Source organism: Roseixanthobacter psychrophilus, from assembly GCF_043195195.1.
In the GTDB taxonomy this organism is placed as follows: domain Bacteria; phylum Pseudomonadota; class Alphaproteobacteria; order Rhizobiales; family Xanthobacteraceae; genus NCEH01.
Genome location: NZ_JBAFWT010000010.1, coordinates 1 through 111,854 on the forward strand (window position 1 = coordinate 1; position 111,854 = coordinate 111,854).

Sequence of the window (111,854 nt, forward strand, 5' to 3'; positions counted from 1 at the left end):
ACGAAATAGCCGTCCTTCGAGCGTACCGCCTGATAAGGGGCGCTCATGCGGTTGGCAGTGCCGAGGGGGATCGGTTCCTTACCGGTGCCCCAATATTCGCTGGTGTCCCAAATGGAAAAGGCGAGCGCGGCCTCGAACAGGGAGGCGTCGATGTACTGCCCCTCCCCGGTACGCGTCTGGCCGATATAGGCACCCAGCACCGCATAGGTCGCGAACAGGGCGCAGCCGATGTCGGCGACCGGCACGCCCGCCTTCACCGGAGGGCCGCCGGGATGCCCGGTGACGCTCATCACACCGGACATGGCTTGCGCCATCAGGTCAAACCCCGGTCGCATGGCCCACGGTCCGGTCTGGCCGAAGCCTGAGATGGACGCATAGACCAAACGTGGGTTGATGGCCCTCAGGCTCTCGTAATCGCACTTCAACTTCTTCATCACGCCGGGACGGTAGTTTTCAATCAGAATGTCGGCGGTCTCGACCAGCTTGTAGAATAGGCCACGTCCCGCATCGCTCTTCAGATTGATGGCGATGGAGCGCTTATTCCGGTTCATGTTGAGAAAGCCCATGCTGTCGGGACCCTTCATCTTGAAGCCCATGGCACCGCGGGTCTGGTCGCCTGTGCCAGGGGGCTCTACTTTGATGACGTCGGCGCCGAGGTCGCCCAGCAGCATGCTCGCATAAGGCCCGGCCATCACCTGACTGACGTCCAGCACCCTTACGCCCAACAGCGGCAGCGGACGAGGCGCCTTCTGGCCCTCCACGGCGGGTCGCTCGATGGCGTCCGACGCTGAAGAGGGCAGGGTCAGGGGTTCAGTCATGGCGTTCCTCCGGTCATTGACTAGTTTTGTTCTTTGCGGCGCAGCTGACGTTGCCGGGGCGATGGTGCTTCAGCTTGGTACCGGATACGCGGCAGGGGATTGAGGCTTCCCGCGAATTTTCAGGAGAGACCGCCCGGTACAAGACCATGCTTCACCTTGTCGAAGGGGCTGAACGCGGCGAGAGGATGGTCCCGTTTCTTGAAGATTTGATTATTTCCCGCAGTGCCGGGGAGGTCCAGGCGCGTGCGCGGCCAGAGCCGTTCCACTGGTTACCGGACATGCCTTTTGCGCAGGTCTCGGATCCGGGCGGAGAAAATGCTACAGCCCGTCGTGTCACCGACGGGGTCAACCATGACGGCGCCTACCATCTACGGAATCAAGAACTGCGACACCATGAAGAAGGCGCGAGTCTGGCTCGATGCCCATGGGGTCGCTTATGTTTTTCATGACTATAAGGCGCAGGGAATTGCGCGTGATCGACTCGAAGCCTGGGTTCAGGCCCTGGGCTGGGAGCCCCTGCTCAACCGCGCCGGCACGACTTTCCGCAAGCTGCCTGATGCGGAAAAATCTGGTCTCGACCAAGCCAAGGCCATTGCCTTGATGCTCGCGCAGCCCTCGATGATCAAGCGCCCGGTGCTGGATCTCGGCAGGCGGCTAATCGTGGGGTTCAAGGAAGGGGAATATGAGACCGCGTTGGGTTAGGCCGCTTCGTGGCGCGTGCTACGAGCGAGTGAAAGACGTTACGCCGAGGCGATCCGCGCGGATGCGCCGGTGCCCTTGAAAGGCGCCATGCCGTCGCGGGCCAATCGGTCGGCACGCTCGTTCAACGCGTTGCCCGCATGGCCCTTCACCCAGTGCCAGGATATCTCGTGGCGACCAAGTGCGGCGTCGAGCCGTTCCCAGAGGTCCTGGTTCTTCACCGGCTTCTTGTCCGCGGTCCTCCAGCCGTTGCGGCGCCAGCCAGCGACCCATTTGGTGACGCCGTTGCGCAAATACTCACTGTCGGTGTGCAGATCGACCGCGCTCGGTTTCTTCAGCGCTTCCAGGGCACTGATGGCGGCCATCAGCTCCATGCGGTTGTTGGTGGTGTGCGCCTCGCCGCCCGAGAGTTCCTTCTCGTGCGGTCCGGACCGCAGGATCGCCCCCCAGCCGCCGGGGCCAGGATTGCCCGAGCAGGCACCATCGGTCCAGATTTCGATGCGCATGCTCATGCGATCAGCCCATAGTCGCGGGCGCTGTCCACGGCACGGTGAAAACGCAGTCTGCGCAGATATTCCAGCGGGTCCTTGGGGCGAACGAGGGCGCCTTCGGGCACGTTGAGCCAATCCACGAGACGCGTCAGCAGAAAGCGAAGAGCCGCGCCGCGCGCGAGGCGGGGCATGGCCTCGACCTCGCCGGGGGTTAACGGCCGCACGGACTGGTAGCCCGCCAGCAGCGCGCGCCCCTTGGTGGCGTTGAAGGCTCCATCCTGTTCGAAACACCAAGCGTTCAGGCACACCGCCACGTCATAGGCGTAGAGATCGGTGCAGGCGAAATAGAAATCGATGATGCCGGAGAGATGATCGTCGAGGAAAAAGGCGTTGTCCGGAAACAGATCGGCATGGATGACGCCCGCCGGCAGGTCGTGCGGCCATGCGCCCTCAAGCGCGGCAAGCTCGGATGCAATGGTCTCCGCAAGTCCCGGCATCACCTCGTCCGCGCGATCGCGCGCCGCTTCGAATAGCGGGCGCCATCCGGCGACAGACAAGGCATTCGGCCGCTTTAACGCGAAGTCGACCCCGGCGAGATGCAGCCGGGCGAGAGCCTCGCCCAGTTGGCCGCAATGGCTGGCTGTGGGTCGCCGCACGGATACGCCACGCAGAAATGTGACGATCGCTGCCGGGCGCCCGGCAAGCTCGCTCAGCATTGCGCCGCCGCGGGCCGCCACGGGCTCAGGGCAGGAGAGGCCCCGCGCCGCCAGATGCTGCATCAAGCTGATGAAGAACGGCAGGTCCGCCGGATCCACCCGCTTCTCATACAAGGTGAGAATGAAGGTGTCCTTGCTGGTCTGCAGTAGGAAATTCGAGTTCTCCACGCCCTCCGCGATACCGTGGAACGACACCAGCGTTCCGATATCATAATGCGTGAGGAATTCGGCAAGGCTTGCGGCCGAAACGTCTGTATAGACAGCCACGCTCTATTCCGCCGCGTCGGAGCGCAGGGCGCGGGGCAGGGGGAAGAACACGTCTTCCTGGGCGGACGTCACCGTTTCCACCTCCAGGGTGAACCGCTCGGCAAACGCGTCGAGGATTTCCTCCACCAGCACCTCCGGTGCCGAGGCGCCGGCCGTAACGCCGAGGCTGCCGATGCCTGAAAAGCGCGTCCAGTCGATCTCCGCCGCGCGCTGAACCAGCACGGAAACGGCGCATCCCTCGCGCTCGGCGGTTTCGCGCAGGCGCTGGGAGTTGGAGGAGTTGGGTGCGCCCACCACCACCATGGCATCCACCTTGGGCGCCACCTTCTTCACCGCCTCTTGGCGGTTGGTGGTGGCATAGCAGATGTCTTCTTTGTGCGGCGCGTGCATCGCCGGGAAACGGGCGGTGAGGATGGCGACGATCTCGGCCGTATCGTCGATCGAGAGCGTGGTCTGGGTCACATAGGCGAGGTTTTCCGGATCGCGGGGGCTGAAGGTGCGAGCATCCTCGGCGGTCTCGATCAGCGTGACGATTCCCGGCTCGAACTGGCCCATGGTGCCCACGACTTCCGGGTGTCCCCGATGGCCGATCAGCAGGATGTCGCGTCCCCGCTTGTGGTGAACCTGGGCTTCGCGGTGCACCTTGGTGACGAGCGGGCAGGTGGCATCGATGGCAAAGAAGTTACGGGCCGCCGCATCCTCCGGCACCGATTTCGCCACGCCGTGGGCGGAGAAGATCACCGGCGCAGTGGTGGACGGGATTTCGTCCAGCTCGCGCACGAAGATCGCCCCCTTGTTCCTCAGTCCTTCCACCACATACTTATTATGGACGATCTCGTGGCGCACGTAGACCGGCGCGCCATGCATCTCAAGTGCCCGTTCAACCGCATCAATGGCGCGCACGACGCCGGCGCAGAAGCCGCGCGGGGCGCAGAGCAGGACACGGAGGGGAGGCTTTGCTTCCATGATTCAGGCGTTCCAGGGTTCAGATGCTGAAAAGCATCGCCCGCCCCCCACCTGTCAAGCGCGGCGGTCCGATGGGGGCGTTTCCCACCCGGCGCGCTGGCAGCATTTGCATAAGGGCGTCCGGGCGCTTATGTTACGAATATCCCGGACATCGTGAGACATCCGCGGTTCGCTCCCGACCCGGAGCGACCTCGCGCAGATTTGCGCCACCGGTCATGCGAATGTCCACCAAGAGAAGCTTCAGAGGCACCCCATGTCACCCAACACCCCCCTGATGCCGAAAGCGACGGCCGTTTGGCTGGTGGAGAATACCGCGCTCACCTTCGAGCAGATCGGCGATTTCTGTAAACTGCATCCGCTCGAAGTGAAGGGCATCGCCGATGGCGAGGTGGCGCAGGGCATCAAGGGGCTCGATCCCATCTCCAACGGCCAGCTCACCCGCGAGGAAATTGATCTTGCGGAAAAGAACGAGCATCACCGCCTGAAGCTGCAGGAATCCAAGGTGCGCCTGCCCGAGCAGAAGCGCCGCAAGGGTCCGCGCTATACACCGGTGTCGCGCCGCCATGACCGTCCGAACGCGATCCTGTGGTTGACCCGCAACCATCCCGAACTGAAGGATGCGCAAATCATTCGACTGGTCGGCACGACGAAAGCGACAATTCTGCAGATTAAAGAGCGGACTCACTGGAATTCGGCAGCGCTCGCGCCGATGGATCCGGTAACCCTCGGCCTATGCAGCCAGATCGATCTGGACATGGAAGTGCAGCGTGCCGCGAAAGACCGTCCTGCGGCTCCGGCCGGCGAGGACAAGGGCGCGACCCTGCTGCCAGCGGATGTCACCACCCGCCACGACGACTATGACAATGCCGGCCATGCGCCCAGCGGTCGTCGGGAATCGCTGGACTTGGAAACCGTCTTCGCCAAGCTCGGCGGCTCCAAGAAGGGCGAGTGATTTTTCGCTCTCTGCAGCCCGCAATACAGAAACGGCGCCCCGTGGGGCGCCGCTTTTCGTTCGTGAGGACCTTTATTTATATCTAGTGCGCCATCAGGACGGGGACGGTCATGGTGTCGAGGATCTCGCGTGTCACCCCGCCCATCACCAGCTCCTTCAGCCGGGAATGTCCGTAGCCGCCCATGATCACGAAGTCCGCGCTTTGATCGGAGACTTCGTTGAGAATCGTGTCGGCGACCTGCTGGCCGGCACCGATGTGCAGTTTATGCACCTGCGCCGAAAGGCCGTGGCGGGCGAGGTGGCGGGCGACTTCCGCGCAACCCTCCAGGCTTTCCTCACCCTCTTTGCCGCGGATGACCGAGAGCACCTCGATAGTCTTGGCCAGATGCAGGAGAGGCATGCCCTCGTTGAGGGCGCGCGCCGCGGCGCGGCTGCCGTCCCACGCGATCACGGCGCGACCGGTGCCGAGCGGCCTAGTCTGGATGTAGGGGACGAGCATTACGGCGCGGCCGGAATCCATCAGCACCGTCTCCGCGATCACCTCTTCCGGGCCTGGCCGGTCGGGATCGGGCTGGGCGACGACGGTGAGGTCGAACAGGCGTGCCATTGACGCGAAGCGATTTGCCGCTATGCCCAGCGACGCACTGAGGGTACGGCTTTCATGGACGATGCCAGCAGCGCCAGCCTCGCGCCCGAAGCGCTCGCTGGCTTTCAGCGCGGCCTGCTCGTTTTCCTTGATCTGAGCATCAATGAAGTCGGTCGGCAGTGCCCCCATATAGAAAGGCGGCACCTCCATTTCATAGGTCACCGCGAGGCCGGTGAGGTGCGCGGACAGGCGCGCCGCGAGCGTGATCGCAAATGCGCCGGCCGCATCGCGCTCGCCGCCGTTGGTCAGATTGACAAGAATGTCCCGGATCATGGGCAGTGGCCTCTCCTAAGCCGTGTCGGCAACGCTACTTTAGCTTAAGTCGTGGCCACAATTCCTTCATTGACGCGCCGCAAATTCCGACGATGGCTCTGATATCAACACCTCAAATGAAAACGCGGCCGCCTCGGGGGGAAGGCGACCGCGCTGATGACGGTACGCCTAGGGGGAAGCGAGCCGTCTAGTCTTTAAGTTTCATGGGCGAACAAGGTTCCCGGCAGGTCCAAAAAATGTTGAGTCTCTCGCCTATGTCCCAGAACCCGGCTAAACGGGTGAAGATTGCCAGCGGCGCCAAGGGCGGCTTTTCCATGACTCCCGACCTCAGCATCGTGGTCCCGGTTTATAATGAGGCGGACGGGCTTCCCTCCTTTCACCGCAAGCTCAGCGCCTGTGCGCAGGCGGTCGCGCAGGCGCGCGGAATGCGCATCGAGATCGTCTATGTCGACGACGGGAGCCGCGATGCCTGCGCCACGGTAGCAAGCGAATTGCCTGCCCTGGGGGTTGATGTGCAGGTGGTGGCGCTGTCTCGTAATTTCGGCAAGGAAGCGGCGCTGCTCGCTGGACTGGACCATGCCCGCGGTGATGCGTTGTTGTTCATGGACGGCGACGGGCAGCACCCGCCGGAAATGATCGAGACCTTCGTTGGCCTGTGGAAGGACCAGGGCTATGACGTGCCTTATGCCGTCAAGGCCGACCGCATGGACGAAGCCACGTCGCGCCGTTGGTTCGTCAAGGTGTTCTACAAGCTGTTAAACTTCGGGGCGTCCACGCGCATCCCTGAGGACGCGGCGGATTTTCGTCTGCTTTCGCCCCGCGCCACTGCTGCCTTGCGCCGATTGCCCGAGCGCAACCGCTTCTTCAAGGGGCTCTCGAGCTGGATCGGTTTCCGGCAGATTGCCGTGCCGTACCGGCCGGCCGGCCGGACCCATGGCTCCAGTTCCTGGAGCTTCTTCCGCCTGCTGAGCTTGTCCATGGAGGCGCTCACATCGTTCTCTCCCGCTCCACTGCGCCTCGCGGGAATGGTTGGTGCCGGGCTCGCAGGCATCGCCTTTCTCTATGGCGTCTGGATCGTAATCGAGCGTCTGTTTTGGGGTATTCCGGTGCCAGGATACCCGTCCCTGGTGGTGGGGCTGATGGTGATCGGAGGGGTGCAATTGCTGGTGATCGGGGTGATGGGCGAGTATATCGCGCGCATCCTCTCGGAGATCAAAGCGCGTCCGGTCTATTTCGTCGCCGACCACGCACTGCGCCATGACGAGGAAAACCTGGCCCCGGCTCCCGATTATGCGGATGTTCCGCGCCCTGTGATCCTGCCGTGAAATCCATCTGGGTCTGCGCCGACGATTATGCTCTGGCGCCCGGTGTCTCGGAGGCGATCCGCGCCTTGCTGATGGCAGGCCGGCTCAACGCCACCTCGGTGATGACAATCTTCCCCGGCCTCGCGGAGGAAGCAGGGCAACTGGACGCGGCCCTGATGTCGGCACCCGGTGCAGCCTCGGCGAGCATTGGTCTTCACATTACTTTCACCGGCGGTTTTGCGCCGCTCGCAGCCGATCCCTTAGGTGGGTCCTGCTTTTCACCGTTGTCCACGCTCGTGTTGCATGCGCTGGCCGGGCGCCTCAATGGCGCGGCCGTGCGCGCCGAGGTGGAGGCGCAGTTCCTCGCGTTTGTGGCGGCGTTCGGGCGGCCACCCGCCCATGTGGATGGGCACCAGCATGTGCATCTGCTGCCCGGCATTCGCGGTGCGGTGCTGGAAGCAACGGGGCGCCATGCGCCTGGCGCCCTGGTACGCGATTGCTCGCCCGCCCCGAAAGCCCGCCTTGGTTTCGACGCCAAGGCGCGGCTGCTCGGTGTGTTCGCCAAGGGCCTCAAGGCTCAGGCGCAGGCAAAGGGTCTGCGTACCAACCGCGGTTTCGCCGGTGCCTATGATTTTGGCCCCGGGCACGATTTTACCGCGCTGCTGCGCCATTTCATCACCGGGCTTCCCGATGGCGGCCTGATGATGGTGCATCCGGGCCATCCGGACTCGGTGCTCGCGAGCCGCGACCCAGTGATCGACCAGCGTGCGCGCGAATACAACGCGCTGGCCGACGACGCCTTCCTCGCTAGTCTCGTGGAGAGCGGGGCGCGCTTGGCCTGATTCGTGCTTTTCCCAACCGATCCGCAAGCGGTGGGATGGGACGCAATTTGATCGAGCGCAGAACCCTTTTTCTCTGGACCTGGCGCGGGCTCGGAGCTGCGCTCGCAGTCGGCGCCATGGAAGGCGTGGCGGCCTTGGGCGAGACGCCACTCAAGCGGGTGCCGTTCGTGACCTCGATTGCCCTTGTAATGGGCATGCCCGAAGCGGAGCCGGCGCAGCCGCGGGCGCTCATCGGCGGGCATCTGATGTCCACCTTGGTCGGTTTTGCCGTTCTTTGGCTTGCCGGGCCCGCACCGGCCGCGGGTGCGTTCGCGGTGGGATTGGCGCTGGTGGTGATGCGCGGGACGCGAACCCTGCATCCGCCCGCTGCCATCGATCCACTGATCGTCGTGGTGGAGGATCTTTCGATCAGCTTCCTGCTGGTGCCAATCGCCAGTGGCGCGCTCTTGCTCGCCGCCTATGCACATCTCTGGCACCGGCTGCTACCCGGCGCCGACTGGCCCAGGCAGCCGGTGCCGCGACAACCCGATGCGTGATGGGGCTTATTTCCCGGTGACGGGGCCGGTCGCAGGAGCCTGTGGTTTGGGATCATAGGCATAGGACAGTGCGTGGTAGAGCGGTTCGGGCGCGAGCAGGCGCGACAGGCCCGCCGCCAGCAACGAGGTGGCCAGCAGCGGCACCACGAGATGGACCTCGTCGGTCATTTCCATGACGATGACGAACGCGGTGAGCGGTGCCTGCACCACGCCGGCGAAATAGGCGACCATTCCCAGCATGGCGAGCGCCCGCACGTCGATATGGGGCAGGAAGCCCGATAGGGCGGCTCCGAAGCCGGCCCCCACGGACAGAGAGGGGGAGAAGAGCCCGCCCGGAATCCCAGCCGCCGAGGATAGCATCGTGGTCAGAAGCTTGATCGGGGCATACCACCAGGGATTCGTCACGCCTTGCTCCAACAGGTCGCGTGTCGGCGCATAGCCGGAGCCGCCAGCGAAGCCGTCAGTCGCGACCGCTAGCAAAGCCACGGCGAAGCCGATGAGCCCGCCATAGAGCCAGGGACGGCTCTTCAGCCGGCCGATCATGCCGCCTTTGGCAAAAGAGAGAGCAACCAGGCCGCGCGAAAAAATGGCACCGGCAATACCGCCCATGACTGCGCACGCGGCAACCGCTGTCCAACCGATCTGTTGGGGAAAGGCATCTGTCGGTATGGTGCCGAAATAAGAATACTGGCCGACCAGCACCAGGCTCACCATTCCAGAGATCACGACCGCATAGGAGATCATCCCCGACAGGCGCTTGTCGTAGGATTTTGCCATCTCTTCGATGGCGAACATGATGCCCGCCAATGGTGTGTTGAACGCCCCCGCGATGCCGGCGGCGGCGCCCGCGAGAATCAGGCCGTTGGCGCGGCCGATGCCGACCATCCCCGCCAGCATCACCATGATGGCGCAGCCGAGCTGCACGGTCGGGCCCTCCCGGCCGATGGACGCACCCACGGCCAGGCCGGCGATGGTGAGGGCGACCTTGCCGAGCGTCACTTTCACGCTCAAGAGCCGTGCACGGTGGGCAGGATCATCGGAGCGGCGGGCGGAAATGGCTTGTGGAATGCCGCTGCCCTGCGCGCCGTCGAAGAAGCGGGCGGTGAGGTGGGCGAACAGGCCGAAGCCGAGCGGCGTGATGATCAAAAGCGCATAGGGTGCTTCGCGCACGATGGCCACATAGACATCCTGCCCGCGGTCGGCGGCGGCGGCGAATAGCACTGACGCGACGCCGACGGCTATTGCGCCCAGCAGGAAGACGACCCGGCGCTTCCAGAAAATGCGCGAAAAGAGGACAACACGCACGCGCCGCAGATCGCGCTTGAACATCTTAGTCCCGCCCCTCTTCTACCTCTCCTAGCCGTTAGGGGGTAGGGCGAACTGCGTCAATCTGCGTAGGCTATGGCGCACCGCAAAAAAGGCGATTTCCGCCTTGCGCAGAGCGGGCCGGCGGGTTCGCTTCGCGATTGGCTTATTTGGAGATGGATTCGCGTTGAAGCGCGGGCTTGATGGAACCCTGAGGTATCGTCATCTCCGCACTTACGCGCGCTATAGCCCGACAGACGATCGACATGACGAGGGCCGCAATTGCACACATGATCAGCTTAAAGAGGAGGTCGAATCCCGACATTGCAGCCTGCGACAGCGGAAAGCTGAAGCCCACGTACAACACCAGCGAATAGGCCGAAGACGCAATCATCGAACATGTCAAAATCGCCGCACAGGCGACGAAAAAGAACATGGACAATACGTTCATCAACTCCTGAACTTTACTCATGAGACCTCTCCGTCAGCGGAGCGTCGTGAAACGTGTCAACTTGCGTCAGGCTAAAATCACGATCCGACAGCGTTTGATCTTTCAATTATAGCAAACCCTAACCCTAAGTTAAAGGGTAGGGGTAGCTCGCGCATCTGCGATGAACATCTGGACGTTGGCTGAGAGAAAAGCGTGCGTCGCTACCTCTGAATTTGCTGCGTTGCGTTGTTGATCCGCGCAATCGGTGGCGCGCCCTGGTGTCCAGTCCTCTACCCGCTCACGCTGCCGCAGGGGCAAGGTGGGAACTCGCCATCAATGTCCGGGGCGCTTGGGTACCTTGTAGCGCGAGTGCCGTGTCGTGCAGCGCGATCAAAGTGGATCGATGGCCGATGGAAAGCACCACCGTTTGCGGCAAGCGCTGGGCGATCAGGCCGTAAAGTTGTGCCTCCATGTCTTCGTCGAGGGCGGCGGTGGCTTCGTCCAGCAGCAGAACGTCGGGGCGCACCAGCAGCACGCGGGCGATGGAAAGACGCTGCTGTTCGCCGAGCGACAGCACGTGTGGCCAAGCGGCACTCTCTTCGAGGCGGCCAGTCAAGGCTGCCAGGCCAACGGCACCGAGCGCGTCCTCGAGCTGGGCGCGATCGTATCCGTCAGGTTCGGCGGGATAGGTCAGCGCGGCATCGAGCCGGCCGGTGGGAATGTAAGGCCGCTGGGGAAGAATCATGAGCTGCGCGCGGGCCGGCAAGGCGACCTCGCCGGTGCCGAATGGCCAGATTCCCGCCACCGCCCGCAGCAGCGTGGTCTTGCCGGCGCCAGACGGGCCAGTGATCAGTATCCGCTCGCCCGGGTGGGCTGCAATACTCCGCGCCTGCACCAGCGGCATGCCATCCGGCAGGTGCACGTCGAGATTTGTAAGTCGCAGTTCGGCTCCCCCGCTGTCCACGTGGCGGAACGCTGGCGTCGCGGCATCGCGCTTCACCACCGCCATCGAGGATTCAAATCCGGTGAGGCGGTTCACCACGGCGGTCCATTCCGCCAGGGTCGCATATGAGGAGATGAAGAAGGAAAACGAACTCTGCACCGAGGAGAAAGCTGAGGCGGTCTGCATCAGCGGGCCGAGCAGGATCGCGCCGGAGAAATAGGCGGGCGAGACAACCACATAGGGAAAAATCGTGGAGATCTGATTGTAGCCGGCGGAAAACCAGGTCAGGCGCTTTTGTGCACCCATGAGAGCGAAGAAGTTCTCGCGGATGCGACCGAACCGGCCGGTGAGGCGGCGCTCTTCCGCCGGCTCACCGTGCAGCAGCGCGATCTGTTCGGCATTTTCGCGCACGCGCACCAGATCAACACGGAAGTCGGCTTCATAGCGCTGCTGATCGAAATTGAGTCGGATCAGCGGCTTGCCGATGAGATGGGCGATCCAGGTGCCGGCGCCAGCATAGATCAACGCCGCCCAGAACAGGTATCCAGGAATGAAGAGATGGCCGCCGAACATCTGCATGTCGTAGCTGCCCGACAGGTGCCAGAGGATCACGCTGAAAGAGGCCAGCGACACCACTGTGCCCAAAAGGCCGATGCCGATGCCGATGGTTTGGCTGACAAACATGTTCACGTCTTCGGCGATGCGCTGGTCGGGATTGTCCGCGGAGTCGCCGGCCAGGCGCAGGCGATAATGGGTCTTGTCTGCGAGCCAATGGTCGAGATAGCGCTTGGTCAACCAGCGCCGCCAGCGGATCTGCAGCCATTGCTTGAGGTAGATCTGGTAAACCGCCACGATGATCGCGCCCACGGCGATCGCGCAGAACACCAAAAGCTGGTGCTTGAAGGCAGGGTAATCCTTTTCCTGGATCGCATTATAGAAGGCGCTATTCCATTCGTTCAGCAGGACCGTGGCGTATACCCACGCGAGTTCAAGCACGATCACGGCAGCCAGCAGGCCGAGCGCGCTCCAGCGCTCCTCGCTGCGGAAATAGGGCAGGGCGAGACGGCGGATGTCGCCGAGAAGGGTCAGTAAGGCGCGCATGCGTGGATCCGGTCCGGGTGTTTGCCCGACAAAGCATAGACCGCTTCCACCTTGAGGGATGATTGCCGCACCGTTACCGCTCTGTCATGTGAAGTGCCGTAGCGGGATGGAGCCGCACGTTCCAATCGCAGGAAACAGGACTTGCTGAGACTTATGATATCTGACTAAAGTCAGATAATGGATGCGCAGCAAATCACCGAGATACGCCGGTTCAACCGGTTGATCACCCAGCGCGTCGGCGCGCTGGAGCAAAGCTATCTCCATCGCGGCCGCCCGCTGGGCGAAGCGCGGGTGGTGTTCGAGGTGGGTGCCCAAGGGGCGCATGGTTTGGATGTCCGAGCCCTGCGCGGCAGTCTCGGCCTCGATTCGGGGTATCTGAGCCGCCTGCTCCGGTCGTTGGAGTCCCAAGGCCTGATCGAGGTGTGCACGCAGCAGGACGACGCGCGCGTGCGCCGGGTCCACCTCACGCGCAAAGGCAAGGCGGAGCTGGCCGCCTACAACGCCCTGTCCGATGATGTCGCCGCCTCGATGCTCGCTCCGCTGGAGGCGTCGCAGCGCGCCCGGCTGATCGCCGCAATGGCCGAGGTGGAGCGGCTGATCCGGGCGGCGGGCGTGGAGATAAGCCGCGAAGACCCAGGCAGCACCGACGTCCGTCTTTGCCTTGATGCCTATTTCCGGGAACTGGCCGCCCGCTTCGAGACCGGCTTCGACCCCGCGCAGGGCAAGCCCGTTTGCGATGCGGACGTCGCGCCGCCCTTGGGGTGCTTCGTGGTCGCGCGACTGGAGGGGGTTCCGGTCGGGTGTTGCGCACTGAAGCACGTGGACGGCGAGGTGGGGGAAATCAAGCGGATGTGGACCGCGCCCTCGGCCCGCGGCATGGGTATTGCCGGACGCATGTTGCGCGTGCTGGAGGATGCGGCGCGCGAACTGGGCCTTTCGCGACTACGCCTGGATTCCAACCGGGTGCTCGCCGAGGCGCACGCCCTCTACCGCAAGCACCTTTATACCGAGGTGCCGGCCTTCAATGACGACCCCTATGCGCATCATTGGTTCGAGAAGCGGCTTTAGCGCCGCTTCGCCGTCGTGTCAGGGGCCGGTCAGATGTCCTTCGCCATCTCGCGCAGCTTGAATTTCTGGATCTTGCCGGTCGAGGTCTTGGGGATCTCGTCGAAGACGATGTGGCGCGGGCATTTGTAGCTGGCGAGATGGGCTTTGCAGTGGGCGAGAAGCTCTTCCGCCGTCGCACTTGTGCCAGCCCGCAACTCCACGAACGCCACCGGCGTCTCGCCCCATTTGTCGTCCGCCCGGGCCACGACGGCGGCGGCGCTGACAGCGGGGTGCTTGTAAAGCGCTTCTTCCACTTCGATCGAGGAAATGTTTTCGCCGCCGGAAATGATGATGTCCTTGGAGCGGTCCTTCAGTTGCACGTAGCCGTCGGGATGCTTCACGCCGAGGTCTCCGGAATGGAACCAGCCGCCGAAGAAAGCCTTGTCCGTGGCGCCTGAGTTTTTCAGATAGCCCTTCATCACCACATTGCCGCGGAACATGACTTCGCCTAGCGTCTCGCCATCGGCCGGTACCGGTGCCATGGTATCGGGATCCATCACGTCAAGTGCCTCCAATGCGCCGTAACGGACGCCCTGGCGGGATTTTTTCGCCGCCCGCTCGGCTGCGGGCAGGTCGTTCCATTCCGCGTGCCACTCGTTGACCACCGCCGGGCCATAGACTTCGGTGAGGCCATATACGTGGGTGACGTTGAAGCCGGCCTCCTGCATTGCGGCGAGCACGGCCTCGGGCGGCGGGGCGGCGGCGGTGATGAATTCCACCACGCGGGGGAGAGGGCGCTTTTCGGAGTCCGGAGCATTGAGCAGGGTGGACATGACAATGGGCGCGCCGCACATGTGGGTGACGCCATGGTCGGCGATGGCATCGAAGATCGGCTTGGCCCGCACCTGCCGCAGGCACACATGGGTGCCGGCGGCCAGCGAAACCGACCAGGGGAAGCACCAGCCGTTGCAGTGGAACATCGGCAGCGTCCACAGATAGACCGGATGCCGGCCCATGGCGCAGGTCACCACATTGCCCACCGCCAGCAGATGCGCACCGCGATGGTGGTAGACCACGCCCTTGGGATCGCCCGTGGTGCCGGAGGTATAATTGAGCGCGATGGCATTCCATTCGTCGCTCGGCATGGCCCATGGGTAGTCAGGATCGCCGGTGGCGAGGAAATCCTCGTACTCCATCTCGCCGATACGGTTGCCGAAGCCGGTGAATTCGGGATCGTCGTAATCGATGACGATGGGCTTTTTGGTGGAAAGCGCCAGCGCCGCCTGGATGAGCGGGGAGAAATCGCGGTCCGTGATCAAGACCTTGGCCTCTCCATGCTCGAGCGTGAAGGCGAGGATGGCGGCATCGAGGCGCGTATTTAGCGAATTCAGCACCGCCCCACACATGGGCACGCCGTAATGGGCTTCCAGCATGGCGGGAACGTTCGGCAACATCACCGCCACGGTATCGTTGGGACCCACGCCGCGCTTCTCCAGGGCCGAGGCGAGACGGCGGGCACGGCCATAGAAATCGCGATACGTCCGGCGCAGCGACCCGTGGATGATGGCTGTGTGCTCGGGAAACACGCTGGCCGCCCGTTCCAGGAAGCCGAGCGGCGTCAGCGGCTGGAAATTGGCGGGCGACCGGTCAAGATCTCGATCATATATGCTGACCATGGCGGTTCCCCCTTTTTTGAGCCGTGACGGCGCGCAGAACCTAGCTGAGCTGTTCGGCCCGGCGCAATCGCCCGTGTAGTCGACCAAGGTCTTACGCAGTAGAGCGGACTTGCGTTGTGAAATCGCCCGCGCATCATGCGCGCCAATCAGAACACGTCTACTGGGAGGAATGTGCCATGCTCGACCTGGGCTCCAGCCGCTATGGCGAGGTCTATGCCCGCTGGCAGAGCGATCCGCAGGCCTTCTGGAGCGAGGCGGCACGCGATATCGCGTGGATCGCGCCGCCCCGTACGATCTTCGATCCCAATCTCGGCCCCTATGGCCGCTGGTTCGTCGGCGGCGTGTGCAATACCTGCTTCAATGCGGTTGACCGCCACGTGGATGCTGGCCGGGGCGCTCAGGTCGCCCTGATCCATGACAGCCCGGTCACCGGGACGAAACGTGAAATCACCTATTCCGCGCTCCTCGCCGAGGTGCGCACCCTTGGCGCAGTGTTGCGCGACATGGGCGTGGGCAAGGGCGACCGGGTGGTCATTTATATGCCCATGGTGCCCGAGGCGGTGATCGCCATGCTGGCCTGTGCGCGCATCGGCGCCGTGCATTCGGTGGTGTTCGGCGGGTTTGCGGCCAGGGAGTTGGCGGTGCGTATCGACGATGCGGCGCCGAAGGTGGTCCTTGCCGCCTCTTGCGGCATCGAGCCCAACCGCGTGGTGCCCTACAAGCCGTTGCTCGACGCCGCGATCGAGATCGCGACCGTCAAGCCCTCGGCCTGCCTGATCCTTCAGCGCCCGCAGCTCGCCGCCGACATGGTGGAAGGCCGCGATCTCGACTGGGCCGAGCAGCGCTCGGCCGCCGCCGCGTCCGGCCGCGGTGCCGATTGCGCACACATGGGAGCGACCGACCCGCTCTATATTCTCTACACCTCGGGCACGACCGGGATTCCCAAGGGCGTGGTGCGCGACACCGGCGGCCACATGGTGGCGCTCCGCTGGACCATGGACAATCTTTACGGTCTCAAGCCTGGCGACGTGTTCTGGACCGCCTCCGACATCGGCTGGGTGGTTGGCCATTCCTACATCGTCTATGGCCCTCTCCTGATGGGCTGCACTTCGGTGATCTACGAGGGCAAGCCGGTGGGCACACCCGATCCCGGTGCCTTCTGGCGTGTGGTCGCCGAGCACAAGGTGGCGGCCCTTTTCACGGCGCCGACGGCCCTGCGCGCCATCAAGAAGGAAGATCCCGACGCCACCTTTCTGGCGAGGTACGACACCTCCTCGCTTCGCACCTTGTTCCTCGCCGGCGAGCGGGCCGATCCCGATACGGTCGCCTGGGCTGGGGAGAAGCTGAACGTGCCGGTGGTCGACCATTGGTGGCAGACCGAAACTGGATGGGGCATCGCGGGTAATCCCGTGGGTCTCGGCTTGCTGCCCGTCAAGCCCGGGTCGCCGACGGTGCCGCTGCCCGGCTATGATCTCCACGTCGTGGACGAAGCGGCCAAGCAACTGCCGAACGGTACCATGGGCTCCATCGTCATCAAGCTGCCGTTGCCCCCTGGGTGCCTCCCCACCCTTTGGCAGCAAGACGAGCGCTTCCGGGAGAGCTACCTCGCTGATTTCCCCGGCTATTACAAAACTTCGGACGCCGGCTTCATCGACGACGACGGCTATGTCTTCGTGATGGGCCGCACCGACGACATCATCAATGTCGCCGGCCACCGCCTTTCCACCGGAGGCATGGAAGAAGTGCTCTCCTCCCATCCCGATGTGGCGGAATGCGCAGTGATCGGCGTGAAGGATGCGCTGAAGGGGGAAATTCCCTGCGGCTTCGTGGTGCTGAAGGCCGGCGAGCGGCGGGCGCCCGAGGTGATCGAGAAGGAATTGGTCGGCCTCGTGCGCGACCGGATCGGCCCGGTGGCCGCCTTCAAGCTGGCGGTGACGGTGGCGCGCCTGCCCAAGACCCGCTCCGGCAAGATCCTGCGCGGCACCATGAAGAAGATTGCCGACGCGGACGCGTGGACCGCGCCAGCCACCATCGACGATCCGGCCGTGCTGGAAGAGATCGGCGCCGTGCTGAAGCAGCGTGGCTACGGGGCGTGAGCGGGAAGAGGGATCAAGTTCGCGGAGATCAACGGCGCCGCCTCGCCTATCACATTGACAGACCGGTGAAGCCGACGCTGGAACGCTGGTTCCCCACCGGCGGGGTGGTGGCCAACCCTCAAACGGGCGCCCGCCTGAAGCAAATCTCCACGCCGACGCTGTTCATCGTCGGCATGGAGGACAGTTCTTCGCCAGTCGCGGTCATGCGCCCCGAGGTGCCCGGTGTGCGCATCGCGGTGATCCCCAATGTTGACCATCTCTCGAACCTGGCCAATCCCCAGGCTTTCGCGCGGGCGCTGGAGGGCTTGCCTCCGGCGGTGGGGTGAAGCCGGTTGGGTTCAGCGTCGTCCGCCGTTTTCGATCGACGGGTCGATGCAGGTGTACCCGACGAAGCACTGCTTCACGTCCCGGGTCGGCACGAAGGCGGGCTTCGTCACGTCGAAATATGTGCAGAATGAACGATCGCGCACATACCGATCATAGGTGAGGCCGCCGGTGTTGAGTACCGTCCCGCCGGCCTTTGTCACGAGGGCGTTGGCTTGAACGCAGCTCATGTTCACACTCGCAGGGCCAGAGGGATAGGCGCCCTGCGCCAGAGCGGCGCCGGACGCGATCAGGAGTCCCGCGAGCGCGAGACTGGCCGTGAACACTGGCCCAGTGATGCGCGGAGGCCGCGCATTTGCCTTGCCGGCGCTGCTGAGGAAGATTGCCATGTGGTTTGTCCTTCCAATCCCCAGGCCCAGCGTGACATTACTCCGCAACACGTAGGCCAGTTTGTGAAAAAATATCCATGAGCGATGACATTACGTTTAACCGGCGCTTCGACGTGCCGCATGGGCAAGTGGAACACGTGGCACCCCATGTGCGCCGCGTCGTGGCGCCGAATCCGTCGCCCTACACGTTCACTGGAACCTGTACCTATATCGTCGGGCACGGCACCGTCGCCATTCTCGATCCTGGGCCGGATGACCCAGCCCACATCGCTGCGGTGCTGGATGCGGTGCGCGGCGAAACGGTGAGTCACATCGTCATCACACATACCCATCGGGACCATTCCCCCGCCAGTCCAGCCGTTAAAGCAGCAACCGGCGCGCGTACCGTGGGCGAGGGGCCGCACCGCTGGGCCCGGCCGCTGTTCATCGGCGAGATCAACCCCATGGATGCCAGCGCCGATGTCGACTTCGCGCCCGACATCGTGCTCGCCGATGGAGATGTGCTGAGCGGGAGCGGATGGACGCTTGAAGCGCTCGCCACCCCCGGTCATTGCGCCAACCACCTTGCCTTTGCCCTCCATGAGGACGATCTGCTGTTTTCCGGCGACCATGTGATGGGCTGGGCGACCTCGATCGTCGCACCGCCGGACGGCTCCATGGGCGATTATGTGCATTCGCTAGAAAAGCTTGCCGCGCGCGAGGAGCGCCTCTACCTGCCCGGCCATGGTCCGGCGGTGAACGATGCGCCGGCTTTCGTGCGCGATTACCTCAACCACCGCCATGCTCGCGAGGCGGCGATCCTGCGCGGGCTGGAGCGCACCTCAGCCATTCCCGAGCTGGTGCGCGGTATATATATTGGCCTCGACCCACGTCTGTTCGGGGCGGCCTCGCTGACCGTGCTCGCCCATCTGGAACATCTGGTGGAAAAAGGACTGGTCGAGACCGAAGGCGTCCCCTCCATCGCCGGAAACTACCGCGTGGCCCGCTGAGGCGGGGCATCGTCCGCGTGGCGGTTCGCCAGTTCCTCCGGGCTCGATGCGGTGGGTCTTGCATGCAGATTATAGCTGCCTGTGCGTTCCGGCCGCGTCTGCGGCTGCGTGAAGCTCGTCGCGGCCTCGTCATAGCCGCGCCGGCTGGAAATGAAGAGCAGCGCCATCAGCCCGCATCCCAGCACGAACGTCAGGACGATGCCGAGCACCATGGGGATATAGTCCGCAGGCTTCATCGGCGCGCCTTCGCCGGCTTCCCACCCCACCACCATCCACCACAGGGAAAGGCCGAGGATCGCGAATACGGGCAGCACGAGCAGGACGCGCTTCATGGCAATCTCCTGTGGGCGGACGAGCAGGATCGACTCATGCGGTTTGCCGGCAACGCGGTGTTGGGCAGAATGGATCCATGTGCGGACGCTTCATTCAAAGCTATGGCCCAGCCTATTACATGGAGCGTCTGGGGCTCGAGTCAAAGGACGCTCGCCTCCCGAACGCCCCGCCACGTTTCAATGCCGCGCCGACCCAAGACCTGCTGACGATCCGCCGCAATCCCGAAACGGCGCGTGCCGAGATCGGCTTGCTGCGCTGGGGGCTCGTGCCCTCGTGCGCTGCCGACATGAACGGTGCGAGCGCGCTCATAAATGCCCGCAGCGAGACTGTTGCCGAAAAGCAGAGCTTCCGCGCCGCCTGGAGGAAGCCTCGCCGCTGTGTCATTCCCGCCGATGGGTTTTATGAATGGCGGCGCAGCGAGACCGGGCGCCAGCCGTTTCTCATCGCCCTAAGCAGCCGTGAGCCGATGGCCTTGGCCGGCCTCTGGGAGGGTTGGAGGGACCCAGGTTCGGGAGAGTGGGTGCGCACCTTCACCATTCTCACATGTGCCGCGAATACGCTCCTGGCGCCGCTGCACGACCGCATGCCGGTCATTCTCGACCCGACCGATATCGCCCGTTGGCTGACTGCGCCTGCGCCCTTCGATCTAATGAAGCCTTATCCGCCGTCGGCGATGGAGATGTGGGCGGTCTCGACGCGCGTCAATTCAGTGCGTAACGAGGGCGAGGATCTCACGCTTCCGTCCGTTGCCTGAGGCTAAACCTCCTATTGGCGCTTCTTGCGGCGCTCGGCGGAAATGTCGGCGAGCAGGCCGGAGATGCGCCAGGAATTCTCGCCGAGATCGTGCACGCCGAAACGCGACATGGACCGGATGTCGATGCGGGCGCCCTTGGTTGTCGGCCGCACGCGGATCACCACATCGTTGCGCAGGCCGAGGAGAGGCGTCACGGCCACTGCCTCGATCTGCCCGTCGCGCAGGCCGCCGCGCGGCGGCACTGCGTCGAGCACGCGCCAGTGCCGCTTCTGAACCAGTGCGAGCATGGTGTTGAAGGCTTCTTCCGGGGTGGCATCTAGGTCGATGGGCTTGATGCCGGGATAGGCGGAGCGCTGCATTGCGGCCGCGTCCTCGCCGGGATAGGCAACCGGGTTCGCCGCACGCGGGCGGGCAAAGCCCATCGCGCGAAAATAGGGCGGATCTTCCATATCGGTGGACAGGTCGGTCAAGGGCGGCAGCATGACGCCGCGGGCGAGCACGGCCGCCGGCCCCGCCAGCACGAACAGTGCGATCGTCAAAGCGCCTATGGCTTTTCCCAGACCCCGCCACCCGCTCTCCCATATGGAAATGCAGGCCGCGACCGCGACCAGCGCTCCCACCGCAGCGAGTGCCAGGCCCGCGCCGACGGTCGCCATGGCGGGCTGGAAATCGAGCAAGTTGGCGCGATAGAGGCCCGAGGCCAGCGCGATTACCGGGATGGCGAACAAGGCGAGCCGCAGGCTCCAGGATGCGAGGCCGGAAGATCGCTCCTCAACATATAGCTGGCGCTTGATCATGGCCGTGGTGCCGTGTGTCCCCTCGGGCGCCGACCGGCGCTCATGGTCGATCTATGCCCGCTTTTGCCGATTGTTTCCAGCCGCCCGTGAATCACGGGGCGAGGAGGTGCGTGGGAAGATCGGCTATGGAATCCACCACCAGATCCGCTTCGCTATAGAGATGCTCCACGGGCGCGGGGCCTGTGCGCACCAGGATGAAGCGGGCGCCTGCGCTGCGCGCGGCGGTGAAATCATGCTCACTGTCGCCCACCACGGCCATTGCGTGCGGTGCGAGCGCGAGGCGTTGGGCTAGAGCGCTGATCATGCCGGGATCCGGCTTGGATCCGAAACCGGAATCATAGCCGTGCACCGCTTCGAGATAGGGCAGCAGTCCCAGCGCCTCGGCCTGGGTGCGCGCATTGGATTCTGCATCATTGGTGACGATGGCGAGCTTCAGTCCGCCGTCGTGCAGGCGCTGGAGCACCAGATCCGGCTGGCCAATGGGCGTGAGGTGAATGAGACCTGCCTCCCGGAACAGATGATCGATGAGATGCAGGAAGGCATCGTCCGCCGCACGCCCCAAAGTCTGCGCCCACAGCGGCCCATAATGGCCGGAAGAACCGGCGACCAAAGGCGAGGAGGGCAGGAAGCGTTCCTCGTCCGGCAGGTACTCGCTGACGTCTTCAAGCCGCGCCAGGGCGGCGGCATTGCCGGCGGCGAGTGTGCGCATGACATAGCCGGCGGAAGGACCCCAGGTGCGGTCGAAATCCACCAGCGTCCCATCCTTGTCGAATAAAACAGCTTTCAGATCGCGCATGGTGCCTCGCACAAGGAGAAAGCAGGCGCGCAGATCCGGTGCGGCGCCAACAGCCATATGTCTTGTGAAAGCCGCGGCTCGCAAACACAAGACAAAGCGGCAGCTTCACCTTGTTATGGCCAGCGCGGCGCGGATAGGCGTTCACTTCATGCGGCGTTCTGCCTATGATCGCGCCAATGAGACTGCGATCCACGTTCCGCTGGTCGCCATCCCTCGGGTGGACCGCCATGCCCCATCGTTCCCGCCGGCCTGGCGAGCGAGGCCGGTGCGCCTGGGTTTTGTTCTGCGCGCTCCTGCTGGCGGTGCTCGAGCCGGGTGTTGCGTCTGCTGCGACCGGCAGCGGACTGCGCCCGCCGGCCTCCCTTCCTGTAAGCAGGCCACGCATCCCCCTCAACAAGGTGCCGCTCCCGGTCCCGCGCCCCGAAGTGCCGGATGTCGCGACCGAGGAAGGGGACGAGACGGCAGAATCCTCAGCGGGGGAGCAGTCCGCCGCGCCAGCCGCCGCTGCACCTTTGCCGCAGCCGGCACCGGCTGCGATAAACGCGGCGCCTCTGCCGCGGCTTGCAAATGTTCCATTTCCGAAGGCACGCGAACCATTGCCAGGAGAGCAGGAGGAAGAGGTCGAAGAGGAGAAGCCCGCTCCCGCCCTCATCCCGCCGCCGCCGCCGAGCGGTACGGCCGCCCGCGACGGCACCCCGCCTTCCGCTTCGTCCGCGGAGGCGATCGCCCCCGGAACATTGCCGGCACTCTGCGCCGCGCTGGTGGAGCAGCAGGCCATGATCGCGGCGCCAGCGCCGCCGGTCCCGGTGAAAGAGGGCTGTTCCCTGACGCAGCCAGTGCGCGTAACGGCCGTGCGACTGGTGGATGGAAATCTGGTTACCCTGTCCCCCGCAGCAATCCTCCAATGCGAGATGGCGGCGGCGGTGACGCAATGGGTGCGCGACGACCTTGGCCCCGCAGTCGCGACCCTAGGCACTCGCATGGAGACCTTCAAAGTCGCCGCATCTTATGATTGCCGCCCTCGCAACCGCGTGAAGGGTGCCAAGATGAGCGAGCACGGCCAAGGCAACGCGATCGACTTCGGCGGGTTCGAAACGGCCGACAAACGGGTGATCGAGGTCAAGAATGGTGGGCTGCCGATCGCGCTGCAGGAGCGTATCAAGGCCGATGCGTGCACCAAGTTCAGCACCGTGCTGGGTCCGGGATCAGATGGCTACCACGAGGATCATATTCACGTGGATATCGCCAAGCGCCGGCTCGACATCAAGCTGTGTCGATGGACCATAAAGACCCCAGCGCCCGCCGTGATCGCTGCCCGCGATGCCGGGAAGAGTGGGGTATCCACTTCTTACGGCACTGGAACGAATCCGGAGGCGAACGGGCAAGGCACCGAAGGAAAGGCCGAGGGGGACGTTCAGCCGTCTGAAGCAGTGGCCAATGCGACAGCCGGCAACCAGAAGCGGCTCTCGCTGCCGGAACCGGCGCCGATGCCTTTGAAGCGCCCGGCAATAAAGGCCGGCACAAGAGCCGCCACCGAAGGTGGCAGGTTGCCGGGAGGATAGCCGGCGAGCGGGCCCGTGCCGGCTTACTGGGCGATGAGCTTATGCCGGTTCAGAATATCTTCGGCAAGGGCGTGGTCGAAATTCACTTTGCGGGTAAAGACTGAGAAATTCTCAGCAGATGCCCTCTCGTCGGCGACCTCGCGCACGACATGGTAATTTGCCCGGTTGGCGAAGTCGTGGATGGCGATCAGCGCATGGGGTGGGGCGTTCAACAGCGTCTGCATGAAACAGGCGACGCGGAAACGTCCGTCGACCAGATAGAGGTCAGCTTCTTTGGCGCCCTCGACGGACCAGATCTTGGTGTAATAGTCAGGCCATCGATCACGGGCGCTCTCATCCTTCGGGAAGCCCCATTCCTTGGTTTCACCGATATCGATGTAGATGAGCTTGGGGAGGATCGGAGCTTTGAATGCCACGCAGTCATCAAGGACGCGGTCCAGCCATTCCTTCGACGAATCCAATGAAATGATCGTCTCTTTGACAAGTCCGGCAGCAAACAGCGTGCTGCCCCCGGCGCCGAATTCGACGAAATTTCTCGCGCACCGCAGCAAGCTTTCGAACAGAGCCCGTTCTGCCGGACGCATGGCGACGGCCATCCGTGTGCGCTGTGGTGCTTCGCTTACGCTCGGGACTTCACTGCACATTGCTTTCGCCCCCTATGACCACGTTATGGACCTAGCCAGCCCGTTACCTTCAAGTCAAGGGAGCGCTTGATACGTTCGACGCCAGCGGACTCGATAGCCCGCTGGCGATTGGCTTCAAGCCTTCACAGCACAACCACTTCCGCGCCGACCGGCACGCGATTGTAGAGGTCGATCACGTCCTCGTTCAACATCCGGATGCAGCCGGAGGAGATCGCCTGACCCAGCAGCTCCGGCTGGTTGGTTCCGTGAATGCGGAACAGCGTGTCCTTAGAGCCCTGGTAGAGATAGAGGGCGCGGGCACCCATGGGATTGTGCGGTCCGGGGCCCACATAGGACGGCAGACCGGCGATGCGCTGATGGATCTCCGGGGTCGGAGTCCAGCTCGGCCATTCGGCCTTGCGGCCGACCTTGGCATCGCCACGGAAGGCGAGGCTTTCCTCGCCCACGGTCACGCCATAGCGAATGGCTTGGCCGTTACCCTCGACGAAGTAAAGGAGCTTCTTGTCGGTGTCGACGACGATAGTGCCGGGCTTTTCCTTGCCGGTGTATTCAACAATTTGCCGGGCGTACATTCCCTCGGGCTTCACCTTCGGATACGGCGCCTGCGCGAGCAATTGCTTGTCCCGCGGCTTGAGCGACGATTCCGGAGCGGGCTGAGGCGTCGACGCCATGCAGCCACCTAATAGAAGTCCAAGCAGAACAGCCGCGACCGCCCGCTTCGCCATGACCGCCTCTTAATAAACAGAGTGAACAGATTCGTTTCGTAAGCCTGGATTACCCGAACCCCGGCACGCCTTGAAGAGGCCACGAAGTCGCCACGGCTCGGAGCTGAAAAGCGTGGCAAAAATGTCTCAGGGTCTGACCTTTCGTCACCGTTAAGACCGTCTTCAAAGCCTTGCGCAATGCTCTCCCACTAAGACCTCTGCAATGCCGCAGCACTTGCACAGTTTCGACGCAGTTGCCCACCATCTGTCAGTGGTCTTCCCACCAGAAGGCATCTGTTTTAGGCAGAACGCCTTGTCAGGAGAGAGTACGATGTCTAGCGATCAGCCTGGCCCGGGCACAGCCTCCCGCTCGGAAACCGAAGCCACTCGATACGGGGCCCATGCGGGCCAATGGCGCGACATCGGCATCACGGCCGTTGCTGCAGCCGCTGCTGCTGCCCGTCTCGCCAGCGATGCCAAACCAGTGGCCCAGAAGAGCTCGGGTGAGCCCAACAAGGTGGTTACCTTACGCGATATCGACCACCTGGCGGCCTGAACGGCACGCGGATCGATTTGAGCTGTGCTTGCCAGCCCGCACAAGGCTGCGCATGTATCCCACGGAGCGAACGCCTCTCTGCCGCGTTCGCCGGTGCGGATGGTGAGACATGCTGGTGGCCTATTGCCTGGTTGACGGTGCGCTCACGCCCCGAACCATTCCGCCCGACGGTGACGTGCCAGCGGATGCACTTTGGCTGGATCTCGTTTCCCCTGCGGGACACGAGGATGCGTTGGTTGAGCGCGCAGTGGGCGTGGAAATTCCCACGCGTGAAGACATGCGCCAGATCGAGCCGTCCAGCCGGCTGTACGTCGAAGGCGGTGCCGCGTACATGACGCTTTCGATCCTGTGCGGCGCCGATACCGAGGCGCCGTCCGTCAACCCCGTCACTTTCATCCTCGTAAAGGCGAAGCTTGTGACGGTGCGGTATGCTGAACCCAAGCCCTTCGTGGTGTTGGCGAACCGTCTCAAAAAGACCTGCTCGCAGACCACCGGCGGCCAGATCCTGATGGAACTCCTCGATACCATCGTGGATCGGGTTTCCGAGGTGCTGGAACAAGCCGGAACCGATATCGAGCGGTTGTCCAAGCGCGTGTTCGAGCGCGATACGGAGGGCGGCAACCGGACCCAGCGCTATCGGGCGATCCTCACCCATATCGGCCGGAAGGAAGGGTTGCTCTCCTATGCGCGCGAGAGCCTTGCCTCGCTGTCGCGTCTTCTGGCCTTCATCGGCACCGAGGGGGATGCAAAGCCGCTCGGTCCCGACACCAAGAGCCAGATCAAGAGCATGACGCGGGACGTCGCGGGGCTATCGGACTATGCCAACTTCCTTGGCAACAAGCTGCAATTCCTGCTGGACGGGACCATCGGCATGGTTGGCCTGGAGCAGAACAACATCATCAAGATCTTCGCGGTGCTCTCAGTGGTGCTGATGCCACCAACCTTGATCGCCTCGATATATGGGATGAATTTCCAGCACATGCCGGAGCTTGCGGACACCTACGGATATCCGCTTGCGCTGACGGCCATGGTGATCTCGGCGATCCTGCCCTATGTCTTCTTCAAATGGCGCCGCTGGCTGTAGCCACCGCGCTCCTCAAACGTTCTGCCCACCGTCGATGTGGATCTCGGCGCCATTGAGATAGGACGAGGTCTCGGTGCACAGCACATAGATGATCTTCGCCACCTCATCGGGCGTGCCAAGCCGCTGCAACGGAATCTGCGCGACGATCTTGTCCGTGCCGGGAGATAGAATGGCTGTATCGATCTCGCCTGGGGCGATGGCATTGACGCGGATGCCGCGCCGGCCGAAATCCACCGCCATCTCACGCGTCAGTGCGGCGAGGGCTGCCTTTGAGGTGGAATAGGCGGCCCCGGCGAATGGATGCACCCGAACGCCGGCGATGGAGGTGACGTTCACCACGGAACCGCGCGCCGCCTCCAATTGCTGCACCAGACCGCGCGCCAGCATGATGGGGGCAAAGAAATTCACCTGGAATACATGGGCCCAGGTCTCGCGCTTCGTGTCGAGCGAGCCAAGCCGCGCGCCGCCCTCACCCTTGGGTGAAATACCGGCATTGTTGACCAGCGCGTGCAACTCGCCGGCGGGCAGGCGGCGCTTGATTTCCTCGATAGCTTCTTCCGTGTTCACCGGGTCGGAGAGGTCCACCTGGATATGATCCTCCGGGCCCGCTGCCCAGGGACATTGCTCCGGAAAGGCATGACGCGAGCAGGTGATGACCCGCCAGCCGGCGCTGGAAAAGCGCTTCACCGTCGCGTGGCCGATGCCGCGTGAGGCGCCGGTCAGCAACATGATGCGGGGCGGTTGGTTGCTGGCGGACATGAATTCCTCGAAACGTAAAGCGGTGCGGCGCAAACCATGTCGCCCGACGGCAGGCATCACGGCCATGAGGCCGGGTCAAGCAGCGCCTTCAGGGGTAAAGACGGGTGCGCATCCATTCTCCGACAGGCTCCGGACGCCGGAATACGATTCGGTCATGAAGGCGAAACGGCCGATCGTGCCAAAATTCGATCGCCACCGGCACGATGCGGAAACCGGTCCAATGGGGCGGGCGGGGGACCGTGCCGAGGGCGTATTTCGCAGTGGTCGCCGCGACCGCAGCCTCGAAGGCGAAGCGACCTTCCAGCGGGCGCGACTGCTGGCTCGCCCAGGCGCCGATCTGAGAGAGACGCGGCCGGGTGGCGAAATAGGCGTTGGCCTCGGCCTCGGTGACACGCTCAACCGGCCCGCGCACCCGCACCTGCCGGCGCAGCGACTTCCAGTGAAATACCAGCGCCGCCTTCGGGTTGTCGGCGAGCTCGCGACCCTTGGCGCTCTCGGTGTTCGTGAAGAAGACAAAGCCGCGTTCGTCGAGCCCTTTCAGCAGCACCATGCGCGCGTCCGGCAGACCGTCCTGATCGACGGTCGCAATCGTCATTGCGTTGGGATCGTTCGGTTCGGTGCGCTCGGCTTCGCCGAGCCACTCGGAAAACAACCGAAAGGGCTCGGTACTCTCGGTGAAATCACCGCCTGTTAAGGGGTTTGAGGCTTCCATAGGCGAATCGGACATGGCTGGGAGCCCTTCCCGTGTGGCGTCAACGCAAAACATACCAAGACGGCGCGAAGCACGCCTTATATAGGGCCATCGGCGGTCGTCGCACAGCGGTCAGGCCATTGGTCGCAGTCGGCTTGTTGGGGGCGACGCTGGCGCTTTCGGGCTGTGGTTCTCTGCTCGGTATGTCCGATGACGATCAGCTTGTCACCGGCTCGATCAAACCCCAGCCCGTGGCGCTCTCGATTCCTGTCGGAGAAGCGCCGCAGGGCATAGCGTCCACCGATTGGGCACAGGCGAAGGTCGCCCTCGACCAAGCATTGAAATCGCGGGAGGCCGGTGCAAGCATGCCGTGGCAGAACACTGTCACCGGGGCCAGGGGCACGTCCACGCCACTGGGCACGGTGAAAGACAATGGTTGCCGCGACTTCCGCATTGGGGTCGTGGACACCAGCGGGGAGCATTGGGTGCAGGGCGAAGCGTGCCGCGACGGCAAGGGTACCACCCTGTCGCAGGTGCGAGTCCTTGGACGGGCTTGAGCCCCGCAGTTGAAATAGGGCACCTTGTTCCCACATGAAGGCTGCGGTCGGCCGGAAAGCGTCGACCCCGAGGTGAATTTGCATGCGTGATCCATACGACGTCCTCGGCGTTGCCAAGAGCGCCGACGAAGCGGAGATCAAGCGCGCCTATCGGCGGCTGGCGAAGAAGCTGCATCCCGACGCCAACCAGGGAGACCCAAAGGCGCAGGATCGTTTCGCTGAACTGAACACGGCTCACGAGATCCTGGCCGATGCCGAAAAGCGCGGTCAGTTCGATCGCGGCGAGATCGATGCGGAGGGCAAGCCACGCGCCCCGGATTTTTCCGGTTACGGCGGCGGACGGGGCCGTGCCGGCCCGGGCGGCTTTTCCGGCTTCGATGGCGACACGATCTTCGAGAGTTTTTCCTTCGGGCCGGAAGGGGTGCGCCGGAATGCACGGCGTGGACCCGAGGTCGGCGACGATATCGGCGATATGTTCGGCTTTGGCCGCCAGCGCCGCGGCCCGCGTGGCGGCTTTGCGCCCGAGGCGGGGGCCGACATCGAGCTGACCTTGCCGGTGAGCTATGAGGAGGCAGCGCACGGTGCCAGCAAGCGTGTCCAGTTGCCGAATGGGAAGCAGATCGAGGTGAAGATCGCCGCCGGCACGCTGGAAGGCCACCGCATGCGCCTGAAGGGGCAGGGGGAGATGAGTCCGACTGGCGGGCCGCAGGGGGACGCCTTCGTCTCCATCAGCTACGCACCGCACGAGAAGTTCAAACGCGAGGATGCGGACCTGCGCTACGAAGCGGATGTGTCTCTCGCCGATGCGGTACTCGGCAGCAAGGTGCGCGTTCCCACCCTGGCAGGCGCAGTCGATCTCAACATACCCGCCTGGACTTCCGGCGGCCGCACGTTCCGCCTGCGCGGAAAGGGCCTACCTAAGGCCAGCGGCGGTCATGGCGACCTGCTGGTGAGCGCCAACCTAGTACTTCCGGCTGAGCACGACGCGGAGTTGGAAGCCTTGATGCGCAAGTTGCGCGAGGCGAAGTCCGAGGCGTAAGACCGGGCGCGACAGCGCGCCACGCATTGCTCTTGAAGCCGTGAATGGCGCAGCGGGTGGGGCTCATTATCTTCCGACTGTCGGGCACGTTGCCTCCCGGGTACGGGCGCCGAGCGCAGGAGGAGAGTCATGCCTGTTCGGATTTCTCACATGATGGCGGCAACGCTGGTCGCCGGTAGCATCTTGGCGGGGGCTGCCGCCGCCTTTGCCCAAAGCGCCCAGGCCCCCGCGCCGCTCCAACACGGCGGCATGTCGATGCCCATGGCTACTGCGGCGTCTCCCGCGACGATGGCGCTCCAGGCCGCCAACGCCAAGATGCACGCCGACATGAACATCGCTTACACCGGCGATGCGGATGTGGATTTTGTTCGGGGCATGATCGCCCACCACCAAGGAGCGATCGACATGGCGAAGGTGGAGCTGAGTTACGGCACCGACCCGCAAATCCGCAAGCTGGCGGAAGGCATCATCGCCGCCCAAGAGCGGGAGATCACGGACATGCGGACCTGGCTGGCTGCCAAGGGCAAGTGAGCAGAAGGATCCGTAGGATGAAACAAAAAAGGCCTCGCCGGTGGCGAGGCCTTTTTTCGGATGACACGGTGCTGCAGGCTTAGACCGCGATGCGCTCGGCCCCCGCCATGGGTTCGCGCAGCACATAGCCGCGGCCCCATACGGTCTCGATGTAGTTCTTGCCCGCCGAAGCGTTCGCAAGCTTCTTGCGCAGCTTGCAGATGAACACGTCGATGATCTTCAACTCGGGCTCATCCATGCCGCCGTAGAGATGGTTGAGGAACATCTCCTTGGTGAGCGTGGTGCCCTTGCGGAGCGAGAGCAGCTCCAGCATCTGGTATTCCTTGCCGGTCAGATGGACCCGGGCGCCGTCCACTTCCACCGTCTTGGTGTCGAGGTTGACGATCAGGTCGCCGGTCTGGATCACCGACTGGGCATGGCCCTTGGAGCGGCGCACGATGGCATGGATTCGCGCCACCATCTCGTCTTTGTGGAACGGTTTGGTGAGATAGTCGTCGGCGCCGAAGCCGAAACCCTTCACTTTGTCCTCGGTGCCGGCGAGACCGGAGAGGATGAGGATCGGGGTTTTCACCTTGGCGACGCGCAGGTTGCGCAGCACCTCGAAGCCCGACATATCCGGAAGGTTTATGTCGAGCAGAATGATGTCGTATTCATAGACTTTGCCCAGGTCGATGCCTTCTTCACCGAGATCCGTCGTGTAGACATTGAAGCTCTCGGACTTCAGCATCAACTCGATGCTTTGGGCCGTCGCACTGTCGTCCTCGATGAGCAAGACGCGCATGGCAATCCCCTTCCTCGCAACAACCCGAAAAGCGGCGTGCCGCCCTTGGTGTGCTCAGCCGACAGTGTGATTCGCGATACGTGTGTTGAATCGATACCCGATCGCGATTCAACTGGACAAGAGTCCTTCGAAAAAACTTTGTGTATGAATGCGAAGACTGACTCCCCGCATACCGTCAAAGTTGTTTCGGCTGACCCAACCCGTATCTACACACCATCTCCCGAGCCTCGGGAGCGTCAGGCGAGGGGCTTTTTCGAAGCACCCCCGTCCGAACCGTGGAGGCATCATTAACGAAGTCGGTAAACGATTAGTTTCCATCCCGCTGGGTTAAGCGATTTTCCTCACAATCCGGCGCAGAGGTAAGGAAAGGGCAACGGGTCGGCGTCATTGTGGCATTTGAGGTGCCCGGAACCGGCCACTGCGTTCATTTGTGCCTTCGGAGTATCGCGTTCCATGAAGTCGCGTGAACCCCTGATCCGCGCCAAGCGGTTCAAAATCGAGGATGCGCGCCGGCGCATCGTGCGGATCGATACCATGATTGCCGAGTTCGACCGCATGGCGGCCGATCTCGATCGGGACATAGCGGGGGAAGAGGAGCGCTCCGGCATTACGGACCCGCGCCACTTCGCTTATTCGCCGCTGGCCACCGCCGCGCGCCAGCGCCGCGACAACCTCGGTCGTTCGGCCCAGGACCTGCGGGTCCAGCGCGACGAGGCGGAGGCGGCCCTGGCGGATGCCGAGGCTCAGTTGCAGATGGAAGAGGCGGCCAGCGAGCGTGAGCGCGTCAGCGAGGCCGAGGCGTTGGAGCGCCGCATTGGCTGGCGGGTGGGAGAGACCGCCCGCGCGTGATCTCAGGGCCGCGGGTGTGACTTGCAACCCTGCGCGAAGCGCGGGGGAAAAATTGATGCATTCTCAGCTTCTTGCGCTGAAGCGCAGAGGAGGGCTTCACCTTTCCGGCATCTTGATCTAGCCTTGAGTTCTGGGATTGCGGCGCTCCCTGCAAATCATGTGCTAAAAGCTAGAAATGTCTTTTTTAGCATAAGCTTATGACTGCATCTTAAGGTAAGATTTTAGATTTTTCTGGGAGCGTCACCCCCTTTCGTGGGATCAAGACGACCGTGTCGCATTCGGATGTGCTGAGCGATCATCTGATCGCGATCTCCAAAGGGGATCGTCGAGCGTTCGAGGAACTGTACGCGCTCTCCAGCCCGCGTCTCTTCGGCATCGCGCTCCGCCTGTTGCGCCAGCCAGAACTGGCCGCCGCAGCGCTGAAGAGCGCTTATCTCGCCATGTGGTCCGAGATGGAACGCAAGGCCGACGCGCTGCGTGCTGAGGCGGAGGATCCGATACCTTCCACCGATCAGGTGTGTGCGGCCCCTATGCGGGATGCCGCGGTGCAGGAAGGGGGCGGGTTGGCCCCTCCCGCGCTTCGCGCGCGGATCGGTGATCCCGTGATCTGGATGGTATCGAAGGTGCGGGCCGCCGCCCTGGATTTTGCCCGCGCGCAGGTGGACGAGGACGGGGCGATGTTTGAGCCGTTCGCGTCGCAAGAACAGGACGACGACCCCCTCGGCAGCGAGACGCGCAGTCCGGAGTTGCTGGAACTTCTGGGATGCCTCGGCCACCTATCCGAGGAACGGCGGCGCATGGTGCTACTAGCTTATTATGACGGCTGGACCCGCAACGCCCTCTCAATTTATTTCGACGCCCCCGAGCACAGCATCCGCACATGGCTGCGACGGAGCATCGGTGAAATCGATGCCTGCCTGCAATGACGAGCGTATGGGAAGAGGACCGGCAGGAAGCTGCAGAATACGTACTCGGCACGCTGGATGGGGCCGAGCGCGAGGCAGCGCGGTCCCGCATTGCCCATGATCCGGCATTCGCCGCCCTTGTGCGGCTCTGGGAGGGCCGCCTCGGTCCCTTGCATGAGCTCGCGGTCAGCGTCGCGCCGCCGTCCAGCCTCCTCACCGAATTGATGGTTGCGCTGCCTGGGGCCGCCGTCCTTCCGCCTGCTGCCGATGAGGAGACGGCGCCGGCCGACGGGCGGCCCCGGGAGAAGGTCCAGGTCCAGCGGGCACCGGCTGAGCAGCCGCAAGCAGCGGTATGCGACGCGCCGCCGGCCTTGGAGCCTGCGATCGATCCGGAAAAAATGGCTGGACCAGCTGTCATCTCCCATGTTGTTGCGGAAGCTGAGATCCGCGAAGCGAGCAAGGATCTGCCGGTTGAGGGGGGGCCAGCAGTTCTTGCCCCGGGACCTCTGGACGATGCCATATCGTCTCCATCTCCTCGTTCAGCGGCGGCATTCTCATCGGACCCTGAGCAAATGCCGACGCCCGCCGCATCGTCCGCCCGCCGCAATCCCTGGCGCGTGGCGACCGGGCTGCTCGCCCTTGCGGTGCTCGGCCTCGGCGTCGTGGCGCTTCAAGGGGAGGCCCGGCGCAGCGCAGCTGTGGTCGTCGCGAAACCTGCACCGGCAATTCGCCAAGCCGTGCTGACGGCGCAGAGCGCGCCGCGGGTCACCATTACACTTGATCCGGGAACGCGCCGCCTTGACGTCGTCGGCCTCGACGCGCCAGCGCCCGACGGGAAGACTTATCGTCTCTGGCTGATCCTTCCGGACGGGAAGCGACATTTGCTGTGCGCCTTCCGCGATACCTCCGCACTGACGCCGGATCTGTCCAACTGGGGCGGGCAGGGGGCGGCCATGCTGGAGATCACGCTGGAACCGGACGTCGAGCCGCCTGGGGCGGGCGGCGATGTTGTCGTCGCCGGCCCGTTGCATGTCCTGTAAGGGACGCGTCGGAGTCAGATCTTACCTTGTGTCGCGCGTTTCCATGTACTGCGCGATCATGCCATAAGCGGCCCCTCCGCATCACCGGAACCCTGGGCACGACATGACCGTCGCCGTCGCCGTTGAAAATGCCGTGAAGATGTTCGGCGCGCAGCATGCGCTCGCGGGCATTTCCCTTGATGTGCAGCCGGGCGAACTGGTGGCGCTGCTCGGGCCGTCCGGCTCGGGCAAGACCACCTTGCTGCGTGTCGTCGCCGGTCTGGAGCAACTCGATTCCGGACGCGTGGTCCTGGATGGGGCCGATGCCTCTACCGTTCCGGTGCGCTATCGCGGCATCGGCTTCGTATTCCAGCATTATGCCCTGTTCCGTCACATGAACGTGGCGGACAACATCGCCTACGGTCTGCGCTCGCGCCCGCGGGCGACGCGCCCATCCGAAGCCGACATCGCGCAGCGGGTGGAACACCTGCTCGCCCTGGTTCAACTTGCGGGCTATGGCAGGCGCTTTCCCGCCCAATTGTCCGGCGGCCAGCGCCAGCGCGTAGCCCTGGCACGGGCGCTCGCCATCGAGCCCAAGGTGCTACTGCTGGATGAGCCGTTCGGAGCGCTCGATGCGCAAGTGCGCAAGGAACTGCGGGCATGGCTGCGCCATCTGCACGAGCAGACCGGCCATACCACTTTGTTCGTGACCCACGATCAGGAGGAGGCCCTGGAACTGGCCGACCGTGTCGTCGTCATGAGCAAAGGGCGCATCGAGCAGGTCGGGACGCCGGACGATGTCTATGATCGTCCCGCGACCCCCGACGTGTTCGGTTTCATGGGAGAATCGAGTCGCATCGCGGTGGAGGTCGAGGGTGGCGTGGTCCGCGCCGAGGGGCAAATCATCGCCACCGCCATCGAACCCGTCGCCGACGGTCCGGCCACCTTGTTTGCCCGGCCCCATGACGTGACCGTCGCGCTTGCCGGCACGCCGGGCGCCGAAGGCCTTGTGCAGGCCTATCGCCGCCATGGCGCGATCCGGCGCGTGGAGCTGAGCGTCGGCGGTGCCCGGGTTGAGGCCGATGTGGCGCCTACCGCCAAAGTGCCGCAGGCAGGAAAGGTCTCGGTCCGGTTCGATCGCGCACGTCTTTTCCCGGCAACGGGGCCGGGCGTCGATTGCCGCCCGCCCGTATCCCACCAGGTGGGCGAATACGCGATCTGACTGCCGCCAGGACACCGGCTGCCGAGATCAGAAGCCGCGTGGCTGCGGGGCTTACTCCTTCCTTTTTCTCGCGTGTGCGAAAAGCTTGCTTGGAAGGGCGCGTGGGCGCTATCGACAGGAGCGGATGGCTGGTCCCCGCGTCCCCGCGCCCGCGCTCTCGTCTGCGCAGGTTCCACAAGCGCACGAGAGGTCTTCCATGAGCGACGATCCCCTTCATCCGCGCCCGGTGGACCGGGCGCTGGATCGCAACTTCCGACATGGCCAGTCCATGGAGCCGAACTATTCCGGCGCGACGTCCTTCTTGCGCCGGCGTTATGCCAAGGATGGCGGTGACGCTGAGTGCGTGGTGTGGGGCATCCCGCTCGATGTCACGGTCTCCAACCGTCCTGGCACGCGCTTTGGGCCGCGCGCCATCCGCGCCGCATCCGCGATCCTGGATGGGGATGATTTCTATCCGTTCGGCTTCGATCCGTTTGCGACGCTCGATGTGGCGGATGCCGGGGACTGCGTGTTCGATTACGGCCTGCCTTACTCCATTCCCGGTGCGATCGAGGCACAGGCGGCGCAGCATTTCGCCCGGGGCTCCCATCTGGTGACCCTGGGCGGCGACCATTTCCTCACCTATCCGGTCCTGAAGGCGCTGGTGGCGCATCTCGGCGCGCCCATAGCGCTAGTTCAGTTCGATGCCCACCAGGACACCTGGGACGACGACGGCACACGTGTTGACCATGGAACCATGATCACTCGCGCCGTGAAGGACGGGTTGATCCGCGTCGATCGCTCGGTGCAGGTGGGGATCCGGACCCATGCGCCTCAGACCTTCGGCATCGACGTGCTGCACGGCTATGACGCCGCCGACCTCGGCCCGCGCGGCGTCGTGCGCCATATCCGCGAACGGGTGGGAGATGCACCCGTCTACATGACCTTCGACATAGACGCCCTCGACCCAGCATTCGCCCCCGGAACCGGGACGCCGGTCTGCGGCGGCCTTTCGAGTCGCGAGGCCTTGATGATCCTCGGCGGGCTCGGCGATCTCGACCTGAAGGGATTTGACGTCGTGGAGGTCTCGCCACCCTACGACCATGCGGAGATCACCGCCCTGGCCGGGGCGAGCCTGGCCGCCACCTATCTGTGCCTGCTCGCCCAGCGCAAGGCGCAGGGACAGAGCATTGCGCTCTAGCCAGGGAGCGCTGATCGCGATGATACGGCGCCTGTTTCCTTTTGTCGTGCCAGTCGCCGGGCTCGTTCTCGCGCTCGGCTGGCCGGTGTTTTTTCCTCTCTTCGGCCGCGGTGCCGAATGGTTGGCCTCGCTGCTCATGATGGGCACCATCTTCGCCGCCGTAAATCATGCCGACACGGTTTCCGCTCGCCTGCCGCAGCCGTTCGGCACCCTGGTCCTTACCTTCAGCGTGACCCTCATCGAAGCGTCTGTGCTGGTGTCGATGATGCTGAACGGGGAGAACAATCCCACCCTTGCCCGCGAGGCGGTGCTTTCCACGGTCATGTTCGTGCTCACCGGTGTGGTCGGTCTGTGCCTTCTAATCGGCGGGTTGCGCCATCGCGAGCAGGAGGTGCGCCAGCAGGGACTGAGCGGATTCCTCTCGGTCATCATGGCCATTTCGGTTCTGGCGCTGATCCTGCCGAGCGCAACGTCCTCAGGCGAGCATGGCGTCGCGAAGACACTTGATGTCGCGCTTATCATGGTCGGCGTGGTGCTACTCTACGGTTCGTTCCTATTCATGCAGACGGTGCGGCATCGCGATCATTTCCTCGGCTGGGACGAGAGCGAGGAGCGTGTGGCGACGCCGGTTGAGTTCTGGCGCGGCGTCGTGTTCCTGCTGGTCAGCCTCGGCGGGGTTGTGCTGCTTTCGCACTATGTGGCGGAAGGTGTCGAGCGGTTCATGGACCGGCAGGGCCTGCCGGATCCGGACGCGGTTGTGGGAGCAATCGTGGTGGCGATCCTGCTGCTGCCGGAAACCATCACGGCCGTGCGCTCTGCCCGGCGCAACCGGTTGCAGCGGGCGCTGAACGCGGCGCTGGGCTCGGCCCTTGCCACCATTGGCCTGACCATGCCTGTGATGGTTGCCGTGAGCTATATCGTCGACCGTCAGGTGACCCTCGCTCTCGACCCGGAAGACCGTGTGCAATTGCTGCTGGCGCTGGTGCTGAGCATCGTCTCGTTCGGCACTGGCAAGACCAATGCTCTGACAGGACTGGTGCATCTGGTGCTTTTCCTGGTCTATGTCCTGACGCTTTTTTCACCGTGAGCCTGGCGCCTGCGCTTCGGCGCGGTGGACACCGCCCGGACGCGGTGGCATGGTCCGCGCGATCAAGGGGCGAGGCGTCAAGCAGCGAGGCGTGGGCCGTGAAAGAGTTCCTGCTCTATATCTTTACCTGGTGGAACAAGCAGACGGTCGGCACCATGGTGTGGACCCGTCGCTTTGGCGAATTCGTGGGGCAGGACGAAGCGGGCAACCGTTATTTCCGGACCAAGGGCGGCGCCATCGACCCGCTGCTAGGTTTCGAGCGTCGGTGGGTCATCTACCCTAATTATGCCGACAGCACGACCATCCCAAGTGGCTGGTACGGGTGGATGCACCACCGCACCGATACCCCGCCCACCGAGGAAGCCTACACGCCGCGCGAGTGGCAGAAGCCGCATCTTCGCAACATGACCGGCACTCCAGGCGCTTATCGGCCCAAGGGGGCCTTTCCCGGCGGGCGCAACCGACCGGAAGTCACCGGCGACTACAAGGCATGGACGCCCGGCGAGTGAGGCGTCGTCCATCCCGTGTCGGGCGCACCTCTGTGCGGGCGCGAAGGTGAGCGGGCGTGCCGCGCTTTCGATCCTGCGGGCCTGATTCGCCCTCGCGATGCCGCATTGCAGGTGATAACCAGCAAGGAGTTGGGCGCGCCGTGCCGTGCCGTGTGCATCGGGAGGACGGTCTTTTTTGCGCCCCCTCTCCTTTTTGCACATGGACGTTTCGGAACGGGCCCACCCCTTGGCACGTTCGGGTTTGCGTTTTCATGGTCAATGTCCAATTTGAGCCGCGTCGGCTGTTCCAAGGGTCGTCGTTGACGCATGCCGCAGCGGCGGGCGCCGGACAGGCAGGCGCTGCTGCTCTCGGCCTTGCCCTCGGGCTATGCGTGATGATCGCGCCTGCATTTGCTCAGAACCGCAGCGGCATCGAATCAGCACCGCTGGCTCCCCCGTCCGGTTTCGGAACGTCTACCTCACCGTCCCCCGCCGGGTCCGTGCAGCGGCCCTCTGCACCGCAACTGCCACCTCCGGGGTCGCCGCGCCCGCCCGGACAGGGCCAGATGCCCGCCCCCACAATTGCACAGCCTCCGGCTGCGGGAACGCCCTCCGCGGCAGGCGACACGGGTGATATGGTGGTGGTGCAGCCTCCACCCGAACACATCGCCAATCGAACTGCGGTATATGCCGGGCTGGACAAGATCACCGGCCGCATCACCTCGTTCGAAGTGGGCATTGGCGAGACGGTTCAGTTCGGCGCCCTGCAGGTGACACCCCGCGTGTGCTACACGCGCCCGCCGACGGAGACGCAAAACACCACCAGCTTCACCGAAGTTAACGAGATCACCTTGAAGGGCGAGGCGAAGCGGATCTTTACGGGGTGGATGTTCGCATCCAGCCCGGGTCTGCATGGGGTGGAGCATCCCGTCTATGATGTCTGGCTGACCGACTGCAAGGCCACCGCCCCTGCCACCGGCAAAGCCGCGGGCCAGAAGTAGAAGTCGCCTTCCACCTCCAGCGCCTGCTCGAGCTGGCGATGATATTGGCGCCGGCTGATTTCGATGGCACCGAGGCTTTCCAGGTGGCTGGTCACGAACTGGGTATCCAGCAGGCGGAAGCCGCCGGCCCTCAGCCGCGCCACCAGATGCACCAGCGCGACCTTCGAGGCATCGCGCTCTATGTGGAACATGCTCTCGCCGAAGAAGGCACCGCCGAGCCGCACGCCATAGAGCCCGCCCACCAGCCGGCCGTCGCGCCAAGCCTCCACCGTGTGACAGCGGCCGCGCGCGAATAGTTCGCCGTAGAGCCGCCGGATCCGGGCGTTGATCCAGGTCTTGGCGCGCCCGTCCTGCGGAGCGGCGCAGCCGCCGATCACGCCATTGAAATCATGGTCGATGCGGATTTCGAACTTGTCCGAACGGATGGTGCGGGCAAGGCGCGAGGAGACCTTCAACCCGTCGAGCGGAAAGACGCCGCGCCGTTCCGGCTCGATCCAATAAAGGCCGGGATCGTCAGCGCTCTCAGCCATGGGAAAGATGCCGCAGGCATAGGCCTTCAGCAGCACGTCCGGGGTGATTTCGACAATCGGTTCGGTGGGGCGGCTCATAGGTCTATTGAAGGAGCATATAACTTGAGCGAGGATGTGGCGCTTTGCCGCCCTGCGCCCATGCGAGCCGCGAGGAGCGGCCCGGTGCGGCATGTCGCCTTCATATTAATCCTGCCGCGAATGCGTAGTGCATTTGTCATCCGGTCGCGCTAACTGCCGTCGAGGGTTCACCGGGGCGTGAACCGCTTGCGTCTTCTTCTACGCGGTGGATCTGCCATGCTTCTTCAGCTCACTGGTGGAAACGAGCCCAATCCCGTGCGGCAGCACCGGTTCTCGATCTTCGATATCTTTGCCTTCGCGGTGATCTTCGCCCTGTTCGCGCTGTTCACCCACGGCACGCAGGAGACCCTGGTTCCGATCGCGCAATTGCAGCAGACGCCGATCTCGCTCGATCCGGCGATGCTGCCGGAATATGCCCTGCGCACCACGCTGCGCATGCTCGCGGCGATCGTCGCCTCGCTGGTGTTCACCTTCATTTATGGCGCCATCGCCGCAAAAAGCCGGCGCGCCGAAATGGTGCTGATCCCGATCCTCGATATTCTCCAGTCGGTGCCGGTGCTGGGATTTCTATCCTTCACCGTGGTGTTCTTCATGGGCCTGTTCCCCGGCCAGGTGCTGGGGGTGGAACTGGCGGCGGTGTTCGCCATCTTCACCAGCCAAGCCTGGAACATGACCTTCAGCTTCTACCAGTCGATGAAGACCTTGCCGCGCGACCTGGAGGAGGTGTGCGACGGCTTCGGCCTCACCGGCTGGCAGCGCTTCTGGCGGCTGGAAGTGCCGTTTTCCATGCCGGGGCTGGTGTGGAACACCATGATGTCCATGTCCGGCGGCTGGTTCTTCGTGGTGGCCTCGGAAGCGATCTCGGTGGGAAATACCACCATCACCCTGCCGGGCATCGGCGCTTATGTGGCCACTGCCATCGCCGACCGGGATATCGCGGCCGTCGCCTATGCCGTGCTGGCCATGCTGGTGATCATCCTACTGTACGATCAGGTGCTGTTCCGTCCGCTGGTGGCGTGGGCGGAGAAGTTCCGCTTCGAGCAGGCGGCTGGCGGGCCGCCGCCTCGTTCCTGGGTGCTCGATCTGGTCAAGCGGGCGCATTATTTCCGCATCGTGCTCTCGCCCCTGGGCAGCCTTGCCCGCGCGCTCGGGCGCATGCCACTGCGCGCGCCGGTGCGTGTGCCCCGCAAGGTGCACAGCGCCTGGGGCAGCCGCACCATGGACCGTATCTGGGCAAGCCTGGTGATCGCCGCCGCGCTCTACAGCCTGTGGGTGATCGTCGCGTTCGTCGCCACCGAGGTGGAAGGCGGCGAGGTGCTGCACGTTCTCTATCTCGGCTTCCTCACCTTGCTGCGCGTGGTGGTGCTGATTTTCCTCGCCTCGCTGGTCTGGGTTCCGGTCGGGGTGTGGATCGGCCTCAATCCGAAGGTGGCGACCGCGGTGCAGCCGCTGGCCCAGTTCCTCGCGGCGTTCCCGGCGAACATCGTGTTTCCGTTCGCCGTCGTGGGCATCGTGGCGCTGGGGCTCGACCCGAACATCTGGCTCTCGCCGCTGATGATCCTGGGCACCCAGTGGTACATCCTGTTCAATGTGATCGCCGGCGCCAGCGCGTTCCCAGGCGACATGCGTGAGGCGGCGTCCGCCTTTCACATCCGCGGCTGGCACTGGTGGACCAAAGTGATCCTGCCAGGCGTGTTTCCGTATTATGTCACCGGCGCGCTGACCGCGAGCGGCGGCTCCTGGAACGCAAGTATCGTCGCCGAGGTTGCGAGCTGGGGCGACACGACGCTGCGCGCCGAGGGGCTTGGAGCCTTTATCGCGGACGCTACGACTGCCGCCGATTTCCCGCGCGTCACGCTCGGCATTGCGGTCATGTCGCTCTACGTCATCGCCTTCAACCGCGTCTTGTGGCGACCCCTGTTCACCTTCGCGGCCCGCCGCCTGCGGCTCGACTGAGGAGACCTCTCATGCTCGAAATCACGACCCCGGTCGCCACCACGCCCATGCTGTCGGTGTCCCATGTGGTGCAGGCGTACCGCAAGAGCGACAACAACCGCTTCCTGGTGCTGGACGACGTTTCGCTCGCCATCCAGGAGGGGGAGATCGTCGGCCTCCTCGGCCGCTCGGGCTCGGGCAAATCCTCATTGCTGCGGATCATTTCCGGCCTCGCGGCGCCGGTGTCGGGCGAGGTGACCTGGTGTGGCCGCAAGCTGGACGGGCCGGCCCAGGGCATTTCCATGGTGTTCCAGACCTTCGCCCTTTTCCCCTGGCTCACCGTGCTGCAGAATGTTGAAATTGGCCTGGAGGCCATCGGCATCGAGGTGGCCGAGCGCCGCCGCCGCGCCGAGCAGGCCATCGATCTGATTGGCCTCGGCGGCTTTGAGACCGCCTATCCCAAGGAATTGTCAGGCGGCATGCGCCAGCGCGTGGGGTTCGCCCGCGCCCTCGTCGTGCATCCGCGCCTGATGCTGATGGACGAGCCCTTCTCGGCCCTCGACGTGCTGACCGCCGAAACCTTGCGCACCGACATCATCGATCTGTGGACCGAGGGTGCGTTGCCGATCAAGTCGATCCTCATCGTCACCCACAATATCGAGGAAGCGGTGCTGATGTGCGACCGAGTCCTGATCTTTTCCTCCAATCCGGGCCGGGTGGCGCATGAGATGCCTATCCCGCTTGCCCATCCGCGCGATCGACTGGCGCCGGATTTTCGCGCTTTGGTGGAAGAGATCTATTCACGCATGACCAATCGCGATGGGCCCGGCGCCGAGTTGAACAAGCCCGGCGCCAGCCGGGGCCATGAGATCACCATCACCACGCCGCTCACGGCCGTCTCAACCAACGTGCTCGCCGGCTTACTCGAGGAACTCACCGACGCGCCCTATAACGGACGCGCAGATCTGCCGGCGCTGGCGGATAACCTCAACATGCCGGCGGACGCGCTGTTCCCGATTGCGGAAACGCTTCAGATGCTGCGCTTCGCCGATGTGGAGAGCGGCGATATCCTACTTACTGAGGCGGGGCGGCAGTTCGTCGAGGCCGACGTGGACGACCGCAAGGAATTGTTCTCCAAGCATCTGCTCGCCCACGTGCCGCTTGCCGCCCACATCCGCCACGTGCTGGAGGAGCGGCCGAGCCACAAGGCGCCCTGGTCGCGTTTCGAGGATGAGCTGGAAGACCATATGTCCGAGGAATTTGCCGACGAGTCGCTACGCGCAGTCATCACCTGGGCGCGCTATGGCGAGAGCTTTGCCTATGACGAGCAGGTGCAGCAGTTCAGTCTGGGCGAGGAGGATTGAGCGGGCGGCCGAGCCGTGACGCAGAGCCCGCGCCCTCAAAGCAGGAGGGCGCATGGCACAGGATAGAGTTTCCCTCGCCCGCTTCGTGGAAGCGCAGGACGGCGTGATCGAGCAGGTGCTGGCCGAGCTTCGGGCCGGGCGGAAGCGCAGCCATTGGATGTGGTTCGTATTTCCGCAGATGCGCGGGCTTGGGCATTCGCCCACAGCCGATTTCTACGGCATCTCATCCCTGGCGGAAGCGCGCGCCTATCTGGCGCACCCCGTGCTCGGTGCCCGTCTCATCGCCTGCACGCAGGCGGCGGAGGCCCAGGACGGACGCAGCATTTCGGCTATTTTTGGCACGCCCGACGATCTGAAATTCCACTCCTGCATGACCTTGTTCGCCAAGGCGGCAGGGGCGGGCGACAGCGTGTTCCACGCGGCGCTGCAGCGGCATTTCGGCGGGCTTCCGGATCCGGCGACGCTCGCTCTGCTCGGGTCCGACTGAGCGGCCGGGCGATCGGCCCGGCCGTGCGTGTGGCGCTCAGCGTGCCGGCTTGTCGGAGCCTTCGCCCTCGGCCAGGAAATGCTCCAGCCAGTGGATGTCGTACTTGCCTTCCGCGATGTCGTGGGTGCGCACCAGCACGCGGAACAGCGGCAAGGTGGTATCGATGCCGTCGACTACGAATTCGTCTAGCGCGCGGCGCAGGCGGTTGAGGCATTCGGAACGGGTTTTTCCGTGGACGATCAGCTTGCCCACCAGGGAATCGTAGTGTGGTGGGATGACATAGCCCTGATAGGCGTTGCTATCCACGCGGATGCCCAGCCCGCCCGGCACATGATAGTGCGTGATGCGCCCAGGAGAGGGGCGGAACGTGCTGGGATGCTCGGCATTCACCCGGCATTCGATGGAATGACCCTCGATCACCACATCGGCCTGGGTAATGGTAAGCGGCTCGCCGGCGGCGACGCGGATCTGTTCGTTGATGAGATCGATGCCGGTCACCATCTCGGTCACCGGGTGCTCGACCTGGATCCGGGTGTTCATCTCGATGAAATAGAACTGCCCGTTCTCATACAGGAATTCCACCGTGCCGACGCCGAGATACTGCAGCTCGCGCATGGCCTTGGCCACGGTCTCGCCGATCTGCGTGCGCTGCTCGGCTGTGAGGGCCGGGGAAGGGGCTTCCTCCCACACCTTCTGGTGCCGGCGCTGGAGCGAGCAATCGCGCTCTCCGAGATGCACCGCATGGCCCTTGCCGTCGCCGAGCACCTGGATCTCGATGTGGCGCGGTGTCGAGAGGTATTTCTCCAGATAAACCGCGTCATCGCCGAAGGCGGCCTTGGCCTCGGTGCGGGCGGTGGACAGCGCCGTGGAGAGATCCTCCTCGGTCATCGCCACCTTCATGCCACGGCCACCCCCGCCGGCTGCTGCCTTCACCAGGACCGGAAAGCCGATCTCCTTAGCGACGCGGTGCGCCTCCTCATCCGAATGGATGCCACCTTCCGAGCCGGGGACGACCGGAATGCCGAGCCGCTGGGCGGTGCGCTTGGCCTCGATCTTGTCGCCCATGATGCGGATATGCTCCGCCTTGGGGCCGATGAAATGGATCTTGTGGTCCGCCAGGATCTCGGCGAACCGCGCATTCTCGGCCAGGAATCCGTAGCCGGGATGCACCGCGTCGGCACCGGTGATCTCGCAGGCGGCCAGCAGGGAGGGAATGTTGAGATAGCTGTCGCGCGCGGCAGGAGGGCCGATGCATACGCTCTCGTCTGCAAGGCGAACGTGCATTGCGTCGGCATCGGCGGTTGAATGCACGGCGACGGTGGCGATCCCCAATTCCTTGCAGGCCCGCAGGATGCGCAAGGCGATCTCGCCGCGATTGGCGATCAGGATTTTCTGGAACATCTGAGGATGCCTGCTTTCACCTGAAACTATTTTTGGCCCGTCCGCGCAGCGGCGCGCGGATCGGGGCAGTCCTGGTCACCCGGGTCAGCCCAGCGCCTCCGCGCCAAGCTCACGCGCTCCAACTCACTCGATGACGATCAGAGGCTCGCCATATTCCACAGGCTGGCCGTTCTCCACCAGAATGCGCGTCACCGTCCCGGCGTGCGGCGCGGGGATGGCGTTCATGGTCTTCATGGCCTCGATGATCAGAACCGTCTGGCCTTCCTTGACCACCGCTCCAAGCTCGACAAACGGGGCGGCGCCCGGTTCGGAGGCGAGATAGGCCGTTCCGACCATGGGCGAGGACAGCACGCCGGGATGCTTTGAGAAGTCTGTCGCAGCAGCGGCCGCTGCGGGTGCTTCCACCGTTGCGGCAGGCGCCGACGTATAGTTCGAAGGCGGTGCGGCAATGGTTACCGGCGCCGGCGTGCGCACCACACGGATGCGCAACGCGTCCTGCTGGACCTCGATCTCGGTCAGGTCGGTTTCCGAGAGAAGCTTGGCGATTTCACGCACCAGCGCGGTGTCGATGGGGGGTTTGGTGGGTTTCATCATGGTCCTGCGATCGTGTGGCCTGGGCGGCCGCACAAGGGCTCCTTGCGGATATTCGTGCGGGTCATGCGGGTTTGGTCCGGCCTGTGGCGAGGGCCGCGATGCCGAGCACGTAGCTCTGCGGGCCAAAGCCGCAGATCACCCCGCGCGCAACCGGGGAAATATAGGAATGGTGGCGGAATTCTTCGCGGGCGAACACGTTGGAAAGATGCACTTCCACCGTTGGCACGCCGCAACCGCCAATGGCGTCGCGCACCGCGACCGAGGTATGGGTATATGCCGCCGCGTTCAGCACGATGCCGAAGGCGCCGCGCGCCTCCTGGATATGCTCCACCAGCGTGCCCTCGTGGTTGGTCTGGCGAAACACGAGCTCCAGCCCATGGCTGTCGCAGGCGGCGCGGCACAGGGCCTCGACGTCCGCGAGCGTCGCAGCGCCATATATCGCGGGTTCCCGCGTGCCGAGCAGATTGAGATTGGGTCCGTTCAGGACGTGGATGGTGTCGGGCATCCCTGACCGTTTATCCGTGAACCCGGCCAAGCCGGGCCCCGGCGTTATAGGGGTCCCCGTGCGACATGAAAAGCGCCGTTGCACGCAATACACTGCCGAAGCGCGCCGCACGGGATGCGGCGCGTCGGCGAGGCGCAGTTGGATGCCGGGGGACCTGATGCCTCAATTGGCGACGGGCTTGCGGGCAGCGTCGATCGCCACCTTGAGCTTGTCCGCACCCACTGCGCCGACGATCACGTCGTCGCCGACAATGAAGCTGGGCGTCCCGTTCAGGCCAAGGGCCTGCGCGATCTTCATGCTTTCATCGAGCGTCGCGTTGAGCTCCGGCGAGGTGGCCTGCTTTTGGAGCAGCGCCGGGTCGATGCCAACCTCCTTCGCCACGGCCAGCGCACGTGCGCGGTCGGCTTGGCCCTTTCCGCCCAGCAGGGCTTGGTGGAAGGCAAGGTACTTCTCCGGTGCGACCATGCGGACCGCCACAGCTACCTGGGCCGCCTCCACGGACGCCGGGCCGAGGACCGGGAATTCACGCAGGACAACCTTGAGGTTCGGGTCGGCCTTGATCAGCGTATTCATGTCGCTGAGCGCATGTTTGCAATAGCCGCAATTGTAATCGAAGAACTCCACCAGGGTGACGTCGCCCTTGGGATTGCCGACCACCACGCCGCGCGGACTGTTGAAGACCAGATCCTTCATCGCCTTGAGAGCGTCTTTGCGCCCGGCGTTCTCGGCCTGCTGCTGGCGGGTTTCCAGAACCGTGATGGCTTCCTGGAGCACCTCGGGATTCTTGAGCAGATAGTCTCGGATGATCGGCCCCATCTCAGCCTTCTCTGCGTCGGTGAAGGCTGCAGCAGGGGTGATGGTGGCCAGGGCCGGCGCAAGCGCGGCGAAGGCGGCAAGAGCGGCGCGCGGGCCAAGGCGGGACAGCATTTAAATCTCCAGTTTTATAAACAGCGCCTGTTAACGCTGGGCAGTGGCGGGTGGCTTGGAATTAACGATGTCGTCAGATTTCAACCACCCTGGGGACCCTTGGGGGAATCGGTTACGGGCGCGGGCTGCCAGTTCCCGCGCGGTCTTGAAATCGCCCGAGGCAAGGGCGGCTTGGGCGGCGGCGAAATCAGCGTTCGCAAGATCTCCCTTGCGACCGTAGGCCTGAGATAGGGACCGCCAGCCGGAGGCAGAATCGGGGTCTCGCTGCGTTGCGAATAACAATTCGCGGATTGCCTCATCATTATAGGCCGGATTGCCGGACTGCACGAGCGCCTGCCCCAGCATGGAGCGGATGAGAGGATTCCCATTGGTCATGCTCACCGCCTGCTTGAGTGGTGCCACGGCTTGGCCGGCCCGGCCTGCCTCCAGTAGCGCCTGTCCTTTTAGCTCAAGGAAGTAGGGGTTTTTGGGCTGTTTGGCCGAAAGGGCGTCGATTTTGGCGACCGCGTCGTTCACATTGCCGAAACGGTAGGCGGAAATAGCACGTGCATATTGCGCAGGCAGCGATGTGTCCGAAGGCGGGTAGCGGCGATAAACGACTTCCGGCCGCTCCATGAAGCCGTTGAGCTTGGCCCGCATCATGTCGTGGCGTGCCTGAAGGGCAGCGGGATCCTTGGCATTGTAATAGGGGCTGGCCTTTGCCAATTCTTCCAGCGCGGCGATGCGCTCGCGCGCCATCGGATGGCTAAGCAGATAGGGATCGATCCGCTGGCTGATGAACAATTGCTCGTTCTGAAACCGCTGGAACGTTTCAAGCATGCCCTTTGCGGACTGCTGCGTGGCATTGAGATATTTCACAGCCGAGCGATCGGCCGCCTGTTCCTCGCCGCGCTGATAGGAGAGCAGCGAACGACGGATCATCTCCTGCGGGGCTGTCATCGCGCCGGCACCGGCGCTTGCGAGCCCGCTCGATCCGGTGGCTGCCCCCGCTGCCACCCCGGCGCCGGCCAAGAGCATGCCCACGATCGCCATGGTCTGGGCGCCGGCAAGTTGCTCTCGCATGCGGGCAAGGTGCCCACCTGCGATATGTCCCGTCTCATGGGCGAGCACGCCGATGATCTGGTTCGGCGTTTCCGAATCCATCAGGGCACCGACATTGACGAAGATGCGTTTTCCGTCGGCCACAAAGGCATTGTAGCTGCGGTCGCCGATCAGGACGACTTCCACATTCTGCTGGGTGAGCCCTGCGGTCTTCAGGATCGGCCGCGTATAATCGCGCAGCAATTCCTCAATCTCGGCGTCGCGGATGATCTGGGTGCGGGGCCGAGCCGAACTTTCCTGGGCCAACGCCGACGGCGCTGGGAGAAGGGCAATGGCGAGCAGGGCGAGGCCATGTCCGGACGCACCCGCAAGACGCCGCACGGCGCCGGACACGGAACGAGGGAAAGTGGCCGTCAAGCTCATCGAACGCGCATGCTCTCTTTCGTCTTAGCCCATGAGCAGCGATGCCCGCATGCTCGAAATGGCCGCCCTATCCCCTTGGCGGGTGCAGGCCGGCGCGATACGAGACGAAGGAACACGGGCCGGCGGTTGCGGTCAATGCACCCCCGTTCACGTTGGGGCGACATGCGCTTACCCAACGTGTGATTGCGGCGCGAGCGCGGCGGTGCGCGAGTCGCGGCGATGGCTGGCGCGCCTCAAGGCAGGATTGAAAGATGGGTCACCCCTTGGAATTTGAGATGGCGTCCCGACGCAGCGCGGTGGCTCCCTTCATCGTGATGGACGTGATGGAGCATGCCGCGCGCCTGGAGCGGGCGGGCGCACGGGTGATCCATCTGGAAGTTGGCCAACCCGCGGCTCCGGCGCCGCTCACAGCGCGCAGTGCTGCTGCGGCGGCGCTTCAGGCGGGGCAGGTGGGATATACGGCGGCGCTCGGCATTCCGACGCTGCGCGCGCGCATCGCCCGCCACTATGACGAGACCCATGGTCTCGCCCTCGATCCCGAGCGGGTCGTTGTCACTAACGGGTCCTCAGGCGGCTTTATCCTGGCGTTCCTAGCGCTGTTCGAGCCGGGGGACAGGGTCGCCATCGCCGCACCGGGATATCCGCCTTATCGGCATGTGCTTTCCGCGCTCGGCTGCGAGCCGGTGCTGATCGAGACCCGCGCCGAGGATCGATTCGCCCTGACTCCGGAACGGCTCATGGCCGCGCATCGGGAAAAGCCGCTGAAGGGCGTGTTGGTGGCGAGCCCGGCCAATCCCACCGGCACCATGATGGACCGCGCGGCGCTCTCGGCTTTGATGGGGTGTGCGCGTGACCTCGGCCTGCGCTTCGTTTCAGACGAGATCTATCACGGCCTCGATTACGCCTTTCCGGCTGTAAGCGCGGTCGAGATCGCGGAGGATGCGGTGGTCATCAATTCCTTCTCGAAATATTTCTGCATGACCGGCTGGCGGGTCGGCTGGATGGTGGTTCCCCCCGGCCTGTCGCGCACCATGGAGCGGCTGCAGCAGAATTTCTCCATCTCGGTACCGACCTTGTCGCAGATTGCCGCCGAGGCGGCGTTTGACGGGCGAGCGGAGATGGAGGCGGTCAAGCATGGCTATGAGGAGAACCGGCGCATTCTCGTCGAGGGTCTACCGCGCGTGGGCCTTGCGCACTTCCTGCCGGTCGACGGCGCCTTCTATCTCTATGCGGATGTTTCCGCCTTCACCGGCGATTCCGCCGCCTTCACCGGCGATTCCGCCGCCTTCGCCTCGCGCATGCTGGACGCAGTGCAGGTGGCCGCGACGCCGGGGGTGGATTTCGATCCGTTTCGAGGCCGCCAGTTCCTGCGCTTCTCCTACGCGGGCTCAGCGCCGGATATGCGCGAGGCGGTGGAGCGCATCGGCGCCTTTTTGAAAGGGGAATAATCAGGCGCTGAGGATTGTCAGCTCGGTTTCATCATAGCGGCGGCGCTCAAGCTCCGTAAAACCTTCCGGCGCGACGAAGGCGCCGGCCTTCTCTTCCACCACCACCAGGGCGCCGGGCGCAAGCCAGCCGCCGGTGCGCGCCGAGGCCAGGGCCAGCTCGGCGAGGCCCTTGTCATAGGGAGGATCGGCAAACACCAGGGAATAGGGCTCGCCCGGCCCCAGGGCGCCGAGTTTGGTGGCATCGCGGCGAAAAATGCGGGTCACGCCGGTGAGCCCCAGCATCTCAACATTCGCGCGGATCAGCGCGCGTGGCTCTACCGCATCCTCCACGAACAGGGCGAAAGCCGCCCCGCGCGAGAGCGCCTCCAGACCGAGTGCGCCGGTGCCAGCAAACAAATCGAGCACGCGTGCGCCGTCTGCCGCATCGTCATAGGCATGGGCGAGCACATTGAAGAGGGCCTCGCGCAGTCGGTCCGTGGTGGGCCGCGTGGCGTTGCCGGACGGGGTCTTGAGAACCCGTCCGCGATGAAGGCCGCCGACGATGCGCATGCTGCGTTACTCTAGGGCTGCGCCTCAGTCCCGCTTGCGCGGGCCTGAGGGCTTGCCGCCGGTGGGGCGGGCGCCGCTTCTCGGAGCGCCACTTCTCGGGCCGCTTTTGGGCCCGCCGAAACCTGGGCGCTTCGGGCCACCCGGACCGGCCTTGCCGCCGGGGCGAAAGCCGGTGCGCGGGCTGCCATCCTCGGTCGCACGGGGCCGGCCGCCGGCAAATCCGCCCTTGCCAGCGGGGCGATCGCGCCCGGGTCCGGCGCCGAACCCGCCACGCGGACGCTCCGCGCCCGCTTCGCCCCGGGGTGCGCTGGAGCTGCGGGGCTTGTCCGAGCCGTAGGCCCCGCGGGGCTTGCCGCCGCCAAATCCGCCCCGTTCGCCCCCACTGCGATCACCGCCCTCGCGCGGGGGGCGATCCCCAAAATTGCGCCCCTTTGCGGGGCCGGAGCGGGTACCCGTGAAACCAACGTCGTCGGCGCCACGCCCGCGCTCGGCAAAGCCCCCGGTGCGGGGCCGCGGGCTACGGCCGGCCTCATCGCGCGGCTTGTCATAGCTCTTGGGGCCACGACTTGGCGCGCTGCCGAATTCCTCGCGGCGCGGGGCGCGCTTGTCGCCATAGCCAGCGCTCGCCTCGCGGCGCGGCGCGCGCTCGGGCTTGTCGGCGCTGAAGGGCTTAGGGCGCTCGGTGCGGAACCCGCCGGGCTTGCCGGGGCCGCCCTCGCGGCGGAACCCGCCTTCAGTGCCTTGCGGACGCGGCCGGCCGGCGGGACGCGATCCCGCATATCCGCCCTCGTCCCGGCTGCGGCCTTCACTGCTGCGGCCTTCGCCGCGTTCGGCGCGGAATCCGCCGGGCTTGCCGGGGCCGCCCTCGCGGCGGAACCCGCCTTCGGAGCCTTGCGGACGCGGCCGGCCGGCGGGACGTGATCCCGCATATCCGCCCTCGTCCCGGCTGCGGCCTTCACTGCTGCGGCCTTCGCCACGTTCCGAGCGGAAACCGGCAGGCTTGCCCGCGCCACCTTCACGGCGGAAACCGCCTTCGGTGCCCTCGGGGCGGCCGCGGCCGAAGATCGGCTTATGGGGGGCGCCACCGCCGTCCCTGCGCGGCCCGCGCGCGGGCGGGCCGTCCTCTCTGGCAAAGCGCGCCGGTCCGCGCTTGTGGCCGCCTTCGTCCGCGCGGCTGGTGCGCGGACGATCGTCAGTGCGGGCGAAGCGACCCGCTTCGGCACGCTCCGGACGGGCTCCGAACCTCTGTCCTGCGCCAGGCCGGGCGGGGCGGCGCGGATCGAAGCGCTCTTCCTGCGGCTCCGGCACGAAGCGTTCCACCTTTACCTGCCGCCCCTTGCGGTCGGCCACGGTTCCAGCGCTCACGGTCTCGCGCTCGTCTTTGCGGCGGCTGCGCACGCGGAAGGCTCCACCTTCGCTCTCGCCATCGCCATGGGGATGACGCGAGCGGCCGCGGTGCTCAATGTCCGTATCGTGCCGTGTGCCAACGACCTCACGCCGCATGGTGCCGCGCCGCCCCGAACGATCCGCCTCATCGGCTGGCCGTGGTGCGAAGCGCGGCGCTTCCTCGATCTCTCGCTCGAACAGCGGCGCATCGAAATCCACCCCGGCGGCGGCGGCGAGTTCCTCGCCGAGCTGGTCGCGCAGGATGCGGGTGCCCACTTCATCAATGCCATTCTCGGGGATTTCACCGAGCTGGAAGGGGCCGTAGGAGACGCGGATCAACCGGTTGACCCGCATGCCAAGGGCGGCAAGCACGTTGCGCACTTCACGATTCTTGCCCTCGCGCAGGGAGACGCTGATCCAGGCATTGGCACCCTGGACGCGATCGAGCGTGGCTTCGATGGGGCCATATTCGATCCCCTCCACGGTGATGCCACCGAGCAGCGCGTCGAGCTTGGCTTGATCGATGGCCCCATTGGCGCGCACGCGGTAGCGGCGCAACCAGCCGGTCTCCGGCAATTCCAGCGCACGGGCGAGACCGCCGTCATTGGTGAGCAGCAGCAGGCCTTCGGAATTCAGATCGAGCCGGCCGACACTGACCAGACGGGGCAGGCCCTTGGGCAGGATCTCGAACAGGGTGGTGCGGCCTTCCGGGTCGCGGTTCGTGGTCACCACCCCCTTGGGCTTATGGTAGAGATAAAGGCGGGTGCGCTCGCGCTCCGGCAGCGGCTGTCCGTCCACCTCAATGCGGTCCTTCTCGGTGACCGTGAAGGCAGGGCTGGTGAGGACGATGCCGTTGACGGCGATCCGCCCGGCCTCGATCCAGGTCTCGATCTCGCGCCGCGAGCCGAGGCCTGCGCGTGCGATCACCTTTGCGACGCGCTCGGCGTCATTGGTCTTGGCCTGCGGCAACGCGCGCTTGTCGCGCGGGACGCGGTTCTTGTCCTTGCGGGGAGGTTGTGTACGGGGCATGGAAGGCCGATAGCACGAACCGTGCGGCGACACGAGGTGCAGGAGCGCGGGTTGGGCGAGACTTTCATGCAGATGGCGCTCAATGAGGCGCGTGCGGCGGCCGAACGGGGCGAAGTGCCGGTCGGCGCGGTGCTTGTGCGCGGCTCGACCGTAGTCGCTCGCGACGGGAACCGCACGCGCGAACTCTCCGATCCCACGGCACACGCGGAAATGCAGGTTCTGCGCGCCGGAGCGGCGGTGCTCAGCGCCGAGCGTCTGTTGTCCTGCGATCTCTATGTGACGCTGGAGCCGTGCGCCATGTGCGCGGCGGCGATCTCTTTCGCCCGCATCCGCAGGCTGTATTACGGCGCGCCGGACCCAAAAGGCGGGGCCGTCGAGAGCGGGCCGCGCTTTTATACACAGCCCACCTGCCATCACGCCCCCGAAGTCTATGGCGGGATCGCCGAGCGGCAGGCGGCCGAAGTCCTGCGCAATTTCTTCAAGGAGCGGCGGTCCGTCTGAGACGGACCGTGCGTACGCCCCAGTTTCGCCTTGTGACCAAAACATTCATGATTTTGAATTTATAAAAATTGAATATTACCTATGGTTAGAGTTTCGGAACCATCGGTGCGGAATGGCGGGAAACGTGGTGCGGGCCAGGCGGCCTTCGGCGGTGCCGATGACGCGATGGTTCCAAAAAAGGGAGGGAGGACATGATGGACGTGGGCAAACCGGCTTTGGGGCTTCGCGGAGCGCTGGGAAGAAGGCAGTTCCTGCTCGCGGGCGGCGCGGCTCTCACGGGTGCCCTGCTTGCGGGAGAGACGCGCGCCGCGCCCGTTGCAACCAAGGCTCGCATTGTGATCGCGGGAGCCGGGGCGGCTGGGCTCGCTACCGCTTCGCGGCTATCGAAGCGCCTGTCCGGCGCTTCGATCATCCTGATCGATGCCCACAAGGAGCATTATTACCAACCGGGGTTCACCCTCATCGCCGCTGGGCTCAAGAAGCCTGATTACTCCATTTCTCAGACCGGCAGCTATGTCCCGCGCGATGTCGAATGGATCACGGAAGGGGTCGCTGAATTCGATCCCGTAGGCAACAAAGTCGTCACCGCGTCGGGCCGTGCGGTGCCTTACGATTTCCTGGTGGTGGCCACGGGCCTCCAGCTCGACTATGGCGCTATCCCCGGCATGGAGCTGTCCCTGATCGGCCGTGACGGCATCGGTAGCGTCTATGCGGGACCGGTCTATGCGGCGGACACATATGAGGAGATGTCGCGCTTCGCCGATCGGGGCGGTGTGGGGCTCTTCGGGCGCCCCGCCACCGAAATGAAGTGCGCCGGGGCGCCGCTGAAATACACCTTCATCACAGACGACACGCTGCGCCAGCGCGGTATGCGTGGCAAGGCGGAGCTGATCTACGCGGCCCAGAACCAGACATTATTCAGCGTGCCTATCGTCTCCGAGAAGGTGAGAATGCTGTTCAAGGACCGAGGCGTGAAGGTCGCCTATGACCACGTAATCACTGCGATCGACCCCGGTCGCAAGATCGCCACTTACACGACGCCCAAGGGGCCGGTGGAACTGGGCTACGACTTCATCAACGTCATCCCGCCCATGCGCGCGCCGGACGCGGTGCGCCAGTCGCCGCTGCCCTGGAGGTCTGGTCCTTACGCCGCAGATGGCTGGATGGAGGTGGACCGCTCCACCTTGCAGCACAAGCGCTTCCCCAACGTGTTCGGCGTCGGCGACGTGGCCGGCGTGCCCAAGGGGAAGACGGCTGCGTCGGTGAAGTGGCAGGTCCCCGTCGCGATCGACCACCTGGTGGCGAACCTCTCGGGAGGCACCTCCAACGCCGTCTATAACGGATACACGTCCTGTCCCTTAATCACGCGGATTGGTCAGGCGATGCTCGTCGAATTCGATTACGAAAACAACCTCTTGCCCTCCTTTCCGGGTATTATCGCTCCGCTTGAGGAGCTTTGGATTTCCTGGGTCATGAAGGAGATCGCACTGAAGCCCACCTACATTTCCATGCTGCGCGGCGTGGCCTGAACGGGAGAGACACCATGCAAGATTTGGATCCAATGGTGTTCCTGGCGGTTTTCCAGGAAATCCTCGGCCTTCTGTTCTGGCCGCTGGTGGCGTTCATCGTCTGCGGGCTCGCGGGCTTCTTGGCCATTCTCCTGCGAGAGCGCAGCCTCGACCCCCGCCGGCTCGTCTGGTCGGAGCTGGTGGGCCTCGCGGGTGGTTTCGTCGGCATCTGGTTAATGATGGCGATCACCAGTTCCCGAATCGAGGACCTGGGGGGACCGATCGATTGGCTTCTCGCCACAGGAATCTGGGCGGCGGGGGCGGTCGGCGCCACGATCACCGCCTATATCGGCCTCTATCTCCTCGGCTTCGGCACCCGGAAAGCTGAGCCGGTCACGGGCTGAGGAAGGGCAGTAGGGCCTGTATCAGGGCCTGCGGCGCTTCCTCGGGAAGGAAGTGCCCGCCCTCGATGGCCTGTCCCTGCACCTGTGGGGCGAATATCCGCCAGGCATCCAGCGGCGTCGCCCCCCGGCTCGGAATGCCGTGGGCGCCCCAGATCGCGAGCACGGGACATGCGATCATCCGCCCCGCGGCAAGATCGGCTTCGTCATGGGCCAGATCGATGGTGGCGCCGGCGCGATAATCCTCGCACATGGCGCGGATATGGTCGGGTGATGAATAGGCCGCGCGATAATGGGCGAGGGCACGAGGGTCGAAGGCGGAGAGGTCCTTCGCTGCAGTCCAACTCGCCAGGGTTTGGTCGAGATAATAACGGGCGTTGCCGCCAATCAGGGTTTCCGGCAGCGGATGAGGCTGGGCGAGGAAGGTCCAGTGATAGACCTGCATGGCGCGGGCCCGGTCCATGCCGTGCCACATGGTCAGCGTCGGCACGATGTCCAGCACCGCTAGCCGATCCACCCGGCCGGGCTCGTCCAGCGCCAGCCGATAGCCGACCCGCGCCCCGCGATCATGCCCGACCAGCGCGAAATGGGCATGGCCGAGGCTTTCCATCAGCGCCACGAGTGCGGCGCCCATCGCGCGCTTTGAATAAGGCGCATGGTCCTTGCCCGGCGCGGGCGCGGCGCTCCAGCCATAGCCGGGCAGGTCGGGAATAATCAGCCGATGTGTCTGTGCGAGGTCCCCGGCAAGCCGGTGCCACATGGCGCCAGTCTGGGGATAGCCATGCAGCAGCAGCAGCGGCGGTCCATCCCCGCCGACACGAGCGAACAGGCGGCCGGCGGGCGTGTCCAAATTGTGGGACAAAAAGCCGGGAAACAGATCGGCGAGATCGGACATATCGCATGCTCCGCGCAAGGGTGGCGAAGGTGGCACGGCGGATCCGCGAGGGCCAGGGCCTCCGCGGTCCAGCCGGGGATGACATCAGCCGAGCGCGCGCCACCCGATGTCGTTGCGATAGAAGCCGTCCGGCCAATCGATACGAGCTGCGGCGCGATAGGCGTGGTCGCGTGCTTCGCGCAGGCTGTCGCCGGTGGCGGTGACGTTGAGAACCCGGCCGCCGTTGGAAACCAGCTTGGCGCCAGAGCGCTTGGTGCCGGCCTGGAACACGATCACACCGTTTTCCTTTTCGGCGATTTCAATACCGCGGATTTCCGAGCCGGTTTGATGCGGGCCGGGATAGCCGCGGCTCGCATAGACCACTGTGATGGCGTTCTGCTCCGACCAGAGCGGCGCGGCTCCGGCCAGCTTGCCGTGGGCGACGGCGTTCAGCAGCTCGAACAGATCGCTCTCCAGACGCGGCATGAGCACCTGACATTCCGGATCGCCGAAACGGCAATTATATTCCACCAGCTTCGGCCCTGCCGAGGTGAGCATGAGGCCGGCATAGAGGATGCCGCGATAGGGGGTGCCCTCCGCAACCATGGCGCGGGCGGTGGGAATGACGATCTCGGCGATCGCCCGGGCCTCCAACTCCGCCGTGAGCACGGGGGCGGGGGAATAGGCGCCCATGCCCCCGGTGTTGGGACCCAGGTCTCCGTCGAAAGCGCGCTTGTGGTCTTGTGCGCTGCCGAAGGGGATCACGGTCTCCCCATCCACGAGGCAGAACAGGCTTGCCTCCTCGCCCTCCATGAATTCCTCGATCAAGACTTCCTGCCCGCCGCCGGCAAACACCTGGTCGATGGCGGCCACGGCCTCTTCCACCGTCAAAGCCACCACGACGCCCTTACCGGCCATAAGACCGTCGGCCTTGATAACGATGGGCGCCCCTTCTGCTGTCACATAAGCCCAGGCTGCTTCCGGCGTCGTGAAGCGCGCGAACGCAGCGGTGGGAATGCCGTTGGCTCGGCACAATTCTTTCGTGAACAGCTTGGAACCTTCGAGCCGTGCTGCAGCGGCGGTGGGACCGAAGGCGGGAATCCCCGCCTCGGCTAGACGATCCACAAGCCCAGCCACCAACGGCGCCTCGGGGCCGACCACCACCAGCTCGATGCCGTTCTTCCGGCACCATGTCACCAAAGTGTCGTGAGCCGAGAGCGCGATGCCCTCCACCAATTCGGCGTGGTCCGCGATTCCGGGATTGCCGGGCAGGGCATAAAGCTGGCCGATGCTGGGGCTCTGCGCGAGCTTCCAGGCGAGGGCATGCTCGCGGCCACCGGAACCGAGCAGGAGCACATTCATGCGGCGTCATCTCCCTTTTTAACTTCGCTATCGGCTTGCGGCCCGGCAAACAAGAGGGCGGCATTGCGCTCGCCGCATATGAGATGAAGCCGCTATGCTCTTGCCAAGATCGTATGCGCTGATGTGAGTCGATGGTCCAACTACCCGAACCCCATGCCAATGCTCCGGAATGGAGCGTTTCGGAACTCTCCGCGGCACTCCGCCGGACGGTGGAAGACGCCTATGGCCATGTGCGCGTGCGCGGAGAAATTTCCGGTTACCGTGGGCCACATTCTTCCGGCCACGCCTATTTTTCCCTGAAGGACGAGGGCGCCCGGCTCGACGCCGTGGTGTGGAAAGGCAATTTCGCGCGCCTGAAGCTGCGGCCGGAGGAAGGGCTTGAGGTGATCGCCATCGGGCGGCTCACCACCTATCCGGGGAAGTCCGGCTATCAGATCATTATCGAATCCCTCGAATTCGCCGGCGCCGGCGCCATCATGGCGATGCTGGAGGAGCGCAAGCGGCGGCTCGCGGCCGAAGGCCTGTTCGATCCCGCCCGCAAGGCCAAGCTGCCGTTTCTGCCGCAGGTGATCGGCATCGTGACTTCCCCCACGGGGGCGGTGATCCGCGACATTCTCCATCGTCTGGCCGACCGTTTTCCACGCCGGGTCATCGTATGGCCGGTGCGGGTGCAGGGGGAAACCTGTGCGGCCGAGGTCTCCGCCGCCATCCGTGGCTTCAACGCCTTGCCGCCGGGCGGGCCGGTTCCGCGCCCCGACGTCCTCATTGTGGCGCGGGGCGGCGGGTCCCTGGAGGATCTGCTTGGCTTCTCCGAGGAAGCGGTGGTGCGCGCCGCCGCCGAGAGCGCCATTCCCCTCATTTCCGCCGTTGGCCACGAGACCGACGTGACCTTGATCGATTTCGCCGCGGCCGTGCGCGCGCCGACCCCGACGGCTGCCGCTGAAATGGTGGTGCCCGTGCGGGCCGATCTATTGGTTACGGTGGAAAGCCTGGGTGGCCGGCTCATGGCCGCGCCCCTGCGGCTGCTGGAGCGCAGGCGGGGTGAATTGCGCGGGTTGGTGCGGCTTCTGCCGACGGCGGACGCCTTGCTGGCGGTTCCGCGTCAAAGGCTTGATACGGCCTCCGGCCGGTTGCCGCGCGGGCTCCGCGCCAATGCGCTCGCCCACCGCATTCAGTTCCAGAAGGCGAGCGCCCGCCTGTCTCCTTCCAGTCTGAAGGCGCGTCTTATTCGGTCGGGCGATCAGGTGGCTGGCCTTGGTGCCAATCTGCAGCGTTGTGCGCTGCGCGCGGTGGAGCGCAAGCGCGAGCGCCTGATTTCGGCCGGTTCGCGGCTTGAGGCGGCGCGGCTCGCCAATCTGCGGGCCCAGCGCGTCCATCTCGCCAGATGCCGCGAGCGGCTGGATGCGCTCGGCAGCCGGTCCCTGCGCGCGGTGCGCACCGCGCTGCGTGAGCGCGGGCGCCATCTGGCCGGTGCGGCGCAGGTGCTGGTGGCTCTGTCCTACCAGGGGGTCCTGAGGCGCGGTTTCGCTTTGGTGCGCGATGGCGTCGGCGCGGCGGTGCGCTCAGCATCCCTGATCGCACCGGGCGCGGTGCTGGAGCTGGAATTTGCCGATGGGCGCGTTGGTGCCGTGGCGCGCGGATCTGCGGCCATGCCGGCGCCACCGGAGGCGAGCCAAGATGTGCATAGCGACGCGCGCAGCCCGGCAACCGGACGGGCCAAATCGCCCCGCGCCCGCGCAAGTTCAAAATCGGCGGCGCAGCCGAGCCTGTTCGATACCGACGGCACTTGAGCCTAGCTTAGCCATCGCGTGCGGTTATGGATGCAACTGCCCTTTCGAACCTGCTGGGTTCGGCATATGGTGTTCCGGCTAGATGAGGCCTTGTTTCGATCGTGATGAACAGATTCGAGCGTTTTCCCGCCGGGAATGGCGAAGCCGAGTTGCGCTATCTTGATGGCGAATTCCGCATCGTGCGCCCCGGTACATTCGTGCGTTGCGCGGTGACCGGCCAGGGGATTCCGCTCGACGAACTGCGGTATTGGAGCGTCGACCTCCAGGAGGCCTATGCCGATCCGCAGGCCGTCCTTACCCGCGTGAATCAGCTTCGCCAGCAGCACCAGGGCTGAGCCTGCGCGCGGCGCGGGCCTCCGCCTGCGCGATCAGGACGTCGAAGCGGCTTTGGTCTTCGAGGTCCAGCCGCACGCGCAGAACTTCGACGTGCGCGCGTAATGGTGCCAAGCTTTCTCCCCGCAACCGCGACAGATCCTTGGCGGTCGTGACCAGGCAAAGCCCGCCAGCCTGCGCTTGCCCGTGGAGCCTGGAGAGGTCGCCCGGCGTGTAGGGGTGATGGTCGGGAAAGGCCTCGGTCTCGGCCACATCGAGATCGAGGGCGCGCAAGGTCTGGAAGAATTTTTCCGGGCGACCGATGCCGGCGAAGGCGAACAGCCGGCGGCCGAGGAGCGCGGCGGCGTCTCCGGTATCGGCGCTGAGGTGTCCCCGAAGGACCATGATGTCGCTGGCAGAACGTGCCAAATAATCGCCGGGCGCCCCGGTGCCGATCAGCAGCAGAGCATCGGCGCGCGTGGCCTGGGCCGCGAACGGGGCGCGTAGAGGACCGGCCGGCAGCACCCTGCCGTTTCCAAGGCCCGACGCGCCATCCACAACCAGCAGGGCAGCGTCCTTATGCAAGGTCGGGTTCTGAAAGCCGTCGTCCATCACGATGTGAGAGGCGCCGCTTGCGACGGCGAGGCGTGCTCCGGCAAGGCGATCCCGTGAGACGATGGTGGGCGCCGCGTCCGCGAGCAATAACGCTTCATCGCCAACCGCCGCCGCATCGTGACGCGCCGGGTCGACCCGCAGCGGTCCAGCTTCTCGCCCCCCATGGCCGCGCAGCAAGGCGAAGGGAGAGGCCCCGCGCGCCTTCAAGCGCTCCAGCACGGCAAGGGCGGTCGGCGTCTTGCCTGCACCCCCGACCGTGGGATTGCCGATGCAGATCACCGGCACCTCGACGCCGACACCGGGCTTGGCCATGCGGTGCAGCGTGATCGCTCCCACCATCCAGCCCACCGGGGCGAGCAGGGCGCCAGCCAGCGAACCAGGGCGCGACCAGAACTTGGGCGCGCGGGCGAACATCAGCGGGCGAGGCGGATGTGGAGGAGATACGGCTCGATGGCTGAGAGCGTACGCTCGAGAGCGCCGCCCAGCTTGTCCACCGTTTCACGCGCGGCCGCCGCAGTTTCGGCGTGCAAGCTACCGTCGAACAGCAGCGCTGAGACGCATTGCGCCAAGCTGCTTTCGTTCTGCACCAGGGCGGCGCCGTGCTTCTCGTCGAGCTTCGCGTAGAGTGAGCCGAAGTTCCACACATGCGGTCCGTGCAGCGCCACGGCGCCGAGCTTGGCTGGCTCGATGGGGTTCTGCCCGCCATGACGCACCAGCGAGCCGCCCATGAAGACCACCGGCGAGAGGCGATAGAACAGCCCGAGTTCGCCGATGGTGTCGGCGATGTAGATGTCTGTCCCGACGTCAGGGAGATAGCCGTCGCTGCGCTGGACCGTGACGAGCTGCGCGCCCTCGGCCATCAGCCGAACTTCGGCGCCGCGCTCGGGATGGCGCGGAGCGATGATGGTGAGCAGGTCCGGAATCTCTTGCGTCAGCCGCTGATGGGCGGCGAGCACGATCTCTTCCTCGCCCGGGTGGGTGGAGGCGGCGAGGAAGATCGGCCGCCCCCCGCAGGCATCGTACATCTGGTCAAGCGCCTTTGCGTCGGCGGGCGGGGCAGGGGCATCGAACTTCAGGTTTCCCACCACCTCGACGCGCGGTGCGCCCAAGGCCTTGAAGCGCAGCGCGTCCTCGCGGCTCTGGGCGAGGCAGAGGTCGACCCGCGAGAGCAGGGCGCGGGCACTCTTGGGCAGGTGGGCCCAGCGCTCCGCCGAGCGGCGCGACAGGCGCCCGTTCACCAGGACGAGCGGCGTGTTGCGGCGGCCGAGTTCGCTCATGAGGTTCGGCCATAGCTCGGATTCCGCCAGCAACACCAGGTCCGGCTTCCAATGATCCAGGAACCGACCGATGAAGCGGTGCGCATCCAGCGGCATGAATTGGTGGATCACGGAGGGGTGCGCGCGCCGCGCCGCGATACGGCTGGAGGTGAGTGTGCCCGAGGTGAGCAGAATGCCGTAGCCGCGCCCGGCGAGCCGATCGATCAGCGGCAGGACGCAGACGATCTCGCCGACGCTCGCGCCATGCACCCAGATCAGCGGGCCGCGCGGCCGTGCGGCACTTGGGATGCCGCGCCGTTCCGGCAAACGCGCTGGGTCTTCCTTGCCCTTGCGCACGCGATAGCCGAGCCAGGCCATGGTGAGAACGGCCGCCGCCGATGTGGCGCCCCGGTAGAGGCGCAGGGGAACCGGAAGACGGATTCCCTTCATGCCGGCGCTCCCTGTGGGCGGCCCACCAGCGCCTCTGCGCGGGCGGTTATGGCTTCCAGGCTATGCTGAAGACGCGCCCGCGCCTCCTGCAGACCGGCCTCATCGACATTGCGATCGACGAAGATCGGATCACCCACCACTGCGGCGCCCTTGCCGAATGGCAGGTTGAGGCTCGCCTTGTCCCAGCTTTTGAGTGTAATGCGATTGGCCGTCGCCATGGCAATCGGCAGGATCGGCCGGCCGGAATGGCGCGCGATGGTGATGACGCCGAGGCCGGCGCGGCGGGCAATCTTTGGCACATCGGCGGTCATCGCAACATTGATGCCCTCGTTCAGGGTCTCGATCATCGCATAGGTGGCGGAGACGCCACCCTTGCGATGGAAATCCCCCGGCGAGGTCGCCCCGGATCCGCGGATGGTGCCGACCCCGAGCCGCTCAGCGGCGATGGCATTGATCTCCGCATCCGCATGGCGGGAGATCAGCACCTTGGCCTTGTGATGCGGCTGCATGATGAACGGAGTCAGAAAATGCTGTCCGTGCCAGAATGTCATGATCAGCGGCAGGTGCGCATCGATGCGCTCGTAGATGTCAGAGGGCTCGACGACGAACCGCGTTGTACGCGCCACCAGCGCGAAATAGGACGCAAAGGTCGTGCCGGCGGCGATCTGGAAACCACGATTCGTGCGAAGACGGCGCCACATGCTCAAAAAGCGTCCTGCTCCTTGGTGGGCGCGGCTTCGGGCCGAAGCTTGCGCAAACCCACATCCTGAGAGGGGGTATACTTTGGATGGGGCTGGGAATGATACCCCTATGATACCGCCAAACGCAAGCTTGAGCGGGCGAGCGGTGAGCCGCGCACCAAGGTGCGCAGCCCGCGCCGCAAGCAGCGGATCTTCATTGTCCAGGTGTATGGGTTTCCGGATCCAGCAGCCGGTGCATGTGCACGACAAAATAACGCATGAGCGCATTGTCCACCGTCTGTTGCGCCTTGGCCCGCCAAGCGGCGGCGGCGCTAGCATAGTCGGGATAGACGCCGACGATGTCGACCTGGGACAGGTCCTTGAACTCGACGCCGCCGAGTTCCTTCAGTTCACCCCCGAAAACGAGGTGCAGCAATTGTTTCGGTTCCGAAGACGTAGTCATGATCTCGACGTTCCCCAGGTGACGGTCAGGAGACGGACCCGAACTCGCGCTGCGCGAGCAGGAGGGTTTGGGCATGGAGCGAAGCCCCCGCGCAGACCAGCGGCCGGTGTAGCGGACTGGGTGCGTTATAAAGCGGGGCAATGCCATTGAGGCCGGTCAGCAGTCCGCCGGCCTCGTGTACAATGAGGTCTGCTGCCGCAATGTCCCAGTCGGCGCTGTTGCCATGGGCGAGGGCGATATCCAACTCGCCGGTGGCTACGCGGGCGAGCCGCAGGGCCAGCGAGCGCAGGCGCGGCGGGCGTGTCAGCGGCGTGTGTCGCTCGACGCGGTCGAGAATACCTGTTGGGCCTGCGGCGGTCGAGCCGTCTAGGCTCATACGCGAGCCAGCTGTAATCGCGACACCGTTAAGGGTTGCCCCACCGCCGATGGAAGCCACGAACAATTCTTGTGAAACTGGCGCGAACAGGGCCCCGGCAATCGGGCGGCCGTCCTCGACCAAGGCCGCCGAGACCACCCAGTCGGCACCGCCAGCCATGAAACCGCGCGTCCCGTCGATGGGATCGACCACCCAGACCCGCCGCGCCGCAAGGCGCGCGCTGGAATCGGCGCTTTCCTCGGATAGCCAGCCATAGTCGCCGGCCAAAGCGGATAGACGCTTGCGCAGGAACCGGTCCACCGCGATGTCAGCTTCGGTGACGGGTGAATTGTTGTCCTTGGTCCAACTCGTGACGCCGTTGCGAAACATAGCAAGCGCGATCTCGCCCGCCGCCGCGACTGAGTCTGCGAGGTGCCGGGCGGCGATGGCGGGGACCTCGATCGCCGGCTCGAAGGCGGCGGCCGCAATCGGGAGATCAGGCGGGTTCATGGCGCACGCAATAGGCGGCGGCGGAAGTTCGCGCAAGCGAAGATCGCCCCATCCAGGCGGGGAATTGGTGCAAGGCGGCGCAATGTTAATGCGATGCACAATAGGACGACGCGCTTCAGTCAGATCAGGCCCACTGCAACGGCGTGCTGAACCGCCGCATCCAGTGCCAACCCGGCAAACAGGAGAAGGCCCGCATTCCGGTTCGATTTGAACTGCGCCAGACACAGATCGGGATTGTCGATGTCGAGTCGCTTCACCTGGACATAGAGGTAGCCGGCAAATCCGAGCAGGCCCAAAGCCGCGAAAATGCCTGCGCCCGCTGAAATCAACGCGGCGCCGAACAACAGGATGGTCGCGGCGTAGGACAGCGCGAGGGCGATCCAGCTCCGCCGGCCGAACAGGAGCGCGGTGGAGCGCACGCCGACGATGGCGTCATCCTCCCGGTCCTGGTGGGCGTAGATTGTGTCATAGCCGAATACCCAACAGACCGATCCGGCGAACAGCAGCAGCGCCGGGTCCTCGATGCTGCGGAACACGCTCGCCCAGCCCATCAGCGCGCCCCAGGAAAAGGCGATGCCGAGGGCCAGCTGGGGCACCGAGGTGATGCGCTTCATCAGCGGATAGATGGCGACCACCCCGAGCGAGGCGATGCCGGTGATCACCGCGAAGCGCGGCAGCGAGAGCAGCACCGCGAAGCCGACCAGGCATTGGAAGATCAGGAAGGCGAAGGCGGCGGGCAGGCCGATCTGGCCCGAGGCGAGCGGACGGTTGCGGGTGCGCGCTACCTTGCGATCGATGTCGCGGTCGAGAATGTCGTTCCAGGTGCAGCCGGCCCCGCGCATGGCAATAGAGCCGATGGCGAACAGCAAGAGTAGCTTCGGATCTGGATACGGCTGACCCGCGGCAATCGCCGCCAGGGCCGTGGACCACCAGCAGGGCAAGAGCAGCAACCAACTGCCAATGGGCCGATCTGCGCGCGCAAGGCGAAGATAGGGGCGCAAGGGGCCCGGTGCGTACCGGTCCACCCAATTGTTGGTGGGGGCATCAGCCACGGGCGCGACCGCGCCATCTCCTCCCCAACTCGTCATCGGGCGCCCCTCACTTGCCGAGAGCGCTGCCATTCAAAGTATCGAAGATTCCGCCGCCCTTCGAGCTCTGGCCGGGGACATAGCCGGTGGTGACACCAAGAGCGCTCGAAATGGAGCCCTGCGGCGGAGGCTTGCCGCCGCCTTCCCCGCCCGCGGCGCCGGATGCGGCCGCGGCGCAGATCTTGTCGCGCAGCGCCACGGTCTTGACGTTGCTGGCTTTGGCCGAGGACACGGCCTGATCGGGAATCTGGCACCAGTCCTTATTATCGGCGAGGTATTTCGCGAGCTTTCCCTCGATAGCGGTATAGGTGCGGAACAGGCCACACAATTCCTGCGGCGTCGCCTTGCGCTTGCCGGCCGCTTGCAACGCCTGCCCCTTCTCTTCCATTTCCTGACGCAGCGCCGTGAAGTCAGTCTGGCAATCCGCCCGCGCTGCGGCAGCGCCTGCGATCAGGAGGGCAAGTGACACCGCCGACAGGCGTACGCATTTGATGTTCAGGAGCATGAGGTCTTCCGCTGCGTCCGCTGATCCAGCTTTTCCCACTTATAATGACATATAAGATTGGGCAATATCGGGGCGGAGCGGAAACAATGGCGTTTCAGTGGGCATGCGCGACAAAAAAGTGGCTGAGTGCCTTGACGGAGATTTCGCGCGTCGCTAGGTTCGCGCAACTTTTGGAAGGCTTAGTGCAGTGATGCGCAAGATCGTTACCATTCTCGTATGCAGATGCGCCACCGGCGGAGCAGCTTGAACGCTGTTTCGAAGCTTGGTGGCGCGTGACGAGGGGCCTTCGGGCCCCTTCGTCGTTTCTGGGCCGAATGATCATGTTGATTGGATTTGCGCAAACGGCCTGCTGGGAACGGGCGCAGAGGAGTGGATGAGATGAGCAGGGAAATGACGGGCGCCGAAATGGTCATGCAGGCGCTGGCCGATCAAGGGGTCGACCATCTGTTCGGCTATCCCGGCGGCGCCGTGCTGCCGATCTACGATGCCCTGTTCCAGCAGAACAAGGTGGAGCACATCCTGGTGCGTCACGAGCAGGCGGCGGTGCATTCCGCCGAGGGCTATGCCCGCTCTTCCGGCAAGGTGGGCGTGGTGCTCGTCACCTCCGGCCCCGGCGCCACCAATGCGGTCACCGGCCTCACCGACGCGCTGATGGATTCGATCCCGATCGTGTGCATCACCGGGCAGGTGCCGACCCATCTGATCGGCAATGACGCGTTCCAGGAATGCGACACGGTCGGTATCACGCGCCCCTGCACCAAGCACAATTATCTCGTCCGCGACGTGAACGATCTCGCGCGCGTGCTGCATGAAGCCTTCTACGTGGCGCAGAACGGGCGGCCCGGCCCGGTCGTGGTCGATATTCCCAAGGACGTGCAGTTCGCCACCGGCACCTATGTCGGGCGTGAGAACATCCAGCATAAGACCTATCGCCCGAAGCTGGTCGGCGATGCCGACAAGATCGCGGCGGCGGTGGAGATGATCGCGAGCGCCAAGCGGCCGATCTTCTATACCGGTGGCGGCGTGATCAATTCCGGCCCAGAGGCGAGCCGCCTGCTGCGTGAGCTGGGACGCCTGACCGGTGTTCCCGTGACCTCTACGCTGATGGGCCTTGGCGCTTTCCCGGCGGCGAGCCGCCAATGGCTCGGGATGCTGGGCATGCACGGCACCTATGAAGCCAATATGGCGATGCATGGCTGCGACGTGATGGTTTGCATCGGTGCGCGCTTCGACGACCGCATCACCGGCCGCCTCGACGCGTTTGCGCCGGGCTCTAAGAAGATCCACATCGATATTGACCCGTCCTCGATCAATAAAAACGTCAAGGTGGACCTGCCGATCATCGGCGACTGCACCAAGGTGCTGGAAGCGCTGGTGGCGGAATGGAAGGCGAAGGACAAGCAGATCGACCGCGACGCGCTTGACCTGTGGTGGAAGCAGATCGACCGCTGGCGCGGCCGTAATTGCCTCGCCTATCGCCAGGGCACCGACATCATCAAGCCGCAATACGCCATCGAACGCCTTTATGCAGCGACCAAGGACAAGGACGTCTACATCTCCACCGAAGTGGGCCAGCACCAGATGTGGGCGGCGCAATTCTTCCGCTTCGAGGAGCCGAACCGGTGGATGACCTCTGGTGGCCTCGGCACCATGGGTTATGGCCTGCCGGCCGCCATCGGCGCCCAGATCGCCCATCCCAATGCCCTGTGCGTGGATATTGCGGGGGAAGCCTCGATCCTGATGAACATGCAGGAAATGTCGACGGCGGTGCAATTCGAGCTGCCGGTCAAGATCTTCATCCTAAACAATCGCTACATGGGCATGGTGCGCCAGTGGCAGGAATTGTTGCACGGCGGGCGTTACGCCCACTCCTATTCGGAAGCTCTGCCGGACTTTGTGAAGCTGGCGGAAGCTTATGGCGGGGTCGGAATCCGCTGCGACAAGCCTGCCGATCTCGACGCGGCGATCGCCGAGATGATTGATATCAAGCGGCCGGTGATCTTCGACTGCATCGTCGACCAGCAGGAAAACTGCTTCCCGATGATCCCCTCGGGCCGCGCCCATAACGAGATGATCCTCGGCGATATGGCGGTGGATCTCGACGATGCTATCACCGACGAGGGCAAGATGCTGGTGTGAGCGGCTCGGGCGGAGCACGCACCCTCGCGCCCTCTCCCGCGTTTTGGAGAGGGGTGGGGAGGGGGCATGTGAAGCAGTGAACGTGTGAGCGCCCTTTCCCCTCCCTGACCCTCCCTCGCGCGCGGAGAGGGAACCTGCCTGAGATCAGAGACTTTCCCTATGTCCCAACCCACCGAACGCATCGAACGCCACACGCTCTCCGTCCTGGTGGACAACGAGCCGGGCGTGCTCGCCCGAGTGATCGGCCTGTTTTCCGGCCGGGGCTATAATATTGACAGCCTGACCGTGTCTGAGGTGAGCCATGAGGGCCACCTCTCGCGCATCACCATCGTCACGACTGGCACGCCGATGGTGATCGAGCAGATCCGCAATCAGCTTGATCGTCTGGTGCCGGTGCACCGGGTGCGCGATCTCACGGTGGAGGCAACCTCGGTCGAGCGCGAACTGGCGATGGTGAAGGTGCGCGGAACGGGCGATGCACGCAGCGAGGCGCTGCGCCTTGCGGAAGCGTTCCGAGCCCGCGTCATCGACGCTACTACCGAGAGCTTCGTTTTCGAGATCACCGGCAAGTCCGACAAGATCGACCAGTTCGCCGTACTCATGACCCCGCTCGGCCTCGTCGAGGTGTCGCGCACCGGCGTCGTCGCAATTTCGCGCGGCCCCGAGGCCATGTGAAGCGGGCGCCGTCGATGCAGAGCTGCGGCCGTCGCCATGCGTGCCCGTGCTTGCACTGATGCGAGGGGCTGGGATACCTGGGGGCCGAAAAGAAAGCCGCCGAATGGTGTGGAGGAGTTTGCCCGGTCGATGCCGGATTGCCACCCCACCGTTCGTTCAGGCCCGTCTCGATGGCGGTCCCTGGTCCTGCCTTGAGTTCGAACAATCCAAGAAACGCCCAACAGGAGAGAATGATGCGCGTTTATTACGATCGTGACGCCGACCTGAACCTCATCAAGGGAAAGAAGGTTGCCGTCGTCGGCTATGGCAGCCAGGGCCATGCCCACGCGCTCAACATGCGCGATTCCGGCGTCAAGGATGTCGTGGTCGCGCTGCGCCCCGGTTCCGCCACCGCCAAGAAGGCCGAGGCCGAGGGCTTCAAGGTAATGTCGCCCGCCGAAGCTGCCAAATGGGCCGACGTGGTGATGATGCTCACCCCCGACGAACTGCAGGCCGACATCTACAAGGAGAGCCTGCACGACAACATGAAGAACGGCGCCGCCCTGCTGTTCGCCCACGGTCTGAACGTGCATTTCAACCTGATCGAGGCCCGCAAGGATCTCGACGTGTTGATGATCGCTCCCAAGGGCCCCGGTCACACGGTGCGCTCCGAGTACCAGCGCGGCGGCGGCGTGCCGACCCTGATCGCGATCGCCCAGGATTCCTCGGGCAATGCCCATGACCTCGGCCTCAGCTATGCCAGCGCCATTGGCGGCGGCCGCGCCGGCATCATTGAGACCACCTTCAAGGAAGAGTGCGAGACCGACCTGTTCGGCGAGCAGGTGGTGCTCTGCGGCGGCCTTGTTGAACTGATCCGCGCCGGCTTCGAAACCCTGGTCGAGGCTGGCTACGCCCCCGAGATGGCCTATTTCGAATGCCTGCACGAAGTGAAGTTGATCGTCGACCTCATCTATGAGGGCGGTATCGCCAACATGAATTATTCGATCTCCAACACCGCCGAGTACGGCGAATATGTCACCGGCCCGCGCATCATCACCGCCGAGACCAAGGCCGAGATGAAGCGCGTGCTCACCGACATCCAGTCGGGCAAGTTTACCCGCGACTGGATGCTGGAGAACAAGGTCAGCCAGACCTCGTTCAAGGCCACCCGCGCCAAGGCCAATGCCCACCAGATCGAGGAAGTCGGCGAGAAGCTGCGCGCCATGATGCCCTGGATCAAGGCCAAGGCCCTGGTCGACAAGACGAAAAACTGATCGGCTAGAGATCCAAGAGCCGCGCTGGCCCCGGAGCAATCCGGGGCCATTCTTTTTCGTGCATCGAGTCCCCGCGGCTTGCCTGGGGTTGCGGCCATGTTCCCTGAGCCGGGGCTGCGGCGCGACGGGTTGCGCCTCCTGAAAGCCCATGCAATAAGCCACCCACTATCGAACGGCTGGAACGGCTTTCAGGCAACGGAAGCAGAGCTGGCCCGGTTCGCATGGTGCGATTTCGGAGGCTTTGAGCAGGTGCTGGGGCTAGCCACGAAAGACGACGCACCCTTGCCGCCACTGGCGGTGGATCTGGACGGCACCCTCACCACCTCCGATACGCTGCACGAAGGTTGCCTTGCGTATGTGAAGACCGGTTTGCAGGACATCGTTGATCTGGCCGCGCGGCTCGGCGAAGGTAAGGCGGCGTTCAAGCGTGCGGTCGCCGACCGCACCGAATTCGACGCTGCGCTGCTGCCCTATAATGAAGAATTGCTGGCCTATCTGAAGGCGCAGAGGCGCGCGGGCCGGACGATTGCGCTCGTCACCGCGGCGGACCAGTCCATAGCCGATGCGGTGGCGGCTCATCTTGGCCTGTTCGACATGGCCCGCGGCTCGCAGAACGGGGTCAATCTTTCCGGCACACGCAAGCTTGCCGTGATCCGCGAGATGCTTGGCGATCGGTTTGTCTATGCCGGCGATGGGCCGGTGGATGCCCCGATCTTTGCAGCCGCGGAATCGGTGGTACTGGTCGGAAATGTGGCGCGGCTGAAGCCTCTGCTGCCGGCGGGAAAATCCATCGAGCAGGCCTTTCATGTGAAGCGCGCGGGTGCGCGCACCTGGGCGAAGGCGCTGCGTGTCCAGCATTGGGCAAAGAACACTTTGGTGTTCGTCGCACCGATCCTTGGCTTCAGCCACGCCACGCCGGCCTTGGCGTTCAATGCCGTGCTGCTGTTCCTGGCCATGGGGGTACTCGCCTCGGCGACCTATATCATCAACGATCTGCTGGACCTTCCGTCGGACCGCCAGCACCCGCGCAAACGCCACCGCCCGTTCGCATCGGGGTCTATTGCACCCCGCGATGGGGTGTTTGCGGCTCTTGGGTTGTTTGTGCTTGCCGGTCTCATGGCACTGGCTCTGCCGGCCGCCGCTGCGGCGACCCTTGTGGCCTATGCCGGGGTCACGCTGACCTATTCGCTGATCCTTAAGCGCCAGCCGATCATCGACGTGTTCGTGCTGGCGGGCCTTTTCACGCTGCGGGTCTTGGCCGGCAGCCTGCTGGCACCGCAAGCGGTTTCGCCCTGGCTACTCACGTTTTCCATGCTGATCTTCCTCGGCCTTGCGATGGTGAAGCGCTATGCGGAGCTGAACCGGGTGGTGCAGGCGGGCGGTACGGGCGTCGTGTCGCGCGGCTATACGGTGCGCGACCTGCCGCTGCTGCTGGCAGCTGGCGTGTCGAGCAGCTTCTGCGCCATCGTCATCTTCATGGTCTATCTGATCAACGAGCAGTATCCGAGCGACATCTACCGCCACCCCGGCATGCTCTGGGCACTGATGCCCTTGGTGCTGATCTGGGTGCTGCGCGTGTGGCATCTGACCGTGCACGGTCGTATGAGCGAGGATCCGGTGGTGTTCGCCTTGAAGGATCGCTTCTCGCTCGCCCTGGGCATCCTGGCCCTGCTCACCCTTTGGGCGGCGTCCTGATGCAAAGCGTTCGGCGCGCCTATCGCTCCTGGGGCGGCGTGCTGCGCGCTGAGAGCGACGTCGTGCGTCCGCTCGATCCCGCCCGCGCGGCGCGGTTGGTCCAGGATCCGCATCCCCAATCCCTCATCGCCTATGGGTGCGGCCGCTCCTATGGCGACGTCGCGTTGAATCCCGGAGGGATGCTGGTGGATACCCGGCATCTCGACTGCTTCATGGCGTTCGATCCCGAAAGCGGCCTCTTGACCTGCGAAGCCGGCGTGCGCCTTGCGGACATTTTCGCGGTGATCTCGCACCCCGAGGCTGATGGCTCCGGTTGGATGCTGCCCGTGGTGCCGGGCACACGCTTCGTGAGCGTGGGCGGGGCTATCGCCAATGACGTCCACGGCAAGAATGATCATGCCTGCGGCAGCTTCGGAAACCATGTGGTCTCGCTTGAACTGGCGCGCAGCGACGGCAACCGGTTCATCTGCTCGCGCAAGGAAAATCCCGGCCTGTTTTCAGCTTCCATCGGCGGCATGGGCCTCACCGGCCTGATCCTTTCCGCGACGCTGCGCCTGCGCAAGGTGAGTGGGCTGGCGCTGGAGAGCGAGGAAATCCGCTTCGGCCATCTCGACGATTTCTTCGCCCTGGATGCAGAGAGCGCCGAGGATTGGGAATATACCGCTGCCTGGGTGGATTGCCTCGCCAAGGGCGCTCAGCTTGGGCGCGGCATTTATCTGCGGGCGCGTCATGCGCCAGGTGTGGGTGCCCCGCCGCCGTCGCGTGCGACGAAGATCGTCGTGCCGTTCGCGCCGCCCATCTCGGCGGTGAATGCCCTGTCGCTGCGCGCCTTCAATGCTGCGTATTGGCGCAAGCTTGGCAAGAGTGGCCGCAAGGCGCAGGTCGCATCCTACGAGAAGACCTTTTTTCCCCTCGACGCCATCGGCCAGTGGAACCACCTTTATGGGCCACGCGGCTTCTATCAGTTTCAGGCGGTGATCCCGACCGATGCGGCACGCGACGGCACGGCTGACCTGCTGCGTGCGATTGTTGCGGCAGGGCAGGGCTCCATGCTGGTGGTGCTGAAGCGTTTCGGCACGGTGGGTTCGCCTGGGCTGATGTCCTTCCCCATGCCCGGCGTGACATTGGCGCTGGACTTTCCCAACCTCGGGGAGGGCACGCTGCGCCTGCTGCGCCGGTTGGAGGAGATCGTGGTGGCCGCGCACGGCCGCATCTATCCCGCCAAGGACTTTTCCATGTCTGCCGAGACCTATGCGAAGGGCTATCCAGCCCTGTCCGCGTTCCGGCACTTTCTCGATCCGGCGATGTCCTCGGCGTTCTCGCGCCGCGTCGGCATTCACCCGGCGGAGCCCCAGCCATGACCGAGACCACGCGCCGCGTCGCCATTTTCGGCGCCACATCCGACATTGCCGTTGCCTTTGCACGCCAATGCGCGGAGGCGCGCCAGCGTCTTGTGCTGGTGGGCCGCGACCGGACTGCCCTCGACCGTATTGCAGCCGATCTTTCGGTGCGTGGCGCGCCCAAGGTGGTGGTGCAGGAAGCCGATTTCACACGCACGGCCGATTTGCCTGGCGTCGCCGAAAACGCCTGGAGCGCGCTCGGCGCCCTGGACGTGGCCCTGATTGCCTATGGCTCTCTGCCCGATCAGGCACGTGTATCGGCCAATGCGGTGGAGGGAGAGGCCGCGCTGGCGCTGAATTTTGTCAGCCCCGCCCTGCTTGCCGACGCGCTCGCCGCGCGATTTGAGGCCGTTCGCGGCGGCACGCTTGCGGTGATCACTTCAGTCGCGGGCGACCGGGGCCGGCAGAGCAATTATCTTTATGGCGCCGCCAAGGGCGGGCTGCAGAAATTCCTGGAAGGCCTGCGGCATCGCCTGTTCAAGGCGAACGTCGCGGTGCTGGACGTGCGCCCCGGCTTCGTCGCAACCAAGATGACGGCTCATCTCCCCCAGGGCGGTCCGCTCTGGGCGACGCCGGAGAAGGTGGCGGGTGACATCGAAAAGGCCATCTCCAAGCGGGGCGCCGTGCTCTACACGCCGTGGTTCTGGATCGGCATCATGGGGATCGTGCGCAATCTTCCGCGCCCGCTATTGCATCGCAGCAAACTCTGACCCGGCCGCCGGCTGAGGTGCGGGGCCTGCGCGCTCGCGCCTCATCCCCTTTGGCCGATTGAACCAAAGAGACGATTGCGACTTTCCGGCGCACCCCTCACACTCCCCCCATAGGACAAGAAAACCTGGGTGGAAACGTAGAGGTGGATTCATGTTGGCATTGTTGGTGATCATCGCCTGCGGCCTGCTTGCCGTCGGCTACGGAGTCTGGGCCGGGCGCGCGGTCATGTCGGCCGATCCCGGAAACGCGCGGATGCAGGAGATCGCAGCCGCCATTGCTGAGGGCGCACAGGCCTATCTCAAGCGCCAATACACGACCATCGGACTGGTCGGCATCGTCATCTTCATTGTGGTTGGATTTTTGCTGGGTTGGCTTGTGGCGGTGGGCTTTGCCGTGGGTGCGATCCTCTCTGCGCTTGCCGGCTTCATCGGCATGAACGTCTCGGTCCGGGCCAATGTGCGCACCGCCCAGGCGGCGACGAAATCGCTCGCAGGTGGGCTCGACTTGGCCTTCAAGGCGGGCGCGGTCACCGGCATGCTGGTGGCGGGTCTGGCTCTGCTCGGCGTCACGGTCTATTTCGCCGTGCTCACCAAGGGCCTCGGCATGGCGCCGGGCAGCCGCACCGTCGTCGACGCGCTGGTGGCACTCGGCTTCGGCGCCTCGCTGATCTCCATCTTCGCGCGGCTCGGCGGCGGCATCTTCACCAAGGGTGCGGACGTGGGCGGCGACCTCGTGGGCAAGGTGGAGGCGGGCATCCCGGAGGATGATCCGCGCAATCCCGCCACCATTGCCGACAATGTGGGCGACAATGTCGGTGATTGCGCCGGCATGGCCGCCGACCTGTTCGAGACCTATGTGGTGACGGTGGTGGCGACCATGGTGCTGGCGGCGATCTTCTTCGCCAATACGCCGGCGCTGGAATCCATGCTGCTCTATCCGCTCGCCATCGGCGGGGTGTGCATCATCACGTCCATCGCGGGCACCTTCTTCGTGCGGCTCGGGCCGACGTCCTCGATCATGGGGGCGCTCTACAAGGGGTTCGGCGCGAGCGCCGGGCTCTCGGTATTCGCGCTCGCCTTCGTCACCTGGGTGCTGGTGGGCTTCGGGCCGATCTCCGGCGGTACCCTCACCGGCACCAGCCTGTTCCTGGCGGGCGTGACCGGGCTCGCTGTGACCGGCGCCATCGTCGTCATCACCGAATATTACACCGGCACCGGCTATCGCCCGGTGGTGTCCATCGCCCAGGCCTCGGTGACGGGGCACGGCACGAACATCATCCAGGGCCTCGCCATCTCGCTGGAATCCACCGCGATGCCGACGCTGGTGATCATCGCCGGCATCCTGGTGGCCCATGGCCTCGCCGGCCTGTTCGGCATCGCCATCGCCGCCACCACCATGCTGGCGCTGGCGGGCATGGTGGTCGCGCTCGATGCCTTCGGCCCGGTGACGGACAATGCCGGCGGCATCGCGGAAATGGCCGGGCTTCCCTCGGAAGTGCGCCATTCCACCGATGCGCTGGACGCGGTGGGCAACACCACAAAGGCCGTGACCAAGGGCTATGCCATTGGCTCCGCCGGCCTTGGTGCGCTGGTGCTGTTCGCGGCCTATAGCCAGGATCTGAAGTTCTTCACCAGCACGGCGGCCCCCGGCACCTATTTCGCCGGGGTCATGCCGAACTTCTCGCTGGAAAATCCCTACGTGGTGGTGGGCCTGCTGTTCGGCGGCCTGCTGCCGTTCCTGTTCGCCGCCATGGGCATGACGGCGGTGGGACGGGCGGCCGGCGCCATCGTGGAAGAGGTGCGGCGCCAGTTCCGCGAGCATCCCGGCATCATGACCTATGCCGAGAAGCCGGATTATTCCCGCGCCGTGGATCTGCTCACCAAGGCGGCGATCAAGGAGATGATCATTCCCTCCTTGCTGCCGGTGCTCTCGCCCATCGTCTGCTATTACGTCATCTATCTGGTGGCGGGCGGCGGGGTCGCGGGCAAGTCCGCTGCCTTCTCGGCGGTTGGCGCCATGCTGCTTGGCGTGATCGTGACCGGCCTGTTCGTCGCCATTTCCATGACCTCGGGTGGCGGCGCGTGGGACAATGCCAAGAAATCGTTCGAGGACGGCTTCGTGGATAAGGACGGCGTGCGCCACTACAAGGGTTCGGACGCGCACAAGGCCTCGGTCACCGGCGACACGGTTGGCGATCCCTACAAGGACACGGCGGGACCTGCGGTGAATCCCATGATCAAGATCACCAACATCGTCGCGCTGTTGCTGCTGGCAGTGCTGGCGCATTAAGGCGATATCGTCTTCGCGGTAGCCGCGTCATCTCGTGGCCGAAGCTAAGCTAAGGCTAGCCCCCTCCCTGTCAGGGAGGGGACCCCACTTTCTGAAACACTGATCTGCCGACCGGAGCACGGGACGCCTGCGAATCGCTGCTGGCGGCAACGGCGTTCGGCGTCTTTTCCAGCCGCTCCTCTGCGCCCGGCATTGGCATCCACTACTGCCGATGCGGCGGTGAAGGTCGGCGCCGCGCGTGCATGGAACGTGAGCGGAGCGGTATGGATCATGGCCTTCACCGCGGTGGTGAGGCCGCGCTCAAACGAGACTTGCGTGCCATGCAGGGCACGGGGAGGTGCTGCGAAATCAGGCACTCTTTCTTTGCCCGGCGCGATCGTGTAGGAACGCGCCCGACTGACCTTTTATCGGACCTGCGCGCGGTTCCCGGACCATTTGGCGGACGCCGGCGCGAAGACGTGGATTCCATGCAGACTGTTTTGATTGTCATTCATCTGATGGTGGTGCTCGCGCTGATCGGCGTAGTGCTGATCCAGCGCTCCGAAGGCGGGGGTCTGGGCATCGGCGGCGGGGGCGGCGGCGGAAGCGGCGGGTTCTTCACGGCACGCGGCAGCGCAAACCTGCTCACCCGTGTGACCGCCATCCTCGCGGCGATCTTTTTCGTGACCTCCATCTCGCTGACCGTTCTCGCCGGCTGGGGCCGTACCCCGCCGGCCCTGCTGAGCCCGAGCGCACCGACCGGCCCGGCGGTTCCGCAAAGTGGCAGCACGATTCTCGATCAGATCCGCCCGCAAGCGCCGGCAACGCCAGCCGCGCCGGCTCCCGAGGCGGCTCCGGCCCCGAGCGGTCCGCAGGTCCCGAAGTCTCAGTGATCGTGTATCGCGGCGCGAGCGCCGCGATATGAGGTTCTCCACAGGCGAGGCGATGCCGGAACGGCATTGCTCTCGCCGAATCGCGTTTGCGCGGATTAGAGTCTAAGCCCATGGCGCGCTATATCTTTATCACCGGCGGCGTCGTGTCCTCGCTGGGCAAGGGCCTCGCTTCCGCAGCCTTGGGCGCGCTTCTTCAGGCGCGCGGCTATACGGTCCGGCTGCGCAAGCTGGATCCCTATCTGAACGTGGATCCGGGCACCATGAGCCCGTATCAGCATGGCGAAGTGTTCGTGACCGACGACGGGGCCGAAACCGACCTCGACCTCGGCCATTACGAGCGCTTCACCGGTCGCCCCGCCACCAAGCGGGACAATGTTACCACTGGCCGCATCTATCAGGACATCATCACCAAGGAGCGGCGCGGCGACTATCTCGGCGCGACTGTCCAGGTGATCCCTCACGTCACCAACGCCATCAAGGACTTCGTCCTGGAAGGCAATGAGGGATATGATTTCGTCCTGATCGAGGTGGGCGGCACGGTCGGCGACATTGAGGGCCTGCCCTTCTTCGAGGCCACCCGTCAGCTCAAGAATGAGCTGCCGCGCGGCCATGCGATCTTCATCCATCTCACGCTGATGCCTTTCATCCCCTCGGCCGGAGAATTGAAGACCAAGCCGACCCAGCATTCGGTGAAGGAACTGCGCTCCATCGGCATCCAGCCCGACATCCTGCTGTGCCGTACCGACCGGGAAATCCCGCGCGAGGAGCGACGCAAGCTGTCCCTGTTCTGTAATGTGAGGGAAAGTGCGGTGATCGAGGCGCGGGACGTGGACAACATCTACGCCGTCCCCGCCGCCTACCATGCCGAGGGCCTGGACACCGAGGTGCTGGCCGCGTTCGGCATCGATCCCGCCCCGGCACCGAACCTCAAGCGCTGGTCCACCATCGAGAACCGGGTGCGTAACCCGGAAGGCGAAGTCACCATCGCCGTGGTCGGCAAGTACACCGGTCTTAAGGATGCCTACAAGTCGCTTATCGAGGCACTCGCCCATGGCGGCATCGCCAACAAGGTGAAGGTCAATCTCGACTGGATCGAGAGCGAGACCTTCGAGCATGAAGACCCCGCTCCATACCTGGAGCATGTGCACGGCATACTGGTGCCCGGCGGTTTCGGCCAGCGCGGGGCGGAGGGGAAGATCCGCGCCGCTCAGTTCGCCCGCGAACGCAAGGTGCCCTATCTCGGCATCTGCTTCGGCATGCAGATGGCGGTGATCGAGGCGGCCCGGAACCTGGCCGGCGTGCAAAACGCCAATTCCACCGAGTTCGGCGAGACCAGTGAGCCGGTGGTTGGCCTTTTGACCGAATGGCTGAAGGGTAATGAGCTGGAACGCCGCTCGGCAGCCGGCGACCTCGGCGGCACCATGCGGCTCGGCGCCTACCACGCCGTACTCAATGGCGGCAGCCGGGTATCGGAGATCTATGGCGAGAGCGATATTTACGAGCGGCACCGTCATCGCTACGAAGTGAACACCGCTTATAAGGACCGCCTTGAGCAGCATGGTCTTCGTTTCTCCGGCATGTCGCCGGATGGGCTGCTGCCGGAAATCGTGGAATATGCCGACCATCCCTGGTTCATTGGCGTGCAATTCCACCCGGAACTGAAATCGCGGCCGTTCGAGCCGCATCCCTTGTTTGCGTCCTTCGTTGGCGCAGCAATGGAGCAGAGCCGGCTCGTCTAGCCCGAGCCCGCCTTTCCCAAAGGATTTTCCCATGCGCAGAGGTCTCGATCACGTCGTCCATGTGGTGCGCGATCTCGATGCAGCAGGGGAGGTCTATGATTTGCTCGGCTTCACCGTCTCACCGCGCAACCAGCATCCCTGGGGCACGCAGAACCGCATCGTCCAGATGCCAGGGTTCTTCATCGAACTGCTGGAGATCTCCGATCCGGAGAAGATTCCCGCCGGCACGCCGGAGCGGTTCTCGTTCGGTGCCTTCAATCAGGATTTCCTTGCGCGCAACGAGGAGGGCCTTTCGATGCTGGCCCTGGAGGGAACGGATCCCGCAGGAGAGAAGGCAACTTTTGACGCCGCCGGCTTCGGCGGGTTCGATCTGTTCGAGTTCTCCCGCCTGGCCCGCCGGCCCGACGGCAATGACATGGAAGTCGGCTTCTCGCTCGCCTTCGCCGTTGATCCCCTGGCACCGGACGTAGGGTTCTTCACCTGCACACAGCACAAGCCCGAGAATTTTTGGCAGCCGGAGATGCAGCGCCACGCCAATGGCATCACAGACGTTGCAGGCGTGGTGCTGGTGTCCGAGAGTCTCATCGACCACGTCAGCTTCCTCGATACCCTCACCGGCGTAACCCCGCGCCGCGCCAGCAACGATTGGTATGTGGCGCAGACCCCACGCGGCGAAATCGACCTGATGACCCGCGCCACCTTCACCGAGCGCTGTGGTGTTCCCGCTCCGGCCGGCGAAGGATTGCGGCTCGCCGCGATCCGCTTCCATTCGGCCGGCGCTGCCAGCCTGCGACGCTCTCTGCAGGCGCGCGGGATGGTGGAGGAGGCAATCGAGGGCATCGTGGTGGTGAAGCCGACGAGTGCGCTCGGTGCCGCTATCGTGGTGGAGCGTCCACTCGGCGCCGCTTGAATTCGGCGCCGCATCTCTTAAGATATTCTCTCTGAGAAAAATATATTCTCATAAGGCGTGCCGCGCTGGCGCCGCCGAGGGGCGGGACGACCTTGCCCCTGTGATATGATCGGCGGGGACGGCCCCGTCTGTCGGAGCGTCACATGTCGTGGGTTTACCTGGCACTCGCCGGGATCGCAGAAATCGGCTGGGCTTATGGATTGAAGCACACCGAGGGTTTCACGCGCCTGTGGCCGACGGTCTTCACGGCCGCCACCTTCACCGCCAGCATCGGCCTGCTCGGCCTTTCCTTGCGCGACCTGCCGCTCGGCACCGCCTATGCGGTGTGGACCGGTATCGGACTGGTGGGCACCGTGATCGTCGGCATTTTCGTGTTGGGTGAGCCTGCGGGCACGATGCGTCTCGTGTGCATCGCGCTGATCGCCGCAGGCATTGTCGGGCTGAAGCTGGTGACGCCGGCATAGGGGGGCCGGATGCAGGAAGGGCTGCAGGCGGAGCTTCGGCTGCGCTGACCTGCCCCGCTCTCAATTCGGATCGATCAGTCTTTCCCCGTTGCGATCGTAGCGCCACATGGCGCCCGGCTGCACCCGTGTTCCGCCGAGCCAGCGGTCGATGGCATTCTCGCAGGCATGGTCGAACGCGCCCTTGAGCGCCGCGTGTCCGGTGTCGGTAATGGAGATCTCCGCCGTCGCAAAGGTGCGATAGGTGATTTCCTCCGGGCCGGCAGGCGTGCGCATCTCGAAGGGCTTGCACTCGCTGGACGCGAACGGCAGCCCTTCGATCAAGGGCTCGTGGGCGAAGGCGAGACCGTCGAGCCGCAAAAAGAAGGGGAGGTCGGCCAGGAACTGCGCCTCGTCCATCTTGTGCACAGCGCCGTAGACCTGGGCGACCGTCTGCGGCCCGTCGGCAAGCTGCCGCAGGATGCGCTCCTCGGTGAGGGAGAGGCCGCTGCGCGGCGCGGGCAACTCCGCCAGCGCCCGTCGCAGCGCTGGCACCAAGAAGGGGAGGGCGGGAACATCCTGCTTCACGAATCGAGCCAGCGCGCGCGGCGTCGGGGCGGTGAATGCATCCCAGGCGTCGCTTGCCGTCTCAAGTTGAATAGCGCTCACCCCGCAGGCGCGCTTGGCGAGGTCGTGGACCTGCCCCGCATCCATCACCCCAAGATAATGATCCGCCTGGATCAGCCGCAAGCCAAGGCGCTCGGGCTCGCGCGCGAAATAATTGAGCACCTGGATAAGCTGCAATTGGTCGTAGAGGTCGTGCTCGAACCACAAGTCGACTCCATTGAAGGCGATGTGGATTTCAAGCTGGCCGTCGCGCTCGGCAAAGTCGGCGCGGACGGAATCGAATTCCAACCCCAGCGATTGCGCCAGAAAGGCGGCGCGCGCATCAGCGACAACGGCAAGCGAAGGGTCGGCTGGCACGGGGCCATCATGAAGCATATCCCGCCACGGCAGAAAATGGCCGACGATGCCGCCGGCCTTGAGCCGCTCCACCGCCGAATCTCCATTGGTGATTACCAGACTGGGCATGGTCATCCCCTTCCGCGATAGGGCGCCACTCCAGTTTCCGGCAGCCAGGCGCCCGTCGGCAGAACCCCAGTCTGCCAGAAAACGTCGATGGGTATGCCCCCCCTCGGGTACCAATAGCCAGCGATTCGCAAAAACCGCGGCGCCAGAAGGCCCACGAGGCGCTTGCCGATGGCGACGGTGCAATCCTCATGGAAGGCGCCATGGTTGCGGAAGCTGGCGAGATAGAGCTTCAACGACTTGGATTCCACTAGATGCAGGTCCGGCACATAGTCGATCACGATATGGGCGAAGTCGGGCTGGCCAGTGACCGGACAGAGCGACGTGAATTCAGGGGCGGTGAAGCGGGCCACATAATCCACATCGGAGTGGGGATTGGGCACGCGGTCGAGGACGGCGGTCTCGGGCGAGGCGGGGAGGGCCGTTTCTCGGCCGAGCTGAAGCCGGATTTCTGTCATGGCAAGTCCTTGAGCGGCGAAACGGAGGTTGGCACGGGTTCTGGAACAGGACCTTAGCCCAAATCAGGCAAGGTGCCGCTGCCTTCGCCCCTTCGCAGGCGTGCGGGTTCGCGCTAGAAGCGGCGCGCGCGCGAGACGCCGCGACGCGAGAGCCCACAGGGAGGGACCTTCCAATGACCGCCATCGTCGACATCATCGGCCGTGAAATCCTGGACAGCCGCGGCAATCCCACGGTGGAAGTGGACGTGGTCCTGGAAGACGGATCCCTCGGCCGCGCCGCCGTACCGTCCGGCGCCTCCACCGGCGCCCATGAGGCGGTGGAACTGCGCGACGGCGACAAGACCCGCTACGGCGGCAAGGGCGTGCTCAAAGCCGTGGATGCGGTGAACGGCGAGATCTTCGATGCCGTCGGCGGCTTCGATGCCGAGGACCAGGCCAAGCTCGACGCCACCTTGATCACCCTCGACGGCACGCCCAACAAGGCCCGTCTTGGCGCCAATGCCATTCTCGGCGTGTCGCTCGCGGTGGCCAAGGCGGCTGCCATTTCCAACAACCTGCCGCTTTATCGGTATGTCGGCGGCGTCAATGCCCGCACCTTGCCGGTGCCCATGATGAACATCGTCAATGGCGGCGCCCATGCGGACAATCCCATTGATTTCCAGGAATTCATGATCCTGCCGGCGGGCGCGCCCACCTTCGCCGATGCGCTGCGGATCGGCTCGGAAATCTTCCAGACCCTGAAGAAGGGCCTTAAGGATGCCGGGCACAACACCAATGTGGGTGACGAGGGCGGTTTCGCCCCGAACCTGCTCAGCGCGGACGATGCGCTCTCCTTCATCATGAAGGCGATCGAGAAGGCCGGCTATCGTCCTGGCGAGGATGTGCTCCTCGGCCTCGACTGCGCCGCGACTGAATTCTTCAAGGATGGCGCCTATCATTATGAGGGCGAGAAGCTGGTCCGCGACATCGAGGCCCAGGTGAAGTATCTCGCCGATCTCGTGTCGCGTTACCCCATCGTCACCATTGAGGACGGCATGTCCGAGGACGACTGGGCGGGCTGGAAGCTGCTGACCGATACCATCGGCTCCAAATGCCAGCTCGTTGGCGACGATCTGTTCGTTACCAACGTCACGCGCCTTTCGCGCGGCATCAAGGAAGCGACAGGCAATGCGATCCTGGTGAAGGTGAACCAAATCGGTTCGCTCACGGAGACGCTGGAGACGGTTGAAATGGCTCATAAGGCGGGCTATCGTGCCGTGATATCCCATCGCTCCGGCGAGACCGAGGATTCCACCATCGCCGACCTCGCCGTGGCCACCAATTGCGGGCAGATCAAGACCGGTTCGCTGTCGCGTTCGGACCGCACCGCCAAGTACAATCAGCTCCTGCGCATCGAACAGGAATTGGGTGATGCGGCCAAATATGCCGGCAAGGCCGCGCTGAAGGCGCTGGCCTGAGCGTTGACTTTAGGTTTCGGGATGGGGAAGGCGGAGCGGTAACGCTTCGCCTTTTCGCGTTCTGGGGCAAGGCGCCGCGCTAAGAAGCGTGGAGCGGCAACGGAGTAACCACGTGGCAGGGAGGCACCAGGGCAAAGCGCCTCGACTCTTAACCCCCCGGCAACCGGGATGCGGCAGGATGGCGGCATGCAAACTCGTTCGCGCCTGCGCTCCTTCCTGTTCGCACTGCTGCTTTATGTCCTCTCCGGGGGCGTTATCGGCTATTTCGCCTATCACGCCTATAACGGTCAGCACGGACTTATGGCGAAGCGCAATTTCCAGCTGGAGATGGCTCAGCTCGAAAATGACCTTGCCGCGCTGAAGGCGCAACGGCGGGCGATCGAGAACAAAGTCTCGCTCCTCCAGGCCAATCGGCTGGATCCCGACCTTCTGGACGAGGAGGGGCGGCGCCAGCTTGATTTTGTCAATGCAAAGGATCTGGTGCTGCTGAAACCACGATGATGAACTGATTTAGGGTTCACAACATCAATTAACTGAAAGTCGGTTCAATCCAGCAGAGTCAAGTGTTTGCAACGTGTTGCGCTGCAGCACAGTGCAAATCATGCTTTGAGCCGTGCCGGAGGTGCGCTAGAGACTCCTCGGTTCCAGCGTGTCCCCGAGGTTGAGATGGCCGTAAAAAAGGCAGCCCGCACCGAAACTGTGCCCGGCGCGATACCGGACTTCAGCAAGGATCAGGAACTTCACGCCTATCGCGAGATGCTCCTCATCCGTCGCTTCGAGGAGAAGGCCGGCCAAATGTACGGCATGGGCCTCATCGGCGGCTTCTGCCACCTCTATATCGGCCAGGAAGCCGTTGTGGTCGGCATGCAGATGGCCATGAAGAAGGGTGATCAGGTGATCACCGGCTATCGCGACCACGGCCACATGTTGTCCACGGGCATGGACGCCAAGGGCGTCATGGCCGAGCTGACCGGCCGCCGCGGCGGCTATTCCAAGGGCAAGGGCGGCTCGATGCATATGTTCAGCATCGAGAAGCAGTTCTTCGGGGGCCACGGCATCGTCGGCGCCCAGGTCTCCCTCGGCACCGGGCTCGCGTTCGCCAACCATTACCGTGACAATGCCGCGGTCTCGGTGGTCTATTTCGGCGACGGCGCGGCGAACCAGGGCCAGGTCTATGAGAGCTTCAACATGGCCGAGCTGTGGAAGCTGCCGGCCGTGTATGTGATCGAGAACAACAAATATGCCATGGGCACCTCGGTGAACCGGGCCTCCGCGCAGACCGACTTCTCCAAGCGGGGCACCTCCTTCAACATCCCCGGCGAGCAGGTGGATGGCATGGATGTGCGCGCCGTGAAGGCCGCGGCCGAGCGGGCGCTGGGCTTCGCCCGTGACGGCAAGGGCCCCTATATCCTGGAAATGCAGACTTACCGCTATCGCGGCCACTCCATGTCCGATCCGGCAAAATACCGGTCGAAGGAGGAGGTGCAGAAGATGCGGACCGAGCACGACCCCATCGAGCAGGTGCGCGCGCGCCTTCTGGAGCAGGGGCTCGTGAGCGAGGACGAACTGAAGGCGATCGACGCAGAGATCCGCGAGATCGTCAACGCGGCCGCGGATTTCGCGACCCACGATCCCGAGCCCGATCCGTCCGAGCTGTACACCGACATCCTGCGCTGAGGCGGTGATGGCGATCCCGGCCCTCATCCTCCTTCTCGTCTCGCTCGCGGGTGCAGCCGCGAGCTGGGGCGTCGCGATCCGCGAAGGAATGAGGGCCGAGGCCGCCTCCGGTGCGCTGACTTTGGGCCGTCAGGCGCTATTGGTGCTCTGGCCCTTTTCCGCCCGCCTGCGGGATGGTGCGGCAGGGTCCCATTCCCGGCGGGTCGGCAAGGCCCTCATTCTGTTCATCGCCTCCCTCACGGTCGCGGCTGCCGCGGCCTCCGCTTATTCCAATCTCACGAGACAGCGCCCCGCTTCGCCCGCTCCCGCGAGCGTAAGCGAGCCCGCGTCGAGCAAGAGCTGAGCTGAAGCCATGCCCATCGACATCCTCATGCCGGCCCTTTCTCCCACCATGGAGAAGGGCAATCTCACCAAATGGCTCAAGAAAGAGGGCGACAGCGTCAAGTCCGGCGACGTGATCGCCGAGATCGAGACCGACAAGGCCACCATGGAAGTGGAAGCGGTGGACGAGGGCATTCTCGGCAAGATCCTGGTGCCTGAGGGCACGCAGGATGTGGCCGTCAATACCCCCATCGCCTCGATTCTGGGCGAGGGTGAGGATGCCAACGCCGCTCCCGCCCCGGCCCAGAAGGCCGCCGAGAATGCACCGCCGGCTGCCCCTGTGCCGTCTCCGGTCGCCGCCGCCGCACCGGCGCCGCAGGCCTCAGTGCCTTCCGCCGTCGCCAACCCGCCCCAGGTGAAGACGCAACCGGACCCCGACGTTCCCCCCGGCACCGAAATGGTTACCATGACCGTACGCGAGGCCCTGCGTGACGCCATGGCCGAGGAAATGCGCCGCGATGCCGACGTATTCGTCATGGGCGAGGAAGTCGCCGAATATCAGGGCGCCTATAAGATCACTCAGGGCCTGCTTCAGGAATTCGGCGCCAAGCGCGTGGTGGATACGCCCATCACCGAGCACGGCTTTGCCGGCATGGGCGTCGGCGCCGCCATGGCGGGCCTCAAGCCCATCGTGGAATTCATGACCTTCAATTTCGCCATGCAGGCGATCGACCAGATCATCAATTCCGCCGCCAAGACGCTTTATATGTCCGGCGGCCAGGTGCATTGCTCCATCGTGTTCCGTGGCCCGAACGGCGCGGCCGCGCGCGTCGCCGCGCAGCACAGTCAGGATTACACCTCCTGGTACAGCCACATCCCCGGCCTCAAGGTGATCGCGCCCTATAGCGCCGCCGATGCCAAGGGCCTGCTGAAGGCGGCGATCCGCGATCCCAACCCCATCATCTTCCTGGAAAACGAAATCCTTTACGGCCATTCCTTCGAGGTGCCGAAGCTGGACGATTACGTTCTCCCCATCGGCAAGGCGCGTATTGCCCGCGCCGGCAAGGACGTGACCCTGGTGGCCTGGTCCATCGGCATGACCTATGCGCTCAAGGCGGCCGAGGAACTGGCTAAGCAGGGCATCGAGGCGGAAGTCATCGACCTGCGCACCATTCGCCCAATGGATACCGCGACCATCATCGAGTCGGTCAAGAAGACTGGCCGCTGCGTCACGGTGGAGGAGGGCTGGGCCCAGTCCGGCGTCGGCGCCGAGATTTGCGCCCGCTTGATGGCCGATGCGTTCGACTATCTTGATGCGCCCGTCTTGCGCGTGACCGGCAAGGACGTGCCCATGCCTTATGCCGCCAATCTCGAAAAGCTCGCTTTGCCGACAGTGGCGGATGTGATCGAGGCGGTGCGGGCGGTGACCTACAAATGAGCTTGGTGCCCCCAGTGACCGCCGGGAGTCCGAACCGGGTTGAGTTTCTCAACCCCTATTACGATCTCGCGACGATCGCGGAAGCGGTGCGCCTCGGCGCCCACCGTTCCGTGATCGGCGGCCTGTGGGATGAGATAGGGACGCTGCAGCGGGATTTTCTGCTGGGGCAGGGGTTGCAGGCGCATCACAGATTGGCGGACATCGGCTGCGGCAGCCTGAGAAGCGGGGTGTGCCTGGTGCCGGTTCTGAATGCCGGAAATTATTTCGGCATTGATCTGAACGAGAGCTTGCTCGATGCCGGCTGGACGCAGGAAATCGTCCCGCTTGGCCTCGACGGAAAGCTGCCGCGCGCCAATCTGAACGTCTCGGACGATTTCGATCTGGCTCCGTTCGGCGTCCAGTTCGATATGGGGATCGCTCAGTCGGTCTTCACCCATCTTCCGCTGCGGTTTTTATCTCAGTGTCTGGAGCGTACCGCGCCGTATTTCCGTCCGGCCGCGCGGCTCTATGCGACATATTTCGAGGTGTCGGAGGAGGGGTTCGATGGGCCTTTCCACCACGATCCTGGAGGTGTTGTGACATTCTCGTCGCACGATCCCTATCACTACACGCGGGATCAGATTTTCCATGCCTGCGGCGGGGCTGAAGGCTGGGATTTGGAATTTTATGGCGACTGGGGCCACCCGCGATCCCAGAAAATGCTTGTGTTCACTCGACGTCAGCAGACCGAATGTTTCTAAGAAGGCGACGCAGATGCCCATCGAAATCCTGATGCCGGCCCTGTCTCCCACCATGGAGAAGGGCAATCTCGCCAAATGGCTCAAGAAGGAAGGCGACAGCGTCAAGTCCGGCGATGTGATCGCCGAGATCGAGACCGACAAGGCCACCATGGAAGTGGAGGCTGTCGATGAAGGCGTGCTGGCCAAGATCCTGGTTGCCGAAGGCACCCAGGATGTGCCGGTAAACCAGCTCATCGCCGTCCTGGCTGGCGAGGGCGAGGACGCGAAGGCGGTCGCCTCCGGCGCCGGCAATGCCAAGGCCCCCGCTGCGGCGTCCGCAGTCGCCCCGGCGCCTGCTCCGGCCGCTGCACCTGCGCCAGTTGCGGCTCCCGCACCGGCGGCGGCCACATCAGCGCCTGCCGCCGCACCGGCGGTGAACGGCCACGGCGAGCGCGTGTTCGCCTCGCCGCTCGCCCGTCGCCTCGCCAAGGAAAAGGGCATCGACCTTGCCGCGCTGCCCGGCTCCGGACCCCACGGCCGCGTGGTTGCGCGTGATGTTGAGACCGCGCAGCCCGGCACCAAGGCCGCCGCGCCTGCGGCCGCCGCAGCTTCCGCCACCGCTTCGGCACCTGCCGCCGCTCCGGCGAAGGCTGCCGTCAGCGGCCCGACCGCCGATCAGGTCAAGGCCATGTTCGAGGCGGGCTCCTTCGAGGAAGTCCAGCTCGACGGCATGCGCAAGACCATCGCCAAGCGCCTGGTGGAGAGCGAGCAGCTCACCCCCACCTTCTATCTGAGCGTGGATTGCGACCTCGACGATCTGATGAAGCTGCGCGAGACCGTCAATTCCATGGCGTCCAAGGACAAGGACGGCAAGCCGGTTTATCGCGTCTCGGTCAATGATTTCATCATCAAGGCCATGGCGATGGCGCTGCAGAAGGTGCCTGCCGCCAATGCCGTGTGGGCCGAGGACCGCATTTTGCGCATGAAGAATTCCGACGTCGGCGTGGCGGTTGCCATCGACGGCGGGCTTTATGCCCCGGTCATCAAGAAAGCCGAGACCAAGACATTGTCGGTCATCTCCAACGAGATGCGGGATCTCGCCACGCGCGCGCGCAACAAGAAGCTGAAGCCGGAGGAATATTCCGGCGGCTCTACCTCCATCTCAAACCTCGGCATGATGGGCGTGCGGGATTTCGTGGCGATCATCAATGCCCCGCAATCCTCCATCGTCGCCATCGGCGCGTCCGAACAGCGGCCGGTGGTGCGTGGCGGCGAGATCAAGATCGTTACCCAGATGACCGCCACCATCACCTGCGATCACCGGGTCATGGACGGGGCGCTCGGCGCTGAACTGCTTGGCGCGTTCAAGGAGTTCATCGAGAAGCCCATGACCATGCTGGTGTGATCCATGCTGGTGTGATCCATGTTGGTGTGATCCATGGTGGCGAGAGCCATTTTTTCCGTGCGGCAGATCAAAGGTCGCACGGCGGCTTCGGTGTAGCAGGCGGATGCGGCGCGCGTGCCGCCGTCTAGAATAGAACGAGGCAAACATGTCCCATACGCCCCATCAGCTCGCCGCCGACTTCCCGGAATATGCCGGCAAGCTCCATGAGCTGCGCCAGAGCGACCCACACTTCGCCAGTCTCGTCACCGAATACGACAAGGTGAACGAGGTGGTCCACAAGGCCGAGAGCGATCTTGAGCCCATGGACGACCTCGCGCTCGACACCGTGCGCAAGGAGCGCGTGCGGCTGAAGGACGAAATCTACGCTTACCTGACCCGCTGACGGCTGGGGTCCGGCGCTGTTTTAGCACCGGACCCGGCCCGCCGGCCTTGCCGCCTGCCGCGCTTCTCGCCGGTGGGCGCAAGGCGGGAACGGCCCCATTCCCACCCGGTCCCTTCTGCCGATGCGGTGCGTCCGGCGGCGCAGGAGGGGAAGGAGAAATCCATGGCTGAGACCAATTTCGACATCATCGTCATCGGCGGCGGCCCCGGCGGCTATGTGGCCGCGATCCGCGCCGCCCAGCTCGGCTTCAAGACCGCGGTGGTGGAGAAGAGCCATCTCGGCGGCATCTGCCTGAACTGGGGCTGCATTCCCACCAAGGCTCTGCTGCGCTCCGCCGAAGTGTATCACTACATGGAGCACGCCAAGGATTATGGCCTCTCCGCCGAGAAGATTGGCTTCGACATGGGCGCGGTGGTGAAGCGCTCACGCGGTGTTGCCAGCCAGCTCTCCACGGGGGTGGGCTTCCTGCTGAAGAAGAACAAGGTGGATGTGATCTGGGGCAAGGCGAAGCTTTCCGCCCCCGGCAAGCTGACGGTGGAAGCGGCCGAGAATGCGCCCAAGGGCGCGCTCGGCGGCGGCGATTACAGCGCCAAGCACATCATCGTTGCCACTGGCGCCCGCCCGCGCGCCCTGCCGGGCCTGGAGCCCGACAAGAAGCTGATCTGGACCTATTTCGAGGCCATGGTTCCGGAAAAGATGCCCAAGTCCCTGCTGGTCATGGGCTCGGGTGCCATCGGCATCGAGTTCGCATCCTTCTACAAGACCATGGGCGCCGATGTGACCGTGGTGGAGGTTCTACCGCAGATCCTTCCCGTGGAAGACGAGGAGATTGCCGCCCATGTGCGCAAGCGCCTGGAAAAGCAGGGCATGAAGATCCTCACCAGCGCCAAGGTCAGCGGCGTGACCAAACATGCCGACAGCCTCACCGTCCATGTCGAGGACGAGAAGGGCGCGAAGCATGATTTCGCCGTGGATCGGATGATCTCCGCCGTCGGCGTCGTAGGCAATGTGGACAGCCTTGGCCTTGAGGCCGTGGGCGTGAAGATCGAGCGCGGCATCGTGGTCACCGACGGCTATGGCCGGACCAATGTGCCCGGCCTCTATGCCATCGGCGACGTCGCGGGCGCGCCCATGCTGGCGCACAAGGCCGAGCATGAGGGCGTGATCTGCGTCGAGACCATCAAGGGCCTCCATACCCACCCCATCGACAAGAACAAGATTCCCGGCTGCACCTATTGCAACCCGCAGGTCGCCTCCATCGGCCTCACCGAGAAGAAGGCCAAGGAGCAGGGCCGCGAGGTCCGCGTTGGTCGCTTCCCCTTCATCGGCAATGGCAAGGCGATCGCGCTCGGCGAGCCCGAGGGATTGGTCAAGACCATCTTCGACAAGAAGACCGGCGAATTGCTTGGCGCTCATCTCGTCGGCGCGGAAGTCACCGAGCTGATCCAGGGCTTCATGATCGCCATGAATCTTGAGACCACCGAGGAAGAGCTGATCCACGCCATCTTCCCGCACCCGACCCTGTCGGAGACCATGCACGAAAGTGTGCTGGACGCTTACGGGCGCGTTATCCATATGTAGTCCAGCGGCACGGGCCGGGGCGGACGAAGGGGCAGCACCATGGATGGCGAGACCTATGCCGCGTTGAGCCAGCCGGGCGTCGGCTTCTTCACCATGATCCTGATCGGCCTCATCGCCGGCTGGATCGCCGAGCGGATCACCGAGAGCGACCACGGGCTGTTGGCGAACCTCGTGTTCGGGCTGATCGGGGCGTTCGTCGGCGGCAAGCTGGCGGAATGGGCGGACGTGCCGGTCTACGGATTTTTCCGGACGCTCATCGCCGCCGTGATTGGTGCCATCATCGTGCTGTGGGTGTGGCGCCGCATCCGCGCCCGCTGAGGACCGTGGCCGGTCCGGCGCTGCCGGCAGGTCAGCACTGCATCGCGCCGGCTCGACGCTGGCGCGATGGAAGACTAGATTTTGAAGCGATGCTTTTATCGCGCGCGAAAGTCGCCTGAAGATATGGTCACGGTCGTCAACACGCTAAACAGGCCCCGCCACCCGGAAAAGGCGCACCGCCCCGAGAGCGAGATTCTGCGCAAGCCGGAATGGATCCGCGTCCGGGCGCCGGGTTCGGCCGGATGGTCGAAAACTGCCGAGATCGTGCGCGCCAACGGCCTGCATACGGTGTGCGAAGAAGCCGGCTGCCCCAATATCGGCGAGTGCTGGGAAAAGAAGCACGCGACCTTCATGATCATGGGCGACACCTGCACCCGCGCCTGTGCCTTCTGCAATGTGCGGACCGGCCTGCCGCAGGCGCTGGATCAGGGCGAGCCGGACAAGGTGGCGGAGGCGGTAGCCAAGCTCGGCCTCTCCCATGTGGTCATCACCTCGGTGGATCGCGACGATCTTTCGGACGGGGGCGCAGCGCACTTCGCCCACACCATCCGCGCACTGCGCGCCGCGAGCCCCGCCACCACCATCGAGATCCTGACCCCCGACTTCCTGCGCAAGCCCGGCGCGATCGAGGTGGTGGTCGAGGCCAAGCCCGACGTGTTCAACCATAATTTGGAAACTGTGCCGGCGAAGTATCTCACCGTGCGGCCCGGCGCGCGCTATTTCCACTCGCTGCGCCTGTTGCAGCAGGTGAAGGAGCTGGACCCCTCCATCTTCACCAAGTCCGGAATCATGGTGGGCCTGGGCGAGGAGCGCAACGAGGTGCTCCAGCTCATGGACGACCTGCGCTCGGCCGAAGTGGATTTCATCACCATCGGCCAGTATCTCCAGCCCACCCGCAAGCACCACAAGGTGGAGCGCTTCGTGACGCCGGACGAATTCTCCGCCTTCGAGGCCGTGGCCTATGCCAAGGGCTTCCTGATGGTTTCGTCGAGCCCGCTGACGCGGTCCTCGCACCATGCGGGCGAGGATTTCGCGCGTCTTCGCAGCGCCCGCGAGGCCAAGCTCGGGCGAGTGTGAGGGCGTGCCGTCATTCTCCAGCAAGCGGGTGGTGAAGCATTCCGCCGCCGAGATGTTCGATCTCGTGGCGGACATCGACCATTACCCGGAATTCGTTCCCCTTTGCCAATCCCTCCGCGTGCGCCGCCGCACGCCCGGGGGAGAGGGGCAGGAGGTGCTCGTGGCCGACATGACGGTCGCCTACAAGATGATCCGCGAGACTTTCACCTCCCGGGTCACGCTGGATAGGCCCAAGCTCACCATCCATGTGGAATATCTGGACGGACCTTTCAGCCGCCTCGACAATCGCTGGGAGTTCCGCGACGTCGAGGGCGGCAAATGCGAGGTGAGCTTCTTCATCTCCTATGAATTCCGCTCGCGCACGCTGGGCCTGCTGATGGGCGCCATGTTCGACGCCGCGTTCCGCCGCTTCGCCGATGCGTTCGAGAAGCGGGCGGATGTGGTGTACGGCGCAGCGGCATGAGCGCCGCTCCGGCGAAAGCTGTGCTTCCGCCGGTCGCAGGAGTGTGTGGACTCAGAAGTTGAGGGTCACGCGCGTGTTGATGGACCGGCCCGGGCCGGCCACCGAATAGCCCCAGGCGGACGACGTCCCCATCATTGAAGACACCTGGTAATTCACGAGGTTGGCGCCTCCGAGCGGCAAGTCATATTCGGTGTCGAGAATGTTGGCGATGCCAAAGTCCACGCGGAGGCGCTGCAGCTGATAGCTGGTGCGAAAATTGAGCAGAGCATAAGCGGCGGTTTCCAGTTCGTTGTGTACTTGGCTGACCTCGGTCTTCTCCCCGACCAATTGCACCTCGAAGCTGGTCGTCCAATTGCCCAGCGTATGGTCGAGTGCCAGCGTCGCGTTGACCGGCATGATGTGGTAGAGATTGATGCCGTCGGTTCGCTGGCCGCGCACGAAGTTCAAAGCGCCGCGGAATACGCCCTGGCCGAATGTGGAATTATCCCACAGGGCGAGCTTGCCATCGATATTTACGCCGTACAGCCACGCGTCCACATTTGCGAATTGCAGGAAGACGAAGGTGTCGCTCGCCGTCAGATTGTTCGGCAAATTGGCGAGGCAACCGGCAAGAGCGCAGCGCTGAACGTCGATGTAATCCTGCACATAGCTGTAATAAGGCGAGGCGCGCAACTCCCACACCTTCTTCGCAGGATCGTTCCACGTGGCGGTGAAGCTTACCGTATTCGCCTTTTCGGGCACCAGTTCGATGTTGCCGACATAGCCATTCCCGTCACCGAACCAGCCGATCATGTCCATGGCCATAGCATTGGTGGACCACGCGTAGCGCTCGTAGAGATTTGGAGACCGGGTTTTGCGGGCGAAGGCGAGTTCGTACTGGCTCGAGTTGGTGGGCTGGTAGCGCAGGATGGCTGACCCGTCGATGTTGAAGTCGGTGCGCTCGTGGTTCAGCGCATTGAACGCGGCCGCGTTGGCGCCGTACATCATCTGATTGTAGCCCTGGACGTCGCCGGCATTCATCCAGACGATATCGTTGCGCAGCCCGACGATCGTGGACCATTGCGCGTTCAACTGGCGCTCCCACTCGGCGTAATAGCCGAACCGCAGGCGTTGGCCGTTGTTGATGTTTTCGAAGGTGTTCGGCCCCATCATCATGGAGCCATCGACTGGCGGCCACCAATCATCGAGCTTGTTGTAATAAAGGTCGTTGCCGACGCGAACGATGTCGATGTTGGAAATACCGATGGTGCCCTTCACCGCATAGCCCATGTCGGTGCTACGTGTGTCCATTGGCATGTCGCCGCTTTTGTCCGGCTCGATGAACCCCATGGTGTGGCGGACGCGATTGAAGAACGTGTTCGCTTCCAGCTTGCCCCAGTCGAACATGCCTTCGTAACTGCCGTTGACGAAAATGCTCTTGTTGTCGGTCATGTCCATATATTGGTTCACGAACCCTTGGTAGGGGATGAACTGCCCGCCGATCTGGAACGTGATGATCTGGTCCTGAAACTTCTTTGAGACGCTCAGGGCATGGTTCTGAGTCTCATACATGGTCGACTTGATGACCGTGCCGTTTCCTGAGGTGTAGTCGCTGGCCCGGGCCCAGCCGCCGGTATAAGTGACGCTCGTATCCTCGTTGGACACAGTTGCGTTCAGGTCTACGCCATAGGAATTACCGTTGCTGCGATAGAAGCCGGATACGCTGCCGCTGGTTGTGAGGGTCTGTCCAGGCGTGAAGGCGGGCGGGGCCAGGGTCACATCGGCGCGGGCGCCGGTATAGTCGCCGCCGACGCTTACCGGAGCGGTGGCCGTATAGACCTTCACCTTCGAGACCATGGCGGGGTTGAGATAGGAGAGGGGCGGATTCATTTCGTTTGGACAGGCAGGGCTGAAGATCATGCCGTTGATGGCGATCTGCACCCGATCGGCGCCCATTCCGTTCACTACCGGAAGGCTTGAGACACCGCCCGCGCCCCAGGTGGCTCCACCGGGCAGGCGACCGAAGAGGGAACCCGTGTCGCTCGTGAACAGGGTCACCTGAGCCGCCTCCTCGCCTGAAATCGTGCTGCTATCGGTTGGGGCGACGACGACAATGGCAGGCAGGTCCGGCTCACCCGGCGCCTGGCTCTGCGCCAAGGCTCCAGTGGCAAGACTGGGCCCGAGCCCAAGGGCGAGCGCGGTCGGGCGCAAGAGGCAGCCGGTTTGCTGCAATCTCCGCAGAAGGCTGGTGGAAAGACGGTGAGTCATGGCTGGTCCGGAAAAAGGGCATGAGGGAGCCGGCGCGGGCGACCTGCGCAGCTGGGAAGCGCGCGGCGGCTGACACCGAAGGTGAACCGGGAAAGGCGAGGCAAAGCCTCCGAGGCCGCTTGTCAGCCATGGCCCATCGCGTGCCGTCCGATCCCGCCCTGGGATTGGAGAGGGGGTCGGGTCGGCTCAGGGCTTGCTCAAGATGGGACGCGGCTCAGGCGGACAGAGGTGGCGGTGCGCGAGGGCGGTGGCTGAGGCGCGGGGAGACGGCGACCTTGGGCGCCGCGGACGTCTCGTCGTACCGGATGCGCAGCGCAAGGCGTTCCGAGAGAAAGATCGCGGAAGGTGGTGGCAGAAGCGCGACATCCACGCGTGACAGGCATAGCGGGCAGTGAACCAGTGCCTTGGTGATTCCGTCCGCCGTTCCATTTTCGGGCGCGGCAGCGTCGTTCAGGCAGAGAATATTTGAACTGGCATCCGCAGCAAAAGCTTGGCGGGTGGCAAATGTACTGGCCAACACGAGTTGGAAGACCAACGCGGCCACCATCAGCCAAGGTCCGACGGCTCTGCCTGTTCGGCTTAAGCTCGTCACGACCTTGCTCATGATCCCGTCCCTAAGATGGGAACGGATCTGCTCTGATTCACAGCTCCCCATGGGTCAGGATCATGGCATGCTTGCCGCGGATTTGACACAATCTTTTAACGAAAATTGCTCAAACTGAACCTTCTGCGCGCGTAGCAAGATGACGCGGTGCCCGCTGTCGCATCCCCAATTGGCCAGATGGCGATGGGGCCACCTGCCGTTTAGCGAGACAGCAGGCCGGCCGTGCGCAGCGCTTCGATGCCCTGCGCCTGCGCCCCGTGTGATACGTCGATCCGCTCCCATGTGAGCGGGCCGAGGTCGTAATCCGCCTGCTGGCGCACGATCTTTGCGTCGGCGTCCGAAGCATCGCCGCGCCGCTGCTCCACCCGCGCCACCAGCAGACCCACCGGCGCCTCCAGCCACAGCCCCAGGAAGTGCGCACCCGCCTGTCCGGCAAGGGCGGCGATGGCATCGCGCTCGTCCGCGCGGGCATGGACGGCATCGGCGATCACGCTGTGTCCGGCGGCGAGGGCGAGGTCCGCGCGGGCCCGCATCCGGGCATAGACAGCCTGCGTCGCCTCAAAGGTATAGGCGGCTGCGGACAGCCTCTCGGTTTCCCCCACGCCGGCGAGATGCTTGCGCTCGATGTCGCTGCGCAGGACCACGGCGCCGGGCGCTCGGCCGAGGTGCGACGCGAGCGCGGCCGCAAGGGTGCTCTTGCCGGTGCCGGAGAGACCGCCAATGGCCAGAAGGGCGGGGGCCGAAGGGGCCAGGAACGCCTGCGCCAAGGCAAAATAATCAAGGACTTCGGCGCGCGCGGCGTCCTGTTTTTCCGGCGGCAGATGGGCAAGGCCAGCCGCGCTCACTTTCGCGCGGATTGCGGCGCGCAGGCTGAGGAACAGGGGCAGGGCGGCAAGGCCGGCATAATGTTCCGCCGGCCCGTCCCAGAGATAGCGATTGAGGACCGTATTGGCGGCGTCCGCGTGGCCGCGTTCCCAGAGGTCCATGAGCAGGAAGGCGAGGTCATAGAGCACATCGCAGATGGCGATGTCGTCATTGAACTCGATGGCGTCGAACAGCACCGGCGTCCCTGCCAGCAGCACGATGTTGCGCAGATGCAAGTCGCCATGACAGCGCCGCACGAACCCCTGTGCCGCGCGCTCCCGCAGCAGCGGAACGACGCCACCGAGGATGCGGGCGGTGGCGTGGGAGAGAGCCTGCGCCGCCTCGGGCGCGAATAGCTCTGGGGAGGCGATGAAATCGGCATCGTTCTGGGCGGCGGTGAGCGCCAGCCTTGCCACGGCGTCGCTGCCCATCACCGGTGCGCGCTCATGGGACGTGCTCACGGCCTTCGCCAAGGCGGCGAGCAGATCCGGCGTTAGCGCCTCGGGCGGCAGATTGTCGAGGGTTTGCCGCTCGTCGAAGCGGCGCATCTTTACCGCATAGTCCACCGGCTCACCCGCGCCGCCGAGGGCGAGGCCATCGGCGGCGCGGGTGATGGGAACGACGCTGAGATAGATCCCTGGCGCATTGGCGCGGTTCACCTCCAGCTCGCGTTCACAGGCGGCGCGGCGCTTCTCCAGGGTGGAGAAATCCATGAAGGGAAACGCGACCGCCCGCTTCACCTTGTAGGCGGCATCGCCAGCGAGGAACACCGCAGCGCCGTGGGTGTCGATGCGCGTCACCGACACCCCGCCATGGGCCGCGGGGTCCGCCAGAAGGGCGAAGACGGCGCTTTGATCGGCGACCACATGAGCATCCATCGGCGAATTCCTCACGCGGGTGAACCTTGCCCGAATATCCTTATGCCGGGGGCGGTCGTCCTTGACGTGCGTCATGACATGGGTCCAGTCCTGCGGTAGCTTTCCGCCACGCGATCGGTTTGTGCGCGCCGTTGAGCCCACGTCGCCGAAGACGCCGGCTCATCTTAATGGAATCCTTATGCCCGCCGGCAAATCCCGGATCGCGGCTTTACGTACCGCGGGTCTAGGACACCCTACGCAAGGAGTGCTCCATGCTTGACCTCATCTATCTCGTTCTCGGCTTCGCCTTCTTCGCTCTGATGGCGCTCTACCTGCGCTTCGTGGCGCAGGCCTGAGGAGGAACCCATGCTCGACCTCGTTCTCGGCGCGGCGGTGAGCCTCTCACTCGCCGCCTATCTCGTTTTCGCATTGGTGCGCCCCGAGCGGTTCTGACCGCGCTTGCGCCCGATCCCCCCAACGCTTTTCTCAGGTGATGCAACGCCATGACCTCCAACGGCTGGCTTCAGATCGCGATCCTCTTCATAGCGGTGGTGGCATGCGCCATCCCGCTCGGTCGCTTCATGGCCCGCGTGTTCGCGGGTGAACGCAACTTTTTGACCCCCGTGCTCGCCCCCGTCGAGCGCGGCCTCTATCGCCTTGCCGGAGTCGATCCGGACAAGGAGCAGGGCTGGGTCGCCTATACGCTCGGCATGCTGGCGCTGAACGCCGCCGGCTTCGCCTTGCTGTACGCGATTCTGCGCCTGCAGGGCGTGCTGCCGGTCAATCCCCAGGGCTTCGGTGCCCTGGCGCCGGATCTCGCATTCAACACGGCGGTGAGCTTCGTCACCAACACCAATTGGCAGGCTTATGGCGGCGAGACCACCATGAGCAATTTCAGCCAGATGGTGGGGCTGACGGTGCAGAACTTCCTGTCCGCCGCCACCGGCATCGCGCTGGCCATCGCGTTGGTGCGGGGCTTTGCCCGGTCCGGCGCGGCGGGTGTGGGCAATTTCTTCGTCGATGCCACCCGCGCGACGCTCTACATCCTGTTGCCGCTCGCCTTCGTGACGGCCCTGATCCTCGTGGCGAGCGGCATGCCGCAGACCTTGGACGGCTCCTTTACCGCCACCACGCTCGACGGTGCGCATCAGACCATCTCGATTGGCCCGGTGGCCTCGCAGATCGCCATCAAGCAGCTCGGCACCAATGGCGGCGGCTTCTTCAACGTCAATGCTGCCCATCCCTTCGAGAACCCGACAGCCCTCGGCAACATGCTGCAGGTGTGGCAGATGCTGGTGATCTCTACCGCCATCGTGTTCGCCTTCGGCCATCTCATCGGCGATAAGCGCCAGGCCAAGGCGTTGCTAGCGGTTGTGTTCGTGCTGCTGATCACAGGTGTCGCCATCGCCTATTGGGCGGAAGCGGCCGGCACGCCGATGCTGCAGCAGGCGGGGCTCGACCCGGCCGGCGGCAATATGGAAGGCAAGGAGGTGCGTTTCGGCCTCGCGCTTTCCGCTCTCTGGGCGGCGGTCACCACTGGCCTGTCGTGCGGGGCGGTGAACGCCATGCACGGCTCCTTCACCCCGCTCGGCGGCATGGTACCGTTGGTGCTGATCAAGCTCGGCGAGATCCTGCCGGGCGGCGTCGGTTCGGGCCTGTACGGCCTGCTGGTGATGGCCATTCTCGCCGTGTTCGTCGGCGGCCTCATGGTGGGCCGCACGCCGGAATATCTCGGCAAGAAGATCGAGGCTAAGGAAGTGAAGATGGCGGTGCTGGCGAGCCTGGTGCTGCCGGTGTTCGTGCTCGGCTTCACCTCACTTGCCGCCAATCTCTCGGGTCCCGCGGCGGGTATCGGCAACGGCGGACCGCACGGCCTGACCGAGGTGCTCTATGCCTATGCCTCCGGCACCGGCAACAATGGCTCGGCGTTCGCCTCGCTGTCTGCCAACACCCCTTGGTGGAACACCACGCTCGGCATCGCCATGCTGTTCGGCCGCTTCGCCTATATCGTGCCGATGATGGCGATTGCCGGGTCGCTCGCGGCCAAACCCCGGCTGGCGGCGTCCGCCGGCACTTTCCCGACCCATGGGCCGCTGTTCGTCGGCCTCCTTATCGGCGTCATCTTGATCCTCGGCGGTCTGCAATTCTTCCCGGCATTCGCCCTCGGCCCGATCGCCGAGCAGGTGCAAATGCTGGCCGGCAAGACCTTCTGAGGAACGGAGCAAACCATGTCCGCTAAATCCGTCTCCTCCATCGCCAGCCCCGACCTGATCGGTCGGGCCGTCGTCGATGCCTTCAAGAAGCTCGATCCGCGCTTCTTGATGAAGAATCCGGTGATCTTCGTTACTGAAGTGGTGGCGACACTCGTCACCGCCATTTTCCTGCGCGATCTGTTGATCGGCGCGCCGGTCTTGTTCACCGGCCAGATCATGGGCTGGCTGTGGTTTACCGTGCTGTTCGCCAATTTCGCCGAAGCAGTGGCGGAAGGGCGGGGGCGCGCTCAGGCGGAAAGCCTGAAGCGGGCCCGCACCGACACGGTGGCGAAGAAGCTCGCCGATCCCAAGAACCGGGAGCGCTACACCAGCGTCTCGGCGCTTGAACTCAAGGTGGGCGACATCGTGCTGGTGGAGGCCGGCGACCTCGTGCCCGGCGACGGCGAGATCATCGAGGGCATCGCCTCGGTGAACGAAGCCGCGATCACCGGCGAGAGCGCCCCCGTCATCCGCGAAAGCGGCGGCGACCGCTCGGCCGTCACCGGCGGCACCACGGTGGTTTCCGACTTCGTGGTGGTGCGCATCACAGCGGCGGCCGGCTCGTCCTTCCTCGATCGCATGATAGCTTTGGTGGAAGGCGCAGAACGGCAGAAGACCCCCAACGAGATTGCCCTCACCATCCTGCTGGTGGGCATGACGCTGATCTTCCTCATCACCGTCGTCACGCTCTACGGCCTCGGGCTCTATGGTGGGACCGAACTGGCGGTGCCGGTCCTGGTGGCCCTGCTGGTGACGCTGATCCCCACCACCATCGGCGGCCTGCTCTCGGCCATCGGCATCGCCGGCATGGACCGTCTGGTGCGCCACAACGTGCTCGCCATGTCCGGCCGCGCGGTGGAGGCGGCGGGCGACGTCGACACCTTGCTGCTCGACAAGACCGGCACCATCACCTTCGGCAACCGCATGGCCACCGAGATCATCCCGGTTCCCGGCGTTTCCGATCACGAGGCCATGGAGGCGGCTGTGCTCGCTTCCCTCGCCGACGAGACGGCGGAAGGGCGTTCCATCCTCGCCCTGGCGCGGGAGACGTTCGGCATCGACGTGACAATGGTGCCGGACGGCGCGAGCTTCGTGCCCTTCTCCGCCTCTACCCGCATTTCCGGCATCGACCTTGCTGCTCGCAAGATCCGCAAGGGGGCGGTGGATGCGGTGCGCCGCTTCGTTTCCGAGGGTACGACCCGCAAGGTGTCGGAGCCGGTGGAGTTCAACGCGGCGGTCGATCGCATCGCTCGCTCCGGCGGCACGCCGCTGGGCCTTGCGGAAGGCGGACGCTTGCTGGGCGTCATCCATCTGAAGGACGTGGTGAAGCCGGACATCAAGGAGCGCTTTGCCGAGCTTCGCCGCATGGGCATCCGCACGGTGATGGTGACGGGCGACAATCCGGTGACTGCCGCCGCCATCGCCTCCGAGGCGGGCGTCGACGATTTCATCGCCGAGGCCACCCCGCAGGACAAGCTCAGCTATATCCGCAACGAGCAGCGGCGCGGACGGCTGGTGGCCATGTGCGGTGACGGCACCAACGACGCGCCGGCTTTGGCGCAGGCGGATGTTGGCGTCGCCATGCAGACCGGCACCCAGGCCGCCCGCGAGGCCGGCAACATGGTGGACCTCGACAGCGATCCCACCAAGCTCATCGAGATTGTCGGCATCGGCAAGCAGCTCTTGATGACGCGCGGCTCGTTGACCACCTTCTCGATCGCCAATGACGTGGCGAAGTATTTCGCCATCATCCCGGCGCTGTTCGTCGTCGCGATCCCGGAATTGAGCGTGCTCAATGTCATGGGCCTGTCGACACCCCAGAGCGCCATTCTCTCGGCTGTGATCTTCAACGCGCTGATCATCATCGCGCTGATTCCGCTAGCCCTGCGGGGTGTGCCTTACAAGCCGGCGAGCGCCGAGCGCGTACTCGCCCGCAATCTGTTCATCTACGGCCTCGGCGGCCTCTTGGTGCCCTTCATCGGCATCAAGCTTGTGGACCTCGCCGTGACCGCCCTCGGCCTCGCCTGAAGGAGGCGCTTATGTTGTCCCAGCTTCGTCCCGCCATCGTCGTTTTGGTGGCCTTCACTCTCCTCACCGGCATTGCCTATCCGCTGGCAGTCACCGGCATCGCCCAGGTGGCCTTTCCAGCCGCCGCCAACGGCAGCCGGATCGAGCGCGGCGGCGTCGTGGTCGGTTCGGCCCTGATCGGCCAGAAGACCGAGGGCGCCGGCTATTTCCATCCCCGGCCTTCGGCGGCCGGGGAGGGATATGACGCATCCAACTCCTCCGGCAGCAACCTTGCGCCCACCAGCGCCAAGCTGAAGGACCGTATTCTCGCCGATGTCGCTGCACTTCGTGCGCAGGGTATCAGCGGGCCGGTCCCGGCCGATGCCGTGACTACCTCCGGCAGCGGCCTTGATCCGCACATCTCCCCAGCCTATGCGCTGGATCAGGTGAAGCGCGTCGCCACCGCCCGCAACCTCCCGGAGGGCATGGTCCGCCAGGTGGTGGAGCAGAACATCCAGCCGCGCGAACTCGGCATCTTCGGCGAGCCGCGCGTCAACGTGCTGAAGTTGAACCTGGCTTTGGACGCACAAAAATAGTTGCCACGGGCGGGCCGGTCTTCAAGGATCGGCCCGCCTGCTCCTGAGACCCTGAACCAAGGGACGTGAAATTGCAGGACAAGCCGCGCGCGTCACCTGACGCCCTCCTCGCCAAGGCCGAGCGTGAGGGCAAGGGAAAGCTGCGCGTGTTTCTCGGCGCCGCGCCGGGCGTTGGTAAGACCTACGCCATGTGCCAGGCCGCGAAGGCGGCCAAGGAGGGCGGCAAGGATGTTGTCGTCGGCATCGTCGAGACTCACGGTCGGCGCGAAACCGAGGCGGTGACCGAGGGCCTCGAAATCCTGCCGCGCCGCTCCATCGCCTATCGCGGCCGGCTGGTGCCGGAGTTCGACCTCGATGCCGCGCTCGCGCGCCGGCCGGGCCTTCTTCTGGTGGATGAATATGCCCACACCAACGTTCCGGGCAGCCGCCATCCCAAGCGCTGGCAGGATGTGCGCGACATCCTCGATGCCGGCATCGACGTGTGGACCACGCTCAACATCCAGCACCTGGAGAGCCTGAACGAGGTGGTGCAGCGTATTTCCGGCGTGCGCGTGCGCGAAACCGTGCCGGATACCGCCCTCCAGGAGGCCGATGAGGTGGTGATGGTGGACTTGCCGCCGGACGAGTTGCTGAAGCGGCTCGCCGAGGGCAAGATCTATATCCAGGACACCGCTGCGCGGGCGATCGAGAATTTCTTCAAGCCCACCAATCTCACCGCCTTGCGCGAGCTCGCCCTGCGCCGGGTTGCGGCGCGGGTGGACAGCGATCTCGTCGAGCATATGCAGGGCGGCGCCATCGAGGGGCCGTGGGCGGCAGGGGAGCGCATCCTGGTGTGCGTCGGGCCGGACGCCTCGGCTCAGCGGGTGGTGCGCGAGGCGAAGCGCCTTGCCGATCTCGCCGATGCGCCCTGGTTCGCCGTCACGGTGGAACGCCCCGGCGCGCTGCCGAGCGTCGCCGACCGGCAGCGCATTCAGGAGGCGCTACGCCTTGCGGAGAGCCTCGGGGCCGAAACCCGCGCCCTGGTGGGCAATGATCTGGTCGCCGAATTGCTGCGCTTTGCGCGGTTCGAGAATGTCACGCAGGTCGTGGTGGCGCAGGCACGACCCTCGCGCCTCAATCGCGTGCTCTCGCGCACCTTGGCCGATGCCCTGGTGCGTAAGGCGGACGGCATCGCGGTGCATGTGGTGACCTTCGGCGCGGAAGCCGAGACGGCGCCGGCGCGTCGGGTGCGGTCCCTGCACGCCACGCGCGGGGAAACGCTCGGCTATGTCGTGGCGCTGGGCGCGGTGGCGTTGGCGACGGTTGCGGGTGAGGGGCTCACCGAAATGGTGGCGCTGCCGAACGTTTCGATGGTCTATCTGCTGGCGGTGCTGGTTCCTGCGATTCAGTTCGGCGTGCGGGCGGCCGTGTTCGCCTCCCTGCTGTCTGCGCTGACCTACAATTTCTTCTTCATCGACCCGGTCTATACCTTCACCATCGCACGGCCGCACGAATTTCTGGCGCTGGCGATCTTCCTCATCATCGCTGTGCTGATCTCCACCGTCGCGGGGCATTCGCGGGAGCGCGCGGATGCGGCGGCGATCCGCATGCGGGCGGCGCGCCGTCTCTATGAATTCACCCGCAAGCTTTCTGCCCTTGTGGACGCCAATGCAGTGGCGGAGGGCGCGGCCTCCGAGATCCAGACCATCCTCGGGCGCTCGACTGCGATCCTGGTGCCGCGCGGCACGGAGATCATTCTCGCGGCAGCCTGGCCGCCGGAGGATCGGCTGGATACCGCCTCCATGAGCGCGGCGCGCTGGGCACTGGAACGCAACGAACCGGCCGGCGCCGGCACCGGCACGCTGCCGAGCGTGCCATGGCTGTTCTTGCCGTTGCGCGCGCGCGACGTGCAGGTGGGCGTGATCGGCATCGAAAGCGCCGGGCCGGCGGGCCCGCTCGATCCGGAATCGGCGGTGCTGCTCAACACGCTTGCCGACCAGACGGCGGTCGCCCTGGACCGCTCCGGCCTCGCCGACGAAATGGCGAACGTGAAGACGGCAGCCGAGGCGGAGCGGGTGCGCAATATCCTCCTCGCCTCCATCAGCCATGATTTCCGCACGCCCCTGTCCTCGATCCTCGGTGCGGCGACGGCGCTGATCGATTATGGCGAGCGCATTGCCCCCGAGCAGCGGCGCGACCTGCTCTCCCAGGTGCGCGAGGAGGCCGAGCATCTCGACGGCATGGTGCGCAACCTGCTGTCCATGACCCGCCTGGAGGCGGGCGCGCTGGATCTGCGGCGCGACTGGACCGATATCGGCGAGGTGATGAGTCAGGCGGTGGTCCTCGCCAAGCGGCGCGGCGCCACCCAATTGTTCGCGGTGGAAGGCGAAAAGAACCTTCCGCTGGTATTCGCCGACCAGATCCTCCTGAATCAAGTTCTGGCGAACGTGGTCGGCAACGCCATGCGCTATGCCGGCCCCGGCGCCCATGTGGTCCTCGCTGCCCGCCGCGTGGGGAATATGATCGAGATTTCAGTGACCGACGACGGCCCCGGCATCGCGCCGGAGCTTCTGCCTCATGTGTTCGAAAAGTTCGTGCGCGCGGTGCGTGAGGGCGCTGATGGCGGGGAGGGGTCGGGCCTCGGCCTCGCGATCGCTAAGGGCATCGTCGAGGCGCATGGTGGCAGCGTCACTGCACAGAGTCCGGTCGAGGGCACGCGTCGCGGCGCGCGGTTCACCTTCCTACTTCCCATCGGCGGCATACCCGCCGACGCATCCTGAGGACCACAGCATGAGCCTCGGCAAGATTCTGGTGGTGGACGACGAGCCTGCGATCCATCGTTTTCTGGCCCCCGCACTCGCGGCTGCGGGATACGAGGTTTCGGCCGCAGAGGACGGGGCGCGCGCCTTGCGTGAGATCGCCACCCATCCACCTGACGCCGTGGTGCTCGACCTTGGCTTGCCGGACATGGACGGCAAGGACGTCATCCGTCGCCTGCGGGCCTGGTCCCAGGTGCCGGTCATCGTACTGTCGGCGCGTGAGCGGGAAGCCGAGAAGATCGAGGCGCTGGACCTCGGGGCCGATGACTTCGTCAACAAGCCCTTCGGAATCGGCGAACTGATGGCGCGTATCCGCGCAGCCCTGCGGCACCGGGCGGGGGATGTTTCGGAAGATCCGGTCCTTCGGGTGGGGCCGGTCGAGATCGACCGTGCTCGTCACCGCGTGAGCCGCGACGGTGACGAGGTGAAGCTGACGCCCAAGGAATTCGAGCTTCTGGTATTTCTCGCCCGCCATGAGGGAAAGGTGGTAACTCACCACCAATTGCTCACGACGGTGTGGGGACCGGCCCATGGGCAGGATACCCAATATCTCCGGGTCTATGTCGGACAGTTGCGCCAGAAGCTGGAGCTGGATCCGAGTGCGCCGGCTCTCATCATCACCGAGCCCGGCATCGGCTATCGCGCCGGCGGCATGGGGTGATCATCGGTTCCGAGCGGCGTCGCCGTGGGGAGGATCGGCGAGGAGGTGCCCGTCGCGGTGGCGTGACGGGCGATCTCGAAGCAAGGGCGGCGCCCGTTTCCGGCATCCCCGATCCCTGTGGGGACTGCGCGGGATTTGCCGGGGCGCCGCACGGGCGTGACCGATGCCTGGGCGAGCGGGGCGCGCCCACCATCGGCGTCACGCCGCGTGCGAATAAGCCCCGAACGGTGTGACTGAAAGCCCGAAGGCCTGGGACCAGGTCTCGAAGGCGACCCAGGCGTGGGCCCGCATTTCCGGCGTGCGGGCGTGCTCCATCTGGGCCAGCAGCATTTCGGCATATTGACCGACTTCGTCCGCCTCATGGGCCTGCAGGAAGCCGATGGCATCCTCCAGGCCGCGGACATTGCGATCTTCCCCGCCGATGAGGATACGCAGCGGACGCGTCACGTAACTTGGGGATTGTGTTTGCATCTTTTTTCCCTCCAAGGCCGTGCGTTTTCCGTATTTCCTTCCCGCCGACCGCCCGCGTGTCCGACCCCGGTAATGGGCGGATGCGAAAGATACCGGAACAAGAAAGAATGCTGCCCGCAAAACTCAAAGTCGCGGGTCAACACGAGCAAAACGCACGTGCAGGGATCAGGTTCCGCCCGCATCGAAAAAAGTTCAACAGCGTTCTTAACTCAAGGGAAGGGGAGAACTGATGCGCCGGGGTCCGGCGCCCCGCAGCGCGTCCGCTCTTCCTGCTTGGCGGCGATCCAAAAGGCTTCCATCTCGTCCAAGCTCGCCTCTTTCGGCGTGCGGCCGGTAGCGGCAAGCTGGTCCTCGACAAAGGCAAAGCGGCGGGAGAATTTCTCATTGGTGCCGCGCAGCGCCGCCTCCGGGTCGACGCCGGCATGGCGGGCGAGGTTGACGAGCGCGAACAGCAGGTCGCCGATTTCGTCCTTCACGGCCTCGACGCCGCCCGCATCCAGGGCCTGGGAGACCTCCTCGGTCTCCTCCCGGATTTTTGCCAGTACCTGCCGCGCATCGTTCCAATCAAAGCCAACGCGACCGGCTTTTTCCTGCAGCTTCAGCGCGCGTGTGAGGGCCGGTAGGCCGACCGGCACGCCATCGAGCGTCCGGCCGGTCTCGTCCGCGGGCAGTCCGGCGGCCGCGCGGCGCTGGGCGCGCTCGGCCTTTTCCTGCGCCTTGATCTCGCTCCAGAGCCCCTTCACGGCCTGCGGACTGAGATCGCGTGCGGTGCCGAAGACGTGGGGATGGCGGCGGATGAGCTTGGTGGTGATGGCCTCGACCACGTCGCCGAGGTCGAACAGATCTGCTTCTTCCCCTAGCCGGGAATGAAATACCACTTGGAGCAGCAGGTCACCCAGTTCGTCCGGCAGGTCGGCCATGTCGCCGCGCGCGATGGCATCGGCCACTTCATAGGCTTCCTCGATTGTGTAAGGGGCGATGGTGGAGAAATCCTGCTCCAGATCCCACGGGCAGCCGGTGCCGGGCGTGCGCAGCGCCGCCATGATCTCCACCAGGCGGGCAAGGTCGCGGGAGGGCTGCATGGGGATCTCCTTGCAAGGGCGCCGCATGGCGGGGTGCGGCGGGTGGGTCTATGATCGCGACACGTCTGCCGAGGATAAAGCATGAGTACCCTCTCCTCCGAAAGCGCGCTCGTGGGTGCGTCACCGTCCGATGACGATGGCATCCGCCCGGGCGAAGTCGCCGTCGCGCTACCCCCGGCCTTCGATGCGGGGCTCTATTTCATCGGCCGCATCCGCACCCCCTGGGCGCGCCGGGAAGACTGCCCTAAGCGTGGTAGCGAGGAAGGGCCCATCTGCCGGCTGGAGATTGATCCGCGTTGGGAAGCCGCGCTCGAAGGGGTGGGGCGGGAGGCGCGCCTCCAGGTGCTCTATTTCATGGATCAGGCGCGGCGCGATCTGGTGCTTCAGATGCCAAGGCGCGCCACCGCCGCCTCCGGCACCTTCGCGCTGCGCTCCCCGGTGCGGCCGAACCCCATCGCCTCCTCGGTGGTGCTATTCGTGGCGCGTGAGGGCATGAGCATTCTCGTGCGCGGGCTCGATTGCATCGACGGCACGCCACTGGTGGATCTCAAGCCGCAATATTGCACCCTGGCGCATGATGTGACTTAACGTCAGGCCCGTAACCTCGCGAGGTTCCCCTTGAGCACATCCACCGGCCTGACTTTCGGCGCGGGTCCGCAGGACGGCGCCCTGCCGGCGGAGGAGGGGCTGACCTACAGCTTCCGGCCGCGCCTGATCGGCTCCGGCTCGCGCTTCCGCCTTGACGGCGAACTTTTGCATTGGAGCGTCGGCGCCCGCTCCGGCGTGTTGAACATGCGCGACGTGACGCGGGTGCGGCTGAGCTTCCATCCCGGCCAGCTCGCCTCGCCCAATTTTGAGACCGTGATCCACGGCAAGGCGGGGGAAAAGCTCACCATCGGCTCGCTGTCGCGCACCTCCATCACCAATGTGGACGACCACCGAAAAGCCTATGCCGCTTTCGTTGCGGCACTCCACGAAGCGCTCAGCCCCCATACGGCACACATCGTGTTCGATGGCGGGCTGCCGGTGTGGCGCTGGTGGCTGATGAGCGCGCTGGCCCTCGTCACCGGTCTTGGGTTGCTGGCGGTTCTGGCGAGCGCGCTCGGCCATGCCGATTGGACCGTGGGTGCGCTGATCCTGGTGCTGTGCCCGCTATTGGCATGGCCGCTGATCGAGATGCTCTGGCGCAACCGGCCGGCGCCCTATTCGCCCTCAGCCTTGCCGCCGCGCTTGCTGCCGAGCTGAGGGCGCGCCTCTTCCTCCTGCGCCTTGCGCATCAGGCCGGCCGCCACATCGGCGACGCGGGGCGCGGGCAGGGCGGTGAAGGGCAGGGGGCGGGTGACCGCGATGGCGGCGAGGCCAAGGCGCGCCGTGAGCAGGCCGTTGACCACCCCTTCGCCCAGCCGTGCCGAGAGGCGTGCGGCGATGCCGGAGCCCACCAATTCCTGCACCAGCGTATCGCCCGCCGCCATGCCGCCAGTGACGGCGAGATGGCTCAGCACATGGCGCACCAGCCGCAGCATGCCGAGGGCGCCAGGGCGCCCGCCGTAAAGCTCGGCCAGCCGGCGGATCAGCACGAAGGCGCTGTAGAGCACGAACACCAGATCCACCACCGCGCGCGGAGAGACGGCGGTGACCACCGAGACCCGCTTGGCGGTGTCCGAGACCATCTGCTGGGCGCGGGCGTCGAGCGGCGCCATCAGTGTGCGCTCGGTGAGCTGCACCAGATCCGCCCCGTCGATGATCGCGTCGAGATGGGAGGAGAGATCGGCGCGGGCGCGGGCGAGCGCCGGCATGGCCTTGGCGAGGGCGAGCAGGTCGCGCGTCACCCCTTCGGCAAGCGGCCGGTCGTCCTGCGCGAGTGCCCGCAAGGCGCGTTCGCGGATCGAATCCAGGCTGGCGAAGCGCATCAGGCCGGCCACCTCACGGCCGATGATGGCAAGCACCGCGATAGCCAGCAGCCCCGCGAGCGCGAGGCCGAGATAGCCGAGACCCTCGGCATGGGCGAACAGATCTTCGATCAGCTTGGTCACGGCAAGGCCGATGCCAAGGCTCACCAGCCCACCGAGCGCGGTCCAGAACAGGGCGCCGAGGCCGAATCCCTTGCGCCGTACAGGCGCCGGAACGGTGATGTCCTCCGTCTCCTCGATCATCGGCGCCTCGGTCACGACGATACCCGCCTCGTCCAGGCGGAAAACCTGGGGCCGGGCCGTTTCGGACCGGGGGGTATCGCTGCGCGGGTTTGCCATCGGGATCGGATCTCAGGTCAGGCGGTCGCCGAGGAGGAATTGGAGCGCGCGGTCGAGGCGAATATGGGGAAGCGAGCCTGTCGCGCCAATGCCGGCCGGCGGGCGGAAGCGCAGGAAGCGGAAATCCGCTTCATTGTCCGGCCCGCTGGCGAGCCCGCGAAACGCTGCGCCATCGGCGGCGAACAAGGCGTCCGGGTTCGCCGGCAGTTCACCGGGAAACAGCGCGACCTCCTCGCTGCCGTCGAACACCTGTCCACCGGCTTGCTGTCCCGCTTCGGGCGTGCCGATGATGGCGGCGATGCTGCGCCCGCCCTTGGAAACATCCGCCTCGCGGGTGGCGCGTATGGCGGCGAGGGCCGCCACATCGATCCGCGCTCCGCCTTCCTGGGCGCGCGCAAGCGCGCGTTCCACCAGCCGGCGCAGAATGGCCTCCAGCCGGTCATGGCTGGCCCGGTGAAGATGATCGGCCTTGGTGGCGGCGAACAGCACTTTTTCAATGCGCGGCCGCAGCAGCGAGGTAAGGATCGAGTTTCGCCCAACCCGGAAGGCCACCAGGATGGAATCGAGCGCCCGCTCCAGGTCTGCCAGGGCCGCTGGCCCTGCATTGAGGGCGGAGAGCGCATCCACCAGCACGATCTGCCGGTCGAGCCGGGCGAAATGATCGCGGAAGAAAGGCCGCACCACCATGGTCTTATAGGATTGGAAGCGCCGCTCCATCATGGCGCCGAGCCCGTCCGTCGTCCTTGTGCCCGTGTCCGCGAGATCAAGCGGGGCAAAGGTCAGGGCCGGTGAGCCTTCCAGATCGCCGGGCATCAGGAATCGGCCGGGCGGCAACAGGCTCATGCCCACCCGCTCGCCACGGCAGGCGGCGAGATAGGCGGTGAAGACGGCCGCCAGCTCACGTGCCTTGGCCTCGTCCGCCGGCCCGGCAGGATCGGCGGCTGCGAGGGTCGCGAGCAACCCCTCGGCATAGGGTGCGCGCGCGGGAGCACGGGCAAGCTCCAGGGCTTGGCGGCAGAAATCGCCATAGCTCATGTCCAGAAGCGGCAGATCCAGCAGCCATTCGCCTGGATAATCCACAAGGTCGAGCGTCAGGCGCCGCATGCCGCCGCGTGCCGGCGCATAGGAGATTTCCAGCCGCAGTTCGCTGATGCGGGTGGTGGAGGCGGGCCAGTCGCGCGCGCCGGCGAGGCGAGCGAGGTGATCTTCATAAGGGAAGCGCGGGACAGCGTCGTCCGGCTGCGGGGCAAGCTGTGCGCCGGCGATGCGGCCGGAGTTCATGGCCTCGAACACCGGCAGCCGCCCGCCGCGCATCAGGGCATGGACCAGCGCGGTGGTGAAGATGGTCTTGCCCGAGCGCGCGAGCCCGGTGACGCCCAGGCGCAAGGTGGGATGCGCGAGATCCTCGAACCGGTCGGCGACGGCGCGCAGGCCGATCCAGGCTTCATCCAGCAGGCCCAGGGCCAAAGGTCACATCTCCAGCATCAGCAAGCGTGGGGTTACGAAGCGGTCGAGACGACCGGTCTGTGGCGCCACATCCTCCCAGTCGTCGATGGGCAGGTCGATAATGGCAAGCGCGCCGGTGGGAAATTTTTCCGCCATCAAGGCCCGGGCCGGCGCTGGCCCCTGGTCCGTGAGCACGTCGGCCAGGTCCTCAAGGCCGGGATTGTGCCCCACTAGCATCAGCGCATGCACCTCGCGCGGCTGCTCACGCAGCACCCCGAGCAGGCGGTTGACGCTCGCCTCGTAAAGGCGCGGTTCGCTGAGCACGGTTGCCGTCGCCGTGGCAGGCAGGGCGGGTGCGAGCAATTCCCAGGTTTCCCGGGTGCGGCGGGCCGGCGAGACCAGGACCCGGTCCGGCACCAACTCCTGCGCCGCCATATAACTCCCGATTAAGGGTGCGGCCGCGCGCCCTCGGGACGCGAGGGGGCGTTCGGGATCGACGATGCCCACGGGCCAGTCGGATTTCGCGTGGCGAAGCAGAATGAGGCGGCGCATGGACCATCCGGGGCGTGGCGAGACTCGCACCTTACCATGCGTGGCGGCGCGTTGCAGTGCGGCGAACCGCCGAGGGGCCGAGCCGCAGACACCGCCGCCGCGTAGGCGGCGGTAGAAAGCTAGCGCGAGACTTTTGGGTGCGTCGTTTCTGTCCTTGTGGCGGCTGGCAATTCGTTGCTCTAAGAGCGCTACGTTTCATGACATTCGCCATGTTTCCGGATGCTCGACGGGAACGTCGGTGGCTTGCCTATCTCGTGGCACCGTCGCTGAGCGCCACGGCTCTGCCGCCGCGTTTCTTGGCGGCTTCCGCCCCGGAGCCGGCCAGTGGGGTGCTGGCGGCGTATTCCCTCACCACGTCGGCCCATGGGCTACCTCGCGGTCCATTTCACCGCATCCCTTAAAATCAACCCACGGATACCTCTGATGCGGGATCGGCCTTGGAGGTGGCGCGAAGCGATGCTACGCCTTGATCTCGCCGGATTTGCGACACGTTTGCACCTTCACCAACGTTGCGGCAATCGGGCGGGATCGAAACCGGGAATGGGGGCGCCATGACCCTTTCGACACGATGAGCGCTATCGTGCGCTCCACCGGGCCGGGCATCGTCGCGGCCGAACTGCCGTCCCAGCCGCGGGGCGATCTGGACTGCGATGTCTGCATCATCGGCGACGGCGTGCCGGGGCTGTGGATCGCCCTCGTGCTGGCCCTGCGCGGTCGCGCCGTGGTGCTGCTCGACACCAAGGCCCCGGAAGAGGGGCGCCATGAGGCTGTGGTGGGCGCGGGACTTGATCTGACGGCGACTGACCTGTGCGAACGCGCCGACCGGGACCGCGCCCGCGCGCTCTACGATCTGTCCGTGGGCGCCGCCCGCAGCGCCATCCGCTTGCTGGAGGTTCTCGGTCTGGAGCAGACGGGCGAGGGGCAATTGCTGGTGCCGGGTCCGGCGGGACTTTCCGACCTCCTGGACGAGGCGGCCGCCCGCGATGTCCTCGGTCTTTCCGAGCTGAGCCGCGTGGGCGAGACCGATCTCGGCGACCTGCTCGGCACCGACGCCTATGCCGGGGCTCTGTTCGATTCCCATGCGTGGCGCTTTGACGTGCGGTCCCTCGGCCGTCTGCTGGGCGATGCGGTGGCGGCTGCCGGCGTGCGGCGCTTCGTGAACGCTCCGGTCCAGGGCGTAGATCTCGACGGGGTGCGCAAATATATCCAGCTCGCTGGCGGACGGGTCCGGGCGGACCATGCGGTGTTCAGCGCCACCCGTGGCCTCGGCCGGGTCGCGCCCTGGCTCGCCCGCGCGATTTATCCCGCAACGTTCGTGACTGGAACCTTTGACACGGGCGGTGTGCGACTAACCGAGCCTGGCTCGAGTGGCCTGGCGGTGCGGGAGACGGGCGCCCGGCCGGCCCGCTTCCTCCTCGACGGAAGCCGGATCACCGTCACCGCGCCGACCGCCACTTATCAGGGCCGGGAAGTCGCGGCTGCCTGTGCCCTGCGGCGGCAAGTCGGCGCGCTTTATCCGGGGCTCGCCAGGGCCACGGTCGGCGCGGCCTTCGGCTGGCGCGCGGCCTGCGCTCCTGCCGGCCTGCCGGTGATCGGCAGCTATCGTCCCGGTGTGTGGTATGCGCTGGCGCTGGGTCAGGACCCGCTCGCCAATGTAAGCCTTGCCGCCGATCTGATCGGCGACGCCATCGTCGAGCGCGACGATCGCATCACCCTGTTCGGGGGCCCGCCGCTTCCCTCCACCTGGGGTGTGCTCGGGGCGGGCATGCGCTGGAGCACCTATTGGGCCGGCCGCATCGCCGACCGGAGCGAACGCCGCCGCGCCCGTTTCGCGGACCGTCAGGAGGTCAGCATGGTGGAGTTTTCCAGCGCTTAGCGGGATTTACCATTCATTTGCCGAACCCGATCGTAATACGGGCCAACGGCCTAAAAACCGTGATCGTTTCCCAAATGTGATATTTTTGGCACCATTGGTTGCTAGAGCGACGCTACGGTGCGCGCTGTTGTGAACCTGGGTGGACCATGGCCGCGCTGCGCCCTTTTTCTTTCATGATATTGCTTGCCGCGGGCTTCGCCCTCACCACCGCACCGCTCGCCAATGCTGCCGACGTCGCTCCTACCGCATCGACCTCGGGGAGCGTGAA

General features: G+C 64.9%; 111 protein-coding genes (1 of these 111 running past the window's edge). 66 read left to right on the forward strand and 45 right to left on the reverse strand.

Annotated elements, in window-relative coordinates; all coding sequences use genetic code 11:
• Positions 1–692 (reverse strand): CaiB/BaiF CoA transferase family protein (locus V5F77_RS11400; protein ID WP_429005598.1); only part of this gene is annotated, 692 nt, incomplete at its 3' end.
• 477 nt (positions 693–1,169) lie between these two features.
• Between V5F77_RS11400 and V5F77_RS11405 the strand changes: the two genes are divergently transcribed.
• Positions 1,170–1,520 carry an ArsC family reductase gene (locus V5F77_RS11405; protein WP_429005470.1) on the forward strand — a complete coding sequence of 117 codons (351 nt, stop codon included), beginning with the start codon at positions 1,170–1,172 and terminating at the stop codon, positions 1,518–1,520.
• 38 nt (positions 1,521–1,558) lie between these two features.
• Here the strand turns inward: V5F77_RS11405 and rnhA are convergent, their stop codons facing one another.
• The 3 genes from rnhA to ispH are packed head-to-tail and all read right to left on the reverse strand — an operon-like array spanning position 1,559 to position 3,957.
• Entirely contained in the window at positions 1,559–2,029 is a 471-nt protein-coding gene (gene rnhA, locus V5F77_RS11410; protein ID WP_429005471.1) for a ribonuclease HI, read from the reverse strand.
• On the reverse strand, positions 2,026–2,991 hold the full coding sequence (locus V5F77_RS11415) for a homoserine kinase (RefSeq protein WP_429005472.1): 966 nt from the start codon (positions 2,989–2,991) through the stop codon (positions 2,026–2,028). The genes rnhA and V5F77_RS11415 overlap by 4 nt, the downstream gene beginning before the upstream one ends.
• Positions 2,992–2,994: 3 nt before the next feature.
• On the reverse strand, positions 2,995–3,957 hold the full coding sequence (ispH, locus tag V5F77_RS11420; protein ID WP_429005473.1) for a 4-hydroxy-3-methylbut-2-enyl diphosphate reductase: 963 nt from the start codon (positions 3,955–3,957) through the stop codon (positions 2,995–2,997).
• Between the two features lie 253 nt (positions 3,958–4,210).
• Here ispH and V5F77_RS11425 point away from each other — a divergent pair, with 253 nt between their 5' ends.
• A complete protein-coding gene (locus V5F77_RS11425) occupies positions 4,211–4,909 on the forward strand; it encodes a DUF1013 domain-containing protein (protein ID WP_429005474.1) in 699 nt (232 codons plus the stop codon).
• A gap of 82 nt (positions 4,910–4,991) precedes the next feature.
• Here the strand turns inward: V5F77_RS11425 and V5F77_RS11430 are convergent, their stop codons facing one another.
• Entirely contained in the window at positions 4,992–5,828 is an 837-nt protein-coding gene (locus tag V5F77_RS11430; RefSeq protein ID WP_429005475.1) for a universal stress protein, read from the reverse strand.
• A 314-nt stretch (positions 5,829–6,142) separates the two neighbouring features.
• Here V5F77_RS11430 and V5F77_RS11435 point away from each other — a divergent pair, with 314 nt between their 5' ends.
• Genes V5F77_RS11435 through V5F77_RS11445 form a run of 3 tightly spaced genes read left to right on the forward strand, consistent with a single transcriptional unit; the run spans position 6,143 to position 8,510 of the window.
• Positions 6,143–7,153 carry a glycosyltransferase family 2 protein gene (locus tag V5F77_RS11435; RefSeq protein ID WP_429005599.1) on the forward strand — a complete coding sequence of 337 codons (1,011 nt, stop codon included), beginning with the start codon at positions 6,143–6,145 and terminating at the stop codon, positions 7,151–7,153.
• Positions 7,150–7,974: a ChbG/HpnK family deacetylase gene (locus V5F77_RS11440; RefSeq protein ID WP_429005476.1), complete on the forward strand. Its 825-nt coding sequence runs from the start codon at positions 7,150–7,152 to the stop codon at positions 7,972–7,974. The genes V5F77_RS11435 and V5F77_RS11440 overlap by 4 nt, the downstream gene beginning before the upstream one ends.
• Positions 7,975–8,021: 47 nt before the next feature.
• On the forward strand, positions 8,022–8,510 hold the full coding sequence (locus V5F77_RS11445) for an HPP family protein (RefSeq protein ID WP_429005477.1): 489 nt from the start codon (positions 8,022–8,024) through the stop codon (positions 8,508–8,510).
• A 6-nt stretch (positions 8,511–8,516) separates the two neighbouring features.
• Here the strand turns inward: V5F77_RS11445 and V5F77_RS11450 are convergent, their stop codons facing one another.
• From V5F77_RS11450 to V5F77_RS11460, 3 genes are all read right to left on the reverse strand, one after another.
• A complete protein-coding gene (locus V5F77_RS11450; protein ID WP_429005478.1) occupies positions 8,517–9,839 on the reverse strand; it encodes a chloride channel protein in 1,323 nt (440 codons plus the stop codon).
• Between the two features lie 142 nt (positions 9,840–9,981).
• Entirely contained in the window at positions 9,982–10,287 is a 306-nt protein-coding gene (locus V5F77_RS11455) for a hypothetical protein (protein WP_429005479.1), read from the reverse strand.
• Between the two features lie 256 nt (positions 10,288–10,543).
• Entirely contained in the window at positions 10,544–12,289 is a 1,746-nt protein-coding gene (locus V5F77_RS11460) for an ABC transporter ATP-binding protein/permease (protein WP_429005480.1), read from the reverse strand.
• Between the two features lie 177 nt (positions 12,290–12,466).
• Between V5F77_RS11460 and V5F77_RS11465 the strand changes: the two genes are divergently transcribed.
• Positions 12,467–13,357: a bifunctional helix-turn-helix transcriptional regulator/GNAT family N-acetyltransferase gene (locus V5F77_RS11465; protein ID WP_429005481.1), complete on the forward strand. Its 891-nt coding sequence runs from the start codon at positions 12,467–12,469 to the stop codon at positions 13,355–13,357.
• A gap of 29 nt (positions 13,358–13,386) precedes the next feature.
• Here the strand turns inward: V5F77_RS11465 and V5F77_RS11470 are convergent, their stop codons facing one another.
• Positions 13,387–15,012 (reverse strand): acyl-CoA synthetase, encoded by a 1,626-nt coding sequence (locus tag V5F77_RS11470; RefSeq protein ID WP_429005482.1) that lies wholly within the window; start codon positions 15,010–15,012, stop codon positions 13,387–13,389.
• A gap of 176 nt (positions 15,013–15,188) precedes the next feature.
• Between V5F77_RS11470 and V5F77_RS11475 the strand changes: the two genes are divergently transcribed.
• The gene (locus V5F77_RS11475) at positions 15,189–17,108 is read left to right on the forward strand and encodes a propionyl-CoA synthetase (RefSeq protein WP_429005483.1); all 1,920 of its coding nucleotides are present in this window, start codon (positions 15,189–15,191) and stop codon (positions 17,106–17,108) included.
• Positions 17,109–17,173: 65 nt separating this feature from the next.
• On the forward strand, positions 17,174–17,434 hold the full coding sequence (locus tag V5F77_RS11480) for an alpha/beta fold hydrolase (RefSeq protein ID WP_429005484.1): 261 nt from the start codon (positions 17,174–17,176) through the stop codon (positions 17,432–17,434).
• 12 nt (positions 17,435–17,446) lie between these two features.
• Here the strand turns inward: V5F77_RS11480 and V5F77_RS11485 are convergent, their stop codons facing one another.
• Positions 17,447–17,821 carry a hypothetical protein gene (locus V5F77_RS11485; RefSeq protein ID WP_429005485.1) on the reverse strand — a complete coding sequence of 125 codons (375 nt, stop codon included), beginning with the start codon at positions 17,819–17,821 and terminating at the stop codon, positions 17,447–17,449.
• Between the two features lie 77 nt (positions 17,822–17,898).
• Between V5F77_RS11485 and V5F77_RS11490 the strand changes: the two genes are divergently transcribed.
• Complete coding sequence (locus V5F77_RS11490) at positions 17,899–18,810, forward strand: MBL fold metallo-hydrolase (protein ID WP_429005486.1); 912 nt, start codon at positions 17,899–17,901, stop codon at positions 18,808–18,810.
• Here V5F77_RS11490 and V5F77_RS11495 read toward each other — a convergent pair.
• Positions 18,792–19,142 carry a hypothetical protein gene (locus V5F77_RS11495; RefSeq protein WP_429005487.1) on the reverse strand — a complete coding sequence of 117 codons (351 nt, stop codon included), beginning with the start codon at positions 19,140–19,142 and terminating at the stop codon, positions 18,792–18,794. The two genes, V5F77_RS11490 and V5F77_RS11495, sit on opposite strands and share 19 nt — an antisense overlap.
• A gap of 77 nt (positions 19,143–19,219) precedes the next feature.
• Here V5F77_RS11495 and V5F77_RS11500 point away from each other — a divergent pair, with 77 nt between their 5' ends.
• Complete coding sequence (locus V5F77_RS11500) at positions 19,220–19,897, forward strand: SOS response-associated peptidase (protein WP_429005488.1); 678 nt, start codon at positions 19,220–19,222, stop codon at positions 19,895–19,897.
• 11 nt (positions 19,898–19,908) lie between these two features.
• Here the strand turns inward: V5F77_RS11500 and V5F77_RS11505 are convergent, their stop codons facing one another.
• Positions 19,909–20,694, reverse strand: coding sequence for a DUF1499 domain-containing protein (locus tag V5F77_RS11505; RefSeq protein WP_429005489.1), 786 nt, complete (start codon positions 20,692–20,694; stop codon positions 19,909–19,911).
• 91 nt (positions 20,695–20,785) lie between these two features.
• A complete protein-coding gene (locus V5F77_RS11510; RefSeq protein WP_429005490.1) occupies positions 20,786–21,490 on the reverse strand; it encodes an HAD family hydrolase in 705 nt (234 codons plus the stop codon).
• A gap of 227 nt (positions 21,491–21,717) precedes the next feature.
• Here V5F77_RS11510 and V5F77_RS11515 point away from each other — a divergent pair, with 227 nt between their 5' ends.
• Complete coding sequence (locus V5F77_RS11515; RefSeq protein WP_429005491.1) at positions 21,718–23,052, forward strand: extensin family protein; 1,335 nt, start codon at positions 21,718–21,720, stop codon at positions 23,050–23,052.
• Positions 23,053–23,075: 23 nt separating this feature from the next.
• Here the strand turns inward: V5F77_RS11515 and V5F77_RS11520 are convergent, their stop codons facing one another.
• On the reverse strand, positions 23,076–23,648 hold the full coding sequence (locus V5F77_RS11520) for a hypothetical protein (RefSeq protein WP_429005492.1): 573 nt from the start codon (positions 23,646–23,648) through the stop codon (positions 23,076–23,078).
• A 170-nt stretch (positions 23,649–23,818) separates the two neighbouring features.
• A complete protein-coding gene (locus tag V5F77_RS11525; protein WP_429005493.1) occupies positions 23,819–24,421 on the reverse strand; it encodes a L,D-transpeptidase in 603 nt (200 codons plus the stop codon).
• Positions 24,422–24,731: 310 nt separating this feature from the next.
• Here V5F77_RS11525 and V5F77_RS11530 point away from each other — a divergent pair, with 310 nt between their 5' ends.
• Complete coding sequence (locus tag V5F77_RS11530; protein ID WP_429005494.1) at positions 24,732–24,956, forward strand: hypothetical protein; 225 nt, start codon at positions 24,732–24,734, stop codon at positions 24,954–24,956.
• 109 nt (positions 24,957–25,065) lie between these two features.
• The gene (locus V5F77_RS11535) at positions 25,066–26,040 is read left to right on the forward strand and encodes a magnesium transporter CorA family protein (RefSeq protein WP_429005495.1); all 975 of its coding nucleotides are present in this window, start codon (positions 25,066–25,068) and stop codon (positions 26,038–26,040) included.
• A 12-nt stretch (positions 26,041–26,052) separates the two neighbouring features.
• Here the strand turns inward: V5F77_RS11535 and V5F77_RS11540 are convergent, their stop codons facing one another.
• Both V5F77_RS11540 and pdxH read right to left on the reverse strand, forming a co-directional pair.
• Positions 26,053–26,799: an SDR family NAD(P)-dependent oxidoreductase gene (locus tag V5F77_RS11540; protein WP_429005496.1), complete on the reverse strand. Its 747-nt coding sequence runs from the start codon at positions 26,797–26,799 to the stop codon at positions 26,053–26,055.
• A gap of 88 nt (positions 26,800–26,887) precedes the next feature.
• A complete protein-coding gene (gene pdxH / locus V5F77_RS11545) occupies positions 26,888–27,526 on the reverse strand; it encodes a pyridoxamine 5'-phosphate oxidase (protein ID WP_429005497.1) in 639 nt (212 codons plus the stop codon).
• A 104-nt stretch (positions 27,527–27,630) separates the two neighbouring features.
• Between pdxH and V5F77_RS11550 the strand changes: the two genes are divergently transcribed.
• The 3 genes from V5F77_RS11550 to copM all read left to right on the forward strand — a co-directional run bounded on the left by V5F77_RS11550 (position 27,631) and on the right by copM (position 29,617).
• Positions 27,631–28,047 carry an RT0821/Lpp0805 family surface protein gene (locus V5F77_RS11550; RefSeq protein ID WP_429005498.1) on the forward strand — a complete coding sequence of 139 codons (417 nt, stop codon included), beginning with the start codon at positions 27,631–27,633 and terminating at the stop codon, positions 28,045–28,047.
• Between the two features lie 82 nt (positions 28,048–28,129).
• On the forward strand, positions 28,130–29,086 hold the full coding sequence (locus V5F77_RS11555) for a DnaJ C-terminal domain-containing protein (RefSeq protein ID WP_429005499.1): 957 nt from the start codon (positions 28,130–28,132) through the stop codon (positions 29,084–29,086).
• A gap of 153 nt (positions 29,087–29,239) precedes the next feature.
• Positions 29,240–29,617 carry a CopM family metallochaperone gene (copM, locus tag V5F77_RS11560; protein ID WP_429005600.1) on the forward strand — a complete coding sequence of 126 codons (378 nt, stop codon included), beginning with the start codon at positions 29,240–29,242 and terminating at the stop codon, positions 29,615–29,617.
• A gap of 79 nt (positions 29,618–29,696) precedes the next feature.
• Here copM and ctrA read toward each other — a convergent pair whose 3' ends face one another.
• The gene (ctrA, locus tag V5F77_RS11565) at positions 29,697–30,398 is read right to left on the reverse strand and encodes a response regulator transcription factor CtrA (RefSeq protein ID WP_429005500.1); all 702 of its coding nucleotides are present in this window, start codon (positions 30,396–30,398) and stop codon (positions 29,697–29,699) included.
• Between the two features lie 453 nt (positions 30,399–30,851).
• Between ctrA and V5F77_RS11570 the strand changes: the two genes are divergently transcribed.
• The 8 genes from V5F77_RS11570 (at position 30,852) to V5F77_RS11605 (ending at position 38,149) form a co-directional block, all read left to right on the forward strand.
• On the forward strand, positions 30,852–31,247 hold the full coding sequence (locus V5F77_RS11570) for a flagellar export protein FliJ (protein WP_429005501.1): 396 nt from the start codon (positions 30,852–30,854) through the stop codon (positions 31,245–31,247).
• Positions 31,248–31,531: 284 nt separating this feature from the next.
• A complete protein-coding gene (locus V5F77_RS11575) occupies positions 31,532–32,173 on the forward strand; it encodes a sigma factor-like helix-turn-helix DNA-binding protein (protein ID WP_429005502.1) in 642 nt (213 codons plus the stop codon).
• Positions 32,170–33,192 carry an anti-sigma factor gene (locus V5F77_RS11580; protein ID WP_429005503.1) on the forward strand — a complete coding sequence of 341 codons (1,023 nt, stop codon included), beginning with the start codon at positions 32,170–32,172 and terminating at the stop codon, positions 33,190–33,192. Before V5F77_RS11575 ends, V5F77_RS11580 begins: the two co-directional genes overlap by 4 nt.
• A gap of 103 nt (positions 33,193–33,295) precedes the next feature.
• The gene (locus V5F77_RS11585) at positions 33,296–34,393 is read left to right on the forward strand and encodes a sulfate/molybdate ABC transporter ATP-binding protein (protein WP_429005504.1); all 1,098 of its coding nucleotides are present in this window, start codon (positions 33,296–33,298) and stop codon (positions 34,391–34,393) included.
• A gap of 196 nt (positions 34,394–34,589) precedes the next feature.
• Positions 34,590–35,573, forward strand: a complete 984-nt coding sequence (gene speB / locus V5F77_RS11590) for an agmatinase (protein ID WP_429005505.1) — start codon at positions 34,590–34,592, stop codon at positions 35,571–35,573.
• Positions 35,563–36,660, forward strand: a complete 1,098-nt coding sequence (locus V5F77_RS11595) for a calcium:proton antiporter (protein WP_429005506.1) — start codon at positions 35,563–35,565, stop codon at positions 36,658–36,660. Before speB ends, V5F77_RS11595 begins: the two co-directional genes overlap by 11 nt.
• Before the next feature lie 98 nt (positions 36,661–36,758).
• Positions 36,759–37,169, forward strand: a complete 411-nt coding sequence (locus V5F77_RS11600) for an NADH:ubiquinone oxidoreductase subunit NDUFA12 (RefSeq protein ID WP_429005507.1) — start codon at positions 36,759–36,761, stop codon at positions 37,167–37,169.
• A gap of 545 nt (positions 37,170–37,714) precedes the next feature.
• Positions 37,715–38,149: a DUF2155 domain-containing protein gene (locus V5F77_RS11605; RefSeq protein ID WP_429005508.1), complete on the forward strand. Its 435-nt coding sequence runs from the start codon at positions 37,715–37,717 to the stop codon at positions 38,147–38,149.
• On the opposite strand, the gene aat is transcribed toward V5F77_RS11605, so the two are convergent.
• Complete coding sequence (aat, locus tag V5F77_RS11610; RefSeq protein WP_429005509.1) at positions 38,080–38,757, reverse strand: leucyl/phenylalanyl-tRNA--protein transferase; 678 nt, start codon at positions 38,755–38,757, stop codon at positions 38,080–38,082. The genes V5F77_RS11605 and aat overlap by 70 nt on opposite strands.
• Before the next feature lie 216 nt (positions 38,758–38,973).
• On the opposite strand from aat, the gene V5F77_RS11615 reads away from it, so the two are divergent.
• Genes V5F77_RS11615 through V5F77_RS11625 form a run of 3 tightly spaced genes read left to right on the forward strand, consistent with a single transcriptional unit; the run spans position 38,974 to position 42,543 of the window.
• Complete coding sequence (locus tag V5F77_RS11615; protein WP_429005510.1) at positions 38,974–40,713, forward strand: ABC transporter permease; 1,740 nt, start codon at positions 38,974–38,976, stop codon at positions 40,711–40,713.
• Positions 40,714–40,724: 11 nt separating this feature from the next.
• Positions 40,725–42,056: an ABC transporter ATP-binding protein gene (locus V5F77_RS11620; RefSeq protein WP_429005511.1), complete on the forward strand. Its 1,332-nt coding sequence runs from the start codon at positions 40,725–40,727 to the stop codon at positions 42,054–42,056.
• Positions 42,057–42,108: 52 nt separating this feature from the next.
• Entirely contained in the window at positions 42,109–42,543 is a 435-nt protein-coding gene (locus tag V5F77_RS11625) for a DUF1810 domain-containing protein (protein ID WP_429005512.1), read from the forward strand.
• A gap of 36 nt (positions 42,544–42,579) precedes the next feature.
• On the opposite strand, the gene accC is transcribed toward V5F77_RS11625, so the two are convergent.
• The 5 genes from accC to V5F77_RS11650 form a co-directional block, all read right to left on the reverse strand.
• Positions 42,580–43,944: an acetyl-CoA carboxylase biotin carboxylase subunit gene (gene accC / locus V5F77_RS11630; RefSeq protein WP_429005513.1), complete on the reverse strand. Its 1,365-nt coding sequence runs from the start codon at positions 43,942–43,944 to the stop codon at positions 42,580–42,582.
• 123 nt (positions 43,945–44,067) lie between these two features.
• Entirely contained in the window at positions 44,068–44,538 is a 471-nt protein-coding gene (gene accB / locus V5F77_RS11635) for an acetyl-CoA carboxylase biotin carboxyl carrier protein (protein WP_429005514.1), read from the reverse strand.
• A 61-nt stretch (positions 44,539–44,599) separates the two neighbouring features.
• Positions 44,600–45,043, reverse strand: coding sequence for a type II 3-dehydroquinate dehydratase (gene aroQ, locus V5F77_RS11640; protein WP_429005515.1), 444 nt, complete (start codon positions 45,041–45,043; stop codon positions 44,600–44,602).
• A gap of 162 nt (positions 45,044–45,205) precedes the next feature.
• Positions 45,206–45,970: a DsbA family protein gene (locus tag V5F77_RS11645; protein WP_429005516.1), complete on the reverse strand. Its 765-nt coding sequence runs from the start codon at positions 45,968–45,970 to the stop codon at positions 45,206–45,208.
• 30 nt (positions 45,971–46,000) lie between these two features.
• Positions 46,001–47,434 (reverse strand): M48 family metalloprotease, encoded by a 1,434-nt coding sequence (locus tag V5F77_RS11650; RefSeq protein ID WP_429005517.1) that lies wholly within the window; start codon positions 47,432–47,434, stop codon positions 46,001–46,003.
• 275 nt (positions 47,435–47,709) lie between these two features.
• Here V5F77_RS11650 and V5F77_RS11655 point away from each other — a divergent pair, with 275 nt between their 5' ends.
• Complete coding sequence (locus V5F77_RS11655; RefSeq protein ID WP_429005518.1) at positions 47,710–48,882, forward strand: aminotransferase class I/II-fold pyridoxal phosphate-dependent enzyme; 1,173 nt, start codon at positions 47,710–47,712, stop codon at positions 48,880–48,882.
• On the opposite strand, the gene rsmD is transcribed toward V5F77_RS11655, so the two are convergent.
• Both rsmD and V5F77_RS11665 read right to left on the reverse strand, forming a co-directional pair.
• On the reverse strand, positions 48,883–49,431 hold the full coding sequence (rsmD, locus tag V5F77_RS11660) for a 16S rRNA (guanine(966)-N(2))-methyltransferase RsmD (RefSeq protein ID WP_429005519.1): 549 nt from the start codon (positions 49,429–49,431) through the stop codon (positions 48,883–48,885).
• A 24-nt stretch (positions 49,432–49,455) separates the two neighbouring features.
• Positions 49,456–51,846: a pseudouridine synthase gene (locus V5F77_RS11665; protein ID WP_429005520.1), complete on the reverse strand. Its 2,391-nt coding sequence runs from the start codon at positions 51,844–51,846 to the stop codon at positions 49,456–49,458.
• A gap of 66 nt (positions 51,847–51,912) precedes the next feature.
• On the opposite strand from V5F77_RS11665, the gene V5F77_RS11670 reads away from it, so the two are divergent.
• The 3 genes from V5F77_RS11670 to V5F77_RS11680 all read left to right on the forward strand — a co-directional run bounded on the left by V5F77_RS11670 (position 51,913) and on the right by V5F77_RS11680 (position 54,259).
• Entirely contained in the window at positions 51,913–52,347 is a 435-nt protein-coding gene (locus V5F77_RS11670) for a nucleoside deaminase (protein WP_429005601.1), read from the forward strand.
• 191 nt (positions 52,348–52,538) lie between these two features.
• A complete protein-coding gene (locus V5F77_RS11675; RefSeq protein ID WP_429005521.1) occupies positions 52,539–53,876 on the forward strand; it encodes an NAD(P)/FAD-dependent oxidoreductase in 1,338 nt (445 codons plus the stop codon).
• Between the two features lie 14 nt (positions 53,877–53,890).
• A complete protein-coding gene (locus tag V5F77_RS11680; RefSeq protein ID WP_429005522.1) occupies positions 53,891–54,259 on the forward strand; it encodes a DUF5368 domain-containing protein in 369 nt (122 codons plus the stop codon).
• Here V5F77_RS11680 and V5F77_RS11685 read toward each other — a convergent pair.
• Together V5F77_RS11685 and purD are read right to left on the reverse strand one after the other, a co-directional pair.
• Positions 54,249–55,151, reverse strand: coding sequence for an alpha/beta fold hydrolase (locus tag V5F77_RS11685; protein WP_429005523.1), 903 nt, complete (start codon positions 55,149–55,151; stop codon positions 54,249–54,251). The two genes, V5F77_RS11680 and V5F77_RS11685, sit on opposite strands and share 11 nt — an antisense overlap.
• Before the next feature lie 84 nt (positions 55,152–55,235).
• Positions 55,236–56,492 carry a phosphoribosylamine--glycine ligase gene (gene purD / locus V5F77_RS11690; protein ID WP_429005524.1) on the reverse strand — a complete coding sequence of 419 codons (1,257 nt, stop codon included), beginning with the start codon at positions 56,490–56,492 and terminating at the stop codon, positions 55,236–55,238.
• Between the two features lie 131 nt (positions 56,493–56,623).
• On the opposite strand from purD, the gene xseA reads away from it, so the two are divergent.
• A complete protein-coding gene (gene xseA / locus V5F77_RS11695; RefSeq protein WP_429005525.1) occupies positions 56,624–58,282 on the forward strand; it encodes an exodeoxyribonuclease VII large subunit in 1,659 nt (552 codons plus the stop codon).
• 104 nt (positions 58,283–58,386) lie between these two features.
• Positions 58,387–58,617, forward strand: coding sequence for a DUF2093 domain-containing protein (locus V5F77_RS11700; protein ID WP_429005602.1), 231 nt, complete (start codon positions 58,387–58,389; stop codon positions 58,615–58,617).
• Here the strand turns inward: V5F77_RS11700 and lpxK are convergent.
• From lpxK to V5F77_RS11735, 7 genes are all read right to left on the reverse strand, one after another.
• The gene (lpxK, locus tag V5F77_RS11705; protein ID WP_429005526.1) at positions 58,577–59,623 is read right to left on the reverse strand and encodes a tetraacyldisaccharide 4'-kinase; all 1,047 of its coding nucleotides are present in this window, start codon (positions 59,621–59,623) and stop codon (positions 58,577–58,579) included. The genes V5F77_RS11700 and lpxK overlap by 41 nt on opposite strands.
• Positions 59,623–60,915: a 3-deoxy-D-manno-octulosonic acid transferase gene (locus V5F77_RS11710; RefSeq protein ID WP_429005527.1), complete on the reverse strand. Its 1,293-nt coding sequence runs from the start codon at positions 60,913–60,915 to the stop codon at positions 59,623–59,625. The genes lpxK and V5F77_RS11710 overlap by 1 nt, the downstream gene beginning before the upstream one ends.
• Complete coding sequence (locus V5F77_RS11715; protein ID WP_429005528.1) at positions 60,912–61,616, reverse strand: lysophospholipid acyltransferase family protein; 705 nt, start codon at positions 61,614–61,616, stop codon at positions 60,912–60,914. Before V5F77_RS11715 ends, V5F77_RS11710 begins: the two co-directional genes overlap by 4 nt.
• Before the next feature lie 193 nt (positions 61,617–61,809).
• On the reverse strand, positions 61,810–62,058 hold the full coding sequence (locus V5F77_RS11720; RefSeq protein WP_429005529.1) for a DUF4170 domain-containing protein: 249 nt from the start codon (positions 62,056–62,058) through the stop codon (positions 61,810–61,812).
• A 25-nt stretch (positions 62,059–62,083) separates the two neighbouring features.
• On the reverse strand, positions 62,084–62,923 hold the full coding sequence (locus V5F77_RS11725; protein WP_429005530.1) for a 3'(2'),5'-bisphosphate nucleotidase CysQ: 840 nt from the start codon (positions 62,921–62,923) through the stop codon (positions 62,084–62,086).
• Between the two features lie 119 nt (positions 62,924–63,042).
• On the reverse strand, positions 63,043–64,011 hold the full coding sequence (gene ubiA / locus V5F77_RS11730; protein WP_429005531.1) for a 4-hydroxybenzoate octaprenyltransferase: 969 nt from the start codon (positions 64,009–64,011) through the stop codon (positions 63,043–63,045).
• Positions 64,012–64,021: 10 nt separating this feature from the next.
• The gene (locus V5F77_RS11735; protein WP_429005532.1) at positions 64,022–64,516 is read right to left on the reverse strand and encodes a hypothetical protein; all 495 of its coding nucleotides are present in this window, start codon (positions 64,514–64,516) and stop codon (positions 64,022–64,024) included.
• Between the two features lie 378 nt (positions 64,517–64,894).
• Between V5F77_RS11735 and V5F77_RS11740 the strand changes: the two genes are divergently transcribed.
• The 11 genes from V5F77_RS11740 (at position 64,895) to V5F77_RS11790 (ending at position 78,663) form a co-directional block, all read left to right on the forward strand.
• Positions 64,895–66,655, forward strand: coding sequence for an acetolactate synthase 3 large subunit (locus V5F77_RS11740; RefSeq protein ID WP_429005533.1), 1,761 nt, complete (start codon positions 64,895–64,897; stop codon positions 66,653–66,655).
• Positions 66,656–66,814: 159 nt separating this feature from the next.
• Positions 66,815–67,330, forward strand: coding sequence for an acetolactate synthase small subunit (gene ilvN, locus V5F77_RS11745; RefSeq protein WP_429005534.1), 516 nt, complete (start codon positions 66,815–66,817; stop codon positions 67,328–67,330).
• A gap of 233 nt (positions 67,331–67,563) precedes the next feature.
• Positions 67,564–68,583, forward strand: a complete 1,020-nt coding sequence (ilvC, locus tag V5F77_RS11750) for a ketol-acid reductoisomerase (RefSeq protein WP_429005603.1) — start codon at positions 67,564–67,566, stop codon at positions 68,581–68,583.
• Positions 68,584–68,679: 96 nt separating this feature from the next.
• Positions 68,680–70,278 (forward strand): UbiA family prenyltransferase, encoded by a 1,599-nt coding sequence (locus V5F77_RS11755; RefSeq protein WP_429005535.1) that lies wholly within the window; start codon positions 68,680–68,682, stop codon positions 70,276–70,278.
• Positions 70,278–71,639, forward strand: coding sequence for an FAD-binding oxidoreductase (locus V5F77_RS11760; RefSeq protein WP_429005536.1), 1,362 nt, complete (start codon positions 70,278–70,280; stop codon positions 71,637–71,639). The genes V5F77_RS11755 and V5F77_RS11760 overlap by 1 nt, the downstream gene beginning before the upstream one ends.
• Positions 71,636–72,388, forward strand: coding sequence for an SDR family oxidoreductase (locus tag V5F77_RS11765; RefSeq protein ID WP_429005537.1), 753 nt, complete (start codon positions 71,636–71,638; stop codon positions 72,386–72,388). Before V5F77_RS11760 ends, V5F77_RS11765 begins: the two co-directional genes overlap by 4 nt.
• Before the next feature lie 151 nt (positions 72,389–72,539).
• Positions 72,540–74,678 (forward strand): sodium-translocating pyrophosphatase, encoded by a 2,139-nt coding sequence (locus V5F77_RS11770; protein ID WP_429005538.1) that lies wholly within the window; start codon positions 72,540–72,542, stop codon positions 74,676–74,678.
• 467 nt (positions 74,679–75,145) lie between these two features.
• A complete protein-coding gene (gene secG, locus V5F77_RS11775; protein ID WP_429005539.1) occupies positions 75,146–75,550 on the forward strand; it encodes a preprotein translocase subunit SecG in 405 nt (134 codons plus the stop codon).
• Positions 75,551–75,660: 110 nt separating this feature from the next.
• Entirely contained in the window at positions 75,661–77,289 is a 1,629-nt protein-coding gene (locus V5F77_RS11780) for a CTP synthase (RefSeq protein ID WP_429005540.1), read from the forward strand.
• Positions 77,290–77,320: 31 nt separating this feature from the next.
• The gene (locus tag V5F77_RS11785; protein WP_429005541.1) at positions 77,321–78,199 is read left to right on the forward strand and encodes a VOC family protein; all 879 of its coding nucleotides are present in this window, start codon (positions 77,321–77,323) and stop codon (positions 78,197–78,199) included.
• 143 nt (positions 78,200–78,342) lie between these two features.
• Complete coding sequence (locus tag V5F77_RS11790; protein ID WP_429005542.1) at positions 78,343–78,663, forward strand: DMT family transporter; 321 nt, start codon at positions 78,343–78,345, stop codon at positions 78,661–78,663.
• A 60-nt stretch (positions 78,664–78,723) separates the two neighbouring features.
• On the opposite strand, the gene V5F77_RS11795 is transcribed toward V5F77_RS11790, so the two are convergent.
• Together V5F77_RS11795 and queF are read right to left on the reverse strand one after the other, a co-directional pair.
• Positions 78,724–79,731: a hypothetical protein gene (locus V5F77_RS11795; RefSeq protein ID WP_429005543.1), complete on the reverse strand. Its 1,008-nt coding sequence runs from the start codon at positions 79,729–79,731 to the stop codon at positions 78,724–78,726.
• A 2-nt stretch (positions 79,732–79,733) separates the two neighbouring features.
• Positions 79,734–80,186, reverse strand: a complete 453-nt coding sequence (queF, locus tag V5F77_RS11800; RefSeq protein ID WP_429005544.1) for a preQ(1) synthase — start codon at positions 80,184–80,186, stop codon at positions 79,734–79,736.
• 173 nt (positions 80,187–80,359) lie between these two features.
• Here queF and eno point away from each other — a divergent pair, with 173 nt between their 5' ends.
• The 12 genes from eno (at position 80,360) to V5F77_RS11860 (ending at position 91,024) form a co-directional block, all read left to right on the forward strand.
• Entirely contained in the window at positions 80,360–81,643 is a 1,284-nt protein-coding gene (gene eno, locus V5F77_RS11805) for a phosphopyruvate hydratase (RefSeq protein ID WP_429005545.1), read from the forward strand.
• Between the two features lie 186 nt (positions 81,644–81,829).
• Complete coding sequence (locus V5F77_RS11810) at positions 81,830–82,144, forward strand: FtsB family cell division protein (protein ID WP_429005546.1); 315 nt, start codon at positions 81,830–81,832, stop codon at positions 82,142–82,144.
• Between the two features lie 165 nt (positions 82,145–82,309).
• Positions 82,310–83,320 (forward strand): pyruvate dehydrogenase (acetyl-transferring) E1 component subunit alpha, encoded by a 1,011-nt coding sequence (gene pdhA, locus V5F77_RS11815; RefSeq protein ID WP_429005547.1) that lies wholly within the window; start codon positions 82,310–82,312, stop codon positions 83,318–83,320.
• Positions 83,321–83,327: 7 nt separating this feature from the next.
• Complete coding sequence (locus V5F77_RS11820) at positions 83,328–83,663, forward strand: hypothetical protein (RefSeq protein WP_429005548.1); 336 nt, start codon at positions 83,328–83,330, stop codon at positions 83,661–83,663.
• A 9-nt stretch (positions 83,664–83,672) separates the two neighbouring features.
• Positions 83,673–85,079, forward strand: a complete 1,407-nt coding sequence (locus V5F77_RS11825; protein WP_429005549.1) for a pyruvate dehydrogenase complex E1 component subunit beta — start codon at positions 83,673–83,675, stop codon at positions 85,077–85,079.
• Positions 85,076–85,819 carry a hypothetical protein gene (locus V5F77_RS11830; RefSeq protein ID WP_429005550.1) on the forward strand — a complete coding sequence of 248 codons (744 nt, stop codon included), beginning with the start codon at positions 85,076–85,078 and terminating at the stop codon, positions 85,817–85,819. Before V5F77_RS11825 ends, V5F77_RS11830 begins: the two co-directional genes overlap by 4 nt.
• A gap of 13 nt (positions 85,820–85,832) precedes the next feature.
• Positions 85,833–87,203, forward strand: a complete 1,371-nt coding sequence (locus V5F77_RS11835; RefSeq protein ID WP_429005551.1) for a pyruvate dehydrogenase complex dihydrolipoamide acetyltransferase — start codon at positions 85,833–85,835, stop codon at positions 87,201–87,203.
• A 145-nt stretch (positions 87,204–87,348) separates the two neighbouring features.
• The gene (locus V5F77_RS11840) at positions 87,349–87,585 is read left to right on the forward strand and encodes a YdcH family protein (protein WP_429005552.1); all 237 of its coding nucleotides are present in this window, start codon (positions 87,349–87,351) and stop codon (positions 87,583–87,585) included.
• A 162-nt stretch (positions 87,586–87,747) separates the two neighbouring features.
• On the forward strand, positions 87,748–89,166 hold the full coding sequence (gene lpdA, locus V5F77_RS11845; protein WP_429005553.1) for a dihydrolipoyl dehydrogenase: 1,419 nt from the start codon (positions 87,748–87,750) through the stop codon (positions 89,164–89,166).
• Positions 89,167–89,205: 39 nt separating this feature from the next.
• Positions 89,206–89,484 (forward strand): GlsB/YeaQ/YmgE family stress response membrane protein, encoded by a 279-nt coding sequence (locus tag V5F77_RS11850; RefSeq protein ID WP_429005554.1) that lies wholly within the window; start codon positions 89,206–89,208, stop codon positions 89,482–89,484.
• 123 nt (positions 89,485–89,607) lie between these two features.
• The gene (lipA, locus tag V5F77_RS11855) at positions 89,608–90,561 is read left to right on the forward strand and encodes a lipoyl synthase (RefSeq protein WP_429005555.1); all 954 of its coding nucleotides are present in this window, start codon (positions 89,608–89,610) and stop codon (positions 90,559–90,561) included.
• Between the two features lie 4 nt (positions 90,562–90,565).
• Entirely contained in the window at positions 90,566–91,024 is a 459-nt protein-coding gene (locus V5F77_RS11860) for a type II toxin-antitoxin system RatA family toxin (RefSeq protein ID WP_429005556.1), read from the forward strand.
• 51 nt (positions 91,025–91,075) lie between these two features.
• Here the strand turns inward: V5F77_RS11860 and V5F77_RS11865 are convergent, their stop codons facing one another.
• The 3 genes from V5F77_RS11865 to V5F77_RS11875 all read right to left on the reverse strand — a co-directional run bounded on the left by V5F77_RS11865 (position 91,076) and on the right by V5F77_RS11875 (position 95,617).
• Positions 91,076–93,271, reverse strand: coding sequence for a TonB-dependent receptor (locus V5F77_RS11865; protein WP_429005557.1), 2,196 nt, complete (start codon positions 93,269–93,271; stop codon positions 91,076–91,078).
• 214 nt (positions 93,272–93,485) lie between these two features.
• Positions 93,486–93,875: a hypothetical protein gene (locus V5F77_RS11870; RefSeq protein WP_429005558.1), complete on the reverse strand. Its 390-nt coding sequence runs from the start codon at positions 93,873–93,875 to the stop codon at positions 93,486–93,488.
• A gap of 200 nt (positions 93,876–94,075) precedes the next feature.
• A complete protein-coding gene (locus V5F77_RS11875) occupies positions 94,076–95,617 on the reverse strand; it encodes a bifunctional aminoglycoside phosphotransferase/ATP-binding protein (protein ID WP_429005559.1) in 1,542 nt (513 codons plus the stop codon).
• A gap of 345 nt (positions 95,618–95,962) precedes the next feature.
• Here V5F77_RS11875 and kdpF point away from each other — a divergent pair, with 345 nt between their 5' ends.
• The 6 genes from kdpF (at position 95,963) to V5F77_RS11905 (ending at position 103,910) form a co-directional block, all read left to right on the forward strand.
• A complete protein-coding gene (kdpF, locus tag V5F77_RS11880; RefSeq protein ID WP_348846543.1) occupies positions 95,963–96,049 on the forward strand; it encodes a K(+)-transporting ATPase subunit F in 87 nt (28 codons plus the stop codon).
• A 50-nt stretch (positions 96,050–96,099) separates the two neighbouring features.
• On the forward strand, positions 96,100–97,809 hold the full coding sequence (gene kdpA, locus V5F77_RS11885; RefSeq protein WP_429005560.1) for a potassium-transporting ATPase subunit KdpA: 1,710 nt from the start codon (positions 96,100–96,102) through the stop codon (positions 97,807–97,809).
• 15 nt (positions 97,810–97,824) lie between these two features.
• Positions 97,825–99,876, forward strand: coding sequence for a potassium-transporting ATPase subunit KdpB (gene kdpB, locus V5F77_RS11890; RefSeq protein ID WP_429005561.1), 2,052 nt, complete (start codon positions 97,825–97,827; stop codon positions 99,874–99,876).
• A gap of 11 nt (positions 99,877–99,887) precedes the next feature.
• Positions 99,888–100,451, forward strand: coding sequence for a potassium-transporting ATPase subunit KdpC (gene kdpC / locus V5F77_RS11895; RefSeq protein WP_429005562.1), 564 nt, complete (start codon positions 99,888–99,890; stop codon positions 100,449–100,451).
• 65 nt (positions 100,452–100,516) lie between these two features.
• Positions 100,517–103,210 carry a DUF4118 domain-containing protein gene (locus V5F77_RS11900; RefSeq protein WP_429005563.1) on the forward strand — a complete coding sequence of 898 codons (2,694 nt, stop codon included), beginning with the start codon at positions 100,517–100,519 and terminating at the stop codon, positions 103,208–103,210.
• Between the two features lie 10 nt (positions 103,211–103,220).
• Positions 103,221–103,910, forward strand: a complete 690-nt coding sequence (locus V5F77_RS11905) for a response regulator (RefSeq protein ID WP_429005564.1) — start codon at positions 103,221–103,223, stop codon at positions 103,908–103,910.
• A 198-nt stretch (positions 103,911–104,108) separates the two neighbouring features.
• Here the strand turns inward: V5F77_RS11905 and V5F77_RS11910 are convergent, their stop codons facing one another.
• Both V5F77_RS11910 and mazG read right to left on the reverse strand, forming a co-directional pair.
• Positions 104,109–104,381 (reverse strand): hypothetical protein, encoded by a 273-nt coding sequence (locus tag V5F77_RS11910; protein WP_429005565.1) that lies wholly within the window; start codon positions 104,379–104,381, stop codon positions 104,109–104,111.
• A gap of 209 nt (positions 104,382–104,590) precedes the next feature.
• A complete protein-coding gene (gene mazG, locus V5F77_RS11915) occupies positions 104,591–105,463 on the reverse strand; it encodes a nucleoside triphosphate pyrophosphohydrolase (protein ID WP_429005566.1) in 873 nt (290 codons plus the stop codon).
• Between the two features lie 81 nt (positions 105,464–105,544).
• Between mazG and V5F77_RS11920 the strand changes: the two genes are divergently transcribed.
• Both V5F77_RS11920 and V5F77_RS11925 read left to right on the forward strand, forming a co-directional pair.
• On the forward strand, positions 105,545–106,051 hold the full coding sequence (locus V5F77_RS11920) for an SAM-dependent methyltransferase (RefSeq protein WP_429005567.1): 507 nt from the start codon (positions 105,545–105,547) through the stop codon (positions 106,049–106,051).
• Positions 106,052–106,081: 30 nt separating this feature from the next.
• Positions 106,082–106,708 carry a hypothetical protein gene (locus V5F77_RS11925; protein ID WP_429005568.1) on the forward strand — a complete coding sequence of 209 codons (627 nt, stop codon included), beginning with the start codon at positions 106,082–106,084 and terminating at the stop codon, positions 106,706–106,708.
• On the opposite strand, the gene V5F77_RS11930 is transcribed toward V5F77_RS11925, so the two are convergent.
• Genes V5F77_RS11930 through V5F77_RS11940 form a run of 3 tightly spaced genes read right to left on the reverse strand, consistent with a single transcriptional unit; the run spans position 106,666 to position 109,710 of the window.
• Entirely contained in the window at positions 106,666–107,712 is a 1,047-nt protein-coding gene (locus V5F77_RS11930; RefSeq protein ID WP_429005569.1) for a YcjF family protein, read from the reverse strand. The two genes, V5F77_RS11925 and V5F77_RS11930, sit on opposite strands and share 43 nt — an antisense overlap.
• Positions 107,713–107,724: 12 nt before the next feature.
• On the reverse strand, positions 107,725–109,179 hold the full coding sequence (locus tag V5F77_RS11935; RefSeq protein ID WP_429005570.1) for a YcjX family GTP-binding protein: 1,455 nt from the start codon (positions 109,177–109,179) through the stop codon (positions 107,725–107,727).
• A gap of 3 nt (positions 109,180–109,182) precedes the next feature.
• Positions 109,183–109,710 (reverse strand): SixA phosphatase family protein, encoded by a 528-nt coding sequence (locus V5F77_RS11940; protein WP_429005571.1) that lies wholly within the window; start codon positions 109,708–109,710, stop codon positions 109,183–109,185.
• 568 nt (positions 109,711–110,278) lie between these two features.
• Here V5F77_RS11940 and V5F77_RS11945 point away from each other — a divergent pair.
• On the forward strand, positions 110,279–111,586 hold the full coding sequence (locus tag V5F77_RS11945; protein WP_429005572.1) for an NAD(P)/FAD-dependent oxidoreductase: 1,308 nt from the start codon (positions 110,279–110,281) through the stop codon (positions 111,584–111,586).
• Positions 111,587–111,732: 146 nt separating this feature from the next.
• On the forward strand, positions 111,733–111,854 hold the start of the coding sequence (locus V5F77_RS11950) for a MipA/OmpV family protein (RefSeq protein WP_429005573.1). 736 nt of this gene lie beyond the right edge of the window; only the first 122 of its 858 coding nucleotides appear in the window; the start codon lies at positions 111,733–111,735; its stop codon lies beyond the right edge, outside the window.

Coding starts and splice junctions, on each gene's coding strand:
- V5F77_RS11475 (WP_429005483.1), top strand. CDS start 15,189: ATGCTCGACCTGGGCTCCAGCCGCTATGGCGAGGTCTATGCCCGCTGG.
- pdhA (WP_429005547.1), top strand. CDS start 82,310: ATGGCCGTAAAAAAGGCAGCCCGCACCGAAACTGTGCCCGGCGCGATA.
- V5F77_RS11755 (WP_429005535.1), top strand. CDS start 68,680: ATGTTCCCTGAGCCGGGGCTGCGGCGCGACGGGTTGCGCCTCCTGAAA.
- V5F77_RS11910 (WP_429005565.1), bottom strand. CDS start 104,381: ATGCAAACACAATCCCCAAGTTACGTGACGCGTCCGCTGCGTATCCTC.
- V5F77_RS11940 (WP_429005571.1), bottom strand. CDS start 109,710: ATGCGCCGCCTCATTCTGCTTCGCCACGCGAAATCCGACTGGCCCGTG.
- V5F77_RS11580 (WP_429005503.1), top strand. CDS start 32,170: ATGACGAGCGTATGGGAAGAGGACCGGCAGGAAGCTGCAGAATACGTA.
- xseA (WP_429005525.1), top strand. CDS start 56,624: ATGGTCCAACTACCCGAACCCCATGCCAATGCTCCGGAATGGAGCGTT.
- V5F77_RS11450 (WP_429005478.1), bottom strand. CDS start 9,839: ATGTTCAAGCGCGATCTGCGGCGCGTGCGTGTTGTCCTCTTTTCGCGC.
- copM (WP_429005600.1), top strand. CDS start 29,240: ATGGCGGCAACGCTGGTCGCCGGTAGCATCTTGGCGGGGGCTGCCGCC.
- V5F77_RS11520 (WP_429005492.1), bottom strand. CDS start 23,648: ATGGCCGTCGCCATGCGTCCGGCAGAACGGGCTCTGTTCGAAAGCTTG.
- V5F77_RS11875 (WP_429005559.1), bottom strand. CDS start 95,617: ATGGATGCTCATGTGGTCGCCGATCAAAGCGCCGTCTTCGCCCTTCTG.
- V5F77_RS11720 (WP_429005529.1), bottom strand. CDS start 62,058: ATGACTACGTCTTCGGAACCGAAACAATTGCTGCACCTCGTTTTCGGG.
- V5F77_RS11765 (WP_429005537.1), top strand. CDS start 71,636: ATGACCGAGACCACGCGCCGCGTCGCCATTTTCGGCGCCACATCCGAC.
- kdpB (WP_429005561.1), top strand. CDS start 97,825: ATGTCCGCTAAATCCGTCTCCTCCATCGCCAGCCCCGACCTGATCGGT.
- kdpA (WP_429005560.1), top strand. CDS start 96,100: ATGACCTCCAACGGCTGGCTTCAGATCGCGATCCTCTTCATAGCGGTG.
- V5F77_RS11500 (WP_429005488.1), top strand. CDS start 19,220: ATGTGCGGACGCTTCATTCAAAGCTATGGCCCAGCCTATTACATGGAG.
- kdpC (WP_429005562.1), top strand. CDS start 99,888: ATGTTGTCCCAGCTTCGTCCCGCCATCGTCGTTTTGGTGGCCTTCACT.
- V5F77_RS11515 (WP_429005491.1), top strand. CDS start 21,718: ATGCCCCATCGTTCCCGCCGGCCTGGCGAGCGAGGCCGGTGCGCCTGG.
- lpxK (WP_429005526.1), bottom strand. CDS start 59,623: ATGTTCGCCCGCGCGCCCAAGTTCTGGTCGCGCCCTGGTTCGCTGGCT.
- rsmD (WP_429005519.1), bottom strand. CDS start 49,431: ATGCGCATCGTCGGCGGCCTTCATCGCGGACGGGTTCTCAAGACCCCG.
- V5F77_RS11555 (WP_429005499.1), top strand. CDS start 28,130: ATGCGTGATCCATACGACGTCCTCGGCGTTGCCAAGAGCGCCGACGAA.
- V5F77_RS11770 (WP_429005538.1), top strand. CDS start 72,540: ATGTTGGCATTGTTGGTGATCATCGCCTGCGGCCTGCTTGCCGTCGGC.
- V5F77_RS11905 (WP_429005564.1), top strand. CDS start 103,221: ATGAGCCTCGGCAAGATTCTGGTGGTGGACGACGAGCCTGCGATCCAT.
- V5F77_RS11535 (WP_429005495.1), top strand. CDS start 25,066: ATGCTGGTGGCCTATTGCCTGGTTGACGGTGCGCTCACGCCCCGAACC.
- V5F77_RS11710 (WP_429005527.1), bottom strand. CDS start 60,915: ATGAAGGGAATCCGTCTTCCGGTTCCCCTGCGCCTCTACCGGGGCGCC.
- V5F77_RS11495 (WP_429005487.1), bottom strand. CDS start 19,142: ATGAAGCGCGTCCTGCTCGTGCTGCCCGTATTCGCGATCCTCGGCCTT.
- V5F77_RS11650 (WP_429005517.1), bottom strand. CDS start 47,434: ATGAGCTTGACGGCCACTTTCCCTCGTTCCGTGTCCGGCGCCGTGCGG.
- V5F77_RS11585 (WP_429005504.1), top strand. CDS start 33,296: ATGACCGTCGCCGTCGCCGTTGAAAATGCCGTGAAGATGTTCGGCGCG.
- V5F77_RS11570 (WP_429005501.1), top strand. CDS start 30,852: ATGAAGTCGCGTGAACCCCTGATCCGCGCCAAGCGGTTCAAAATCGAG.
- V5F77_RS11735 (WP_429005532.1), bottom strand. CDS start 64,516: ATGCTCCTGAACATCAAATGCGTACGCCTGTCGGCGGTGTCACTTGCC.
- V5F77_RS11505 (WP_429005489.1), bottom strand. CDS start 20,694: ATGATCAAGCGCCAGCTATATGTTGAGGAGCGATCTTCCGGCCTCGCA.
- V5F77_RS11655 (WP_429005518.1), top strand. CDS start 47,710: ATGGCGTCCCGACGCAGCGCGGTGGCTCCCTTCATCGTGATGGACGTG.
- ilvN (WP_429005534.1), top strand. CDS start 66,815: ATGTCCCAACCCACCGAACGCATCGAACGCCACACGCTCTCCGTCCTG.
- V5F77_RS11665 (WP_429005520.1), bottom strand. CDS start 51,846: ATGCCCCGTACACAACCTCCCCGCAAGGACAAGAACCGCGTCCCGCGC.
- V5F77_RS11790 (WP_429005542.1), top strand. CDS start 78,343: ATGTCGTGGGTTTACCTGGCACTCGCCGGGATCGCAGAAATCGGCTGG.
- V5F77_RS11780 (WP_429005540.1), top strand. CDS start 75,661: ATGGCGCGCTATATCTTTATCACCGGCGGCGTCGTGTCCTCGCTGGGC.
- eno (WP_429005545.1), top strand. CDS start 80,360: ATGACCGCCATCGTCGACATCATCGGCCGTGAAATCCTGGACAGCCGC.
- V5F77_RS11850 (WP_429005554.1), top strand. CDS start 89,206: ATGGATGGCGAGACCTATGCCGCGTTGAGCCAGCCGGGCGTCGGCTTC.
- rnhA (WP_429005471.1), bottom strand. CDS start 2,029: ATGAGCATGCGCATCGAAATCTGGACCGATGGTGCCTGCTCGGGCAAT.
- V5F77_RS11810 (WP_429005546.1), top strand. CDS start 81,830: ATGCAAACTCGTTCGCGCCTGCGCTCCTTCCTGTTCGCACTGCTGCTT.
- V5F77_RS11455 (WP_429005479.1), bottom strand. CDS start 10,287: ATGAGTAAAGTTCAGGAGTTGATGAACGTATTGTCCATGTTCTTTTTC.
- V5F77_RS11530 (WP_429005494.1), top strand. CDS start 24,732: ATGTCTAGCGATCAGCCTGGCCCGGGCACAGCCTCCCGCTCGGAAACC.
- V5F77_RS11425 (WP_429005474.1), top strand. CDS start 4,211: ATGTCACCCAACACCCCCCTGATGCCGAAAGCGACGGCCGTTTGGCTG.
- aat (WP_429005509.1), bottom strand. CDS start 38,757: ATGAGCCGCCCCACCGAACCGATTGTCGAAATCACCCCGGACGTGCTG.
- V5F77_RS11820 (WP_429005548.1), top strand. CDS start 83,328: ATGGCGATCCCGGCCCTCATCCTCCTTCTCGTCTCGCTCGCGGGTGCA.
- V5F77_RS11510 (WP_429005490.1), bottom strand. CDS start 21,490: ATGCGCGATCTGAAAGCTGTTTTATTCGACAAGGATGGGACGCTGGTG.
- V5F77_RS11675 (WP_429005521.1), top strand. CDS start 52,539: ATGATGGACGTGGGCAAACCGGCTTTGGGGCTTCGCGGAGCGCTGGGA.
- V5F77_RS11625 (WP_429005512.1), top strand. CDS start 42,109: ATGGCACAGGATAGAGTTTCCCTCGCCCGCTTCGTGGAAGCGCAGGAC.
- V5F77_RS11760 (WP_429005536.1), top strand. CDS start 70,278: ATGCAAAGCGTTCGGCGCGCCTATCGCTCCTGGGGCGGCGTGCTGCGC.
- purD (WP_429005524.1), bottom strand. CDS start 56,492: ATGAATGTGCTCCTGCTCGGTTCCGGTGGCCGCGAGCATGCCCTCGCC.
- pdxH (WP_429005497.1), bottom strand. CDS start 27,526: ATGTCCGATTCGCCTATGGAAGCCTCAAACCCCTTAACAGGCGGTGAT.
- V5F77_RS11460 (WP_429005480.1), bottom strand. CDS start 12,289: ATGCGCGCCTTACTGACCCTTCTCGGCGACATCCGCCGTCTCGCCCTG.
- speB (WP_429005505.1), top strand. CDS start 34,590: ATGAGCGACGATCCCCTTCATCCGCGCCCGGTGGACCGGGCGCTGGAT.
- V5F77_RS11680 (WP_429005522.1), top strand. CDS start 53,891: ATGCAAGATTTGGATCCAATGGTGTTCCTGGCGGTTTTCCAGGAAATC.
- V5F77_RS11470 (WP_429005482.1), bottom strand. CDS start 15,012: ATGGTCAGCATATATGATCGAGATCTTGACCGGTCGCCCGCCAATTTC.
- kdpF (WP_348846543.1), top strand. CDS start 95,963: ATGCTCGACCTCGTTCTCGGCGCGGCGGTGAGCCTCTCACTCGCCGCC.
- V5F77_RS11795 (WP_429005543.1), bottom strand. CDS start 79,731: ATGCCCAGTCTGGTAATCACCAATGGAGATTCGGCGGTGGAGCGGCTC.
- queF (WP_429005544.1), bottom strand. CDS start 80,186: ATGACAGAAATCCGGCTTCAGCTCGGCCGAGAAACGGCCCTCCCCGCC.
- V5F77_RS11825 (WP_429005549.1), top strand. CDS start 83,673: ATGCCCATCGACATCCTCATGCCGGCCCTTTCTCCCACCATGGAGAAG.
- V5F77_RS11465 (WP_429005481.1), top strand. CDS start 12,467: ATGGATGCGCAGCAAATCACCGAGATACGCCGGTTCAACCGGTTGATC.
- V5F77_RS11525 (WP_429005493.1), bottom strand. CDS start 24,421: ATGGCGAAGCGGGCGGTCGCGGCTGTTCTGCTTGGACTTCTATTAGGT.
- V5F77_RS11540 (WP_429005496.1), bottom strand. CDS start 26,799: ATGTCCGCCAGCAACCAACCGCCCCGCATCATGTTGCTGACCGGCGCC.
- V5F77_RS11700 (WP_429005602.1), top strand. CDS start 58,387: ATGAACAGATTCGAGCGTTTTCCCGCCGGGAATGGCGAAGCCGAGTTG.
- V5F77_RS11645 (WP_429005516.1), bottom strand. CDS start 45,970: ATGCTGTCCCGCCTTGGCCCGCGCGCCGCTCTTGCCGCCTTCGCCGCG.
- mazG (WP_429005566.1), bottom strand. CDS start 105,463: ATGCAGCCCTCCCGCGACCTTGCCCGCCTGGTGGAGATCATGGCGGCG.
- ubiA (WP_429005531.1), bottom strand. CDS start 64,011: ATGACGAGTTGGGGAGGAGATGGCGCGGTCGCGCCCGTGGCTGATGCC.
- V5F77_RS11490 (WP_429005486.1), top strand. CDS start 17,899: ATGAGCGATGACATTACGTTTAACCGGCGCTTCGACGTGCCGCATGGG.
- V5F77_RS11830 (WP_429005550.1), top strand. CDS start 85,076: ATGAGCTTGGTGCCCCCAGTGACCGCCGGGAGTCCGAACCGGGTTGAG.
- accB (WP_429005514.1), bottom strand. CDS start 44,538: ATGATGAAACCCACCAAACCCCCCATCGACACCGCGCTGGTGCGTGAA.
- V5F77_RS11740 (WP_429005533.1), top strand. CDS start 64,895: ATGAGCAGGGAAATGACGGGCGCCGAAATGGTCATGCAGGCGCTGGCC.
- lpdA (WP_429005553.1), top strand. CDS start 87,748: ATGGCTGAGACCAATTTCGACATCATCGTCATCGGCGGCGGCCCCGGC.
- ispH (WP_429005473.1), bottom strand. CDS start 3,957: ATGGAAGCAAAGCCTCCCCTCCGTGTCCTGCTCTGCGCCCCGCGCGGC.
- V5F77_RS11685 (WP_429005523.1), bottom strand. CDS start 55,151: ATGTCCGATCTCGCCGATCTGTTTCCCGGCTTTTTGTCCCACAATTTG.
- V5F77_RS11605 (WP_429005508.1), top strand. CDS start 37,715: ATGCCCGCCCCCACAATTGCACAGCCTCCGGCTGCGGGAACGCCCTCC.
- V5F77_RS11865 (WP_429005557.1), bottom strand. CDS start 93,271: ATGACTCACCGTCTTTCCACCAGCCTTCTGCGGAGATTGCAGCAAACC.
- ctrA (WP_429005500.1), bottom strand. CDS start 30,398: ATGCGCGTCTTGCTCATCGAGGACGACAGTGCGACGGCCCAAAGCATC.
- V5F77_RS11615 (WP_429005510.1), top strand. CDS start 38,974: ATGCTTCTTCAGCTCACTGGTGGAAACGAGCCCAATCCCGTGCGGCAG.
- V5F77_RS11435 (WP_429005599.1), top strand. CDS start 6,143: ATGACTCCCGACCTCAGCATCGTGGTCCCGGTTTATAATGAGGCGGAC.
- V5F77_RS11430 (WP_429005475.1), bottom strand. CDS start 5,828: ATGATCCGGGACATTCTTGTCAATCTGACCAACGGCGGCGAGCGCGAT.
- V5F77_RS11930 (WP_429005569.1), bottom strand. CDS start 107,712: ATGGCAAACCCGCGCAGCGATACCCCCCGGTCCGAAACGGCCCGGCCC.
- V5F77_RS11670 (WP_429005601.1), top strand. CDS start 51,913: ATGCAGATGGCGCTCAATGAGGCGCGTGCGGCGGCCGAACGGGGCGAA.
- V5F77_RS11835 (WP_429005551.1), top strand. CDS start 85,833: ATGCCCATCGAAATCCTGATGCCGGCCCTGTCTCCCACCATGGAGAAG.
- V5F77_RS11715 (WP_429005528.1), bottom strand. CDS start 61,616: ATGTGGCGCCGTCTTCGCACGAATCGTGGTTTCCAGATCGCCGCCGGC.
- V5F77_RS11620 (WP_429005511.1), top strand. CDS start 40,725: ATGCTCGAAATCACGACCCCGGTCGCCACCACGCCCATGCTGTCGGTG.
- V5F77_RS11870 (WP_429005558.1), bottom strand. CDS start 93,875: ATGAGCAAGGTCGTGACGAGCTTAAGCCGAACAGGCAGAGCCGTCGGA.
- lipA (WP_429005555.1), top strand. CDS start 89,608: ATGGTCACGGTCGTCAACACGCTAAACAGGCCCCGCCACCCGGAAAAG.
- V5F77_RS11485 (WP_429005485.1), bottom strand. CDS start 17,821: ATGGCAATCTTCCTCAGCAGCGCCGGCAAGGCAAATGCGCGGCCTCCG.
- V5F77_RS11920 (WP_429005567.1), top strand. CDS start 105,545: ATGAGTACCCTCTCCTCCGAAAGCGCGCTCGTGGGTGCGTCACCGTCC.
- accC (WP_429005513.1), bottom strand. CDS start 43,944: ATGTTCCAGAAAATCCTGATCGCCAATCGCGGCGAGATCGCCTTGCGC.
- V5F77_RS11725 (WP_429005530.1), bottom strand. CDS start 62,923: ATGAACCCGCCTGATCTCCCGATTGCGGCCGCCGCCTTCGAGCCGGCG.
- aroQ (WP_429005515.1), bottom strand. CDS start 45,043: ATGCCCGACACCATCCACGTCCTGAACGGACCCAATCTCAATCTGCTC.
- ilvC (WP_429005603.1), top strand. CDS start 67,564: ATGCGCGTTTATTACGATCGTGACGCCGACCTGAACCTCATCAAGGGA.
- V5F77_RS11785 (WP_429005541.1), top strand. CDS start 77,321: ATGCGCAGAGGTCTCGATCACGTCGTCCATGTGGTGCGCGATCTCGAT.
- V5F77_RS11840 (WP_429005552.1), top strand. CDS start 87,349: ATGTCCCATACGCCCCATCAGCTCGCCGCCGACTTCCCGGAATATGCC.
- V5F77_RS11405 (WP_429005470.1), top strand. CDS start 1,170: ATGACGGCGCCTACCATCTACGGAATCAAGAACTGCGACACCATGAAG.
- V5F77_RS11945 (WP_429005572.1), top strand. CDS start 110,279: ATGAGCGCTATCGTGCGCTCCACCGGGCCGGGCATCGTCGCGGCCGAA.
- secG (WP_429005539.1), top strand. CDS start 75,146: ATGCAGACTGTTTTGATTGTCATTCATCTGATGGTGGTGCTCGCGCTG.